117 protein-coding genes, 1 pseudogene and 2 other annotated features (2 of these 120 cut by a window edge) are annotated in these 115,343 nt (G+C 49.6%); of the genes and pseudogenes, 107 read left to right on the top strand and 11 right to left on the bottom strand.

All coding sequences use genetic code 11. From position 1 onward, the window contains the following. The 28 genes from LKD70_RS00845 to dnaK form a co-directional block, all read left to right on the top strand. A protein-coding gene (locus LKD70_RS00845) for an aminotransferase class I/II-fold pyridoxal phosphate-dependent enzyme (RefSeq protein ID WP_227706164.1) crosses the window boundary here: on the top strand, positions 1–290 show its end. Its footprint begins 883 nt before the window's first position; the window shows 290 of its 1,173 coding nt (coding positions 884–1,173); the start codon falls outside the window, past its left edge; it ends in the stop codon at positions 288–290. 1 nt (position 291) lies between these two features. Next, positions 292–786 (top strand): tRNA (cytidine(34)-2'-O)-methyltransferase, encoded by a 495-nt coding sequence (locus tag LKD70_RS00840; RefSeq protein ID WP_227706163.1) that lies wholly within the window; start codon positions 292–294, stop codon positions 784–786. 406 nt (positions 787–1,192) lie between these two features. Next, positions 1,193–1,501: a hypothetical protein gene (locus LKD70_RS00835; RefSeq protein WP_227706162.1), complete on the top strand. Its 309-nt coding sequence runs from the start codon at positions 1,193–1,195 to the stop codon at positions 1,499–1,501. A 67-nt stretch (positions 1,502–1,568) separates the two neighbouring features. Next, positions 1,569–3,590 (top strand): V-type ATP synthase subunit I, encoded by a 2,022-nt coding sequence (locus LKD70_RS00830; RefSeq protein ID WP_227706161.1) that lies wholly within the window; start codon positions 1,569–1,571, stop codon positions 3,588–3,590. Then, entirely contained in the window at positions 3,587–4,072 is a 486-nt protein-coding gene (locus LKD70_RS00825) for a V-type ATP synthase subunit K (protein WP_227706160.1), read from the top strand. The genes LKD70_RS00830 and LKD70_RS00825 overlap by 4 nt, the downstream gene beginning before the upstream one ends. Before the next feature lie 79 nt (positions 4,073–4,151). After that, positions 4,152–4,745, top strand: a complete 594-nt coding sequence (locus LKD70_RS00820; protein ID WP_227706159.1) for a V-type ATP synthase subunit E — start codon at positions 4,152–4,154, stop codon at positions 4,743–4,745. 25 nt (positions 4,746–4,770) lie between these two features. After that, positions 4,771–5,742 (top strand): V0D/AC39 family V-type ATPase subunit, encoded by a 972-nt coding sequence (locus tag LKD70_RS00815; RefSeq protein WP_227706158.1) that lies wholly within the window; start codon positions 4,771–4,773, stop codon positions 5,740–5,742. Continuing rightward, positions 5,735–6,061, top strand: a complete 327-nt coding sequence (locus tag LKD70_RS00810; RefSeq protein ID WP_227706157.1) for a V-type ATP synthase subunit F — start codon at positions 5,735–5,737, stop codon at positions 6,059–6,061. Before LKD70_RS00815 ends, LKD70_RS00810 begins: the two co-directional genes overlap by 8 nt. Continuing rightward, a complete protein-coding gene (locus LKD70_RS00805) occupies positions 6,058–7,824 on the top strand; it encodes a V-type ATP synthase subunit A (protein WP_227706156.1) in 1,767 nt (588 codons plus the stop codon). The genes LKD70_RS00810 and LKD70_RS00805 overlap by 4 nt, the downstream gene beginning before the upstream one ends. Further along, positions 7,824–9,194, top strand: a complete 1,371-nt coding sequence (locus tag LKD70_RS00800; RefSeq protein WP_227706155.1) for a V-type ATP synthase subunit B — start codon at positions 7,824–7,826, stop codon at positions 9,192–9,194. The genes LKD70_RS00805 and LKD70_RS00800 overlap by 1 nt, the downstream gene beginning before the upstream one ends. Positions 9,195–9,311: 117 nt before the next feature. Next, positions 9,312–9,968 carry a V-type ATP synthase subunit D gene (locus LKD70_RS00795; RefSeq protein ID WP_227706154.1) on the top strand — a complete coding sequence of 219 codons (657 nt, stop codon included), beginning with the start codon at positions 9,312–9,314 and terminating at the stop codon, positions 9,966–9,968. A gap of 399 nt (positions 9,969–10,367) precedes the next feature. Next, positions 10,368–11,576, top strand: coding sequence for an AI-2E family transporter (locus LKD70_RS00790; protein ID WP_227706153.1), 1,209 nt, complete (start codon positions 10,368–10,370; stop codon positions 11,574–11,576). 175 nt (positions 11,577–11,751) lie between these two features. Continuing rightward, positions 11,752–11,901 carry a 50S ribosomal protein L33 gene (gene rpmG / locus LKD70_RS00785; protein ID WP_009321242.1) on the top strand — a complete coding sequence of 50 codons (150 nt, stop codon included), beginning with the start codon at positions 11,752–11,754 and terminating at the stop codon, positions 11,899–11,901. A gap of 22 nt (positions 11,902–11,923) precedes the next feature. Next, positions 11,924–12,121 carry a preprotein translocase subunit SecE gene (gene secE, locus LKD70_RS00780; protein ID WP_227706152.1) on the top strand — a complete coding sequence of 66 codons (198 nt, stop codon included), beginning with the start codon at positions 11,924–11,926 and terminating at the stop codon, positions 12,119–12,121. A gap of 25 nt (positions 12,122–12,146) precedes the next feature. Further along, entirely contained in the window at positions 12,147–12,665 is a 519-nt protein-coding gene (gene nusG / locus LKD70_RS00775) for a transcription termination/antitermination protein NusG (RefSeq protein ID WP_227706151.1), read from the top strand. Positions 12,666–12,716: 51 nt separating this feature from the next. After that, positions 12,717–13,142: a 50S ribosomal protein L11 gene (rplK, locus tag LKD70_RS00770; protein WP_227706150.1), complete on the top strand. Its 426-nt coding sequence runs from the start codon at positions 12,717–12,719 to the stop codon at positions 13,140–13,142. A gap of 138 nt (positions 13,143–13,280) precedes the next feature. After that, entirely contained in the window at positions 13,281–13,973 is a 693-nt protein-coding gene (gene rplA / locus LKD70_RS00765) for a 50S ribosomal protein L1 (RefSeq protein WP_227706149.1), read from the top strand. Between the two features lie 165 nt (positions 13,974–14,138). Beyond that, positions 14,139–16,163, top strand: coding sequence for an InlB B-repeat-containing protein (locus LKD70_RS00760; protein ID WP_227706148.1), 2,025 nt, complete (start codon positions 14,139–14,141; stop codon positions 16,161–16,163). Between the two features lie 91 nt (positions 16,164–16,254). Next, positions 16,255–17,727, top strand: coding sequence for a Wadjet anti-phage system protein JetA family protein (locus LKD70_RS00755; protein ID WP_227706147.1), 1,473 nt, complete (start codon positions 16,255–16,257; stop codon positions 17,725–17,727). A gap of 113 nt (positions 17,728–17,840) precedes the next feature. Continuing rightward, positions 17,841–18,488, top strand: coding sequence for a DUF4194 domain-containing protein (locus tag LKD70_RS00750; protein WP_227706146.1), 648 nt, complete (start codon positions 17,841–17,843; stop codon positions 18,486–18,488). Next, positions 18,445–21,891, top strand: a complete 3,447-nt coding sequence (locus LKD70_RS00745) for an SbcC/MukB-like Walker B domain-containing protein (RefSeq protein WP_227706145.1) — start codon at positions 18,445–18,447, stop codon at positions 21,889–21,891. Before LKD70_RS00750 ends, LKD70_RS00745 begins: the two co-directional genes overlap by 44 nt. Beyond that, positions 21,827–23,026 (top strand): Wadjet anti-phage system protein JetD domain-containing protein, encoded by a 1,200-nt coding sequence (locus LKD70_RS00740; RefSeq protein WP_227706144.1) that lies wholly within the window; start codon positions 21,827–21,829, stop codon positions 23,024–23,026. Before LKD70_RS00745 ends, LKD70_RS00740 begins: the two co-directional genes overlap by 65 nt. Positions 23,027–23,158: 132 nt before the next feature. Continuing rightward, positions 23,159–24,256, top strand: a complete 1,098-nt coding sequence (locus LKD70_RS00735) for a hypothetical protein (protein ID WP_227706143.1) — start codon at positions 23,159–23,161, stop codon at positions 24,254–24,256. A 20-nt stretch (positions 24,257–24,276) separates the two neighbouring features. Next, positions 24,277–24,420: a sequence feature (ribosomal protein L10 leader region), on the top strand. A 148-nt stretch (positions 24,421–24,568) separates the two neighbouring features. Further along, positions 24,569–25,129 carry a 50S ribosomal protein L10 gene (rplJ, locus tag LKD70_RS00730; protein ID WP_227706142.1) on the top strand — a complete coding sequence of 187 codons (561 nt, stop codon included), beginning with the start codon at positions 24,569–24,571 and terminating at the stop codon, positions 25,127–25,129. A gap of 87 nt (positions 25,130–25,216) precedes the next feature. Then, complete coding sequence (rplL, locus tag LKD70_RS00725; RefSeq protein WP_407690875.1) at positions 25,217–25,585, top strand: 50S ribosomal protein L7/L12; 369 nt, start codon at positions 25,217–25,219, stop codon at positions 25,583–25,585. Positions 25,586–25,969: 384 nt separating this feature from the next. Then, positions 25,970–29,836 carry a DNA-directed RNA polymerase subunit beta gene (gene rpoB / locus LKD70_RS00720; RefSeq protein WP_227706140.1) on the top strand — a complete coding sequence of 1,289 codons (3,867 nt, stop codon included), beginning with the start codon at positions 25,970–25,972 and terminating at the stop codon, positions 29,834–29,836. Positions 29,837–29,853: 17 nt separating this feature from the next. After that, positions 29,854–33,603, top strand: coding sequence for a DNA-directed RNA polymerase subunit beta' (rpoC, locus tag LKD70_RS00715; RefSeq protein WP_227706139.1), 3,750 nt, complete (start codon positions 29,854–29,856; stop codon positions 33,601–33,603). A gap of 83 nt (positions 33,604–33,686) precedes the next feature. After that, entirely contained in the window at positions 33,687–35,444 is a 1,758-nt protein-coding gene (dnaK, locus tag LKD70_RS00710; protein ID WP_227706138.1) for a molecular chaperone DnaK, read from the top strand. Positions 35,445–35,561: 117 nt separating this feature from the next. Here dnaK and LKD70_RS00705 read toward each other — a convergent pair whose 3' ends face one another. From LKD70_RS00705 to murC, 7 genes are all read right to left on the bottom strand, one after another. After that, positions 35,562–35,705, bottom strand: coding sequence for a hypothetical protein (locus tag LKD70_RS00705; protein ID WP_227706137.1), 144 nt, complete (start codon positions 35,703–35,705; stop codon positions 35,562–35,564). A gap of 110 nt (positions 35,706–35,815) precedes the next feature. Further along, entirely contained in the window at positions 35,816–36,529 is a 714-nt protein-coding gene (locus tag LKD70_RS00700; RefSeq protein ID WP_227706136.1) for a response regulator, read from the bottom strand. Next, on the bottom strand, positions 36,522–37,559 hold the full coding sequence (locus tag LKD70_RS00695) for a sensor histidine kinase (RefSeq protein ID WP_407690874.1): 1,038 nt from the start codon (positions 37,557–37,559) through the stop codon (positions 36,522–36,524). Before LKD70_RS00695 ends, LKD70_RS00700 begins: the two co-directional genes overlap by 8 nt. A 75-nt stretch (positions 37,560–37,634) precedes the next feature. Then, positions 37,635–38,819 carry a ribose-phosphate pyrophosphokinase gene (locus LKD70_RS00690; protein ID WP_227706134.1) on the bottom strand — a complete coding sequence of 395 codons (1,185 nt, stop codon included), beginning with the start codon at positions 38,817–38,819 and terminating at the stop codon, positions 37,635–37,637. Beyond that, positions 38,819–39,817, bottom strand: a complete 999-nt coding sequence (locus LKD70_RS00685) for an ATP-binding protein (RefSeq protein WP_227706133.1) — start codon at positions 39,815–39,817, stop codon at positions 38,819–38,821. The genes LKD70_RS00690 and LKD70_RS00685 overlap by 1 nt, the downstream gene beginning before the upstream one ends. Before the next feature lie 13 nt (positions 39,818–39,830). Continuing rightward, positions 39,831–40,913 carry a DnaD domain protein gene (locus LKD70_RS00680; protein WP_227706132.1) on the bottom strand — a complete coding sequence of 361 codons (1,083 nt, stop codon included), beginning with the start codon at positions 40,911–40,913 and terminating at the stop codon, positions 39,831–39,833. A gap of 221 nt (positions 40,914–41,134) precedes the next feature. After that, positions 41,135–42,523, bottom strand: coding sequence for a UDP-N-acetylmuramate--L-alanine ligase (gene murC, locus LKD70_RS00675; RefSeq protein ID WP_227706131.1), 1,389 nt, complete (start codon positions 42,521–42,523; stop codon positions 41,135–41,137). Between the two features lie 220 nt (positions 42,524–42,743). Between murC and LKD70_RS00670 the strand changes: the two genes are divergently transcribed. The 12 genes from LKD70_RS00670 (at position 42,744) to LKD70_RS00615 (ending at position 56,041) form a co-directional block, all read left to right on the top strand. Next, positions 42,744–44,018 (top strand): glucose-1-phosphate adenylyltransferase, encoded by a 1,275-nt coding sequence (locus tag LKD70_RS00670; RefSeq protein ID WP_227706130.1) that lies wholly within the window; start codon positions 42,744–42,746, stop codon positions 44,016–44,018. Further along, the gene (gene glgD, locus LKD70_RS00665; protein WP_227706129.1) at positions 44,015–45,133 is read left to right on the top strand and encodes a glucose-1-phosphate adenylyltransferase subunit GlgD; all 1,119 of its coding nucleotides are present in this window, start codon (positions 44,015–44,017) and stop codon (positions 45,131–45,133) included. Before LKD70_RS00670 ends, glgD begins: the two co-directional genes overlap by 4 nt. 105 nt (positions 45,134–45,238) lie before the next feature. Next, positions 45,239–45,526 (top strand): septation regulator SpoVG, encoded by a 288-nt coding sequence (spoVG, locus tag LKD70_RS00660; RefSeq protein ID WP_227706128.1) that lies wholly within the window; start codon positions 45,239–45,241, stop codon positions 45,524–45,526. Between the two features lie 223 nt (positions 45,527–45,749). Continuing rightward, on the top strand, positions 45,750–45,977 hold the full coding sequence (locus LKD70_RS18660; protein WP_227706127.1) for an AAA family ATPase: 228 nt from the start codon (positions 45,750–45,752) through the stop codon (positions 45,975–45,977). After that, on the top strand, positions 45,872–46,162 hold the full coding sequence (locus LKD70_RS18575) for a hypothetical protein (protein WP_227706237.1): 291 nt from the start codon (positions 45,872–45,874) through the stop codon (positions 46,160–46,162). The genes LKD70_RS18660 and LKD70_RS18575 overlap by 106 nt, the downstream gene beginning before the upstream one ends. 13 nt (positions 46,163–46,175) lie before the next feature. Next, positions 46,176–47,180 carry a LacI family DNA-binding transcriptional regulator gene (locus LKD70_RS00645; protein ID WP_227706126.1) on the top strand — a complete coding sequence of 335 codons (1,005 nt, stop codon included), beginning with the start codon at positions 46,176–46,178 and terminating at the stop codon, positions 47,178–47,180. Between the two features lie 237 nt (positions 47,181–47,417). After that, positions 47,418–48,731, top strand: a complete 1,314-nt coding sequence (locus LKD70_RS00640; RefSeq protein ID WP_227706125.1) for an ABC transporter substrate-binding protein — start codon at positions 47,418–47,420, stop codon at positions 48,729–48,731. Positions 48,732–48,841: 110 nt separating this feature from the next. Further along, on the top strand, positions 48,842–49,744 hold the full coding sequence (locus LKD70_RS00635) for a carbohydrate ABC transporter permease (protein WP_227706124.1): 903 nt from the start codon (positions 48,842–48,844) through the stop codon (positions 49,742–49,744). Continuing rightward, a complete protein-coding gene (locus LKD70_RS00630; protein ID WP_227706123.1) occupies positions 49,737–50,621 on the top strand; it encodes a carbohydrate ABC transporter permease in 885 nt (294 codons plus the stop codon). Before LKD70_RS00635 ends, LKD70_RS00630 begins: the two co-directional genes overlap by 8 nt. 26 nt (positions 50,622–50,647) lie before the next feature. Then, complete coding sequence (locus LKD70_RS00625) at positions 50,648–53,125, top strand: GH116 family glycosyl-hydrolase (RefSeq protein ID WP_227706122.1); 2,478 nt, start codon at positions 50,648–50,650, stop codon at positions 53,123–53,125. Further along, the gene (locus LKD70_RS00620) at positions 53,122–54,591 is read left to right on the top strand and encodes a glycoside hydrolase family 32 protein (protein ID WP_227706121.1); all 1,470 of its coding nucleotides are present in this window, start codon (positions 53,122–53,124) and stop codon (positions 54,589–54,591) included. The genes LKD70_RS00625 and LKD70_RS00620 overlap by 4 nt, the downstream gene beginning before the upstream one ends. Positions 54,592–54,721: 130 nt before the next feature. After that, complete coding sequence (locus LKD70_RS00615; protein WP_227706120.1) at positions 54,722–56,041, top strand: MATE family efflux transporter; 1,320 nt, start codon at positions 54,722–54,724, stop codon at positions 56,039–56,041. 10 nt (positions 56,042–56,051) lie between these two features. Here the strand turns inward: LKD70_RS00615 and LKD70_RS00610 are convergent, their stop codons facing one another. After that, on the bottom strand, positions 56,052–56,672 hold the full coding sequence (locus tag LKD70_RS00610; protein ID WP_227706119.1) for a YesL family protein: 621 nt from the start codon (positions 56,670–56,672) through the stop codon (positions 56,052–56,054). 65 nt (positions 56,673–56,737) lie between these two features. Next, the gene (locus tag LKD70_RS00605; protein ID WP_227706118.1) at positions 56,738–57,478 is read right to left on the bottom strand and encodes an RluA family pseudouridine synthase; all 741 of its coding nucleotides are present in this window, start codon (positions 57,476–57,478) and stop codon (positions 56,738–56,740) included. Positions 57,479–57,627: 149 nt separating this feature from the next. Between LKD70_RS00605 and LKD70_RS00600 the strand changes: the two genes are divergently transcribed. From LKD70_RS00600 to hydF, 18 genes are all read left to right on the top strand, one after another. Further along, entirely contained in the window at positions 57,628–58,971 is a 1,344-nt protein-coding gene (locus LKD70_RS00600; RefSeq protein WP_227706117.1) for a 5-bromo-4-chloroindolyl phosphate hydrolysis family protein, read from the top strand. Between the two features lie 63 nt (positions 58,972–59,034). After that, the gene (locus tag LKD70_RS00595) at positions 59,035–60,174 is read left to right on the top strand and encodes a toxic anion resistance protein (RefSeq protein ID WP_227706116.1); all 1,140 of its coding nucleotides are present in this window, start codon (positions 59,035–59,037) and stop codon (positions 60,172–60,174) included. Positions 60,175–60,256: 82 nt separating this feature from the next. After that, positions 60,257–60,485: a binding site (T-box leader), on the top strand. Between the two features lie 89 nt (positions 60,486–60,574). Next, on the top strand, positions 60,575–62,017 hold the full coding sequence (proS, locus tag LKD70_RS00590) for a proline--tRNA ligase (RefSeq protein WP_227706115.1): 1,443 nt from the start codon (positions 60,575–60,577) through the stop codon (positions 62,015–62,017). A gap of 23 nt (positions 62,018–62,040) precedes the next feature. After that, entirely contained in the window at positions 62,041–62,820 is a 780-nt protein-coding gene (locus LKD70_RS00585; protein ID WP_227706114.1) for a hypothetical protein, read from the top strand. A 408-nt stretch (positions 62,821–63,228) separates the two neighbouring features. Next, a complete protein-coding gene (gene cysK / locus LKD70_RS00580; RefSeq protein ID WP_227706233.1) occupies positions 63,229–64,158 on the top strand; it encodes a cysteine synthase A in 930 nt (309 codons plus the stop codon). Between the two features lie 320 nt (positions 64,159–64,478). Further along, positions 64,479–64,901, top strand: coding sequence for a 30S ribosomal protein S12 (gene rpsL / locus LKD70_RS00575; protein ID WP_005608989.1), 423 nt, complete (start codon positions 64,479–64,481; stop codon positions 64,899–64,901). A 197-nt stretch (positions 64,902–65,098) separates the two neighbouring features. Further along, a complete protein-coding gene (gene rpsG, locus LKD70_RS00570) occupies positions 65,099–65,569 on the top strand; it encodes a 30S ribosomal protein S7 (RefSeq protein WP_009243127.1) in 471 nt (156 codons plus the stop codon). A 15-nt stretch (positions 65,570–65,584) separates the two neighbouring features. Further along, complete coding sequence (fusA, locus tag LKD70_RS00565) at positions 65,585–67,699, top strand: elongation factor G (RefSeq protein ID WP_227706113.1); 2,115 nt, start codon at positions 65,585–65,587, stop codon at positions 67,697–67,699. Between the two features lie 166 nt (positions 67,700–67,865). Beyond that, positions 67,866–69,059 (top strand): elongation factor Tu, encoded by a 1,194-nt coding sequence (gene tuf, locus LKD70_RS00560; RefSeq protein WP_227706112.1) that lies wholly within the window; start codon positions 67,866–67,868, stop codon positions 69,057–69,059. Positions 69,060–69,303: 244 nt separating this feature from the next. After that, on the top strand, positions 69,304–70,167 hold the full coding sequence (locus LKD70_RS00555; protein ID WP_227706111.1) for a YitT family protein: 864 nt from the start codon (positions 69,304–69,306) through the stop codon (positions 70,165–70,167). Positions 70,168–70,312: 145 nt separating this feature from the next. Then, positions 70,313–71,164: an energy-coupling factor transporter ATPase gene (locus LKD70_RS00550; protein ID WP_227706232.1), complete on the top strand. Its 852-nt coding sequence runs from the start codon at positions 70,313–70,315 to the stop codon at positions 71,162–71,164. Then, complete coding sequence (locus LKD70_RS00545; protein WP_227706110.1) at positions 71,149–72,015, top strand: energy-coupling factor transporter ATPase; 867 nt, start codon at positions 71,149–71,151, stop codon at positions 72,013–72,015. The genes LKD70_RS00550 and LKD70_RS00545 overlap by 16 nt, the downstream gene beginning before the upstream one ends. Beyond that, entirely contained in the window at positions 72,012–72,836 is an 825-nt protein-coding gene (locus LKD70_RS00540) for an energy-coupling factor transporter transmembrane component T family protein (protein WP_227706109.1), read from the top strand. Before LKD70_RS00545 ends, LKD70_RS00540 begins: the two co-directional genes overlap by 4 nt. Positions 72,837–72,938: 102 nt before the next feature. Next, positions 72,939–73,679, top strand: coding sequence for a tRNA pseudouridine(38-40) synthase TruA (truA, locus tag LKD70_RS00535; protein WP_227706108.1), 741 nt, complete (start codon positions 72,939–72,941; stop codon positions 73,677–73,679). A gap of 246 nt (positions 73,680–73,925) precedes the next feature. Beyond that, positions 73,926–74,672 carry a glucosamine-6-phosphate deaminase gene (gene nagB / locus LKD70_RS00530; RefSeq protein ID WP_227706107.1) on the top strand — a complete coding sequence of 249 codons (747 nt, stop codon included), beginning with the start codon at positions 73,926–73,928 and terminating at the stop codon, positions 74,670–74,672. A 52-nt stretch (positions 74,673–74,724) separates the two neighbouring features. Then, a complete protein-coding gene (gene nagA, locus LKD70_RS00525; RefSeq protein WP_227706106.1) occupies positions 74,725–75,840 on the top strand; it encodes an N-acetylglucosamine-6-phosphate deacetylase in 1,116 nt (371 codons plus the stop codon). Positions 75,841–76,362: 522 nt separating this feature from the next. Further along, positions 76,363–77,586 (top strand): tyrosine--tRNA ligase, encoded by a 1,224-nt coding sequence (gene tyrS / locus LKD70_RS00520; RefSeq protein ID WP_227706105.1) that lies wholly within the window; start codon positions 76,363–76,365, stop codon positions 77,584–77,586. Positions 77,587–77,811: 225 nt separating this feature from the next. After that, positions 77,812–79,041: a [FeFe] hydrogenase H-cluster maturation GTPase HydF gene (gene hydF / locus LKD70_RS00515; protein WP_227706104.1), complete on the top strand. Its 1,230-nt coding sequence runs from the start codon at positions 77,812–77,814 to the stop codon at positions 79,039–79,041. Positions 79,042–79,245: 204 nt separating this feature from the next. Here the strand turns inward: hydF and LKD70_RS00510 are convergent, their stop codons facing one another. Then, positions 79,246–79,653 carry an IclR family transcriptional regulator gene (locus LKD70_RS00510; RefSeq protein WP_227706103.1) on the bottom strand — a complete coding sequence of 136 codons (408 nt, stop codon included), beginning with the start codon at positions 79,651–79,653 and terminating at the stop codon, positions 79,246–79,248. Here LKD70_RS00510 and LKD70_RS00505 point away from each other — a divergent pair. From LKD70_RS00505 to LKD70_RS00295, 44 genes and pseudogenes are all read left to right on the top strand, one after another. Continuing rightward, on the top strand, positions 79,576–80,520 hold the full coding sequence (locus LKD70_RS00505) for a DMT family transporter (RefSeq protein ID WP_320442572.1): 945 nt from the start codon (positions 79,576–79,578) through the stop codon (positions 80,518–80,520). The genes LKD70_RS00510 and LKD70_RS00505 overlap by 78 nt on opposite strands. Before the next feature lie 41 nt (positions 80,521–80,561). Next, positions 80,562–81,383: a transketolase gene (locus tag LKD70_RS00500; RefSeq protein WP_227706102.1), complete on the top strand. Its 822-nt coding sequence runs from the start codon at positions 80,562–80,564 to the stop codon at positions 81,381–81,383. A 14-nt stretch (positions 81,384–81,397) separates the two neighbouring features. Beyond that, a complete protein-coding gene (locus LKD70_RS00495) occupies positions 81,398–82,327 on the top strand; it encodes a transketolase family protein (protein WP_227706101.1) in 930 nt (309 codons plus the stop codon). An 81-nt stretch (positions 82,328–82,408) separates the two neighbouring features. Further along, positions 82,409–83,458 (top strand): ABC transporter substrate-binding protein, encoded by a 1,050-nt coding sequence (locus LKD70_RS00490; protein WP_227706100.1) that lies wholly within the window; start codon positions 82,409–82,411, stop codon positions 83,456–83,458. A gap of 19 nt (positions 83,459–83,477) precedes the next feature. After that, a complete protein-coding gene (locus LKD70_RS00485; protein ID WP_227706099.1) occupies positions 83,478–84,260 on the top strand; it encodes an ABC transporter permease in 783 nt (260 codons plus the stop codon). A 2-nt stretch (positions 84,261–84,262) separates the two neighbouring features. After that, positions 84,263–85,039 carry an ABC transporter permease gene (locus LKD70_RS00480; protein WP_227706098.1) on the top strand — a complete coding sequence of 259 codons (777 nt, stop codon included), beginning with the start codon at positions 84,263–84,265 and terminating at the stop codon, positions 85,037–85,039. Then, a complete protein-coding gene (locus tag LKD70_RS00475; RefSeq protein WP_227706097.1) occupies positions 85,018–85,773 on the top strand; it encodes an ABC transporter ATP-binding protein in 756 nt (251 codons plus the stop codon). Before LKD70_RS00480 ends, LKD70_RS00475 begins: the two co-directional genes overlap by 22 nt. Positions 85,774–85,785: 12 nt before the next feature. After that, positions 85,786–86,529 (top strand): ABC transporter ATP-binding protein, encoded by a 744-nt coding sequence (locus tag LKD70_RS00470; protein WP_227706096.1) that lies wholly within the window; start codon positions 85,786–85,788, stop codon positions 86,527–86,529. 14 nt (positions 86,530–86,543) lie between these two features. Next, positions 86,544–87,245 (top strand): annotated as a pseudogene (locus LKD70_RS00465) (aldo/keto reductase). Between the two features lie 5 nt (positions 87,246–87,250). Further along, positions 87,251–87,388, top strand: a complete 138-nt coding sequence (locus LKD70_RS18570; RefSeq protein ID WP_407690869.1) for a hypothetical protein — start codon at positions 87,251–87,253, stop codon at positions 87,386–87,388. A 506-nt stretch (positions 87,389–87,894) separates the two neighbouring features. Next, positions 87,895–88,212: a 30S ribosomal protein S10 gene (gene rpsJ / locus LKD70_RS00460; RefSeq protein ID WP_227706095.1), complete on the top strand. Its 318-nt coding sequence runs from the start codon at positions 87,895–87,897 to the stop codon at positions 88,210–88,212. An 87-nt stretch (positions 88,213–88,299) separates the two neighbouring features. Beyond that, positions 88,300–88,986, top strand: a complete 687-nt coding sequence (rplC, locus tag LKD70_RS00455) for a 50S ribosomal protein L3 (protein WP_227706094.1) — start codon at positions 88,300–88,302, stop codon at positions 88,984–88,986. A gap of 29 nt (positions 88,987–89,015) precedes the next feature. After that, complete coding sequence (gene rplD / locus LKD70_RS00450) at positions 89,016–89,636, top strand: 50S ribosomal protein L4 (protein WP_227706093.1); 621 nt, start codon at positions 89,016–89,018, stop codon at positions 89,634–89,636. Further along, positions 89,636–89,935, top strand: a complete 300-nt coding sequence (rplW, locus tag LKD70_RS00445) for a 50S ribosomal protein L23 (protein ID WP_227706092.1) — start codon at positions 89,636–89,638, stop codon at positions 89,933–89,935. The genes rplD and rplW overlap by 1 nt, the downstream gene beginning before the upstream one ends. 303 nt (positions 89,936–90,238) lie before the next feature. After that, positions 90,239–91,081, top strand: a complete 843-nt coding sequence (gene rplB / locus LKD70_RS00440; RefSeq protein WP_227706091.1) for a 50S ribosomal protein L2 — start codon at positions 90,239–90,241, stop codon at positions 91,079–91,081. Between the two features lie 26 nt (positions 91,082–91,107). Next, positions 91,108–91,389, top strand: coding sequence for a 30S ribosomal protein S19 (rpsS, locus tag LKD70_RS00435; RefSeq protein ID WP_227706090.1), 282 nt, complete (start codon positions 91,108–91,110; stop codon positions 91,387–91,389). A 29-nt stretch (positions 91,390–91,418) separates the two neighbouring features. After that, the gene (gene rplV / locus LKD70_RS00430; RefSeq protein ID WP_227706089.1) at positions 91,419–91,805 is read left to right on the top strand and encodes a 50S ribosomal protein L22; all 387 of its coding nucleotides are present in this window, start codon (positions 91,419–91,421) and stop codon (positions 91,803–91,805) included. Positions 91,806–91,814: 9 nt separating this feature from the next. Continuing rightward, the gene (gene rpsC, locus LKD70_RS00425) at positions 91,815–92,471 is read left to right on the top strand and encodes a 30S ribosomal protein S3 (protein WP_227706088.1); all 657 of its coding nucleotides are present in this window, start codon (positions 91,815–91,817) and stop codon (positions 92,469–92,471) included. Continuing rightward, positions 92,471–92,908, top strand: a complete 438-nt coding sequence (gene rplP, locus LKD70_RS00420) for a 50S ribosomal protein L16 (RefSeq protein WP_205151368.1) — start codon at positions 92,471–92,473, stop codon at positions 92,906–92,908. Before rpsC ends, rplP begins: the two co-directional genes overlap by 1 nt. Further along, positions 92,898–93,098 (top strand): 50S ribosomal protein L29, encoded by a 201-nt coding sequence (gene rpmC / locus LKD70_RS00415; RefSeq protein ID WP_072524033.1) that lies wholly within the window; start codon positions 92,898–92,900, stop codon positions 93,096–93,098. Before rplP ends, rpmC begins: the two co-directional genes overlap by 11 nt. Before the next feature lie 41 nt (positions 93,099–93,139). Continuing rightward, on the top strand, positions 93,140–93,397 hold the full coding sequence (gene rpsQ, locus LKD70_RS00410) for a 30S ribosomal protein S17 (protein WP_009243086.1): 258 nt from the start codon (positions 93,140–93,142) through the stop codon (positions 93,395–93,397). A 20-nt stretch (positions 93,398–93,417) separates the two neighbouring features. Then, positions 93,418–93,786: a 50S ribosomal protein L14 gene (rplN, locus tag LKD70_RS00405; protein WP_205151366.1), complete on the top strand. Its 369-nt coding sequence runs from the start codon at positions 93,418–93,420 to the stop codon at positions 93,784–93,786. Positions 93,787–93,800: 14 nt separating this feature from the next. Further along, positions 93,801–94,112 carry a 50S ribosomal protein L24 gene (rplX, locus tag LKD70_RS00400; RefSeq protein ID WP_227706087.1) on the top strand — a complete coding sequence of 104 codons (312 nt, stop codon included), beginning with the start codon at positions 93,801–93,803 and terminating at the stop codon, positions 94,110–94,112. 23 nt (positions 94,113–94,135) lie between these two features. After that, entirely contained in the window at positions 94,136–94,675 is a 540-nt protein-coding gene (rplE, locus tag LKD70_RS00395; protein WP_227706086.1) for a 50S ribosomal protein L5, read from the top strand. A gap of 12 nt (positions 94,676–94,687) precedes the next feature. After that, entirely contained in the window at positions 94,688–94,873 is a 186-nt protein-coding gene (locus tag LKD70_RS00390; protein WP_059067910.1) for a type Z 30S ribosomal protein S14, read from the top strand. A 14-nt stretch (positions 94,874–94,887) separates the two neighbouring features. Then, positions 94,888–95,289, top strand: a complete 402-nt coding sequence (rpsH, locus tag LKD70_RS00385; protein WP_227706085.1) for a 30S ribosomal protein S8 — start codon at positions 94,888–94,890, stop codon at positions 95,287–95,289. 102 nt (positions 95,290–95,391) lie between these two features. Next, complete coding sequence (rplF, locus tag LKD70_RS00380; RefSeq protein WP_227706084.1) at positions 95,392–95,934, top strand: 50S ribosomal protein L6; 543 nt, start codon at positions 95,392–95,394, stop codon at positions 95,932–95,934. A 17-nt stretch (positions 95,935–95,951) separates the two neighbouring features. Continuing rightward, positions 95,952–96,320, top strand: coding sequence for a 50S ribosomal protein L18 (rplR, locus tag LKD70_RS00375; protein WP_227706083.1), 369 nt, complete (start codon positions 95,952–95,954; stop codon positions 96,318–96,320). A 15-nt stretch (positions 96,321–96,335) separates the two neighbouring features. Further along, positions 96,336–96,845: a 30S ribosomal protein S5 gene (gene rpsE, locus LKD70_RS00370; RefSeq protein WP_227706082.1), complete on the top strand. Its 510-nt coding sequence runs from the start codon at positions 96,336–96,338 to the stop codon at positions 96,843–96,845. Between the two features lie 52 nt (positions 96,846–96,897). Next, positions 96,898–97,080, top strand: a complete 183-nt coding sequence (rpmD, locus tag LKD70_RS00365; protein ID WP_227706081.1) for a 50S ribosomal protein L30 — start codon at positions 96,898–96,900, stop codon at positions 97,078–97,080. Between the two features lie 21 nt (positions 97,081–97,101). Continuing rightward, positions 97,102–97,542, top strand: coding sequence for a 50S ribosomal protein L15 (gene rplO / locus LKD70_RS00360; protein ID WP_227706080.1), 441 nt, complete (start codon positions 97,102–97,104; stop codon positions 97,540–97,542). Continuing rightward, positions 97,542–98,894, top strand: a complete 1,353-nt coding sequence (gene secY / locus LKD70_RS00355) for a preprotein translocase subunit SecY (RefSeq protein ID WP_227706079.1) — start codon at positions 97,542–97,544, stop codon at positions 98,892–98,894. The genes rplO and secY overlap by 1 nt, the downstream gene beginning before the upstream one ends. A gap of 132 nt (positions 98,895–99,026) precedes the next feature. Continuing rightward, on the top strand, positions 99,027–99,671 hold the full coding sequence (locus tag LKD70_RS00350; protein WP_227706078.1) for an adenylate kinase: 645 nt from the start codon (positions 99,027–99,029) through the stop codon (positions 99,669–99,671). A 7-nt stretch (positions 99,672–99,678) separates the two neighbouring features. Further along, complete coding sequence (locus LKD70_RS00345; protein ID WP_227706077.1) at positions 99,679–99,930, top strand: KOW domain-containing RNA-binding protein; 252 nt, start codon at positions 99,679–99,681, stop codon at positions 99,928–99,930. A 41-nt stretch (positions 99,931–99,971) separates the two neighbouring features. Further along, positions 99,972–100,190: a translation initiation factor IF-1 gene (gene infA, locus LKD70_RS00340; RefSeq protein ID WP_004847497.1), complete on the top strand. Its 219-nt coding sequence runs from the start codon at positions 99,972–99,974 to the stop codon at positions 100,188–100,190. 138 nt (positions 100,191–100,328) lie between these two features. Further along, positions 100,329–100,442, top strand: coding sequence for a 50S ribosomal protein L36 (gene rpmJ, locus LKD70_RS00335; RefSeq protein WP_003497809.1), 114 nt, complete (start codon positions 100,329–100,331; stop codon positions 100,440–100,442). A 463-nt stretch (positions 100,443–100,905) separates the two neighbouring features. Continuing rightward, positions 100,906–101,274: a 30S ribosomal protein S13 gene (gene rpsM, locus LKD70_RS00330; RefSeq protein WP_227706076.1), complete on the top strand. Its 369-nt coding sequence runs from the start codon at positions 100,906–100,908 to the stop codon at positions 101,272–101,274. A gap of 24 nt (positions 101,275–101,298) precedes the next feature. After that, positions 101,299–101,694, top strand: coding sequence for a 30S ribosomal protein S11 (gene rpsK, locus LKD70_RS00325; protein WP_005613028.1), 396 nt, complete (start codon positions 101,299–101,301; stop codon positions 101,692–101,694). Between the two features lie 88 nt (positions 101,695–101,782). After that, positions 101,783–102,376, top strand: a complete 594-nt coding sequence (gene rpsD / locus LKD70_RS00320) for a 30S ribosomal protein S4 (protein WP_227706075.1) — start codon at positions 101,783–101,785, stop codon at positions 102,374–102,376. A gap of 60 nt (positions 102,377–102,436) precedes the next feature. Then, complete coding sequence (locus tag LKD70_RS00315; protein ID WP_227706074.1) at positions 102,437–103,396, top strand: DNA-directed RNA polymerase subunit alpha; 960 nt, start codon at positions 102,437–102,439, stop codon at positions 103,394–103,396. 225 nt (positions 103,397–103,621) lie between these two features. Continuing rightward, on the top strand, positions 103,622–104,158 hold the full coding sequence (locus tag LKD70_RS00310) for a bL17 family ribosomal protein (RefSeq protein WP_227706073.1): 537 nt from the start codon (positions 103,622–103,624) through the stop codon (positions 104,156–104,158). 154 nt (positions 104,159–104,312) lie between these two features. Beyond that, complete coding sequence (locus tag LKD70_RS00305; protein WP_227706072.1) at positions 104,313–104,633, top strand: DMT family transporter; 321 nt, start codon at positions 104,313–104,315, stop codon at positions 104,631–104,633. 164 nt (positions 104,634–104,797) lie between these two features. Then, a complete protein-coding gene (gene adhE, locus LKD70_RS00300; RefSeq protein WP_227706071.1) occupies positions 104,798–107,416 on the top strand; it encodes a bifunctional acetaldehyde-CoA/alcohol dehydrogenase in 2,619 nt (872 codons plus the stop codon). Positions 107,417–107,920: 504 nt separating this feature from the next. Continuing rightward, positions 107,921–108,676: an aminoglycoside phosphotransferase family protein gene (locus tag LKD70_RS00295; protein ID WP_227706070.1), complete on the top strand. Its 756-nt coding sequence runs from the start codon at positions 107,921–107,923 to the stop codon at positions 108,674–108,676. A 131-nt stretch (positions 108,677–108,807) separates the two neighbouring features. Here LKD70_RS00295 and LKD70_RS00290 read toward each other — a convergent pair whose 3' ends face one another. Further along, positions 108,808–109,668, bottom strand: a complete 861-nt coding sequence (locus LKD70_RS00290; RefSeq protein WP_227706069.1) for a class I SAM-dependent methyltransferase — start codon at positions 109,666–109,668, stop codon at positions 108,808–108,810. A 228-nt stretch (positions 109,669–109,896) separates the two neighbouring features. On the opposite strand from LKD70_RS00290, the gene LKD70_RS00285 reads away from it, so the two are divergent. The 5 genes from LKD70_RS00285 to LKD70_RS00265 form a co-directional block, all read left to right on the top strand. Continuing rightward, positions 109,897–112,098: a translocation/assembly module TamB domain-containing protein gene (locus LKD70_RS00285; RefSeq protein WP_227706068.1), complete on the top strand. Its 2,202-nt coding sequence runs from the start codon at positions 109,897–109,899 to the stop codon at positions 112,096–112,098. Positions 112,099–112,370: 272 nt separating this feature from the next. After that, on the top strand, positions 112,371–113,045 hold the full coding sequence (gene yedF, locus LKD70_RS00280) for a sulfurtransferase-like selenium metabolism protein YedF (RefSeq protein ID WP_227706067.1): 675 nt from the start codon (positions 112,371–112,373) through the stop codon (positions 113,043–113,045). Between the two features lie 13 nt (positions 113,046–113,058). Then, positions 113,059–114,120, top strand: a complete 1,062-nt coding sequence (gene selD / locus LKD70_RS00275) for a selenide, water dikinase SelD (RefSeq protein WP_227706066.1) — start codon at positions 113,059–113,061, stop codon at positions 114,118–114,120. After that, the gene (locus LKD70_RS00270; protein WP_227706065.1) at positions 114,117–115,043 is read left to right on the top strand and encodes a selenium metabolism-associated LysR family transcriptional regulator; all 927 of its coding nucleotides are present in this window, start codon (positions 114,117–114,119) and stop codon (positions 115,041–115,043) included. Before selD ends, LKD70_RS00270 begins: the two co-directional genes overlap by 4 nt. Before the next feature lie 155 nt (positions 115,044–115,198). Further along, positions 115,199–115,343, top strand: the 5' end (the start) of a protein-coding gene (locus tag LKD70_RS00265; RefSeq protein ID WP_227706064.1) for an aminotransferase class V-fold PLP-dependent enzyme. The gene runs 992 nt beyond the window's last position; only the first 145 of its 1,137 coding nucleotides appear in the window; it begins with the start codon at positions 115,199–115,201; its stop codon lies beyond the right edge, outside the window.

Genomic DNA, 115,343 nt, shown 5'->3' with positions numbered 1-115,343 from the left:
AGAGACGGCGTTTCCTCATGAGTGAGTTTGAAAAGATGGGGCTGGAGTGCTTTGAGCCGTTCGGCGCATTTTATGTATTCCCGAGTATTCAGGAGTTTGGAATGACTTCCGAGGAGTTCGCGACCAGGTTTTTGAACGAGGAAAAAGTGGCCGTTGTTCCGGGAAACGCTTTCGGCGAGTGCGGAGAAGGATTTATCAGAATCTCCTATGCATATTCGCTGGAGGAGCTCAAAGAAGCGCTGGGGCGTCTTGAAAAATTTGTCCGACACTTAAGAGAGGAACAGAAATAGTATGCTCAACATTGTTCTTTTGGAGCCTGAGATTCCGTATAATACCGGGAACATCGGGAGAACGTGCATGGTGGCGGGGGCGAGGCTTCACCTGATCGAGCCGCTGGGGTTTAAACTGAGCGAGAAGGCTCTGAAGCGGGCCGGGATGGACTACTGGAAAGACGTGGATGTGACAACCTACATCGATTATGAGGATTTCCTTGAGAAAAACCCGGGCGCGAAGATCTACATGGCAACGACAAAAGCACGGAAAGTTTACACGGAAGTCTCCTACGAGCCGGACTGCTTTATCATGTTCGGAAAAGAGAGCGCGGGCATTCCGGAGGAGATCCTTGTGGAACATGAGGACGACTGTGTACGCATCCCGATGGTGGGGGAGAGCCGGTCTTTGAATCTGTCGAATTCCGTGGCGATTGTACTTTACGAGGCGCTGCGCCAGAACGGATTTCAGGGGATGGAACTCAAAGGCGAACTGCATGAGCTGCAGTGGGAATAGGCAGATGGAATTAACAGGAATTATCGCTGCGCTGTGGATCTGGAAACATCCAAAGACAAAGGAATAAAGACGAAGAGGGAATCGGCTGCGGTTCCCTTTTTTTGTACAGGCGACGCTCATAAGCCCGGGCCTGCCGGGATCCTGGCGGCCGGCTGCAAATGCCGCTTTTATGCAATTTGCCTTTTGTTATGGAGGGAGAGGATTCGGCGTTTTGACAAACATAGAAAGGGGAGATTTTCGCTAAAATGGTAAATCGTACAAAAATATTGATAAATACTTTGAAATGATTGTAGAAGTATTATATAATAAGCATAGACTCTCGTTAAGATTTTGTTAAAATCTTATCCTGCATGAAGCAGGGAACGTTGGCAAAACTAACAAAAAGCAGGAAGGTGGTGGGGACAACATGGTAGAAGAGACGATTCAGGCAATCCGCGAGACAGAGAAAAAAGCGGATGAAATCGTAAAGAATGCGCACGATGAAAGCGAGAGAATTATCCAGGAGGCAAGAGAGAAGGCATCCGAACTCTCGGAGAAGATCATCAGCAGCGCGCGCTCTGAGGCTCTTGCGGCGGCGGAGAAAGCAAAGGAAAATGGCAGCCTTGCAGATGCAGACGCCCTGGCAGAGTCGGAAGATGAGATACGCTCGCTCAAAGCTTCCGCCATGGAAAGAGAGAAAGAGGCAGTTGATCTTGTGATCTCACAGCTCGCATAGGCGGGCGGGGATGCAGGAAATAAAAAGGCGCTTATAAGGCGTCATACAGCAAAGGAGGGATAAGTCAATGGCGGTACTTAAGATGCAGAGAATCAGCATCTGTGCCTTAAAGAAAGACCGAAAGGCGATCCTGGAGAAACTGCAGAGCCTGGGTGTCCTGGAAGTAGATCATGTGATCGGGGAGGACGAAGATTTCCACAGGATGGACACGACCGGCCAGAGAGCGGGCTTTGAGAGAGCGGCGGCATCGCTTGATCAGGCGCTTGAGATCCTGGAGAAATATGTACCGGAGAGTAAATCCATGTTTGCTTCTCTTGAGGGAAAGAAACAGATCGATCCCGAGACGGAGCGGAAAGTACAGGAACAGCGGCAGGAGCTTTTGAAGACGGCAAGGTCGATCGCGGACCTTGACCGTGATTACGCAGAACAGCTGGCGGCAGTCAACCGGCTGACGAACAGCATTGCGGCGCTGGCACCGTGGCTTTCGCTGGATGTTCCGCTGAAAAGCATGAGGACAAAGCGGACCGTCATGTTCCCGGGAACGATGCCGGGAGGAACGACAGCGGAGTCGGTGTACACGCTGCTTGGAGAGAAGGCCCCGGAGGCTGAAGGGACGGAAGTCTACATTGTCTCAACGGAACCGAGCACGGTTTATCTGGCGGTGATCTGCTTTCAGGAGGATGCGGCGGCGGTAGAGGACGCGCTCCGCAGCGCAGGATTTGCAAGGCCGTCTCAGACGTGGGACGAGGCTCCGGCAGAAGAAAAGAGCAGGCTGGAGCAGCAGATCGCAGACTGCAGGGAGAATGCGGACAAGATCGCCGGAAAGATCGCGTCGTTTGCGGTGAAGAGGGATGAACTTAAGATCGCGGCGGACTACTACCGGGTCAGGGCAGACAAATACTCTGTGCTCGGCCAGCTTCCGCAGTCGGCGCGCACTTTCGTAATCAGCGGATATATTCCGCAGTGCGAAGCGTCAAAGGTGGCAGACTATCTGAGCGGAAAATACGACTGTATGGTGGACGTGGAGGAGCCCAAAGAGGATGAGGAGCCTCCGGTAATTTTGAAGAACAATCCGTTTTCCGCCAACATGGAAGGCGTTGTGGAATCCTACGGACTTCCGACCAGGGGAGAGATTGATCCGACAACGATTATGTCTTTCTTCTATGTGTTTTTCTTCGGAATGATGCTCTCGGACGCGGCATACGGAGCGATCGTGGCGATTGTGTGCGGTGTCCTGGTGGCGAAGTTCCCGCACATGTCACCGGGGATGAAAAAGTCGCTGAAGCTGTTTTTCTACTGCGGCCTGTCCACACTTGTGTGGGGAGTGCTGTTCGGAGGGTACTTCGGAAATATTGTGGATATCGTATCGCAGAAGTTTTTCGGTACGACGGTTACGGTTCCGGCGCTCTGGTTCATTCCGCTGAATGACCCGATGAAACTTCTCGTGTATTCGCTTCTGTTCGGTGTGATTCATCTGTTTGTAGGACTCGGCATAAAAGGATATCTGTGCTTAAAGGACGGAAAGATTATGGATTTCTTCTGTGATGTAGTGCTCTGGTTCATGCTCCTTATCGGGCTGATCCTGATGCTCCTTCCGAGTGAGATCTTCGCTTCAATCGCACAGACGGCAATCGAATTTCCGGCGGCAGTCAACACACTGGCAGCGGTTCTGGCTGCAGCAGGCGCCATCGGCATTGTGCTGATGTCCGGCAGAGGGAACAAAAATCCGGCTCTCAGGCTCGCGCTTGGAGCTTATGATCTTTACAATATAACCGGATGGTTGAGCGACGTGCTTTCCTACTCCCGTCTTCTGGCGCTGGGCCTTGCGACCGGAGTAATCGCATCGGTTATCAACCAGATGGGAAGCATGCTTCCGAACAATGTGATCGGGGTGATCTTCTTTATCGTGATTTTCATCTTCGGTCATGCTCTGAACCTGGCGATCAATCTGCTGGGGGCATACGTACACACAAACCGTTTGCAGTTTGTTGAATTTTTCGGAAAATTTTACGAGGGCGGCGGACGGCCGTTCAGTCCCTTTAAACAAAATACAAAATATGCAGAGATTAAGGAGGAAACTTTATCATGAATATTGCAGGAGAATTAGGAATTGTTTACGCATTGTTAGGAGCGGCGGTAGCGGTGCTGTTTGCAGGTGCGGGATCGGCTCTTGGAGTAGGAATTGCAGGACAGGCGGCAGCGGGAGTTGTCACAGAGGACCCGAGCAAGTTCGCTAAAGTTCTGATCATTCAGCTTCTTCCCGGTACACAGGGACTGTATGGACTTCTTGTCGGATTTATCACACTGTCCAAGATCGGTATTCTGGGCGGAGGAATCGCAGACGTGTCCGTATCAACAGGACTTCTGATTCTGGCAGCATGCCTCCCGATCGGTATTGTAGGTCTTATCTCCGGTATTGCACAGGGAAAAACAGCTGCATCCGCAATCGGAATTGTCGCAAAGAAACCGGAGCAGTTCGGTAAGGCCATGCTCTTCCCGGCAATGGTTGAGACATATGCGATTCTGGCTCTTTTGATCTCCTTCCTGGCAGTAAACGGAATCCAGGTATAAGAAAAGCCTGAGAACGGCGGATGATGTGCCGGACAGGAGGAAACAAAAGGAGATTTCAACCAAGAAGGAGAGCGTAAGAATGAGTGGACTTGATAAAATGAAAGCCCGGATTCTTGAGGAGGCGGAACAGTCCGCCGGCGAGATTATCGCCAAAGCGAACGCCGAAGCCGACTCCATTCTGGAGAGTGCCAGAGAAGAAGCTGAAAAAGAAGCTTCGAAGATTCTGGAGCGGTCTCAGAGAGACGCCGCCGAGTATGCGAAGAGGGTGGACTCCTCTGTGGACATGCGCAGGAAGCAGATGCTTCTTGCAGCCAGACAGGAAGTGATCGGCCGTGTACTCGACGAGGCGTACGATACGGTGATGAATCTGGATGACGGGAAATATTTTGCGATGCTTGAGAAGCTGCTTGAGAGATATGTTCTTCCCCAGGACGGGACGATCTGTTTCGCGAAGCAGGATCTTGAGCGTATGCCGGAGCAGTTTGCCGGCAGAATAAAGGAGATCGCCGCGGCAAAGGGCGGAAGTCTGGCGCTTTCGGATGAGGCGCGGAAAATAGACGGCGGATTTGTCCTGGTCTACGGCGGCATCGAGGAAAACTGCACGATAAAGGCGGTATTCGACTCAAAGAAGGAAGAACTGTCAGACCAGGTGAACAGGCTTCTGTTCGGATAATGCGCAGTCGTAAGGAGGGTTAAACTTGAGTAATACGAAATATACTTATGCGGTTGCGCGCATTCGTGCACTGGAAGTATCCCTGTTTAACGACGCGTTCATCGAGCAGCTCTTATCCTTAGGCACGGCAGAGCAGGTGCTCCAGGCGGTGATGGAAAAGGGCTGGGGAGATGTGTCGGCGGACAGCAGCATGGACGCGGTCTTAAAGCGCGAGGAGGAGAAGGCCTGGGAGGTGATCCGGGATGTGGCTCCGGATATGAGCGTTTTTGACGTGATGTCGTATCCGAAGCTCTATCACAATTTAAAGGCTGCGGTGAAGGAAGTCTACACCCGGTCGGGACGGGAAGGCATCTTCTATGACGACTGCTCCATTCCGGGCAGAGAGATGCTGCGGATTGTGGAGAACAGGGAGTTCTCAAAACTTCCGGGCGATATGGGCCGGACGGCTCAGGAGGCACTGGAGATCCTTCTTCACACCGGAGACGGGCAGCTCTGCGACATTACAGTGGACCGGGCAGCCCTGGAGGCAATGTATGCGGCAGGAAAAAGATCGGGGGAACCGATCATAGAGAGCTATGCAGACACGACAGTGGCGATCGCGGATATCAAGATTGCGGTCCGGGCTCAGAAGACCGGGAAAAGCGCAGACTTTATGAGAAGCGCCATGGCTGAGTGCGACAGCTTAAGCGTGGATCAGCTGATCCGTGCGGCGCTGTCCGGGGCAGATGAGATTGCCAGGTATCTGGAAGGAACATCCTACGCAGGAGGCGCGGATGCTCTGCGCGAATCCCCGTCAGCTTTCGAGCGCTGGTGCGATAACCGTATGACAGAAACCATGAAGACTCAGAAATATGAGACATTTTCTGTGGGACCCCTGCTGGGGTATCTGATTGCAAGAGAAAATGAGATCAAGACAGTTCGGATTATCATAACAGGAAAGCAGAACGGCTTTTCCGATGATGCGATCCGGGAAAGGATAAGGGAGATGTATGTATAAGATTGCAGTGATCGGCGACTACGACAGCATCTACGGGTTCGCCACATTGGGCCTCGACATCTGCCCTGTGAAGACCCGGGATGAGATCCGTGAAAAGCTGCGCCGTCTTGCTGAGAGCGGCTACGGGATTATCTATATTACTGAGGCAGCGGCGGCAGAGGCGGGAGACGAACTGGAGATGCTCCGCGGCAGGACGCTTCCGGCAGTGATTCAGATACCGGGAGTATCCGGCAACACGGGTGCCGGCGTGGAAGGCGTGAAGAAGACCGTGGAACAGGCGGTCGGATCAGATATTCTGTTTGGAGGAGTGAACGAATGAGCACAGGAGTGATTAAAAAGGTCGCAGGCCCTCTCGTCATCGCAGAGGGAATGCGCGATGCAAATATGTTTGACGTAGTCCGTGTGTCAAATCAACGTCTGATCGGCGAGATTATCGAGATGCACGGGGACGAGGCGTCGATTCAGGTATATGAGGAGACGTCGGGACTCGGGCCGGGCGAACCGGTGGAGTCCATGGAAGTTCCGATGTCCGTAGAGCTCGGACCGGGACTTATCACAAGTATCTACGACGGAATCCAGAGACCGTTGGACGATATTATGAAGATCTCGGGAAACAACTTAAAGCGCGGTGTTGAGGTTCCGTCCTTAAAGCGTGACCTGAAGTGGGAGTTTGTGCCCACCGCAAAAGCGGGCGACGAAGTGGAAGCGGGCGACGTGATCGGAACCGTACAGGAGACGGTTCTCGTACAGCAGAAGATCATGGTTCCCTATGGCATAAAAGGAACGATCAAAGAGATCCGCGGCGGAGAGTTTACCGTTGAAGAGACAGTCGCTGTTGTGGCGACAGAGGACGGAGATAAGGAACTGACGCTGATGCAGAAGTGGCCGGTGCGCCGCGGGCGTCCGTATCAGAAGAAACTTCCCCCGGAGATGCCTCTTGTGACAGGACAGCGTGTAATCGATACGTTCTTCCCGATCGCAAAGGGCGGTGTGGCCGCAGTGCCAGGACCGTTCGGAAGCGGAAAAACGGTAATCCAGCACCAGCTTGCAAAGTGGACCGAGGCGGATATCGTCGTTTATATCGGATGCGGCGAGCGCGGAAACGAGATGACGGACGTTTTGAACGAGTTCCCGGAACTGAAAGACCCGAAGACCGGCCAGCCTCTGATGCAGAGAACCGTGCTGATCGCAAACACTTCGGATATGCCTGTGGCAGCCCGTGAGGCGTCGATCTATACCGGAATTACGATTGCGGAATATTTCCGCGACATGGGTTACTCTGTGGCCCTGATGGCGGATTCCACATCCCGCTGGGCGGAGGCGCTCCGTGAGATGTCAGGACGTCTGGAAGAGATGCCCGGTGAGGAAGGATATCCGGCATACCTCGGAAGCCGTCTGGCACAGTTCTACGAGAGAGCAGGACATGTGATTTCGCTTGGAAAAGAAGGCAGAGAAGGCGCGCTTTCCGTAATCGGGGCCGTGTCTCCTCCGGGTGGAGATACATCCGAGCCGGTATCCCAGGCGACGCTGCGTATTGTAAAAGTGTTCTGGGGACTGGATTCGGCTCTTGCATACAAGAGACACTTCCCGGCGATCAACTGGCTGAACAGCTATTCTCTGTATCTGGATGACATGGAGAAATGGTTCAACGGAAATGTGGCGCCGGACTGGATGGAAGGCCGTCAGAAGATGATGACGCTGCTTCAGGAAGAGGCAGAACTTGAAGAGATTGTAAAGATGGTCGGAATGGACGCCCTGTCACCGGGTGACCGGCTGAAGATGGAGGCGGCAAGATCGATCCGTGAGGACTTCCTTCACCAGAACTCCTTCCATGAGATCGACACGTATACGTCGCTGAAAAAGCAGCATATGATGATGCAGCTTGTCAATGCGTTCTATGACAGAGCGGTTCAGGCACTCTCGGAGGGAGCATCTCTGCAGAAGCTGATCTCCATGCCGGTGCGTGAGCAGATCGGACGTTTCAAGTATGTAAAAGAAGCGGATCTGGATCAGGAGTTTAAGAAAGTAGATGAAAATTTGAGCGCACAGATCGCGGGCGCCTTTGAAAAGGAGGAACGGTAATGCCGAAAGAGTACAGAACCATACAGGAAGTCGCCGGCCCGCTGATGCTCGTGCGCGGTGTGGAAGGCGTGACATATGATGAGCTGGGCGAAATCGAGCTCGCCAGCGGGGAGACAAGGCGCTGCAAGGTGCTGGAAGTAGACGGAAGCGATGTGCTTGTACAGCTTTTCGAGAGCTCTACGGGTATCAACCTGTCCAACAGCAAGGTGCGGTTCCTCGGACGAAGCATGGAGCTGGGCGTGTCAGAGGACATGCTCGGCCGGGTATTTGACGGTCTGGGACGTCCCATTGATGACGGGCCGGAGATCCTTCCGGATAAGCGTATGGATATCAACGGTCTGCCGATGAATCCGGCAGCGAGAAGCTACCCGGAGGAGTTTATCCAGACCGGCGTGTCCGCAATCGACGGACTGAACACCCTTGTCCGCGGCCAGAAGCTGCCGATCTTCTCCGCGTCCGGTCTGCCCCATGCCCAGCTTGCGGCGCAGATCGCGAGACAGGCGAAGGTGCTTGGAAAGGATGAGAGCTTCGCGGTTGTGTTCGCGGCGATGGGTATTACATTCGAGGAGTCAAACTTCTTCGTGGAAAGCTTCCGTGAGACGGGAGCACTGGATCGTACTGTGCTGTTCATCAACCTGGCGAACGACCCGGCGATCGAGCGTATTGCAACCCCGAAGATGGCACTGACAGCGGCAGAGTACCTTGCATTTGAGAAAGATATGCATGTTCTTGTCATTCTTACAGATATCACAAACTACGCGGACGCCCTGCGTGAGGTCTCCGCAGCGAGAAAAGAGGTGCCGGGCCGCCGCGGTTATCCGGGATATATGTACACGGATCTTGCGACGATCTATGAGAGAGCCGGAAGGCAGAACGGGAAGAAGGGAAGTATCACGATGATCCCGATTCTGACCATGCCTGAGGATGATAAGACTCACCCGATCCCGGACCTGACCGGATATATCACAGAGGGGCAGATTATCTTAAGCCGTGAACTCTACAGAAAAGGTATCACACCGCCGATCGATGTACTGCCGTCCCTGTCCCGTCTGAAAGATAAGGGAATCGGTGAGGGCAAGACCCGCGCGGATCACTCCAATACACTGAACCAGCTTTTCGCCGCGTATGCACGAGGAAAAGACGCGAAAGAGCTGATGGTAATCCTGGGTGAGGCTGCTCTGACCGATATTGACCTGCTGTACGCGAAGTTTGCCGACGCTTTTGAGCAGGAATATGTATCCCAGGGATACAACACCGACCGCAGCATCGAAGAGACACTGAATATCGGCTGGAAACTCCTCCGCATGCTGCCCAGAACCGAGCTGAAACGAATCGACGATAAATATCTGGATATGTACTATGCCGAATAGCAGTTCCGCGGTGCGCAGATGATTCACACGTGTCTTGCAAGTTTACTTGCGGAAGACACGGGGGAGTCATCTGCATAGGGCGGATAATTCAGATTATTTATCAAAGGAGGTGGCGTTTTGGCGGCAACGCAGGTGAATCCGACCCGGATGGAGCTGACAAGGCTAAAAAAGAAAAGAATCACAGCCATCCGCGGTCACAAACTTTTAAAAGACAAGCGCGACGAACTGATGCGTCAGTATCTTGATCTTGTCCGTGAAAACATGGAAGTGCGTAAGAAAGTAGAAGCGGGCATCGGATCTGCCAACAGAAATTTCGTCATAGCCAAGGCGGGTATGTCCGAGGCTGCACTGAATACGGCTCTGATGGCGCCCAAACAGGAAGTGCAGCTTAAAGCAGGGGAGAAGAATGTCATGAGTGTTGACATTCCGACCTTTGAGTATACGACAAGAACTGCCGATGAGAACGATATCTATTCCTACGGCTTTGCGTTTACTTCCAGTGACCTGGACGGAGCGGTAAAGTCGCTGGCAGACGTTCTGCCGGATATGATCCGGCTGGCTGAGATCGAGAAAGCGTGCCAGCTTATGGCGGCTGAGATCGAAAAGACGAGAAGGCGTGTCAATGCGCTGGAACATGTGATTATTCCGGAAACGGAAGAAAGCATTAAATATATCACAATGAAACTGGATGAGAATGAGCGAAGCACACAGATCCGACTGATGAAGGTGAAGGATATGATGCTGGAGGATGCTCATCACTACAGTGAGAAGTAAATATTGATTTGCCGGGAGCAGCACTGGCTGAACAGATATCAGCACACAGGGCTTCACCGGGACAGCGGTGTATTTTTCCGGTGAATCAGGAGTAATAACAGAAGAGAAGACGGAATTTTTTGACGTATTATTGCAGTTGATATAACTGCGTTTGTCAATAAAGTCCGTCTTCTCTTTTCAAATGTCTTTGACAGTTCAGAGGGATATGTTAAGATAAAAAGAAATGATCCTTTTCCTGCAAACCAGACAGGAAAGGAGAACAGTGCTTTTTCCCACGATTCTCCGACAGGAATATCCGGAAAAACTTAAAGAAATTATAATCAGAATGGCAGAACGGGGAAATTATAAAAGCAGCGGAAGTAAATTGACATGTCATTAGGCGTGCGGACAGGAGGAACTATGAAACTTGACAAGGAAGGCATGCGGAAGATAAAGGAACTGATCGTTTTTACGATTATCATACTGATTGCACTCTGGAACTATGAGCTGCTTTTCTCGTGGATAAAATTCGCGTTTGGGATTATTTTTCCGTTTCTTCTGGGCGGCGGAATCGCTTTTGTGCTGAATGTGCCCATGAAGTTCTTTGAGGAAAAGCTGTTTAAGAACCGGCGGATGAGAGAAAAAAAGATTACAAAGCGTATCGCGAGACCGGTCAGCCTTGTGCTGACGATAGCGGCTGTCATCGGGGTTATTGTTCTTGTTATGTTTGTCGTTGTTCCTGAACTGACGCAGACGGTGATCTCGCTTGGGAGGACGATCCGCATGTTCGTTCCGGAAGCCCAGCGGTTCCTTGAGGATCTATTTACGGACAACGCAGAAGTGCAGGCATGGCTTGACGGACTGAATCTGAACGTGGACACTCTGATGGACAGCGCCGTGGCGCTGTTTCAAAGCGGAGCGGGAAATGTGTTCAACTCTACAATGTCTGCGATCGGCTCCATTGTAAGCGGAGTGACAACGTTTGTGATCGCTTTTGTGTTTGCGCTTTATGTTCTGCTGCAGAAGGAGAAGTTAAATGTTCAGATGCGTAAGGTTATGTATGCTTTTCTGCCTGAAGCGCGGGTGGAGTGGTGCCTGGAGATCTGTTCTCTGACAGGGAAATCTTTTTCCAGCTTTCTGACGGGACAGTGTGTGGAAGCACTGATTCTGGGGACAATGTTCTTTATTGTCATGAGTATTCTGAATATGCCGTATGCGCTGCTGGTGGGCGTGCTTATTGCGTTTACCGCACTGATTCCTATTTTTGGAGCTTTTATCGGATGCATTGTGGGAGCGTTTCTCATTCTGATGGTAAATCCGCTGCAGGCGCTGATTTTCGTGATTGTTTTCCTCGTTCTTCAGCAGATTGAAGGGAACCTGATCTATCCGAAAGTGGTTGGGAGCTCCGTGGGCCTGCCGTCTATCTGGGTGCTCGCAGCGGTGACAATCGGAGGAAATCTGATGGGGATTGTCGGAATGTTAATCTTTATCCCGATTGTATCGGTTGTGTATACGCTGTTCAGAGCCAGTGTGTATAAGCATTTGAAAATGAAACACCGGGATATAAGGACAGGAGAAAGGGAGAATGAAGCGGATGAGGACCCGGAAGAAAAAGAGCGGTGGCGCTGAACAGACTGATCAGAAGATTTAAAGATAATATACCTAAAGTACTTGACTTCCTTCCATACGTCGTGGTACAATACTACGGCGAATGGAAGTAGGTCTTTTTTTTATGCCTAAAATTTGATGGGTTCGCAGCCATCAGCAACACGAAGTTGAATATGTTAAAAGCGAGGTGGAAGTTGTGCGCACAAGAATTACACTGGAGTGTACGGAATGCAAAAACCGTAACTACAACATGACGAAGGACAAGAAAGCTCATCCGGACCGCATGGAGACCAAGAAGTACTGCAGATTCTGCAAATCACACACACTGCACAAGGAAACAAAGTAGTCGCCGGAGGGAAGTGGACACGATGAGTGAAAAGGAAAAGACTCAGAAAAAGAGCTGGTTCAAGGGACTTCAGGCAGAGTTTAAGAAGGTCATCTGGCCAGACAGGAAAACACTTACAAGACAGACTGCGGCGGTTATCGTTGTCTCGGTTATTCTTGGAGCGGTGATCGCGGTTGTTGACGCGATTCTCACATACGGGATTGAGCTGCTGGTAAGATAGCAGGCTGCAGCAGAAAGGTGATTTTATGTCAGAGGCAAAATGGTATGTAGTTCATACTTATTCAGGGTATGAAAACAAAGTGAAGGCGAACATTGACAAGACAATTGAAAACCGCCATCTGGAAGATCAGATTCTGGAAGTCCGCGTTCCCATGGAGGAAGTAACGGAGCTTAAGAATGGTGTCCAGAAAGCCGTACAGCGAAAGATGTTTCCGGGATATGTTATGATTCATATGATTATGAATGACGACACATGGTACGTGGTGAGAAACACCCGCGGTGTGACCGGATTCGTCGGACCGGGATCCAAGCCGGTTCCGCTGGAAGAAAGTGAGATGGAAAATCTCGGTATCAAACATGACAATGTGATTGTCAACTTTGGCGTGGGCGACACGGTTGTTGTGTTAAGCGGCGCGTGGGAAGGCACTGTCGGCGTTGTTCAGAGCATGAATGAGCAGAAGAAGAGCCTGTCTATCAATGTCGAGCTGTTTGGCCGAGAGACTCCGGTTGAACTTGGTTTTTCAGAAGTGAAGAAAATGGATTAAAGATGAGTGGGAGGGGAATATCCCCGCCAATACCACAAGGAGGTAATTGAAATGGCAAAAAAAGTAGAAGGTTATATCAAATTGCAGATTCCTGCCGGAAAGGCAACTCCGGCTCCGCCGGTTGGTCCTGCGCTTGGACAGCACGGTGTAAATATCGTTGAGTTTACGAAACAGTTCAATGCAAGAACAGCAGATCAGGGAGACCTGATTATCCCGGTTGTCATCACAGTTTACAATGACAGAAGCTTCAGCTTCATCACAAAGACACCGCCGGCTGCAGTTCTGATTAAGAAAGCCTGCAAGATCCAGTCCGGTTCAGGCGTGCCGAACAAGAACAAAGTTGCGACAATCACAAAGGCTCAGCTTCAGGAGATCGCTGAGACGAAGATGCCTGACCTGAATGCGGCGACTGTTGAGGCAGCCATGAGCATGGTAGCCGGAACATGCCGTTCCATGGGAGTAGTTGTAGAGGAATAGAGCACTGGACAATTCCCTTTCGGTTCTCTCTTATCCGGTGGCTTCGGGAAAGAGAACGCCGTCAGGGCAGCAGAGTAGATTCACGAAACAAGTGGGAGGGGCACGATCCCGCCATTACCACAAGGAGGTTATTGTAAAATGAAACGAGGAAAGAAATATATCGAAGCTGCAAAACTGATCGAGAGAGGAAACCTCTACGACAAAGAAGAAGCAGTGGCATTAGTTAAAAAGGCGGCAGTAGCAAAGTTTGACGAGACAATCGAGGCTCACATCAGAACAGGATGTGACGGACGTCACGCTGACCAGCAGATCCGTGGTGCGGTAGTTCTTCCGCACGGAACAGGTAAGAAAGTTCGTATCCTTGTATTTGCAAAGGATGCAAAAGCTGAGGAAGCAAAGGCAGCAGGTGCTGACTTCGTAGGCGGAGACGACCTGATCCCGAGAATCCAGAACGAGGGATGGCTTGACTTTGACGTTGTTGTTGCAACACCGGACATGATGGGCGTTGTAGGACGTCTCGGACGTGTGCTCGGACCGAAAGGACTTATGCCGAACCCGAAAGCCGGAACAGTTACAATGGACGTGACAAAAGCGATCAATGATATCAAAGCCGGTAAGATCGAGTACAGACTCGACAAGACAAACATTATCCATGTGCCGATCGGTAAGGCATCCTTTACCGAGGAGCAGTTAGCGGACAACTTCCAGACGCTTATCGATGCGATCAATAAGGCAAGACCGGCAGCAGTTAAAGGCCAGTACCTTAAGAGTGTAACTCTTACATCTACAATGGGACCTGGCGTTAAGGTTAACCCGCTGAAGCTTGCGTAATTGCATAAAAGACAGTAGAAAACAGTACAGTAAAAATCCCTTCAGGCCGTATGATTCCGGTCTGAGGGGATTTTTTTAAATATTGATTTATCACCATGCCGCGTAGTATAATACTTACTATGCAAGACATAAGTTACCAAAAATCAAAGGAAAACGGGACGGAAAATGAATAAATTTAAAGGAATAAAAAGAGCAGGTGCAGCGTTGTGCGCGGCGGTACTGACAATTTCTTCTTCGCTCACGGTGTCGGCCGCAACATGGGAAGGGGTTGATACCTGGGAGAAGCTGCTTGAAGTATTTGCGCAGGATCAGGATGAAGTCGTGACAATTGAGCTGACAGGGGATATTTCATTTGAGGGCACACTGACTGCAAATGAAGGACAGACCTATATTATCAATGGGGAAGGGTTTGCGCTGACGGATGCGGCGTTTACAGGCGGCGGTTCTGTAGAGATCAACAGCGGTGTAACAGGGACGGAGGGAAATTCCGCCCTGTATACAGATGGCAATGTCGATGTCACCGTCAACACGGATATTACGTCTGATGGTACGGGCGTGGAGGCGCGCGGAAACTCCAGTACAGAAGTGAACGGGAGTATAACAGCAGTGAATGACTATGGCGTCTGGACACTGAACGCTGCGGAGGTGTCCGTGAATGGTGACATAAACGCGGATTTCGGAATTGTTTCAACAGAAGAATCCAAAGTTACAGTGGACGGTAATGTTGCTGCAACAGGAGGTCAGGCGCCGGATGAGGAAGGGAATCTCGAATATGGCAACATGAACGATCCGGAGGGAGCCTCAGAGGGAGGCAACGGCATCAATGCGTCGCAAAGCTCGGCAGTAACCGTGACAGGGAATGTGACCGGTGGTGAAGGATACGGAACAGATGGAAGCGGCGGAGTCGGTGTCCTTGTTGCGGAGGATGCCGCAGTAAATGTGGGAGGCAGTGTCACTGGCGGCAATGTGACGGCAGACCCGTCGGTAGAAGCAGAAATAGGATGGGGAAGCCGCGCGGGAGATGGAATTGCGGTGGAATACAGTGCAAATGTGACAATTGGAGGAGATATTCAGGGAGGCAGCACAAACGGCAGCAATGGAACTGCGGGAAGCGGCGCTGTGATTTTGGTGCCTTTTAATTCCACAGATGTACCGGGGCAGGTTCAGGTGGGCGGAAGCTTGACCGGAGGAACTGCGGAATATGGCGAGGACGGTGCGGGAATTTTTTATCAGGGCACGATAGCCAGTGAGATTACAGCAGATATGCTCGGTGAAAGCGGAGTTGATCTGATGAGTTTTATTGACTGGGAGACCAGTGATAATATGGCATACTACTATTCGGCTGCGGGGCTGCCGCGGGAGGGATATCCTGAATGGGTTACGCCTCACAGGTATGATATTTTGGAAGTTCTCGCGGATGTGCTGCATATAAGCCAGGAAGAAATAATTAATATGTCCATAAATGAGATGATAAGCTGCTATGACGCGCTCCCGGCAGAGGAGAAGGAAACGGCAGTCGGCAGGTTTGTGGACTTGTTCAATGGTTTCCATCAGGAAATTCGTGACATGGCGGGGACAGATTTTGAGGTGAATACAAATGTCCCGGTGATTACCGTGGGCGCGGTGATCGGCGGCGGAGACGCACAGGCGTTTGGGGCGGATGCAAGAGCGAATGTGGCGCAGATGCTTGGAGCAGATGTAAATTATCATATCTCTGTGATTGACTCGGAGCACGGTTCCGTGTCTGTTGACCGTACAGCGGCGAAAATCGGCGAGACTGTAACCGTAACTCCGACACCTGAAGAGGGGTATGAGGTGAGTCATGTTTTTGCAAACGGTACGGAGATAACACCGGCAGACGGAGTATACACTTTTGTTCTTGGAGGCCGGACGGAAGTTGCGGCAGAATTTGCGGAGAAGACAGAAAAGCCGGAAGTACCGGAAGTACCGGAAGAGCCTGAAGGGCCGACGACAGATCCTTCGCAGCCGGACGGATCCCAGACAGAGGATCCGACTCTGCCGGATGGAAACGGAGAAGACAATGTGAAAAATACGTCTGATTCCGGCAAGAGTGCGCCCGGGACCGGGGATTCGTCCCCTGCAGTGCTTCCGGCAGTGTGGGCAATGCTGGCGGCCGGAGCAGCTGCGGTCGGCGGAACGGTACTGTATATCAGCAGAAAGAGACGCTGACACTGAGAAGGATTATAAAAATATTTTGCTAAAGGAGCGCGCAGCGCCGTTGTCCGGCACTGCGCGCGGCTGTTTTTCAGCAGAGGTGAATATGAGTCTGATGGAAAAAATCCCGCGGGATTTCTATAAACTGTTTGCAAGTAAATATACGGATTACTATATGCTTTTTCTGACGGCCATCTACGAGGAGATGAACCAGTCGTATTCTGTCCTCGGTCTGACGGAGAGAGAATGTACTGCGGTAATCAATGAAAGGGTTGCGTCGGCGACTATTCTCTGGGACAGTGAGAATTATGACGAAGAAGGCGTTTTCCTCACCCGTTCCAATATGGCGCAGGTGTGCCTGAAACACTTTGAGGAGTGGGGATGGCTCAAACAGGACTATGACGAGACGCTGAACGCGTATGTCGTCACATTCCCGGAATACAGCCGGATGTATGTGGAGCTTTTTGCCAGACTGATGGATGAGAACGACAGCCGGGAGAGGGAGAGCGTGCTTACGATCTACAGCCATCTGTACACTTACAGTGTGGATGAGGAAAAAAATAATGAGATACTCAAAAGTGCGCTGAATGCCTCGAAAAGGCTGGTCCAGATGCTGGTGAATATGCAGGACGGCATGAGAGAGTATTTTGACGAGATGTCTGATCAGACGAATTTCAGGGGGATTCAGGAAGTCCTTGTAAAAGAGATCAACAACAGTGACAGCCGCAAATATGCGATTCTCACAACAAAAGACAGTTTTTACCGCTACAAGGAGGCAGTGAAGGAACTGCTTGTGAAGAATCTTGATGAAAATGACGCGCGCAGGCGGCAGCAGGAGAGGGCGCTCGCTGAACTGGAACATGCCGAAAAGGCGCAGCCGCCTGAGGCGGAATACAGGCAGAAGGCCGCACGTGTCCGGGCGGAGCGCGCGTGCCGGATCTGCGATGAGGCGGCGGACATTATGTTTGGCCTCGAGCGGCAGTTTGATTTGATCGAGCGCAGATATAACAAGCTGATTGAGCAGAAGACGATATTTGCTTCCCGTGCGGCAGCCCGGATCCGCTATGTGATGCAGGAGGGCGCCGGGGAGGAGGACAGGACGGTTGTCCTTGTGAATCTGCTCGGGACAAGCCCGAATCGGGAACGGATACTGGAAGCACTCTCAGAACGGCTTCCGCTTAGTGCTCCGTACCGGATTATGAACGGGAACAGCCTGTTCCGCAGAAGGGACGGCAGAAAAGAGGAATTTTCGCCCCGGGCGGTGGAAAAAGAAAAGCAGCCGGGGGATGAGATGGATTCCTTTATCCTAAGGCCGCTGTACACGCAGAAAGAGATCCGGGAATTTCGGAGAAAGAATGAGAAAGACGGCGTCTTCAAAGTGACGGAGCGCACGGTGCAGTCTGCGGAAGATCTGGAAAAGCTGTTTTTTGTCTGGCAGGAAGCGACCGAGAGCGCGCAGAGCGGGGCGGATATCAGGCTGGGCAAAGAGATGGAGAACGGGACAGGGTTTACATTTACCGGGCTTGAAATCAGGGAAAGCGGACACTCTGCAGAAGGTGAAGCGGGACGGAGTGAATGACCGGGAAAGACGAAGCGGGACGGAGTGAATGACCCGCAGAAGATGAGGCAGGGCAGAGGAAATCGCCCGCGGGAAACGGGAAACAGGACAGAAGAGAGGGAAAGGAAGATACAATGTTTGCATACTTGGAAGAGCTCTCGGCTGCAGAGGCGGACCAGCTGAGAAAGACGATACAGGCGCTGTTCCGCCAGACGTGCATCCTTCAGGTGAAATATGATCCGGCAACGCTTTCGCCCAGGGACAATTCTCAGTACGAGATCTGTTCCAGACACCGGAACTTTATAGAGGATTACGTGTCCGTGCTTGGGTGCGAGCTTATCCATGACGCACAGGAGCACATCTTCCGGCTGGCCGGAGAGGGGATGCCCGTGGAGAAACTGAATCCGGTAAACACACTGATTCTGCTTGTTGTCAGAATGATTTACCGCGACCGGATCATGGGAAAGGGGCTGAACGCGCCGCTTACCAATTTAAAAGAGATCCGCGAGTACGGGAAAAACACGAATCTGATTGCGGACAGACTGACCTCCGGAGAGTGGAAGTCGGCGCTCTATCTGATGCGGACGCACCAGATTATCGATGTTCCGGGAGCGGTGAAGGATGTGGAGGATGAGACGCCGATCTATATTTACAGTACGATTAATCTCTATCTGACAGCAGGGGATATCAACGCCCTGATCGAAGAATATCAGGAGGAGCCGGGAGAGGAGGAAATGTATGAGACAGCCGAAGAAATTATTTACGAGGATTCTGATCAATAACTGGGGCGGGATCAGCCACCGGGTACTCACTCTCCACGAGCATGTGAATCTGTTCAGCGGGAAGAGCGGATCGGGAAAATCTACCGTGATGGATGCGATCCAGGTCGTGCTCTACGGAAGCGTTTCTCAGAGCTTTTTAAACAAAGCGGCAGACGATTCCAAGAATAAAAGAAGCGTGCTCAGCTACTTGAGGGGCGCGCAGAAGGACGGCACGGCAAACAGGAGCGGAATCGATTTCTGCTCCCAGATTGTGATGGAGATCGAGGATACGGGAAACCATATCGTCACATGCATTGGAGTTGCCTTTGAAGTCGGGAAAAACGACGCGGATCTGAAGCGGTATAACTTTTTCAGCCATTCCGGCAGGATTCCGGAGGACGAATACTTAAAGGACGGGATTCCGTATACGATCGCGCAGATTAAGAAACTTACCCAGGAGCGCAGCAAAAGTGTGGACAACAGAGGGCACGGGGAAGTGAACCGGGTCTATCCGTCCCGGGAGGCATACCTGAATATGGTGTATGACGTGATCTTCGGCTATGTGGAGCAGGGCCGCATGATTACGATGGAGAAGAGCGCCATCGCACTGAAGATGACCAGTGGAACCGGACAGTTTATCCGGGACTATATGTTCCCGAAGAGCAAAGAAAACACCGTTGCCGTGATCAGTGAGCAGCTCGGGGCGTACAGAGAGATCCGGGAGAGGGTGGATGACCTGGAGAAGAGGATGGAGCTTCTGGATGATATTCACGGGGCTGACCTTGCGCTTGCGAATATCCGGGCAGATAAGATCCACGGCGAGACTGTGCTGAAATATATCGAGATCGAAGGAAGCAGAGCGAAGCTTCAGTCACGCAGGGATGATCTGGAACACGCCGTAAAGGCGCTGGAGAGCGCGGAACAGAAGCAGAACGGGATTCAGCAGAAGCTGGAAAAACTGCGAAGCGATCTGGTGGATGTGAAAGCGGAGCTTAAAAACAGTGATTACGGACAGAAGCAGCAGGAGCTTAAGGAAATGGAACGCACGATCCGTCTTCTGGCCGACAATTCCGCCCGGTGGCGGCAGATTCTGCACGGACTGAAGCGCTGGGAGGAGGAAGAGACCGCCACAGATTATGTGAGTAACCGTGCCCTTCAGCTGATCGGAGATTTTGCCGGCGGAGAGGTGACAGAGGAAAAGTGCGAAGAGCTGAAAAGCCACTTGAAGGCAGCGCTTGAAAATGTGTCGGAGGAGCTTTCCGAGCTGGGGGCGTCCTTAAGAGAGATGGAGAAGGAACTCCGGGAGAAGGAAGAGGCGCTCGAAGATATGCAGAACGACCGGAAACCTTATCCGAAAGACTTAAAAGCTGCCCGGCAGCAGCTTCAGAGCGCGCTGAGCGACCGCTACGGAAGGACGATCCAGGTACATATTCTGGCGGATCTTTTCGACATTACGGATGAGAAGTGGAAGAACGCAGTGGAGGGACGGCTTGGAAGGATCAAGAGAAGCATGATCACAGAGCCGGCCTACGCCATTGATGCGGCGAAGATCTTCCGGAAAATGAAGCGGTTCGAGGAAGTTGACCTGATCAACAGCGCCGCGGTTCAGAGAGAGTCGCCGAAGGCGGAGCCGGATTCCCTCTATGAGGCAGTGCGCACGGACACGGGCTATGTGGACTGGTGTCTGAAGCGGTATCTCGGAAGAATCCGGAAATGTGAGACTGTGGAGGAGTTAGACAGTGTCAGAGACGGAGTTACACCGGACTGCTATTCCTACAGCAACTCGATTTTCCGGCATTTAAGAGAGCGGGACTATACGAAGGGAGCCTGCATCGGGACGAAGATTTCCAGGCGGCGGTTAAAGGAGCTGGAGGAAGAGATCGACCGGATGAAGGAGCAGCTGATCGGGGAACGGCAGACAGAAGCAGCGCTTAAAGAGGCGCAGAAATTTGAGAGCCTGAACGAGGAGACGGGGCAGATCATAAAGCTTGCCGGAGCGGCGGATGAGCTGGAACAGTATTACAGAAGGGAAGACCGGCTGAGAGAGGAGATCAGAGAGCTTGCCGATGGGACAAGGACCGCAGAACTCAAAACGAGACAGGAACATCTCGAAGCGGAGATCTCCCGGAGCGAGGAAGAGGCAAAACAGGTTCAGGCCGAACAGATCCGGCTCGGAAGCGTCCGTCAGGCGGCAGAGAGGGAGATCGGAGAACTGGAGGGAAAACTGGAGATCCTGCGGATGGGATTTGTCCCGGATGAGAAGCTGCTTCAGGAAGTTGACGCAGAGCTTCGGAAGAGAACAGAGGCGGCGTACCGCCAGGAAGTGAGGGCGAAGCTGGAGCGGCTCGGCGCGGAGGAGGAACAGGCGTTTGAGAGCAGGGCAATGGCGAGAAACCGGTTTAACCATGCATACCCTTCCTATGGGTTTACCGGTGTGGAACACGAAAATGACGCCTACGACAGGGTGCTGGAACAGTGCAGAAAAGACTTTGAGCCGAAATACAAAGAAGAGTTCCGGAAGCAGTATGAGCTTGTGTATCACTCGCTGAGAGACAACGTCATCGCCACGATACACGGGGAGATCCGGGCGGCGTACCGGCACAGAAAAGAGATCAACCGGATGCTTTCAAAGATCCGGTTTTCGGACAGCATTTACCAGATTGATATCCTTCCGGCAAAAAACGAGAACGGACAGTTTTATGACATGCTGATGGCGGAGGAGCTGGACAGCAAAGTGGTGGACAACAGCGGTTTTGACGGACAGATGAGTCTGATGGAGGATGAATTTTTCCGGAAATATGAGCAGAAGATACAGCTTCTGACGGAGAAGTTCATGCCTCTTCGGGAGGAGGACAGCCAGAACCGGGAACGCCATAAGCTCGAGATGGAGCGGTTCGCCGACTATCGGAACTACCTGACATTCAGCATGTATGAGCAGTCAGTTGACGAGAACGGAAACGAGAGGAAAAACTATGTGGACGACATGGCGGGAGTGGATTCCGGAGGAGAAGGACAGAATCCGAAGTACGTCGCGCTTCTCGCCGGATTCGCCATGCTTTATATGCAGCAGAGCAACCGGGATTCCAAGATACGGCTCGTTCTTCTGGACGAGGCGTTTTCCAAAATGGACAAGGAGAGGAGCGAGGTCTGCCTGCGCTATGCGAGGGAACTTCAGCTTCAGCTTATTGTGTGTGTTCCGGACGAGCGCCTTCAGTCGCTGATCCGCAATGTGGACAGTGTGTACGGGTTCCGCAGGTTCAAAAACCAGATCAGCATGATGCATATTGACAAGGGAGATTACCTCAGCATGATTGAGGGAGAGGAAAATGAGAGAACAGATCGCGAAGGCGGGGATGTGAATGCAGAAAATGCAGAAGATGAAAGAGGAGCCGTCTCTGATCCGGTGGCTGATCCGCTCTATTGACGGTGATGCTTACCGGGCCGGGCGGCTTTCCGGGATGAAGCACCCGAAAGTAGATCAGCGGATGATCGATGCCACAGGCGGCATGAGGCTTCTTATTGCGCAGGTGGAAGAACTGGAAGAGGCAGGACTTTTGAAGGCGGAAAAAAGGAATCTCGGCGCGGATCTTGTGAAGCTGGAATACCCGGTCAGCATTATGCCTGAGCTGTGCCGGCGGGCAGGGATCGAAGATCCGAGAAAGCGCCAGATCCGTTATATCGCAAAAACGCAGGTGTGGCTGAAAGAGACAGAGGGAACTTACCTGGAGCCGTATTACAGAAGCGTTCTGAAAAGGCTTGAGGAGGGACAGGATGTCAGAAATCCGGATATGGAGGATGACGCGTTTTTCCGCTGCCTCAATGCGATCCCCACATTGGAAAAACCAATGTGGCGCCATGTGTTCAGCGCATCGGTGCTGGGAGACTCCAAGCTGTTCGAGCGGCAGTATGAGACGAGAGTGCTCACAGTGCTCACAGACCGGTCCCCGCTGTATGTAGAAGGAATGACGAATACGGAGGTTTTAAGCGCCCACGGGATACTTACCTATTCCCAGACGCTGGAGTGGAAAGGGCCTCTTTGTTACTGTCTGGACGGAGAAACGGTGATTGACTCCTCGGACTGCAGGTACGGGACGGTCATTAACGCGCAGACACTGGAACACGCGCGGCCGTATGCGCTTCCGTCGGTAAAGAAGGTCGTTGTGATTGAAAACAAGGCCAATTACGAGGACATGCAGTACCGGGATGACACTCTTTTCGTATACTGCCACGGCTTCTTCTCCCCGAAAGAGACGGAATTTCTGCGGAAGATCACAGACGTGGCAGTGCCGGGGATACAGTATCTCCACTGGGGAGATATGGATCTGGGCGGGATACGGATTTTCCTGTATAATAGGAAACAGATTTTCCCCGAGCTTCGGCCATACAGGATGAACAGGGAGGAGTTTGAACGGGCACTCAGTGAAGGGGCGGGTATTTCCCTGAAGAAGGATAAGAGGGAAAACCTTGAAAAAATGGATGCGGGAGAGCTTGAAGACCTGAAGATGTGTATTTTGGAAACCGGGAAGGAGATTGAGCAGGAGGTCCTGATTGGGGTTTGATATCGTGTGGGGTTAACAAGAAAACACCCTTTTTCATTATAATATCCGTGCGAATGGTACTGCTCGGACATACATGTCTACGACGAAGCGGGAAACAGGGCGTCGCGCCAGGAGTTTGACTCGAATTTTGACATGACGTTTCCGTATTATTTCTATGTGGCAGATGACAACGGAACGGCGTCCGTCGTCTACAAGCAGGTGAATATTTACGCGGAGACTGTGGATGAACAGGGAAATGTCAGCAGCGGACGTGTCGGAACATATGAAAATGTAGAGAGAAGGACAACCTTAAAGGAGCTGGGCTTTGTATTCCCGGAGACAGCGCAGAGTTATGACGGGAAAGTCTTTACAGGATGGGAGATAGACAATATATACGAGCCGGCGGTTGATGAAAACTGGCAGATTGTAAGTGACCCGAATCACGGGACAGAAAATTATGATCTTAGAATCAGCCCTGTTTATGAAGAAGGAGGAGAACCGGAAGTTCCCGTAGAGCCGGATAAGGATCCGATTGCCGAGATGATTGAAGCGGCAGATGAAGGGGATACTGTCGTGATCACAGATACGGAAACAGCGGTTATCTCCAAAGAGGCTCTGGAGGCTGCAAGAGGAAGAGATATTGATGTCGTCCTTGATATGGGCGAATACAGCTGGGTGATTAACGGAACGCAGATTTCCGATGATGCGCTGTCTGATATTGACCTTTGTGTAATACGCAGAGCCCAGGTAATTCCGGAAGATGTTGTGGAAGCCCTTGCAGGCGAAAACGAGGCGGAGCAGATCAGACTGGTACATAACGGAGATTTTGGATTCACGGCTGAACTGGTTCTCAGTGTGGGAAGCGGTCATGCAGGCGAGACAGGTGTTCTCTATTATTATAATAATGGAGAGACAACTGCTATTGACAGTGAAACTGTACAGGAAAACGGCGATCTGCGGCTGACGTTCACTCATGCGTCCGATTATATCCTTGTGTTGGAAGATAAAGAAGAGCCGACAGATCCGGAAGAGCCGGTGAACCCGGAGAAGCCGGCAGACCCGGAGAAGCCGACAGCGCCTGAGAAACCGGCAAACCAGGAACAGTCTTCGGCGCCGGATAACAATCATGCGAATACCGGGGAAAAGGCGGTTCAGACGGGGGATGACCCCATTCTGCCGGTGATGATTCTGCTTGCGGTATCAGGAGCGGCAGCAGCGGGAATAATTTATTACAGAAGAAAAAGTGCTTGACATATCAAAAAAAATGTGCTAACTTATACTAGCAACTGCCGAAGACAGTAGGTGCTGTAAAGCGTAAGGATCAAAACGCCTACCGAGGAGAGTCAGATTTATTACGAGAGTATGAATTTACGAACCTCTGTGTCTTTGCGGCACAGAGGTCTTTTTTTCCCGGACCGCTGATGCGGAACGGGTTGCTGAACTTTGGCAGTACACGCAATTGTGACAGTTCAGGCCGCGCCATTCGTAAAACCGCACTTCGTGCTTACTGCGGCTGACGCCGTGAACTGTTGCAGCAAAATTTATAAGGAGGTGTACCAGAAAGTGGCAAAAGTTGAATTAAAACAGCCGATCGTACAGGCAATCGCAGAAGAGATCAAAGATGCGCAGTCAGTCGTTCTTGTTGATTACCGCGGACTTACAGTCGCTCAGGATACAGAGCTGCGTAAACAGCTCAGAGAAGCAGGCGTAGTCTACAAGGTATATAAGAACACGATGATGAAGAGAGCTTTCGAGGGAACAGAGTGTGAAGGCCTTGAGAGCTGTCTGGAAGGACCGAGTGCAATCGCGATCTCCAAAGACGATGCGACAGCTCCGGCAAGAATCCTTTGCAACTTTGCAAAAGACGCTCCGGCGCTTGAGCTTAAAGGCGGTGTCGTAGAGGGAAATGTATACGACGTCGCAGGGCTGACAGAGCTTTCCAAGATTCCGTCAAGAGAAGTGCTTCTTTCCAGACTTCTTGGAAGTATGCAGTCACCGATTGCAAACTTTGCGCGTGTTATTAAGCAGATTGCTGAGAAAGACGGCGAGGCTGCTCCGGCTGAAGAAGCCGCACCGGCAGAGACAGCAGAAGCTCCGGCAGAAACTCCGGAAGCAGACGCATAATTTATTCTTAATAAAAAGTTATGTCCTGCAGACAGGACAGATGTAAAATGATTAAAAACAAAATGGAGGATATGAAAAATGGCTAAATTGACAACAGCTGAAATGATCGAAGCGATCAAAGAGTTATCAGTATTAGAGTTAAACGAGCTTGTAAAAGCTTGCGAAGAAGAGTTCGGCGTATCTGCAGCAGCAGGCGTTGTAGTTGCGGCAGCAGGCGGAGACGGAGCTGCAGCAGCTGAGGAGAAGGATGAGTTTGATGTAGAGCTTGTATCTGCAGGCGCTTCCAAGGTTAAGGTTATCAAAGTTGTTCGCGAGATCACAGGTCTTGGACTGAAAGAGGCAAAAGAGCTTGTTGACAACGCTCCGAAGGTAGTTAAAGAGGGTGCTTCCAAGGCTGAGGCTGAGGAGATCAAGGCAAAACTGGAAGAGCAGGGCGCTGAGGTTAACCTGAAATAATTGCCATTAAGCGGTGATTGAGATCCTGCCGGGAGAAATTCCGGACAGTTAAAGAAAGGAGGACCGTGGAAGAGATCGAGCTTCTGCGGTCCTTTGTGTTGTCGAATAAGACCGCATGATATCATAAAATGAGAAAAATGTCAAGAAAAATCAGAAAAAAAGAGGAAATAATTGTTGACAATAAAAAGAGCTTTGTGATATAGTAAAAAATGCACTATTATGGAAAGGTATGCCATATCAGGTGTATATATACTGTCGCATGGCTCTTTTCATATATTTTTCATATATTTATTTCAGCGGGATGATGGCTCCCGTCTGATATATGCTCCGCCGCGATGCGCGGATGCGAGTCTTGAATAGAAAAACAAGAGGAGTGAAACGTCAATGGAGAAAAACAGGATCCGTCCCATTAAAACCGGAAAAAGCTTCCGCATGAGCTATTCCAGGCAGAAGGAAGTATTGGAGATGCCCAATCTCATTGAAGTTCAGAAAGATTCCTATCAGTGGTTTCTTGATGAAGGACTCAAAGAGGTGTTCGACGATATTTCCCCGATCGCTGATTACAGCGGGCACTTAAGCCTGGAATTTGTGGATTTTACACTCTGCGAAGACGATGTGAAATATTCGATCGACGAGTGTAAGGAACGCGATGCGACATATGCGGCGCCCTTAAAAGTAAGGGTCAGACTCCACAATAAAGAGACCGATGAGATCAACGAACATGAAATCTTCATGGGAGATCTTCCTCTGATGACAAAGACCGGAACGTTTGTCATCAATGGGGCAGAACGTGTCATCGTAAGTCAGCTTGTGCGTTCTCCGGGTATCTACTATGGCATTGCCCATGACAAGCTCGGAAAGAAACTCTATTCGGCGACAGTCATCCCGAACAGAGGCGCATGGCTTGAGTATGAGACCGATTCCAATGACGTTTTTTATGTACGTGTAGACAGAACGCGTAAGGTGCCGATTACAGTGCTGATCCGTGCGCTCGGCGTCGGAACAAACGCGGAGATCGTTGAGCTTTTCGGAGAAGAGCCGAAGATCCTCGCAAGTTTCGGAAAAGACACTGCTGAGAATTATCAGGAGGGTCTGTTAGAGCTGTACAAAAAGATCCGTCCGGGAGAGCCGCTCGCGGTTGACAGCGCGGAGAGCCTGATCAACAGCATGTTCTTCGATCCGAGGAGATATGATCTTGCCAAAGTCGGACGCTATAAATTCAACAAAAAGCTGATGCTGAAAAACCGTGTCACCGGACGCATTCTCGCAGAGGACGTAGTAAGCCCGCTGACAGGTGAAGTTGTGGCTGAAAAAGGGACAAAGATTACAAGAGAGATCGCGGATGCAATCCAGAACTCTGCTGCAGATTACCTCTGGGTAGAGGGCGAGGATGCTTCCAGAAATATCAAGATTCTTTCCAATAAGATGGTAGACCTGCAGGCAGTTGTGGACGTGGACCCGAAGGAAGTAGGCGTGACAGAGCAGGTATACTACCCCGTGCTTGCGGGAATTATCGAGGAGTCGGCAGGTGATATAGAGGAACTTAAGAGCCTCATCAAACGCGACATTCACGACCTGATTCCGAAGCATATTACAAAGGATGATATTTTCGCGTCCATTAACTATAACATTCATCTTGAGTACGGCATTGGAAATGACGATGATATCGATCATCTGGGCAACCGCCGTATCCGCGCGGTGGGCGAGCTGCTCCAGAACCAGTACAGAATCGGTCTTTCCAGACTGGAAAGAGTTGTACGCGAGCGTATGACTACACAGGACCAGGAGGGAATCTCTCCGCAGTCCCTGATTAACATCAAGCCGGTGACAGCCGCTGTAAAAGAGTTCTTCGGATCTTCCCAGCTGTCCCAGTTCATGGATCAGAACAACCCGCTGGGCGAGCTGACGCACAAGAGACGTCTCTCCGCTCTGGGACCGGGCGGTCTGTCAAGAGACCGTGCGGGATTTGAGGTCCGCGACGTACACTACTCCCACTACGGAAGAATGTGTCCGATCGAGACTCCCGAGGGTCCGAACATCGGTCTGATCAACTCTCTCGCATGCTACGCGAGAATCAATCAGTACGGTTTTGTTGAAGCACCGTACAGAAAGGTCGACAAGAGCGACCCGGCAAATCCGCGTGTTACAGACGAAGTTGTATATATGACAGCGGATGAAGAGGACAATTACCATGTGGCTCAGGCGAATACGCCTCTGGATGAGGAAGGACACTTTGTGAATAAGAACGTGTCCGGACGTTACCGCGAAGAGACGCAGGAGTATGAAAGAAATAAATTCGACTATATGGACGTATCCCCGAAGATGGTGTTCTCCGTGGCTACGGCGCTGATTCCGTTCCTTCAGAACGACGACGCGAACCGTGCTCTTATGGGATCCAACATGCAGCGCCAGGCCGTACCGCTTCTGACGACGGAGGCTCCGGTAGTCGGAACAGGTATGGAAGTGAAGGCAGCCGTAGACTCCGGTGTGTGTGTAATCGCAGAGGAGGCGGGAACAGTAGAGAGCTCCACGTCCACTGAGATTGTGATCCGCCATGAGGACGGAACAAGGAAGTCCTACAAGCTGACGAAGTTCCAGCGAAGCAACCAGAGCAACTGCTACAACCAGAGGCCGATCGTCAACAAGGGCGACATCGTGAAGAAAGGTGATGTCATTGCTGACGGACCGTCCACATCAGGCGGAGAGATGGCGCTCGGAAAGAACCCGCTCATCGGCTTCATGACCTGGGAAGGTTACAACTACGAGGACGCGGTTCTCTTAAGTGAGAGACTGGTACAGGATGACGTTTACACTTCTGTTCATATTGAAGAGTATGAGGCAGAGGCAAGAGATACAAAGCTCGGACCGGAGGAAATCACAAGAGATATTCCGGGCGTGGGCGACGATGCGCTCAAGGATCTGGATGAGCGCGGAATTATCCGCATCGGAGCGGAGGTAAGGGCAGGGGATATCCTTGTCGGAAAGGTGACTCCGAAGGGAGAGACAGAGCTGACGGCAGAGGAGAGACTGCTCCGCGCTATCTTCGGTGAAAAGGCACGTGAGGTAAGAGATACTTCCCTGAAGGTGCCGCACGGCGAGTATGGTATTGTCGTGGACGCGAAAGTGTTCACAAGAGAAAACGGTGACGAGCTGTCTCCGGGAGTGAATCAGGCAGTCCGCATCTACATCGCGCAGAAGAGAAAAATCTCTGTCGGCGACAAGATGGCTGGCCGTCACGGAAACAAGGGTGTCGTTTCCCGTGTACTTCCGGTGGAAGATATGCCGTTCCTGCCGAACGGACGCCCGCTTGACATCGTGCTTAACCCGCTGGGCGTGCCGTCCCGTATGAATATCGGACAGGTGCTTGAGATCCACCTGAGTCTTGCTGCGAAAGCACTTGGATTCAACATCTCCACACCGGTGTTCGACGGCGCCAACGAGGTGGATATTATGGACACTCTCGACCTGGCGAATGATTATGTAAATCTTGAGTGGGAAGAATTTGAGAAAAAGCACGGAGAGGAGCTGCTCCCGGAAGTGCTTCAGTATCTGTCGGACAACAGAGAACACAGAAAACTCTGGAAAGGCGTGCCGATCTCAAGAGACGGAAAAGTGCGCTTAAGAGACGGACGTACCGGAGAGTTCTTCGACAGCCCGGTTACAATCGGACACATGCATTACCTGAAGCTCCATCACCTGGTAGACGATAAGATCCACGCGCGTTCCACCGGACCGTACTCCCTTGTCACACAGCAGCCGCTGGGAGGTAAGGCGCAGTTCGGAGGACAGCGTTTCGGAGAGATGGAGGTATGGGCTCTTGAGGCGTACGGAGCATCCTACACGCTGCAGGAGATCCTGACTGTGAAGTCCGACGATGTTGTCGGCCGTGTGAAGACTTACGAGGCAATCATCAAAGGTGAGAATATACCGGAGCCTGGAATCCCGGAATCCTTCAAGGTGCTCTTAAAGGAGCTTCAATCTCTTGCACTGGATGTCCGCGTGCTGCGCGACGACAACACAGAGGTGGAGATTATGGAGAACGTGGATTACGGCGATACGGATCTGCGCCACATCATCGAGGGCGACAGAAAGTACCGCGATGAGAATGAGTCCTTCGGAGATCATGGCTTCACCGAGCAGGAATTTGTAGGCGAGGAGCTCGAGGATGTTGAACCTGAGGAAGAAGAACCGGATGACAGCGATCTTGATGCCATCGAGTTTAATGAGTTTTCCGATTATGACGAAGAATAACAGGAGGAGCCATATCTATGCCAAATAACAATGAACAACAATATGAACCGTTAACATTTGATGCGATCAGAATCGGTCTGGCTTCACCGGAAAAAATACTGGAGTGGTCAAGAGGCGAGGTTACAAAGCCTGAGACGATCAACTACAGAACGTTAAAGCCTGAGAAGGACGGACTGTTCTGTGAGAGGATTTTCGGACCCAGCAAGGACTGGGAGTGTCACTGCGGTAAATATAAGAAAATCCGCTATAAGGGCGTAGTGTGCGACCGGTGCGGCGTTGAGGTCACAAAGGCAAGCGTGCGCCGTGAGCGTATGGGACATATCGCACTTGCGGCTCCTGTATCACACATCTGGTATTTCAAGGGAATCCCGAGCCGGATGGGACTGATTCTGGATATCTCTCCGAGAACGCTGGAGAGAGTGCTTTACTTCGCATCTTACATTGTTCTTGACAAGGGAGAGACGGATCTGCAGAACAGACAGATCCTCTCTGAGACGGAGTATCAGGAGCAGAGAGAAAAATGGGGCAGCGGCGCTTTCCGTGTAGGCATGGGTGCCGAGGCGATCAAAGAGCTTCTCGAGGCTATTGATCTGGAGAAGGAGTGCAATGACCTTCAGAAAGAGCTTGAGAATGCGACAGGCCAGAAACGTGCCAGAATCGTAAAGAGACTGGAAGTTGTGGAGGCGTTCCTTGAGTCGGGCAACCGTCCGGAGTGGATGATCCTTACAGCGATTCCGGTCATTCCGCCTGATCTGCGCCCGATGGTGCAGTTGGACGGAGGACGTTTCGCGACATCCGACTTAAACGATCTTTACAGAAGAATTATCAACAGAAACAACCGTCTGAAGAGACTGCTTGAGCTGGGCGCTCCGGACATCATCGTGCGCAACGAGAAGCGTATGCTTCAGGAGGCGGTTGACGCGCTGATCGACAACGGACGCCGCGGCCGTCCGGTTACAGGCCCCGGAAACAGAGCTCTGAAATCTCTTTCCGACATGCTGAAAGGTAAATCCGGACGTTTCCGTCAGAACCTGCTTGGAAAACGTGTCGACTATTCCGGACGTTCCGTTATCGTCGTCGGACCGGAGCTTAAGATTTATCAGTGCGGTCTTCCGAAAGAGATGGCGATTGAGCTGTTCAAACCGTTCGTTATGAAGGAACTTGTGGCAAACGGTACAGCTCACAATATAAAGAATGCAAAGAAAATGGTAGAGAGACTCCAGCCGGAGGTATGGGATGTGCTCGAGGAAGTAATCAAAGAGCACCCGGTTATGTTAAACCGTGCCCCCACGCTGCACAGACTTGGTATTCAGGCGTTTGAGCCGATCCTTGTAGAAGGTAAGGCAATCAAGCTGCATCCGCTCGTTTGTACGGCGTACAACGCAGACTTTGACGGTGACCAGATGGCTGTCCATGTGCCGCTTTCCGTAGAGGCACAGGCAGAGTGCCGTTTCCTGCTTCTCTCTCCGAACAACCTGCTGAAACCGTCCGACGGAGGTCCGGTAGCCGTTCCTTCACAGGATATGGTTCTCGGTATCTACTACCTGACACAGGTGAGACCGGGCGCAAAGGGCGAGGGTATGTTCTTCAAGAGTGTGAGCGAGGCCATTCTCGCTTACGAGAACGGATATATCACCCTGCATTCACAGATCAAGGTTCGCGTTTCCAAGACGATGCCTGACGGAACAGTGAAGACAGGAACGATCGACGCAACTCTGGGGCGTCTGCTGTTCAACGAAATCATTCCGCAGGATCTCGGTTTCGTGGACAGAGAAGTGCCCGGAAACGAACTGCTCATGGAGATTGACTTCCATGTAGGCAAGAAGCAGTTAAAGCAGATCCTCGAGAAAGTCATCAACACACATGGCGCGACTCAGACTGCGGAAGTGCTGGATGATGTAAAATCCATCGGATACAAATTCTCCACACGCGCGGCCATGACGGTATCGATCTCGGATATGACCGTGCCGCCGCAGAAACCGCAGATGATCGAGGAAGCTCAGAACACTGTGGACAGGATCACGAAGAACTACAAGCGCGGTCTTATCACAGAGGAAGAGCGTTACAAAGAAGTCGTAGAGACATGGAAGGCAACCGACGACAAGCTTACGGACGCGCTGCTTTCCGGTCTGGATAAATACAACAACATCTTCATGATGGCGGACTCCGGAGCCCGTGGTTCTGACAAGCAGATCAAACAGCTCGCAGGTATGCGTGGACTGATGGCTGATACGACAGGACGTACTATTGAGCTGCCGATCAAGTCCAACTTCCGTGAAGGTCTTGACGTACTGGAGTATTTCATGTCCGCGCATGGCGCCCGTAAAGGTCTGTCCGATACGGCGCTTCGTACGGCCGACTCCGGATACCTGACAAGACGTCTTGTCGATGTATCACAGCAGCTTATCATTCATGATTCTGACTGCGTACAGCCTGGCGACGAGATCCCGGGAATGTATGTACATGCGTTCCTTGACGGTAACGAGGAGATCGAGAGCCTTCAGGACCGTATTACCGGAAGATTTGCATGCGAGGATATCAAAGACAAAGACGGCAACATGATTGTCAAGGCGAACCACATGATTACACCTCGCCGTGCAGAGCGCGTGATCAAACAGGGTGTAAACGAGAAGGGTGATCCGATCGAGAAAGTGAAGATCCGTACGATCCTTACCTGCCGCTGCAAAGACGGTGTGTGTGCGAAGTGCTACGGCGCGAACATGGCGACCGGAGAAGTCGTACAGGTGGGAGAGGCTGTCGGAATCGTGGCTGCCCAGTCCATCGGTGAGCCTGGTACACAGCTTACAATGCGTACGTTCCATACCGGAGGAGTTGCCGGTGACGATATCACACAGGGTCTTCCCCGTGTAGAGGAGCTTTTCGAGGCGAGAAAGCCGAAGGGTCTTGCGATTATCACAGAGTTTGCCGGAAAGGCGACAATCAGTGATACAAAGAAGAAACGCGAAGTCATCGTTACAAACGAGCAGACCGGCGAGTCCAAGGCATACCTGATTCCGTACGGATCCCGCATCAAGATTCAGGATGGCGCTATGCTTGAGGCCGGAGATGAACTCACAGAAGGTAGTGTGAATCCGCACGATATCCTGAAGATCAAGGGACTGCGCGCGGCGCAGGACTACATGCTCCGTGAAGTGCAGCGTGTATACCGTCTGCAGGGTGTTGATATCAACGACAAGCATATCGAAGTGATCGTGCGTCAGATGCTTAAGAAAGTGCGCATCGAGGAGAAGGGAGATTCCGAATTCCTTCCGGGAACAATGGTAGATGTTCTTGAGTTTGAGGATGTGAATAAGCAGCTTGAGGAAGAAGGTAAGACGCCGGCAGTGGGTGAGCAGATCATGCTCGGTATCACAAAGGCTTCCCTGGCAACAGACTCCTTCCTGTCAGCCGCATCCTTCCAGGAGACGACAAAGGTCCTGACAGAAGCGGCGATCAAGGGTAAGGTGGACCACCTGATTGGTCTGAAAGAGAATGTCATTATCGGTAAGCATATCCCGGCGGGTACTGGTATGAAGAAGTACCGAGACGTGGCGCTTAACACAGATATTCATATTGATGAAGAACTCAGCCTTGACGATGAACTGGAACTTGATCTCGGCGAAGAGACGGAGGCGATGGATACGGACATGGCTGAAGGGGAAGAAATGAGAGCAGATATGGCGGATGCTGACGCGGATGTTTCAGATGCGGAACTGTCTGATGATGCAGATGCCGGAGATGAAGAAAACCTTGATACAGAGGAATAAATCAGAATAACGAGGGGGCACCCGGCGGAATAGAAATATTCCGCTGAGTGCCCTGTTATTTTTTGCAGGGAGATGACAAAAATATGGGAAAAGTAATAGGAATTGATCTTGGAACGACTAACAGCTGCGTGTCAGTGGTAGAGAATGAGAAGCCTGTGATTATACCGGCGGACTCCGGAAGCAGGACAACTCCGAGTATTGTGGCGTTTACCAAAAAAGGGGAGCGGCTTGTGGGGGAGAGCGCCCGCAGACAGGCCGTGACAAACCCTGAGAGGACAATCAGTTCCATTAAAAGACATATGGGTACGGACTGGAGCTGCAGGATCGACGGAAAGGAATATAAGCCGCAGACGATCAGCGCTATGATTTTGATGCAGCTGAAAAAGAGCGCAGAGGATTTTACCGGGGAGACAGTGACAGACGCGGTGATCACAGTTCCTGCGTATTTTAACGATGTACAGAGACAGGCGACAAAGGACGCCGGAAGGATCGCCGGGCTGAATGTGCTGCGCATCATTAATGAGCCGACGAGCGCGGCTCTTGCGTATGGGCTGAATCACGGAGAAACTCAGAAAGTCATGGTATATGACCTGGGCGGCGGAACGTTCGATGTCTCGATTATTGAGATTGGCGAGGGCGTAATCGAGGTGCTTGCCACGGCGGGAGACAACCACCTCGGGGGAGATGATTTTGACGCGCGCGTAACGGACTGGATTGCCGGGAAGATCCGTTCGGAATATAATGCGGATGTGAGGAAAGACTTCGCGGCGATGCAGAGAATCAGAGACGCGGCTGAACAGGCCAAAAAGGAGCTGTCCGCTTCTGCAAGTACGCAGATTGTGCTTCCTTATCTTACAACAGTAAAAGGGGAACCGATTCATCCGGATCTTACCCTTACCCGGGCGGAATTTGAGAATATGGTGCGTGATCTGATCGAGAGAACTGCGGACCCGGTGCGCAATGCTCTGAACGATGCGCATGTAGAACCGTCCGCACTCGGAAAGGTGCTCCTCGTGGGAGGATCAACAAGAATACCGGCTGTACAGGAGAAGGTCAGACAGCTGACCGGAAAGGAGCCGTCCAGAAATATTAATCCCGATGAATGTGTGGCTCAGGGAGCTGCAATTCTCGGCAGTACACTCCAGGGGAAAGGGCTTGTCGCTGCGGGAACAGGACAGGAGCTACTGCTTCTCGATGTGACGCCGTTAAGTCTCTCAATTGAGACGGTAGGAGGTGTGGCAACCCGCCTGGTAGAGCGAAATACGACGCTTCCGACAAGATATTCCCGCATCTTTTCCACTGCGGCTCCCTATCAGCGAAACGTGGAGATTCATGTGCTTCAGGGAGAACGGCCTATGGCAAGGGATAACAAGACAATCGGGCGTTTTAAGCTGAAAGGGATCAAGGCGGCTCCGGCCGGAGTGCCTCAGATTGAAGTGACCTTTGACATCGATGCGAACGGAATCCTGAAAGTTTCGGCAAAAGATCTTGATACCGGAAAACAGCAGTCCATAACAATTACGGCGGATGACAGAATGTCGGAGAATGAGATCGAGCAGGCAATCCGTGACGCTCAGAACTATGCCGGACAGGATCAGGTGAGAAGAGAGGGTGTGGAACTGTTGGGCGAAGCGCAGACACTTCTCAACAAGACGGAGCAGACGGTAAAAGCGATGGGAAAGCAGCTTGACAGAGCCAGAAAGAAACAGATCAGGAATGACAGCCATACCCTTCAGAAACTCGTCTCAAAATGCAGGCTGGACAAGGTAACAGAGGAAGAACTGTCGGCGATCAGAGAGGCGAAGAGACAGCTGGAGGAGAGTACGGCAGGTCTTGTATAACTTATATAAATAGAAATATATATCAACAGATATAATGAAAAATCCGCCGGAACCGGGGACGAAAGCAGCAACGCACCCCGGCTTCGGCGGATTTTTCGTTTTACAGAAAACCGGCACCTAATCAAAAAGAGAAATGCCGTATTTTGCTTTTCTGTAGACTTTCTTTATGATCATATACGGAAGACTGATAAGTATGTACAATGTTGAAAAAAGTCCTGCCGCGCCTCCGACAATCATAAGTATAAGAAATCCGATATTCATAATTGCTGCACACTCCTTCTGTCAAAAACTAACTGCCCTCTATTTTAGAAGAAATGAGCGGCAAATGGAACGGATTTGTTATGTCCTTAACAACATTTTAGCACGCCGCTTCAGGTCGTTTCCTCTTCGTCCTCCGCCATCCGGTATCCGACCCCTACCTCTGTGAAAATATATTTGGGCTGGGCAGGATCATCCTCGATTTTACGCCGGATATTGGCCATATTTACGCGGAGGATCTTGTTGTCCCCGTCCGCATAAGGCCCCCATACGTTTGACAGAATAGAAGCGTAGGTGATAACCTTACCGGAATTCTGAGCAAGGTATGCGACGATCTTGTATTCGATCGGCGTAAGATGAATCTCAGATGATCCGATTGTCAGAATCCGTTTCGAGAAATCGAGTAACATATCGCCATGCCTGTACGGGCGGATATAGAGCGTACTGTTCGTGCGGAGGCGGTTGCTGTGGCGCAGGGATGCGCGTATGCGGGCCAGAAGCTCTGAGGTGCCGAAGGGCTTTGTGATATAGTCGTCGGCGCCCAGATCCAGTGCCATTACCTTTTCTTTTTCTGAGGTCCGGGCGGAAATTACAATAATCGGCGTGCTCGTCCATGTACGCACGTTTTCTATAATTTCGCTGCCGTTCATGTCCGGGAGTCCCAGATCAAGCAGGATGATATCAGGGCACTGGGAACGTATAAGCTCCAGGCCCTCCGTGCCGGTATCCGCATATAATATACGATAATCATGCCGTTTAAGGACTTTTCCCATAAATGTCTGGATATTCTTTTCATCTTCTATGATCAGTACTGAAAGCTTAGTCATTTTCTGTATCCTCCTTTTCTTTCGGAAGAGTAAAAGTAAACTCTGCTCCCTGATTGTGGTTTAAAGCGGTGATTTGCCCGCCGTGAGCCTGTATGATCGTTTTGCAGATCGACAGACCGATTCCCATTCCCTTGTGTCCGTCCACGCTGTCTGAGGAGAGCTGCTGGCCCTCGAAAATATGAGGAAGCCGGTTTTCCTCTACTCCACTTCCATAATCTCTCACAGTAAATGTAATGATATCTTCTCCCTCGCGGATAATGAGGTCAATCGGTTCGGTGCTTCCGGAGTGAATAAAGGCATTTTCAAGCAGATTAATCAGAACCTGTTCGATCAGTGTAGGATCCATGGACAGCATGAGAAAATTATTGGGCATCGACACTCTGATCCGGATATCAGGCAGCCTTTTGCGCAGCCGCTGTATCGCCTCAGAAACCACTTCTTCGACAATTTCCGGCGATTTCTTCACTTTATCCGCTGCGCTGTCATTGATTCGCGTGACCGTCAGAAGGTTTTCCACCATATTCAGCAGCCATTGGGAATCTTCTTTAATATTGGTCACCAGCTCCATCTGTTCCTCTTCCTCCAGTTCGTGGTAATTTTCGAGAAACGATGTGGAGGAGCCTATAATACTGGTCAGAGGTGTCCGCAGATCATGGGAAACCGCGCGAAGAAGATTCGCCCGCAGCTTTTCTTTATCTGCCTCTACAAGCGCCTTTTCCCGCTCGGCAATCGCCCGCTGCTGCTTCTTGAGTGTGGTTGTAGTGGTGCTTGAAAAAATGGAAATTGCAAGCATCCCGATAAAAGTAACGGGATATCCGTCCAGTGTAAAATTAAACTTAAAAAACGGATACGAGAAAAAGTAGTTTACCGCGATGACACAGAACAGTGCGGAAATAATTCCGTACACATATCCTGATGTATACAATGCGGTAAGAATCAGGGCAAGCGTATAAATGACAGTGATATTTGCCACGTTTTGATTGCCGAGATAGAAAAAGGCAAAAGAAATGCCTGTTGCCGACAGCAGCATAAATACGGTAAAAAATATGTCGGATAGTGTTTTTCTGTTTATCTTCATATGCACATAATATATAAGGAGAGCTGGTTATACCGGCTCTCCGTTTCTGTATTTGCGGATGACGTTCTGGATCCTTTCGTTCGGACTTAAGATAGAGCTGATCGAGCCGTCATGATTGAGTGTGTCAATGATAAGAGCAATATATTTACTCATATCACAGTTGATGTAATAAGGCTTGGACAGGAGTTCCGGTGTCTGATAAATCAGATTCGTTGTGAGGATACCGGTGATGATTCCGTTCTCATAGGCCTTATCAAACTTGTCAAGGCCGTTTGTAAAGAGACCAAACGTTGCTGCGGCAAAGATACGTTTTGCCTTTCTGCGCTTGAGCTCCGTCGCCACGTCAATAATGCTGTCGCCGGAGGAAATCATATCGTCGATAATGATGACGTCTTTTCCCTCGACAGAGCTTCCGAGGAATTCATGGGCAATGATCGGATTGCGTCCGTTCACGATCTGCGTGTAATCCCGCCGTTTATAGAACATTCCCATATCAAGTCCGAGCACGTTTGCAAGATATACAGCGCGGTTTGTACCGCCCTCGTCCGGACTGATTGCCATCATATGATCGCTGTCGATCTGCAGATCTTTGACGGTTCTCAGCAGTCCTTTGATGAACTGGTAAGTGGGTGAGACTGTCTCAAAACCGCTGAGAGGAATTGCATTCTGAACTCTCGGGTCATGCGCGTCGAAAGTAATAATATTTTCAGCGCCCATTCTCACAAGTTCCTGAAGGGCCAGGGCGCAGTCAAGAGATTCTCTGGAATTTCTTTTGTGCTGGCGGCTCTCGTACAGAAAAGGCATGATAACGTTGATGCGACGGCCTTTTCCGCCGATTGCAGCGATGATTCTCTTCAGATTCTGGAAGTGATCATCCGGAGACATATGGTTGATCTGGCCGGTAAGTGAGTAAGTAACACTGTAATTGCATACATCAACCAGAAGATACAGGTCTTTTCCCCGGACGGATTCACCGAGGATTCCTTTTGCCTCCCCGGAGCCGAATCTTGGGACACGTGCATCGACCAGATAAGTGTCTTTTTCATATCCGGAAAACGCGATGTCATCTTTGTATTCATGGCCGCTTTCATGGCGCCACTGTACCAGATAGTCGTCCACTTTTTTTCCGAGGTCTTCACATCCCGGCAGTGCAATCATCCCAAGACTTCCTACCGGAATGTTTTCTAAGATACGTTCTGTTCGGCGTAACATCAATGATCCTCCCTGTGCTTTAGCTTTTTCTTGATTCGTATATCATCACCGATCATCTTCAGCATGGCATAACTGCTCGTGATTCTGGAAAAGGAGCGCTCCGTATAGAGATCGGCAAGCGATTCCAGCGACAGATTTGTTGAGATGATCGTTGATTTCCGGTGAATGAGTCTTTCATTAATACAGGAAAAAAACTGAGCGGCGGTAAAGGCGTTTGTGTATTCGCTTCCGAGATCATCAATGATCAGAAGATCACAGCTGAAAATGTAGTCGCTCATATTTTTCGCATCTGTATTGTTCCGGTCAAATTTGGTCTGGGCAAGTGCGCTGAAAAGCTGCGGGGCTGAAAAGTACAGCACAGAGTGCTCACGGTTCATAACCTCGCGGGCAATGCATGTGGAGAGAAAGGTTTTCCCGACTCCCACGCTGCCGTAAAAGAAGAGATTCTGGAACTCGTCATCGAATGTATCGATGAAACGGCGGCAGATCTTCAGCGTATCTTCCATCATTTCCCGGGCAGACCTCCCGGTTGTTTTATCATACTGTGTAGAAGAGTAAAAATCAAGACTGAAGTTGTCAAATGACGCTTCAGAAGGAAATTCTTTCATGTTTGACTGCTCATACAGAAGCTGTATGATGGCATGTTTAAAACAGTGGCATTTTTCATTTCCGATATACCCGGTGTCCTTGCAGTCAGGACAGTCGTATACCGGTTCCAGATAGTCTTCCGGGAAACCGCCGGAGAGAAGAAGATTTTTTTTGCTGCTGCGCAGAATCTCCAGCTCTTCCTTCAGGGATGAAAGCGCCTTCTCATCCCCGTTTAAGAGCTTCTTTCCGTACTGCACGGAAAGGATGGATATGGACTCGTCGAGAGTCTTAAATTCCGGAAGCTTTTTATAAACTTCTTCATAGCGGGCATTCTGGATATCATGGTTTTTCATCCGTGTTTTCTCATATTCCCGCATGATCGCATAATACTGTGAATTTTTAAGTGCCATGTATGTACTCCTTCTAATTGCTGTTCAGTAACTGTTCCTCAAGGGAATCCATATCATAGCTGCGCCGCTCGAAATTATTTAGATTTTTCGGGGCAGTTCTTGGTTTCGCGGATACTTTTCCGGAAGAGCGCTCTTTCTGGTAGGCTTCATCCAGCGGAATAATATCCTTGAGATGGCGGACGTTTCTGCCGTGCCACTTTGTCAGGATAGAGTCCGCGTACTCAAAGCTTGGCTGGTGTGTGGCTGCGATAGTGCGCCGGCACGCTTCCTCGATGATGTCGGATGAAAATCCGTATTCTTCCGCCCATTTCTTAATGTAAACAAGTTCCGATGAGGCCGGTCCTCTGTTCTTTATGCCAAATGCGTTAAGTACCGTATAACAGTTCCGGCTGTATAAAGAAGACTGTTCCTTTGCCTGGGAGACTGTCTGAATCCCTTCTTCGACCCAGGAAAAAGCAACCTTCCGTATATAATGCATACTTTTGTGACCATTTTCCACGCAGGATTCAATCAGGTATTCGATCAGATCCGCAGACATGTGAAGAGTATCATAAAAATAGGTGATTGTTTCCATTTCTGTATGCGTCAGCGTTTTACCGAGATACTGTTCTGCGATAAAGAGAAGCGAACGGATCTCTTTCTGGGCCCGGAATTCATCAATGGGAACCGCTTTCGCCGGAGATGCCTTCGGGGAGGGCGCGGACAGAATCTTTTCAGTTTCTTCCGCTTCTTCCGCTGCAGGCGCGCCCTTTTCAGCAGAGGGAACGGTGTGAGCGGCAGCGGAAGTCCTGTGCGCTCCTGTAGTCTTTAAAAGCTCCAGACCGGTGATCTTTCCCTCAGGATCCTGTTCAATGTGAAGAAGCCCTGCCTTTTCCCAGTATCTGAAAGCACGCAGAATATCGGCCTCCGTATTATTCAGGCAGTCTGCAATCACCGAGATCGTAAGCGAGGAGCAGGGGTCGTCCAAATGGCGCAGAAGAAAAAGATATACTTTGACAAATTCCCCGTTCGCATCAATCATATAGTTGTCAATAAAATCGTTCGGCAGCAGTGTCGCGTTCGTCTGAAATTTGTTTTTTAAAGTTAATGTCTTCATAAATATTCTGTCCCACTTTCGTTAATTTCGCCGTTACAAGATAGAAAGCGGATTCGGCGATCCGCTTTCCTTACGTCATTAATATAACATTTCCCTGCCGGGTTGATAAAGTGTTTTTTCGTGGGTAACTCAGCCTTTTTTGTAGATAACTGTGTGCAGAAAGTGTGGATAACTCCTGCAGCCCCTGTGAACAGGGGATTCTCTTCCGGCAGAAGAGCAGCTTACTCAGAATATTTTTTAAGAAGTTCTTCACCTACTGTGACAATATCTCCAGCGCCCATTGTGATAAGAAGATCACCGGGGCGGCAGTTGTCGTGCAAAAATGTCTCGATCTCCTCGAATGAGGGGTAGTAGTGCGCATCGGTTCCGAGCGTTTCCGCTTCTTTCGCAAGATCAGCGGAGGAGATTCCAAGAGTATCGGTCTCTCTGGCCGCATAGATATCTGCGAGAACGAGGTGATCCGCATGTGAGAGCGCTTCCGCAAACTCGTGGAAAAATGCCTTTGTCCTTGTGTAGGTATGCGGCTGGAACACGCACCATACGCTGTTGTGCGGGTAATGTTTTGCGGCTTTTAAAGTGGCTTCAATCTCAGTGGGATGGTGCGCATAGTCGTCTACTACAGTCACTCCTCCGAATTTTCCTTTGTATTCAAATCTCCGGTCTGTGCCGGTGAAGGAAAGCAGTCCCCGTTTAATCACATCCACAGGAATGTCTAAGAGATCCGCAACAGCGATGGCGGAGAGTGCATTGGAGACATTGTGGTCACCGGTTACAGAGAGGGCGATATGGTCAACGCATTCCCCGTGTTTGATCAGATCAAAGGAAACACAGCCCCGCTCATCGTAGGCGACATTGTCAGCGCTGTAGTCAAAATCAGAGGAAGAACCGTATGTCACCACATTGCAGGTGAGCCCGCGGTAAATCTCAGGATAGTCCGTGATATCTCCGTTGATGACAAGTGTTCCGTCATCCGGCAGCAGCGCGGCAAACTGATGGAACGAATGGCGGATATCCTCCAGATCTTTAAAGAAGTCCAGATGATCTTCTTCAATATTGAGAATCACGCCGATCTTCGGGAAGAAGTGGAGAAAACTGTTCGTATACTCACACGCTTCGGTGATAAATGTTCCGGAGTGTCCGACGCGGATATTGCCGCCGATCGCCTTTAAAATACCGCCCACAGAGATTGTGGGATCAAGTTCGCCTTCCAGAAGGATATGAGAGATCATGGAAGTGGTCGTTGTCTTTCCGTGAGTTCCGGATACCGCAATCGGAGTGTCGTAATTTTTCATGAGCTGTCCGAGAAGTTCCGCACGGGTAAGCATGGGAATTTTCTGCGCAACAGCCTCGATCAGCTCCGGATTATCCCGGTGGATTGCAGCAGTATAAACCACGCAGCCAATCCCGGGAGTAATATTTTCCGCTTTCTGCCCGTAGGCAATATGAGCGCCTTCAGATTCCAGTTTTTTCGTGAGCGGAGACTCCTTTGAATCTGAGCCGGATACCGTAAAACCCTCCTCGAGAAGAATTTCCGCGAGACCGCTCATGCTGATGCCTCCGATGCCGATAAAATGGATATGGATCGGGTGGTTAAAATCGATTTTATACATGGGATGCTCCTTCTTTCTATATCTCAAAAAATTTAATTTACCTGTCATAAAATTTCTCGGCTTTTTATATTATACTATATATAGAAAAAATTAAAAGAAGTTCTTTTTGTGCGAAAATAACAAAAAGACAAAAAAAAAACATAAAAAATTGTAAATAATTATTCTCTAACTACAAATATATGGTATAATATGGACATATAACCAGAAATGAGGTGACGCAATGTTTAAAAAGGAAATGATTGCCATGCTGTTGGCGGGCGGACAGGGCAGTCGACTGGGAGTCCTTACGGCTAAGGTCGCGAAACCTGCAGTGGCCTTTGGCGGAAAGTACAGGATTATTGATTTCCCGCTGAGCAACTGTATTAATTCGGGAATCGATACCGTAGGCGTGCTGACACAGTATCAGCCGCTGCGTTTGAATACGCATATCGGTATCGGTATTCCGTGGGATCTGGACCGCAATGTCGGCGGAGTGTCTATTCTTCCACCGTATGAGAAAAGCTCAAACAGTGAGTGGTATACGGGAACGGCAAACGCGATCTATCAGAATCTAAATTATATGGAGACTTATAATCCGGATTATGTACTGATACTTTCCGGGGATCATATTTATAAAATGGATTATGAAGTCATGCTGGATTTCCATAAGGCGAACAAGGCGGATGTGACGATTGCCGCAATGCCTGTTCCGATGGAGGAAGCCAGCAGATTCGGCATTGTCGTGACAGACGGCGACGGACGAATCAGCGAGTTTGAGGAAAAACCGGAGAAACCAAGCAGCAATCTGGCGTCTATGGGTATCTATATCTTCAGTTGGCCGGTGCTGCGGGATGCGCTGATTAAGCTGAAAGACCAGCCAAACTGCGATTTCGGAAAACACATCATTCCTTACTGTCACGGAAAAGGGGACAGGCTGTTTGCCTATGAGTATAACGGTTACTGGAAAGATGTGGGTACATTAAGTTCCTACTGGGAAGCAAATATGGAGCTGATCGATATCATACCGGAATTCAATCTGTATGAGGAATTCTGGAAGATCTACACAAACAGCGCGAATATTCCACCTCAGTATATCGCGGAGCAGGGTGTGGTAGACCGGTGTATTATCAGCAACGGCTCGGAGATATACGGAGAAGTTCACAGCTCTGTGCTCGGAGGCAGCGTGACGGTGGGAAAAGGCAGCGTTGTGCGTGATTCCATTATTATGCAGGGAGTCACGATCGGCGAAAACTGTGTGATTGAAAAGGCGATTATCGCGGAGGATACCGTAATCGGTGACAATGTCGCGATCGGAATCGGAAGTGAAGTGCCCAACAAGTTCAAGCCGAATATTTACAGCGGCGGTCTGGCGACGATCGGGGAGAATTCTGTGATTCCATCCGGCGTACAGATTGGAAAGAACACTGCCATCAGCGGAGTTACGACGGCTGAGGACTACAGCGGCGGCGTGCTGGAAAGCGGTGAAACATTGATAAAGGCAGGTGACAGAATATGAGAGCAGTAGGAATTATCCTGGCAGGCGGAAACAGCAGAAAGATGCATGAGCTGACGGCAAAGCGCGCGGTTGCGGCAATGCCGGTAGCAGGCAGTTACCGCGCCATAGACTTTGCGCTGAGCAATATGACTAATTCTCATATTCAGAAAGTTGCGGTGCTGACACAGTACAATGCCAGGTCACTCAACGAACATCTGAATTCCTCAAAATGGTGGGATTTCGGGAGGAAACAGGGAGGACTGTATGTATTTACCCCGACAATCACAGCCGACAACGGCTACTGGTACCGGGGAACGGCAGATGCCATTTACCAGAACCTTGATTTTCTGAGAAAATGCCATGAGCCGTATGTGATTATTACATCAGGCGATGCGGTGTACAAGCTCGACTACAATAAAGTGCTTGAATACCATATCGCGAAAAAGGCGGATATCACCGTGGTCTGCAAGGAACTTGGACCCGGCGAGGACGCAACAAGATTCGGCACGATCCGGATGAACGAGTCAAGCCGCATCGAAGAATTTGAAGAAAAGCCCATGGTAGCGCATTCACAGACCGTATCAACAGGGATCTATGTCATCCGGCGGCGCCAGCTCATTGATCTCGTGGAGCACTGTGCGGAGGAGGAGAGACATGATTTCGTCTCCGATATCCTTATACGCTACAAGAATCTGAAAAAGATATACGGGTATAAAATAAACAGCTACTGGAGCAATATCTCAACAGTAGACGCGTATTACAAGACAAATATGGATTTCCTGAAACCGGAAGTCAGAAATTACTTTTTCAAGGAGCTTCCAAACGTATTTTCAAAAGTGAGCGATCAGCCTCCGGCAAAATACAACCCGGGTGCGGTTGTTAAGAACAGCCTTGTCGGAAGCGGAAGCATCATTAACGGAACCGTCGAGAACTCTGTTATTTTTAAAAAAGTCTTTGTGGGAAATAACTGTGTGATTAAAAATTCTATCATATTGAATGATGTATATCTCGGTGACAACACGTATATAGAAAACTGCATTGTGGAGAGCCGTGATACAATAAGAGCAAACACAAGACATGTCGGTGAAAATGGAGTAAAGGTTGTAGTTGAAAAGAACGAACGTTATGCGTTATGACCCTGAGAAGGCAGACGAAAGAGGCAGGGGCACAGAGATACTTCATCTATGTTCGGCTTACAGGCCCCGCATGATAATGCAGTAGAGAAAGGAGACCTGGAGATTATGCAGATCACAGATGTACGTGTACGCAAAGTTGCGAAAGAGGGGAAATTAAAAGCCGTTGTATCTATTACGATTGATGACGAGTTTGTTGTTCATGATATTAAGGTGATAGAGGGCGAGAAAGGATTATTTATAGCGATGCCGAGCAAGAAAGCTCTTGACGGAGAATACCGTGATATCGCTCATCCGATTAATTCAGGTACAAGAGAGAGGATTCAGACAACAATTCTGGAGAGATACGAAGATTCTCTGGAAGAGGAAGAGACAGCTGTGGTTGATGAGATCTAATTGCATAATGGACCGAATAAAAATGCTGCCGTGCGGTGAAAAACTGTGCGGCAGTTTTTTATTATTCGATTATTGTTGATAGGATAAGTAATGATGCCATATACGTGAAAATCAGTTGAAAATCATAAGGGTATGGCTCCTTGTAAAGGGAAGACAGCTTTGGTATAATTATGATTAATTCAAAGAACTTGCAGGTGCATGTGTTTTTGCGGGAGGACAATAAGTGGGGCGCTATTTAAATCTTGGCAATTCGGGTTTCCAGGCAATCAGAAAAGGACTGTATGTCGATAAGACAGATCTGATTGAATATGTCAACAGTACTTTGGGGACAAAAGACAAGCTGACATGTGTCAGCCGTCCGCGTCGATTCGGAAAATCATATGCGACACAGATGCTTATCTTGATATTACATGGTTTATATCGACTGTGGAAGACGTTAGAGATACTGTAAAATATATGCAGCAGGAAGTAATAAACGAACTGGTGGAAGCTTTTCCGGCTATGACATCAGAGGGGCGCTCTCTGCCGGTTGCTCTGAGCGATATAAGTGATGCATCGGGCAGCAGGTTTATTATTATAATTGACGAGTGGGATGCACTTTTATATGAAAGCTCAAAACAGAAGATGATGGGATAAGGAGAGAGGGAAAATGGCAGGAATCCGGGATGTCGCGAAACTGGCCGGCGTCGGCGTGGCCACGGTTTCACGTGTGCTCAACGGGAGCGGGTATGTATCAGAAGAGACGAGAAAGAAGATCGTTCAGGCAATGGAAGAGCTGAATTATACACCGAATGAACTGGCAAGACAGCTCTACCACAAGAGATCGGGAATTATTGCGGTTCTGATGCCGGATGTGTCGCATCCTTTTTTCTCCGAACTTGTGAAAAATATTGAGACGATCCTCTATGAGAGAGGATATAAGACGATGCTCTGCGACACGTTCAAGGAAAAGAACAGTGAAAAAGAGTACCTGAATATGCTGGAGCGGAATATTGTGGACGGTATTATTACAGGTGTCCATTCTCTTGATGTGGAGTCTTATCAGAAGATAAGCAAACCGATTGTGGCGTTTGACCGTGTGCTGGGGGACAGGATACCGGTTGTCCGCGTGGATCATAAAGTCGGAGGCCGCCTGGCTGCTCAGATGCTCTATGAGAGTGGCTGCAGAAATGTATTGCAGTTTCACGGGGCAAAAGTTGTGACGTCCCCGTCTCATGAGCGCCATATGGAATTTGAGCGGTATATGAGGGAACACGGTGCAGGAGTTACATCAGTGGAGCTTCTGTGGAACCGGTTCGACACTCAATATTTCAAAGATGTGACGAGGCAGGTGCTGGCGGGAAATCCGGATATAGACGGAGTGTTCGGCGCGGACCTTTTGATGGCATACTGCATAAAGGCAGCATACAGCCAGGGCAGGAAGGTACCGGATGATCTGAAGCTTGTGGCATATGACGGAACGTATGTTACGGAGACGGTTACGCCGGAGATTACGGCGATCGAGCAGCCTGTTCCGCAGATTGCCAGAGAACTGGTAGGGATTATTTGCGATATGATAGAGGGAAAAGAGTTGAAAGATCATAAGGTGATTCTGGACGTAAAAGTAAAGAAAGGAGCAACGACTTTAAACGAATTTGCTGAAATGGCAAAGTGATATATGTGAAAATGCACAAAAAGAGAATGGAAGGAACCCGTTCCATGAGTGTAAAAATAATAATAAAATTGCATTTTTCTATTGACATAAGATATTTACAGGCTTATAATGAAGCTACAAAAGAGGTACGTACAGTTAAAAAAGGATTCTTTGAGGGGATTCTTTTTTAAAAACTCAAATATGGAACGGGTTCCATAAACTGGAAACAAAGTAAAAAAATTACAATGGAGGGAAATTATGAAAAGCAGAATGAAGAAATTATTTGCACTGGCACTGGCAGGAACAATGGTATTCTCTATGGCTGCCTGCAGCTCGGGCGGAAGCTCGGACAGTTCCTCGTCGGACAGTTCATCTTCATCCGACAGCTCTTCATCAGGCGGAGAAGGCACAACACTCAGAGTTCTCAACTGGGGAAGTACGGTAGAAGAATCCATCGCTAATGATGCGATTGCACGGTTTAATGAAGAGTATCCTGATGTAACGGTAGAGCAGACATGTGTACCCGTTACAGAATGGTCTGATTTTATTCAGAAATGGATTACAATGACGACTTCCGGAGAGGCGCCGGATGTTATTAACCTTGGCCTTGAAGCGGCACAGATGGCGGTGGAGAACGATCTGATCCAGCCGCTGGATGATATTGTGAGCGGGGATGAATACCTGACCCAGTTAAAGGGTGAGTTCGCGGAATCTCTTCTGACCGGTTTTTCGGTGGACGGCAAGCTTTACGGGCTTCCGAGCGGTACGCAGACAATGGTAATGTACTTTAACAAGCATATGTTTGACGACGCGGGAATCGCATATCCCGAGGACGGCTGGACATGGGATGAGTTTTATGACATCGCGAAGCAGCTGACAAAGGACGACGGTTCCGTATACGGATACGGGCTGGCGAGCGCGTTCTTCCAGCTGACGCCATGGTGGACTTCAAACGGGGCGTATCTGACGGACGACGACGGAAATCCGACGGTCAACAGCGAAGGCATGGTGGAATCCGTCGAATTTCTGAAAAAGCTGGTAGACGAGAAGATTACGCCGGACCCGATCAGTTCTGATGTATATACTATGTTCTCCTCCAGCCAGCTGGCCATGGTAGGAGCAGGAAGATGGCAGCTTGACGCATGGCAGGACGCCGGACTTACAAACGACGACTTTGACTGTGTACAGTGGCCGGTAAATAAGGAGGAAAGCTCCGTATACGGCGGCTCTGCATGGTGCCTCGGAAAGAACCCGACCAACCAGGACCTGGCAGTCGATCTTCTGAAGGAAATGGTATCCGAGGAGACAATGAAGGCGACTGCGGCAGGCGGACAGCAGATCCCGCCGACCGAAAGCCTCGCGACCGATCCGGAAATCATGGGAACTACGCCGGATAATATCAGCGGACTGTGGACAGCAATCACAATCTCGAAACCGGTATGCGCACCGACTTATTTCGGTGATCTCCAGACAACCTTTACAAGAGCGATGGAAGAAGTATTCTCCGGAGCACAGGATCCGCAGGCCGCGCTGGATGCCGCACAGTCCCAGGTGGAGAGCGCGATAGGCTGACAGGACGGAACGGACAGAACACAGCAGGAAATGATGAATTGAATCCCGCGCATAGGAAATCCCGGACAGGAGATCCTGTGCGCGGATGAAAAACAGGAAGGAAACAGAAAATGTCGGGTAAGAAAAAGAAAAGAAAGAACGGAAAAGAGACGCGGGCCGCGTATCTGTTTGCACTTCCGTCCTTTATCGGTTTTTTGGGATTTGTGCTCATACCGGTAATCTGGGTGCTGGTCACTTCGTTTCAGGATTACAATCTGTTTACGGGGGAATCCACTTTTACCGGCCTCTCAAACTATAAGGAAATTTTAAGCGACGGAAGGTCTCTGACCGCGCTGAAAAACACCATCTGGTACACGATCCTGTGTTCCATCGGAAATACAGGAGTGGGACTGATTCTGGCGGTTCTGGTAGATGATATTCTTCCGAAGAAGGTAAACGTGTTTTTCCGGTCGATCTACTTCTTCCCGTCTCTTTGCGCATTGACCTTTGTGTCCATCATCTGGCAGGCGTTTTTCCAGACAGACTCTGGTCTGATCAACTATTATCTCGGCCTGTTCGGCATATCGGAAGTGGGATGGCTCAGCTCCCAGTCCATGTCCAAGATCGCAGTGCTGATTCTGGATGTGTGGAAGAACGCGGGCATGTCCATGCTCCTGATCCTCGCCGGCCTCCAGAACGTGGACAAAGGCCTTCTGGAAGCGGCGCAGATCGACGGGGCCGGACCGTTCCAGAGATTCCGGAAGATTATCGTACCGCTGGCGTCCCCGCAGATCTTCTTTGTGCTGATTATGAATGTGACGGGAGCGCTCAGAATTTACGAATCGATTTACGTGCTGACAGGAGGAGGGCCGGGAGATTCCTCGCGGAGCCTGGTCATGCTGATCGCGGAGAAGGGCTTCACCTCGTTCGATTACGGAGTCGCGTCGGCGCTGTCGATGCTGCTGCTGGTCCTGATTGCCATTGTCACGTTTATTCAGTTTGTAGGAAGCAGGTGGTGGGTACATTATGAGTAAGAAGATACATATTTTCGGCCATACGATTAAAGTCAGCCATGTGATTCTGGCCGTCATCATGACAATGATCGCCTTTGTCATGATCGCGCCGTTCCTCTGGGTATTCTCGGCTTCGCTGCGGCCCTATAATGAGGCGATCGCGCTGCCGCCGAAGTGGCTGCCGCCTTCTCCTTCCGAGTGGAACCTGAAGTATTTCCAGCAGCTTTTCTCCGATTCCATTCCGTTTTTCACCTTCATGAAAAACAGTCTGTTCATGAGTACGGTGATCACGGCCGGGATGGTGGTGCACGGCGCGCTGGCGGGATATGCATATGCGAAATTTCAGTTTAAAGGGAAAAATTTCATGTTTTTCCTCATGATGGTCGCGATGATGGTTCCGGTGCAGGTGACGATCGTGTCCCTGTACAGAATCATGACGTTCCTCGGCGTAATCAATACTTCATGGGCAGTGACGCTGCCGTCCATATTCGGGGCCACATGCCCGGGACTTGCGGGCGCGTTCGGCATCTTTATGATGCGGCAGTTTTTCTTAAGTGTCCCGAAGGATCTGAACGAGGCGGCCGCCCTCGACGGCGCGGGGCCGATCCGGACATTTTTCTCGGTGATGCTCCCGATGGCAAAGTCCACGCTCGCCTCTCTTGCAATTATTGTTTTTACGTTTTCATGGAATGATTACTTTACAACATTTATTATGATCAACGATACTGAGAAGCTGTCTCTCCCCGTGGGAATCCTTTCGCTGCGCCAGCCGTTCGCGACAGGGGACAACGTGGAGTTCGCGGCGGTCGTACTGGCGGTAATTCCGGTTCTGATCGTATTTATCATCGGCCAGAAGTGGATTGTAAAGAGTATGACGCATGTAGGAGTAAAAGGATAAAAAAGAAATATCAGGAGGATTTTATCATGGATACAAAAAAACTGCACTCGAAAGCAGATCTGTTTGCGACAGGGGGAGAAATCTCCTATCAGAGAGATGCGTCTGTCGCCAAATTTCTTCTCGGAGGCCTCGGAACCGGCAATATTTCCGTGGGAGCGAGAGGCGAGTTAAGAGACTGGGAAATTTTCAACTGGCCGGGGAAAGGACAGTTTGTTCCGTTTTCATTTTTTGCAATCTGGACAAAAGAGGAAGGCAAAGAGCCGGTCAGCAGGATCCTTGAATCAAAGCTTTGCCCGCCGTTTTATAAATCCCACGGCTTTCTGAATGGGGAACTTGCAGGCATTCCGCGTTTTGAAGAGTCAAAGATGGTAGGAAAACAGCCGTTTGTCTATGTGGATTTAAAGGACAGCAAAGTGCCGGTTACGGTAAAGATGGAAGCATTTACCCCGTTTATTCCCTTGAATGCAGATGATTCCGGGATTCCGGTTGCAGTGATCCGCTATAAGGTGAAAAACCCGACGGATCGCCCAATTGATGTGTCAGTTGTCGGAACGATGGCAAATGTAGTAGGTTTTGACGGATATGATGTGTTCAATAATGTAAAGCTGGTCGATGAGGTTCAGAACGAATACAGAGAGGAAGACGGAATCAGAGGCTGGTACTACACGGCAAAACATCTCAAAGAGACGGATATGAAATTCGGAAGCATGTCCATTTCCACGACAAACAGCACAAATATTTCCAAAAAGAAATGGCTGCACGGACAGTGGACAGACAATGCGCAGGATTTCTGGGATGATTTTACAGAGGATGGAATGCTCACGGAAGAGGATGAGATTGAGGCAAAAGGATGTGACCTCCTTTCACACTACGACTTCAGCTTCCTGAACCTGAAAGAGAGAATCAGCTCCATCAGCAGCTACGAGACGATTCAGCCCAATGAAGAAAAGACATTTGAGTTCCTGATCTCCTGGTATTTCCCGAACAGGCCGAAGGGATGGATCGAGTACGACGCTGATCTTAAGAGATACCGTGAAGGCGGATATGACACGATTAAGAATTACTATGCGACAAAATGGACAGATGCATGGAATGTGGCAGAATATGTAGTCAGTAAGATGGATTATCTGGAAGGAAATTCAAGGGCGTTCGAGAATGCGCTTTTCAACACAACGCTTCCCGCTTATGTGGTCGATGCCGTTGCATCCAACATTATGTCCATGAAGAGCCACTGCTGCTTCCGGATTGAAGACGGTAATTTCCTCGGATGGGAAGGAATACGTGACTATGTGGGATGCGGACAGGGAAATGTAAACCACGTGTGGAACTATGCGACCGCGGTTGCGTGTCTGTTCCCGGATCTGGAGATTACCATGCGCAATGTGGAGTTCAACATTGAGCTGGATGACGACGGATGCATGCCGTTCCGCGCAAGAAAGGTACTGGGCGAGAGCAGATGGGATATGATACCTGCATGCGACGGAGAGTTCGGATCTATCCTCCGTATTTACAGAGAGTGGCGCTATACAGGCGACGATGAATTTCTGAAGGGAATCTGGGACAATATGATGAAGGCTCTGGAGTTCTCGATCAAAGAGTGGGATACGGATGGCGACGGCGTTCTGGACGGAAAGCAGCATGTGACATATGACATTGAATTTTACGGTCCGAACACGATGACAAATACGATCTATCTCGGCGCGCTTAAAGGCGTGGCGGAGATGGCAGAGCATCTTGGAAAGACGGATGTGGCGGAGAAATACAGAGCGCTCTACGAGAAGGCAGCGCCGCTTGTTGATCAGAAGCTGTTTAACGGCGAGTACTACATTCAGGAGCTGGAGGATGTGGACGCATACCGCTATCAGTACGGAAAAGGCTGCCTGACAGATCAGCTCCTCGGACAGTTTATGTGCCAGGCGGCAGGTCTTGGATATGTTCTTCCGAAAGAGCATGTGAAAAAGACGCTGGAATCAATCTACAAATATAATTTCAGAGACTGTATGGACGATGTGCCGAATGTACAGAGAACATACGCGCTCAACGATGAGGCAGGACTGGTACTCTGCTCATGGCCGCACGGCGGAAGACCGAGATTCCCGTTCGCATACTGTGATGAAGTGTGGACCGGAGTGGAATATACGGTTGCGGCTGCGATGATCAAAGAAGGGATGATCGAGGAGGCATTTACGATTGTCCGCGCCATCAGAGACCGGTACGACGGATATAAGAGATGCCCGTGGAGTGAGACAGAGGCAGGACACCACTATATCAGGCCGATGTCAAGTTTCACACTGATTCCAGCGCTTGCAGGATATGAGTGCGATATGGTGAAGAAGACCATGTCTTTTGACCCGGTTATTAATAAAAAGGATTACACAACCTTCTGGATTAACGGAAAGGCGTGGGGGACTTACTATCAGACAATAGATGATGAAGGAAATGTGCACCGGGATATCCAGGTATTATACGGAGATCTCGGGGACATCAGGATAGAGAATATATGATTGAAGAGTATATTGTAAAAAAACGGGAGACAAGCGCGAACAGCGAGAAATGGAGGCCGCAGTATCATTTTACGGCTCCTGTCTCCTGGATGAATGATCCGAACGGACTGATCTACTATAAAGGGTGGTATCACCTCTTCTATCAGTATAATCCAAAGAACTGCGACTGGGCCTCCATGCACTGGGGGCACGCGGTCAGCAGGGATATGATACGGTGGCAGGATATGCCGATCGCTCTGAAACCGGATCAGCCATATGACAATCATCCGGAAGGCGGCTGCTTTTCCGGAAGCGCCGTGGAGAAAGACGGAGTACTGTATATCTTTTATACGGCAACGGTGAAAAAAGACGGAAAAACGAGACAGACACAGTGCATCGCCTACTCTGACGACGGCGTCCATTTTCAAAAATATGCGGGCAACCCGGTAGTGGAGAAGCCGTCTCCCGAAGTGTCAGATGATTTTCGTGATCCGAAAGTGTTTGAACATGACGGAAAATGGTATATGGTTGTCGGCGGATCGATCGGAGGAGCGGAAAACGGCGGTGACGGAAGAATATTTCTCTATGAATCGGACAATATTTTTGACTGGGCTTACAAAGGAGAAATTCTCGTTTCGGGAGGAAGAATGGGGACGATGTTTGAGTGTCCTGATTTCTTCGAGATCAACGGGAAATGGGTGCTGACCTGTTCTCCGATGAATCATCCGACGCTGAACAAGGCACTCTACTGTGTCGGCCAGATGGACTTCGCGACAGGCAATTACGAGATCGAGAAGATCGGGACTCTGGATGCGGGGTTTGATTATTACGCTCCGCAGACATTTCTCGACAAACATGGAAACCGTGTCATGGTGGCCTGGCAGAACGGCTGGCTCTGGATGCCCTGGTGTGAGGACTGGGGTCCGACAAGCGTAGAAAACTGGCGGGGAACCTTCAGCATCCCGCGGGTTGTAACGATGAATGAGGAGGATGAGATCTGCCTCTATCCGGTTCAGGAGCTGGAGACGCTTGTGAAGAGCCGGGAGTATCTGAAAAATGTGGAAGTGACAAGAGAAAAATATATGATCCGCCCGGATACGCCGAGAAGTTTCCGGCTGCAGATCCGGCTGGATGTAAAGAAGATCCGTTCACGCTATCTGGAAATCGGCGTGCTCGGGAAGGGCGACCACGCGACGGTGATCTCGGTTGATCTGCTGGAAAATATTTTAAGTCTTGATAAAAACAACGGAGATCTGTACGGCAGAGGGAGAATGAACCGGATCATCCGTCGGGAGAGCGATATGCTGGAGATAATGATTCTTGTGGACTGCAGCAGTGTGGAAGTCTATGCGGAGCATGGCAGATACTGTATTACCAGTAATGTTTATCCGGAGAAGGATCAGACGGAATGCTGGATCAGAACACCGTATAAGGATGCCGTGATCGATGAAATTACAGTGAGTTCACTGGATGGAATATGGGGTTGACAGAATGAGGCAATTCCTCTATAGTATCCTGTGAAAACCATGAGTGGATTTTTCCGGATTATGTCTTCTTTTCGCCACACAGTTATCTTTTTGATGGCTGTGTGGCGTTTTTCTGTGTAGAGGAGGAATTATGAACGAAAGCTTTATGAAAGAAAAACCGGTACTGCCGCTGATTTTGTCCATGTCACTTCCCATGGTATTATCCATGCTTGTAAACTCTCTGTACAATATTGTGGACAGCTTTTTCGTGGCGCAGATCAGTGAGGACGCAATGACTGCGCTGTCGCTTGTCTATCCGGTGCAGAATCTGATCAATGCGGTGGGGATTGGATTTGGAATCGGTATCAATGCGGTGATTGCCTTTTATTCAGGGGCAGGGAACCGGAAGAGAGCGGACGTCGCGGCGACCCAGGGATTTGTGCTGGCGGGGGTTCACAGCGTGGTACTGACCATCGGATGTATTGCCGTTATGCCGGCTTTCCTTAAGATGTTTACCTCGTCAGAGCGGGTCGTTGACCTGGGACTCCGGTATTCTTACATCGCGTTTGCGTTTACGGTTATGGTCGTTCTGGGAATTACATTTGAAAAAGTCTTTCAGGCGGTGGGACGCATGAAGGTTACAATGATGAGTATGATGTGCGGATGTGTCGCCAATATTATTCTTGATCCGGTACTGATCTTCGGACTGGGACCCTTCCCTGAGATGGGAATCGAGGGAGCGGCACTTGCAACCGGGATCGGCCAGACGCTGACGTTTGTGATTTATCTCGTCATCTACTTTGCCCGTTCCATCAGTGTACATATCAGAAAAGAGCAGCTTCGCCCTGACCGGGAGATGGTTTTAAAACTGTACTCCATCGGTATACCGGCGACACTGAATCTTGCACTGCCGTCTGTTCTGATCTCGTCGCTGAATGCGATCCTTGCGGCGTACTCAGAGGTCTATATTCTCGTGCTTGGAATTTACTATAAACTGCAGACGTTCCTCTATCTCCCCGCCAATGGCTTTGTCCAGGGAATGCGCCCGCTGGTCGGTTATAATTACGGGGCAGGAGAGCATGAGAGGGTCAGCCAGATTTACAGAATTGTCCTCTGTATGAGCGGCGTGATTATGGCAGTCGGAACAGTCATTTGTCTGGCAGTTCCGGAGCCGATTATGAGCCTGTTTACCCATACTCCGGAGACGATACATGCCGGGGAAACAGCGCTGCGTGTAATCAGCGCGGGCTTCATTGTATCGGCAGTATCTGTGACGTCTTCAGGGGCACTTGAAGGACTGGGAAAAGGAGCCCCTTCGCTGATTATTTCGCTTTGCCGGTATATTGTTGTTATCATTCCGGCCGCATTTGTGCTGAGCAGGATACTCGGTGCGCCGGGAGTCTGGGCCGCTTTCCCTGTGGCAGAGGCAGTGACGGCAGTGATCGCGTATATTGTCTATAAAAAGTCCTGATTTGTCCTGTCTATGAATGCAGGGCATCCGGATCCGCGGCGGAGAGAAAGATGCGGGAATTGGCGTAGGCAACAGATGAAAATCCGAGAAAGCCGATGAGCGGGAGAATACGGAGAAAAAAGGTCGGATAGATCAGGAGCAGCGCCGGGATAAGTGCATTCATAAAAACCATGATGAACGATCGAAATACATGGCTGAAGGCGAGAAAGAATGCTGTTTTTACAATATCGGCTATACTTTTTCCATAATAATCCACAAGCGGAATGAGATAGGCTGCAATGAGTGAAAAGAATACGGCCAGTATGATAAGCACAGCAAGAAGCAGGGGCTGTATGCCGGATGGCAGAAAGCGGGACAGATAAAAATCACCTGCAAGAACGGCGTACACCGCGGCAGCGGCCAGATACAGGATCGTTGCTTTTACAAAATTCCGGCGGAATGCGGAAAAGAAATCTTTTGTCAGATAAGACTCTTCCTTCCGTACCATTTTTACTGTGCAGTGATAGAGCGCCGATGTGGCTGCTCCTGCCGTGACGACGGGGATACAGCAGAGGATATAGAGGATATTCAGAAAGAAAAGATCCCCGATTTTCATGAGAAATGCAAGAATTTTACTGCTTTTTTGTTCCATACCGCAAGGCCTCCTGTATACTGTGAATTTCTTTATTTTTATCATACAGGAAGGCCAGCGTATTTTCAATCAAAATATGGAAAGGGTTCCATAAATTCCATCTTCCGGTGATCTTCCGGGTGCGCAAACTCCAGCCGATACGCGAACAGGCAGAGCGGCTGCTGAGAGCCGGTGCCTCCGGGCATTTCCGATGACTGATCTGTACTGTTCTGCCTGCCGTATTTTCTGTCGCCGATGAGCGGACAGCCGATATGCGCCATCTGTACGCGGATCTGGTGGTGACGTCCGGTGTCCAGACGGATGCGCACAAGCGATGTCCCGCCCCGGACTTCTTCCACCTGGTAGTGAAGCACTGCCTTTTTGGCGCCGGAAACATTTTTTTCACAGACGCGGGACGTGTTTGTCCGTCCGTCCCGGATCAGATAATCTTCCAGTGTGCCTTCTTTTTTCGATGGTACACCGCTGACAAGCGCCATGTAATATTTCCCAAATCCGGAAGCAGTGAGCTGCCGGTTCAGGTCTTTGGCGGCAGCAGGTGTCTTCGCAAATACGAGGAACCCGGCCACAGGCTGGTCAAGGCGGTGGATGACCGCGAGATAGGGATCGCCGGAGCCGCTGGTACGCACAGGCGCGGTGCTCCCGGAGGAGTTGAAGCGGGCGCGGGATGATGCCAGGTGGTTTTTCAGCAGGCTTACCATGTCCGGGGTACCGATACGGCTGCTCTGAACCGCGATTCCCGCAGGCTTTCTGCAGACGATGATGTGTTTATCTTCATACAGGATCATTTCATTTATATCAGGTTTCATACATACTCCTTTGTTTTCCGTTTTAACCGTTTTGCAGCAGTGTATTCCGCCTTTGCAGATCGACGCTATTCTTGACTTTTCCACCGCTTACAGCTAAACTGATTATCATACAAAAGAATTTTCAGGTCAAGCTTTTAAGGAGGCAAACCATGATAAATAATGACTGGGAAAGGTTTGGAGATGAGATCCGCAGAACGATTCAGGATGCGGTGGATTCCCGGGACTTCAGCAGGCTGAATCAGACGGTGTCTGACACGATCAGCCAGGCGATGGACAATGTATCGCGGGGATTGAAAAACGGAGGATGGTACAGACCGAATCCGCTGAATCAGGAACAGCAGAATGCGGATGCACAATATACACGAAACGGGCAGTATACAGGGAACGGACAGTATACGGAAAACGGATCGTATACGGGAAATGCGCAGCATACGGAAAACGGACAGTATACATGGAGCACGCAGAATACATGGGGAACCGGGACAGGACAGGGAACAGCGCCGCGGGGACAGGCTGCACAGACGCAGGCAAAAAGCAGAAAGCTGCTCTATTTAAAGGGAACATCTGTGAAAATAGGCGGAATCTTTCTTGCGATTACAGGTTATGTGTTCGGAATCGGTTCGCTTATCTTTCTTTTGCTTCTCTGCATCGGAGCTGCAGCGACGGGATGGGAGCCGGCTCTTCAGTTTGCGGCGGCAGCATTCGGTTTGTTTACCCTGATCTTTGCCGTTATGGCGGGGACGGGAACCGGGATGACCTTAAGTGTAGGAAGGTTCAGAAAGTACGTGAGTGTTCTGAAGGACAGAGAATACTGCGACGTCAAGGAACTGGCCCAGAAGACAGGCCGGTCAGTGAAGGCGGTTACAAAGGATATCCGGAAGATGATCAAAAAAGGCTGGTTCTGCCAGGGACATCTGGACGAGAAGGAGTCCTGCCTTATGGTCAGCGATGAAGCGTACCGCCAGTACACGGGGCTGATGGATCGTATGCGCAGGGAAAAGGCGGAGAAGGAAGCTGCGGCAGAGAAGCAGAAACAGGAGTACGAGAAGCTGTCGCCGGAAGTGCAGAAAGTGATTAAAGCCGGCGATGACTATGTGAGAAAAATCCGTGAGGCGAACGATGCGATCCCCGGGGAGGAGATCTCTGCGAAGATCTCAAGGATGGAGATGCTTGTAGACAGGATTTTTGACCGCGTAGAGCAGAATCCGGAGTCTGTAAACGATATAAGAAAGCTGATGGAATACTATCTTCCCACGACAATCAAGCTTCTGGATGCATATGAGGAGTTGGATTCCCAGCCTGTACAGGGGGAGAATATCATTTCTTCCAAGCGGGAGATCGAGAAGACAATCGATACGCTGAATACAGCGTTTGAAAAGCTGCTCGACGATCTGTTCCAGGACACTGCCTGGGATGTGTCATCAGATATTTCCGTGCTTGAGACAATGCTTGCACAGGAGGGACTTACGGAAGACGGACTGAAGAAAAAATAGAACAGGAAGAATAGGGAAACCCTGTTTATGGAACATCAGTAAAAACAGTTGGAGGAGAAGAAGATGGCGAATGATTTTCAGGATATGAGCACAACACCCACATTGACACTGGATCCGTTTCAGGCGCAGGAGGAGAAGAAGCCTCCGGTTGAGAAGCCGGAAGAGCCTGTGATGGACGAAAGCATTCTTACAGAAGAAGAGCGGAGGATGGTAGACTCGTTTGCGCAGCAGATCGATCTGACCAATTCGGCTCTGGTGCTTCAGTACGGAGCGGGCACGCAGAAGAAGATGGCGGATTTTTCCGAGTCCGCGCTGGAAAATGTGAGATCCAAAGATCTGGGAGAAGTGGGAGACCTGCTCACCGGAGTGGTAAAAGAGCTGAAAACTTTTGATGAGGAAGAGGAAAAAGGAGGTTTCCTCGGACTGTTTAAGAAAGCTTCCAACAAAATAGAGACGATGAAGGCGAAATATGCAAAGGCTGAAGCCAATGTAAATGAGATTATAAAAGTACTGGAAAAGCATCAGGTGCAGCTTATGAAGGACACTGCGCTTCTGGACAAGATGTACGAGCTGAATCTGACGTATTTTAAGGAGCTGTCCATGTATATTCTTGCGGGAAAGAAGAAGCTTGCGGAAGTGAGAGGAACCGAGCTCGCACAGCTTATGCAGAAGGCACAGGCTTCGGGTCTTCCGGAGGATGCTCAGGCGGCGAAAGACCTTGATTCTATGTGCAACCGGTTTGAGAAAAAGGTACATGATCTGGAGCTGACGCGGATGATCTCGATCCAGACCGCGCCTCAGATCCGTCTTGTTCAGGACAACGATACACAGATGGTGGAGAAGATCCAGTCCACGATCGTGAATACGATTCCGCTCTGGAAAAGCCAGATGGTGCTTGCGCTCGGCGTCGAACATTCCACGCAGGCTGCGGCGGCACAGCGGCAGGTGACGGATATGACAAATGAGCTGCTCCGGAAGAATGCAGAGAAGCTTAAGATGGCCACAGTGGAAACTGCGAAGGAGTCTGAGAGGGGAATTGTCGATATGGAGACATTAAAGGCGACGAATGAATCGCTGATTTCCACTCTCGATGAAGTTATGAATATCCAGAGAGAAGGCAGACAGAAGAGGCAGGAGGCAGAGGCTGAACTGAAAAACATGGAGCAGGAGTTAAAGACAAAACTTCTTGAGATTCGGGGATAGATTCAGACGGAGGATTCTGCGTGGGTACAGAAATTTCGTTCATTATTGACATGCGGGCTGTTTTCGGGTAAAATCACTGTTACGACCAGCGTTGAACGGGATTAGTATATAGAGAGAATGCCTCAGAGAGAAAGCGGATGGTGAAAGCTTTTGCAGGACTTTATAGAACCGGCCCGGGAGCTTCCGCAGGAAAGTGCGGCGTATATCTGCGTTAAAGAGAAAAAGAGAGAACGACGTGTGAATTTTTCAGTCCGCACTGCGGACGCGCGCCGTTAATTAGGGTGGTACCGCCGGAATATCCGGTCCCTTGTCACAGGGACTGGATGTCCCGGCGTTTTGTTTTTCGAGTCCGAGCATACGGCGGACTGCGGATGAAATTTATGAAAAAGGAGAGAGAAAGATGGCGAAAGAAAAGAAACTGGTACAGTCAATCACTTCGCGTGATGAAGATTTCGCACAGTGGTACACGGATGTTGTCCGTGAGGCAAAACTCTGCGATTATTCCGGAGTAAAGGGATGTCTGAACTATCTCCCCAACGGATATGCACTCTGGGAGAATATCCAGGCGGATCTGGACAGGCGTTTTAAAGAGACAGGTGTGGAGAATGTATATCTTCCCGTACTGATTCCCGAGAGTCTGCTTCAGAAGGAGAAAGATCATATTGAGGGATTCGCTCCGGAAGTGGCATGGGTGACACACGGAGGAATGGAGAAGCTTCAGGAGAGATTCTGTATCCGTCCGACATCCGAGACGCTTTTCTGTGATGTGTGGAGCAAGACCGTGCAGTCTTACCGTGATCTTCCGAAAGTATGGAATCAGTGGTGCTCTGTGCTCCGTTGGGAGAAGACGACAAGACCGTTCCTTCGTTCCAGAGAGTTCCTCTGGCAGGAAGGACATACGATTCACGCCACATACGAGGAAGCGGAAGAGCGTACAAAGCTGATGTGGGAAGTCTATAAGAGCTTTGTGGAAGAAGATCTGGCGATTCCGGTTGTGGCGGGACGCAAGACAGAGAGCGAGAAGTTTGCAGGCGCGCAGGATACCTATACAATCGAAGCGCTGATGCACGACGGGCAGGCATTGCAGTCTGCGACGAGCCATTTCTTTGGAAATGCATTCCCGGATGCGTTCAACATCAAATATGCGGACAAGAATAATGAGCTTCACAGTGTATATGAGACATCATGGGGACTGTCCACAAGAATTATCGGTGCAATCATCATGGTACACGGTGATGACAGCGGACTTGTGCTTCCGCCGAGAATTGCGCCTGTTCAGACGAGAGTTATTCCGATTGCCCAGCACAAGGAAGGCGTACTTGATAAGGCAAATGAGCTGCTGGCAGCGCTGAAAGCAGCCGGATACCGTGCGAAAATCGACGATTCCGAGAAGAGCCCGGGATGGAAATTCAGCGAGCAGGAGATGCTTGGAATCCCGACACGTATTGAGATCGGACCGAAAGATATCGAGAACGGACAGGTTGTAGTAGTACGCCGTGATACGAGAGAAAAGATTGTCGTTTCAATTGATGAGATCGGAACAAAGCTTGGCGAGATCCTTGAGACAATCCAGAAAGATCTGTATGCGAAAGCAAAAGCGTTCCTCGATGATCATATCAGTTCTGCGACGACAATGGATGAGATGAAAGAAGCGGTACAGAACAAAAAGGGATTTGTCAAGGCAATGTGGTGCGGCGAAGAGGCGTGCGAGGATGAGATCAAAGCTCAGACCGGCGGCGTGACATCCAGATGCATTCCGATGGAAGAAGAGCATCTTTCAGACGTGTGCGTGTGCTGCGGAAAACCGGCGAAGCATATGGTGTACTGGGGAAGAGCGTATTAGAATCCGGAAGATGATGGAAGAAAATGTTAGCAAAACACAAGATTTCGCTGATTTCAGCATTACATTACTTTAAGCTGTTCTACCGTTCAGTGCTTTTTATTCTGGCGCTGGTGATGTATGTTGTCAGCAGAATACAAAATTCGGGGGAACTGTTCCAGGGGTATGAAAGAGAATACTGGCTCCTTGGTATTATATGGCTTGTATATGCCTTTGAAATGGTCTCCCGTTTCTTTCCGGCCAGGCTTGAAAGCATGGGCAGCGAGAAGCAGTTCAGACGCAATTTCAGGCCGACAGGAAAAACAGAGCCGATGCTTCAGTCGTGGAAACAGACATTTGCGATTGCGGCAGCCTGGCTTATACTTAACAGTTTTATCGGGATACTGTATTATACGGGAGTGATCGATGAGGGAATCCTTGTGCTGATCAGTCTGGCATACGGTGTGTGTGATATGATCTGCATCCTGTTTTTCTGTCCATTTCAGACGTGGTTCATGAAGAACAGATGCTGTACGGTATGCAGGATTTACAACTGGGATTTCGCAATGATGTTTACGCCGTTTATATTTATTCCAAACGGGTATACATGGAGCCTGCTTGCGATGTCGCTTCTGCTCCTTGCCCGCTGGGAAATTACAGTACACAGATATCCGGAACGTTTTTCCGACCGGACAAATGCCAATCTGACATGCGCAAACTGCAAGGAAAAACTGTGCCATCACAAAAAACAGCTGCAGGGGTTCTGGAAAAAGAACCGTATCTTTAAGAATCTGCAGCCGGAGAAGAAAAACCGGGACAGAATATGAAGGCAGGTTTGCCGATCTGCCAGGAAAAATGCCGGGATTTTAGCTGGTGCAAAAAATCACTGCAAGGCTAAAACCCCGGCCTTCTTTTATTTTTTTCTGCAAGCCACTCTTTTACGGCTTCGATGTCTCTGTCTAATGCCTGCGCAATCTGTTCTTCGGACATTCCCATCTTTTTCAGACTACACGCTGTACGGTGTTTTCCCTCATTGTTTTCAGTTGCTTATACCTGTTTTTTGTCTGCGAAAATCTGCCTGGAATTCAAATCGTAAGTTTTTGCAAAAATCAGTTGAGCTATTCCATGCAAAGTAATATAATAAGAAGTTGTGACATATTTTATGCACTTCGTGTACGAGATACCATATTATACATATTATAGACAAATGATTGACAGAAAGGCATGGAACGAACGTGATTTACAATAATATTCTTGAGGCAATGGGAAACACGCCCCTGATCCGCTTAAGCCGCATGGTGGAGAAGGGCAGCGCGCAGATTCTGGTGAAATTTGAGGGACTCAACGTGGGCGGCTCCATCAAGACGAGAACCGCATACAATATGATTCGTGACGCAGAGGAGAAAGGCCTGATCAAAGAGGATACGATCATCGTCGAACCGACCAGCGGCAATCAGGGCATCGGCCTTGCGCTTGTCGGGGCGGTGAGAGGATATCAGACGCGGATTATCATGCCGGATTCCGTCAGCGAGGAGAGAAGAAAGCTGATGAAACATTACGGCGCGGAAGTCGTTCTGATTCATGATGCGGGCAACATCGGGGCATGTATCGAAGAGTGTCTGAATACGGCGCTTAAAATGGCGGAGGAAGACCCGAGAGTGTTCGTGCCCCAGCAGTTTGAAAATCCGGCCAACCCGGCGGTTCACAGATCGAAAACGGCCATCGAGATCCTTGAGCAGACAGACTGCAGGATCGACGGATTCTGTTCCGGCATCGGAACAGGCGGGACGATCACCGGGATCGGCGAGGTGCTTAAAGAGAAGAACCCGGATATGGAGATCTGGGCAGTGGAGCCGGAACATGCGGCGATCCTTTCCGGCGGTTCCATCGGGACGCATCTTCAGATGGGAATCGGTGACGGGCTGATTCCGGAGATTTTGAATACAGAGATCTACAATGACATCTGTATCGTGACAGATGAAGAAGCGATTCAGACGTCCCGGGATCTGGCGTCAAAAGAGGGTATCATGTGCGGCATTTCCTCCGGAACCAATGTGGCGGCAGCGCTGAAGCTGGCGAAAAAACTGGGGGAGGGAAAGACTGTTGTTACGGTTCTGCCTGACACGGCGGAGCGCTACTTCTCCACGCCGCTGTTTGAAGAATAGATCCGGCGGAAGAACAGAATAGAATTATAGGAGGAGCTTTCGGCAGAGCAGGCCGAAGGCTTCTCTGATTTTGCACGATAAGGTCGGCTGGAGGCTGCCGGACCTGCGCGATCTGAGGTTTTTCTGTTAAATATCAAAAAAACACCTGTTAAATATCGAAAAATCCCTTGACTTTCCAAAATAAACGTAATAAACTGATTTAGCGTGCATAAAAGGGCATTGTTCTTTTTGTGCGCTCAAAAGGATAATGACATAATTATCCGCAGCCCCTTGCGGCATAAGCCGTGAGGTAACGAATAATTCATAGGAGGTGAAAAGGAATGCCAACATTTAACCAGTTAGTTAGAAAAGGACGTCAGACTTCCGAGAAAAAGTCTACAGCACCGGCACTTCAGAAAGGATACAACTCTCTGAAAAAGCGTGCGACAAACGTATCCGCACCGCAGAAGAGAGGTGTGTGTACAGCTGTTAAGACTGCTACACCGAAGAAGCCTAACTCCGCTCTGAGAAAGATCGCCAGAGTTCGTCTTTCTAACGGAATCGAAGTAACAAGCTATATCCCGGGCGAGGGACACAACCTTCAGGAGCATAGCGTTGTTATGATCCGTGGAGGAAGAGTTAAGGACCTGCCTGGTACAAGATACCACATCATCCGTGGTACACTCGATACAGCAGGTGTTGCGAAGAGACGTCAGGCTCGCTCCAAATACGGCGCGAAGAGACCGAAAGACGCTAAGAAGTAATTTCCTTGGCAATTGATGCAGTAACTAAGTAGTTAAATCGTATCACAAACAGAACTATGATTATCGTAAGGTTGCGGATTCAGATATAGTCCCGCGGCCACGAGCACATGCAATGCGATTCCATAGAAAGACACATGTGAGTACCGATGAATTAATCCCGGAAAATTCCGGAAAATATGATTAAGGAGGGAAGGACCGTGCCACGTAAAGGACATACTCAGAAAAGAGATGTATTAGCGGATCCGATATACAACAATAAAGTTGTTACCAAACTTATCAACAACATCATGCTTGATGGTAAGAAAGGCGTAGCACAGAAGATTGTATACGGCGCATTTGAAAGAGTAGAGGCAAAGGCTGAGAAGCCGGCGATCGAGGTGTTCGAGGAAGCAATGAACAACATGATGCCGGTTCTCGAGGTAAAGGCAAGACGTATCGGCGGTGCAACATACCAGGTACCGATCGAGGTCAGAGCTGACAGAAGACAGGCACTCGCTCTTCGCTGGCTGACAATGTACTCCCGTCAGAGAGGCGAGAAGACAATGGAAGAGAGGCTGGCAAACGAGATTCTTGACGCAGCGAACAACACAGGCGGAGCTGTGAAGAGAAAAGAAGATATGCATAAGATGGCAGAGGCAAACAAGGCGTTTGCACACTATCGATTCTAATAGGAGGAAAAAACCTTGGCTGGAAGAGAATATCCATTAGAGAGAACCAGAAATATCGGTATCATGGCGCATATCGATGCGGGTAAGACAACGCTGACAGAGCGTATTCTCTACTATACCGGTGTTAACTACAAGATAGGTGATACTCATGAGGGCACTGCAACCATGGACTGGATGGAGCAGGAGCAGGAAAGAGGTATCACAATTACTTCAGCCGCTACGACATGCCACTGGACTCTGGAAGAGAAAACGAAACCGAAGCCGGGGGCACTGGAGCACCGTATCAACATTATCGATACTCCGGGACACGTTGACTTTACCGTAGAGGTTGAGCGTTCACTCCGTGTGCTGGACGGCGCGGTTGGAGTTTTCTGTGCAAAGGGCGGTGTTGAGCCTCAGTCAGAGAACGTATGGCGTCAGGCAGACACATACAATGTACCGAGAATGGCGTTCATCAACAAGATGGACATTCTTGGAGCTGATTTCTACAATGCAGTAGAGCAGATCAAGACAAGACTCGGCAAAAACGCGATCTGCCTTCAGCTTCCGATCGGAAAGGAAGATGAGTTCAAGGGAATCATCGACCTGTTCGAGATGCAGGCATACATCTATAATGATGAAAAGGGCGATGACATCTCCGTGACAGAGATTCCGGAGGAGATGAAGGATGAGGCAGAGCTTTACCACACAGAGCTCATCGAAAAGATCTGCGAACTTGACGACGATCTGATGATGGAGTATCTGGAAGGTGAGGAGCCGTCTGTAGATGCTCTGAAGGCAGTGCTGAGAAAGGCTACATGTGAGTGTACAGCCGTTCCGGTATGCTGCGGTTCTGCATACAGAAACAAAGGTGTTCAGAAGCTTCTGGATGCAATCCTTGAGTTTATGCCGGCTCCGACAGACATCCCGGCTATCAAGGGTGTCGACGAAGACGGCAACGAAGTGGAGAGACATTCTTCTGACGAAGAGCCGTTCTCTGCTCTTGTGTTCAAGATCATGACAGACCCGTTCGTAGGTAAGCTCGCTTACTTCAGAGTTTACTCCGGTACAATGAACTCCGGTTCCTATGTACTGAATGCGACAAAGGGCAAAAAAGAGCGTGTTGGCCGTATCCTTCAGATGCATGCCAACAAGCGTGAAGAGCTGAGTAAAGTTTACTCAGGAGATATCGCTGCGGCGATCGGATTTAAGTTCTCCACAACAGGAGATACGATCTGTGACGAGCAGCATCCTGTAATTCTTGAATCCATGGAATTCCCGGAGCCGGTTATCGAGCTTGCAATCGAGCCGAAGACAAAGGCTTCTCAGGGCAAACTGGGTGAATCTCTTGCGAAACTTGCAGAGGAAGACCCGACATTCCGTGCTCATACAAATCAGGAGACAGGACAGACGATCATCGCCGGAATGGGCGAGCTTCATCTTGAGATTATCGTAGACAGACTTCTGCGTGAGTTCAAGGTAGAGGCAAATGTCGGCGCTCCGCAGGTTGCTTACAAAGAAGCGATCACAAAAGCGGTAGATGTGGACAGCAAATATGCAAAACAGTCTGGTGGACGTGGACAGTACGGACACTGTAAAGTTAAATTTGAGCCAATGGATGCGAACGGCGAGGAGACATACAAGTTCGAGTCTACCGTTGTCGGCGGTGCGATTCCGAAGGAGTATATCCCGGCTGTAGGCGAAGGTATCGAGGAAGCGATGAAATCCGGTATCCTCGGTGGATTCCCGGTTGTGGGCGTTCACGCGAACGTATACGACGGATCTTACCATGAGGTGGACTCCTCAGAGATGGCATTCCATATTGCGGGATCTCTTGCGTTCAAGGATGCCATGAAACAGGGAGCTCCGGTTCTGCTTGAGCCTATTATGAAGGTTGAAGTTACAATGCCTGAGGAATACATGGGCGATATCATCGGTGACCTGAACTCACGCCGCGGACGCATTGAGGGAATGGATGACCTTGGCGGCGGCAAGATCGTACGCGCATTTGTTCCGCTGTCTGAGATGTTCGGATACTCCACAGACCTTCGTTCCAGAACACAGGGGCGCGGTAACTACTCCATGTTCTTTGAAAAATATGAGCAGGTACCGAAGTCTGTACAGGAGAAGGTACTGTCTAACAAGCAGTAAAATAAATATATGACAGTTCTATTGCTGAACTGGAGAGAAAAATGCGTAAATCGCATAAAAAGGCTTGAAAAACGGCTAGGTTTGAAATATAATCAAACTTAGCCGGGTAAAACGAATTTCATTAGAATGCCTGAAAACAGGCGGATTTTTAAGGAGGATATTCAAAATGGCAAAAGCTAAATTTGAAAGAACAAAACCGCATTGTAATATCGGTACAATCGGCCACGTTGACCATGGTAAAACAACTCTGACAGCTGCGATCACAAAGGTACTTTCTCACAGAGTAACTGGTAACGCAGAGGTTGCTTTCGATAACATCGATAAAGCTCCGGAAGAGAGAGAGCGTGGAATCACGATTTCTACAGCACACGTTGAGTATGAGACAGAGAACCGTCACTATGCACACGTTGACTGCCCGGGACATGCTGACTATGTAAAGAACATGATCACAGGTGCAGCTCAGATGGACGGCGCTATCCTTGTTGTAGCTGCTACAGACGGTGTTATGGCTCAGACAAAAGAGCACATCCTTCTGTCCCGCCAGGTTAACGTTCCGTATATCGTAGTATTCATGAACAAATGCGATATGGTAGACGACGAGGAGCTGCTTGAGCTCGTAGAGATGGAGATCCGTGAAGTACTCAACGAGTATGAGTTCCCGGGAGATGACACTCCGATTATCCAGGGTTCTGCTCTGAAGGCTCTCGAGGATCCGGACGGACCGTGGGGAGACAAGATCATGGAGCTTATGGACGCTGTTGACGAGTGGATTCCGACTCCGGAGCGTGATACAGATAAGCCGTTCCTTATGCCTGTAGAGGACGTATTCTCCATCACAGGACGTGGAACAGTTGCTACTGGTAGAGTAGAGCGTGGTACACTTCACCTTTCTGATGAAGTTGAGATCATCGGTATTCACGAGGATGTTAAGAAGACAGTTGTAACAGGTATCGAGATGTTCCGTAAGCTGCTCGACGAGGCTCGTGCAGGTGATAACATTGGTGCGCTGCTTCGTGGTATCCAGAGAACAGAGATCGAAAGAGGTCAGGTTCTCATCAAACCTGGTACAGTAACATGCCATACAAAATTTACATGCCAGGTTTACGTTCTGACAAAGGATGAGGGTGGCCGTCATACACCGTTCTTCAACAACTATCGTCCGCAGTTCTACTTCAGAACAACAGACGTTACAGGTGTTTGCGAGCTTCCGGAAGGTACAGAGATGTGCATGCCTGGAGATCATGTTACAATGACAGTTGAACTGATCCACCCGGTAGCTATGGAGGAAGGTCTGAGATTCGCTATCCGTGAGGGTGGACGTACAGTAGGATCAGGTACAGTTGCTACCATCATCGAGTAATATTTGCGAAAGCTGCAAGCCGTATGGCGATAAATAAAAAATGTCTGTGGAGAGTTTATTCTCCGCAGACTTTTTTTATTTATCGGCACAGGGGCCGGTTCGCTTCAATTGCAGAGTGCAGATTGCGCAATCCAAATTCGCACGGCGTAAGCCTGCAGCCCGGGCGTGTATAGATTTACCGGATATGTGCATACTGTGAAAAGCGCACTATGATCCATAGAGATCAGGGACCGGGAGGAGAAAAATGGAATTATCGCACATGAGCAGGGCAAAAGATATCGCAGCAGACATTCTGTATGATATCGCAGGCAGTATTCTCTACGCGGCGGGAATTTATACGTTTGCCGGAAACGCGGAATTTGCACCGGGCGGTGTTTCGGGTCTGGCTCTGATCCTGAACCATGTCTGGGGACTTCCGGTCGGAACGGTAACGCTGCTCTTTAATATTCCTCTTGTGATTATCAGCTACCGCTTGGTAGGGCGGAATCTTCTTTTGAAAAGTGCCAGGACAATGCTGATTTCATCTCTCTTTCTCGACGTTGTATTCCCTTCTGTCCCGATGTATACAGGAAACAGGCTGATGGCTTCTGTCTACTCGGGAATATTTATGGGAGCCGGAATGGCGCTGTTCTATATGCGCGGATCATCCTCGGGCGGAATTGATTTTCTTGCTCTTGCAATTAAGAAAAAGAAACCATATATGTCCATTGGCGTGATTACAATGCTGATCGATCTTGTGGTAATTCTTCTGGGATGGCCGGTGTTTGGAGATGTGGATTCTGTTTTGTACGGAGTTGCTTCCACAGGAGTGTCCACCATAGTGATTGACAAGATCCTTTACGGAATCGGAGCCGGCACTCTGGCAATTATTGTCACATCCAGGGGAAAGGAAACTGCCGCTGAAATCCGTAAGCGGGCCAGGCGTGGTGTGACTTCGATGAAAGCGGTGGGAGAATACACGGGAACACAGAGGGATGTGCTTTTATGCGCATGCTCCAAGGCGGAATCGTATCTCGTAAAGAGTGCAGTTCAGGAGACGGACGCAGAAGCCTTTGTTATGTTTGCGGAGACAAGTGAGGTATTCGGGGAGGGGTTTAAAAATGACTGAAGAGGGACGAAGACCGGTTTTCGTTGACACGGGTATTGCAAAATAGCCTCTGTTGCCGTACAATAAAAAACATATGAGCAGAACCGGAAAAAGGGAAGAAAACGTGGATGCAGGCACTGAGACAGGATGGAGGGCAGAGACGCCGATGGGAATGATACATGCCGAGGAACTGGTATATGAATATGACAAACGCGATGATGAAGGAAATATCATCGGGACTGAACGTGCAATAGACGGCGTAAATATTGATGTGCCCCAGGGGTCTTTTGTGGCCATACTGGGACATAACGGATCAGGAAAATCCACTCTTGCCAAGCACATGAACGCCATACTCATACCGAGCGGAGGAACGATGTGGGTGGACGGACGTGATACAAAAGACCCGGAAGAACTCTGGAATGTGCGTCAGACTGCGGGAATGGTGTTTCAGAATCCTGATAATCAGATTATCGGGACTGTAGTGGAGGAAGACGTGGGATTCGGCCCGGAGAACCTGGGCGTTCCAACAGATGAAATATGGAAGCGCGTGGAGGACAGTCTGCGGGCAGTTGGGATGCTTGAGAGAAGGAAGGATTCGCCGAACAAGCTCTCGGGTGGACAGAAACAGAGGGTTGCGATCGCAGGTGTGCTTGCCATGGAGCCGAAATGTCTTGTGCTGGATGAACCGACAGCCATGCTTGATCCGAACGGGCGCAAAGAGGTGATTCAGGCAGTCCAGCAGCTGCGGAAGGCGAAGAACGTGACGGTGATCCTGATCACGCATTATATGGAGGAAGTCATTGACGCGGATCAGGTGTTTGTTATGGATGGAGGACATATTGTTATGCATGGCACTCCGCGGGAGATATTCAGCAGGGTGGATGAGCTGAAGTCCTACAGGATGGATGTGCCGCAGGTGACGATGCTGGCTGAGGAACTGAGACGGCGGGGGCTTGACCTGCCGGGAGGGATTTTGAGAAGAGAAGAGTTGGTGGAGGCGTTATGTCGATTGCGTTAGAACATGTCAGTTATGTGTACAGCCCGGGGACTGCCTATGAAAAGCAGGCACTCAAAGATGTGAGTTTTGAGATCGAACAGGGGCAGTTCGTCGGGATTATCGGGCACACCGGATCAGGAAAATCAACACTGATCCAGCATCTGAACGGACTTGTGAAGGCGACTTCGGGGAAGATCCTGTACGAAGGGCAGAATATTTATGATGCCGGATATGATATGAGAAAACTCCGCGGGCAGGTGGGACTTGTGTTTCAGTATCCGGAATATCAGCTTTTTGAGGTGGATGTTCTGACAGATGTGTGCTTTGGACCGAAAAACCAGGGGCTTCCTCAGGAAGAATGTGAGAAAAATGCGCGGGAGGCACTGGAACTCGTCGGATTTCCGGAGAAGTATTACAGACATTCTCCTTTTGAACTTTCCGGCGGCCAGAAGAGAAGGGCGGCGATCGCGGGAGTGCTTGCGATGAAGCCAAAGGTGCTGATCCTTGATGAGCCCACGGCGGGGCTGGACCCGAAAGGAAGGGATGAGATACTGGATCAGGTGCAGAAACTCCACAGAGAGACGGGGATGACAGTGATTCTCGTATCCCACAGCATGGAAGATGTGGCTAGATATGTGGAGCGCATTATTGTGATGAATCACGGAGAAAAAATGTATGACGGGACTCCGCGGGAGGTGTTTCGCCACTACCGGGAACTGGAGAAAGTCGGTCTTGCGGCACCACAGGTCACTTATGTGATGCATGACCTGCGGGAGAAAGGATTTCCGGTGAGTCCGGACGCGACGACGATCGGGGAAGCTGCGGATGAGATTATGAAATGCTTTGAGTACAGAACAGGGGAGAGCCAATGATAAGAGATATTACAATCGGGCAGTATTACCCGGCTGAGAGCCGGATACATAGACTGGATCCCAGGGTGAAAATCGTATGTACCCTGCTTTTTCTCATATCCCTTTTTATTCAGAACAGTTTCCTCGGCTATGTGATCGCGACCGTTTTTCTCGGCGCGGTCATCCGTCTGTCAAACGTACCGCTGAAATACATTGTAAAAGGCATGAAGCCTGTTGTGATCCTTCTGCTGTTTACAGTGGTCATGAATCTGTTCCTGACGCAGGGGGGAGAAACTCTGGCTCATTTCTGGATTTTCACGATTTCTGAAAATGGACTCCGCACGTCAGTGTTTATGGCAGTACGTCTGATTTATCTGGTGACGGGATCGTCGATCATGACGTTTACAACATCTCCGAACGGGCTGACAGACGGCCTGGAGAAGCTGCTGCATCCGCTAAACAGGATCAATGTGCCTGTTCACGAGGTGGCTATGATGATGTCTATTGCACTGCGCTTTATTCCGATTATTCTGGAAGAGACGGATAAGATTATGAAAGCGCAGATGGCAAGAGGGGCGGACTTTGAGAGCGGGAATATTATTCAGCGCGCCAAGGCCATGATTCCGATACTCGTGCCGCTGTTTGTGTCAGCGTTCCGCCGGGCAAATGATCTGGCGATGGCGATGGAAGCGCGGTGTTATCACGGCGGCGACGGAAGAACAAAGATGAAGCCGCTGCGGTACAGAGGCCGGGACAGGATTGCTTACGCTGTGACGTTGATTTATCTTGTTGTTATTTTCATTGTAGGAAGGTATATTCCGTTTAAACTGTGGGTTTTTTAAAGTGAGACGGATTGATGGATATTCGTTTTGGGACACACTGAAATTGAATTGGGGACGTAGTGAAATTCAATTTTGCTACGTCCCCAATTAAGGAGTTTTGATATGAAAAGGATCAGACTGACTGTCGCATACGACGGTTCCGACTACTGCGGCTGGCAGATTCAGCCCAACGGCATAACTGTGGAATCAGTGCTCAATGATGCCCTTTCTCGGATTACCGGGGAAGAGATCCGGGTGACCGGTGCCAGCCGAACGGATGCGGGAGTACACGCTCGGGGTAATATTGCAGTCTTTGACAGCAACACGACGATTCCGCCGGAGCGCATCTCCTATGCGGTTAATACTGTGCTGCCGGATGATGTTGTTGTGATAAAATCGGAGCAGGTTCCGGCAGACTGGCATCCGAGATACTGTGACTCTGTGAAAACATATGAATACTGTATTCTGAACCGGGAGATGCCGGATCCGCTCAGGAGGCGGGGAACATGGCATGTCTCCTTTGCCCTTGACGTGGAGAAGATGCGCGATGCTGCGGCATATCTTACCGGAGAACATGATTTCCGAAGCTTTTGCAGCATCCACACCGGGGCAAAGAGCACGGTACGGACAGTTTATTCGATCGAGATTGAACAGTCAGCGGATATTATCACGATCCGCATACAGGGAAACGGATTTCTCTACAATATGGTCCGCATCATTGCGGGTACGCTTGTGAGTGTAGGGCGGGGACTCCGCACGCCGCAGGATGTGGGGGACATGCTGGAGGCGAGAGACCGGGAGAAAGCGGAGGCGACCGCTCCGCCTCAGGGACTGATATTGGACAGTATTCGTTATACGGGTTGACAAACGCGAACCCCGTTGATAGTATTAGTTTAATATAAGACTGGATTGTTACTTTCCGGAAGGCAAAACCAGATTTTCAGGTGCGCATAGAGAATCAAAATGCCTGAAAATCTGGTTTTTGTACAGGCGGCGCCCATAAGCCCGGGCTTGCCCGAGACCTTGGCGGCCGCTTACAATCCCGGAATGTGCTGCCAGGCACTTCCGGTGATTTCAGCGGAAAAAGGACTTTGTGAGAGGAGGAAAGACATGAAAATTTACAAGACAAAAACCTACAAAGATATGAGCAGAAAGGCGGCAAACATTCTCTCTGCCCAGGTGATCCTGAAGCCGGACTGTGTGCTTGGACTGGCAACGGGCTCCACACCCATCGGCACATATGATCAGCTTGTGGAGTGGTATGAGAAGGGAGATCTGGATTTCTCGGAAGTAAAGACTGTTAATCTGGACGAATACAGAGGGCTGACGCGCACAGATGATCAGAGCTATTATTATTTTATGCACAGCCACCTGTTTGACCGGGTGAATATAAGACCTGAGAATACAAATGTGCCGGACGGCATGGCGGAGAATCCGGATGCCGAGTGCGCGAGGTATGAAGCGCTGATTCAGTCCATGGGAGGCGTTGATATCCAGCTCCTCGGGATCGGGCACAACGGCCATATCGGATTTAACGAGCCGGGAGAATCCTTTGCAAAGGAGACACATTGTGTCAATCTGACCGAGAGAACGATCGAGGCCAACAAGCGGTTTTTTGCCACAGCAGATGATGTGCCGAAACAGGCGATTTCCATGGGAATTAAGACGATCATGAGAGCGAGGAAGATCCTTCTGATTGCCAGCGGAGAGGACAAGGCGGATATCATGGCGCAGGCGCTTCTGGGGCCGGTGGTTCCGGAAGTTCCTGCATCGATCCTTCAGATGCACGATGATGTTGTTGTCGTTGCAGATGAGGCGGCACTGTCTAAGATTCCGATGCAGGACAGCATAGGATAGAGAAAGAGGAGATTCAGAGCAGAGAACACAGACGGGAAGGTGAGAGGAAGAGATGATCATCAGAAATGTTAAGATTTTTTCGGAGGATAAGACATTTGTTCCCGGAGAGATCGCTGTTTGCGGCGGGAAATTTGCACCGGTCAGATCCGGAGACAATGAGGTTGTAGACGGCGGGGGATGCTTTATGATTCCCGGACTTGTGGATATTCATTTCCACGGATGCATGGGCGATGATTTCTGCGATGCGGACGAAGAGGCGATCCGGCGTATGGCGGAGTATGAGGCATCTGTCGGAGTGACGTCGATCTGTCCGGCCACGATGACGCTCCCGGAAGAGGAGCTGCATGACATTATGCGCACCGCCGGGAGATACCGGGGAGAATCGGGTGCAAAACTGGTGGGAATCAATATGGAGGGCCCGTTCATCAGTGAAAAAAAGAAAGGGGCTCAGGCGGCGGATCACATCAGGAAATGTGATGCGGCGCTGTTTGGAAAACTTCAGGAAGAATCCGGCGGGCTTATCCGGCTGGTGGACATTGCTCCGGAGAACGACGGGGCGCTGGAGTTTATCCGGGAAATGAAGGATGGGGTGGTTGTTTCCATTGCTCATACTGTAGCGGACTATGATACCGCGGCAAGGGCCCTGGAGGCAGGGGCAAGCCATGTGACACATCTGTATAACGCCATGCCTCCGCTGAATCACAGGGAACCCGGTGTGATCGGCGCGGCGAGGGATGATGAGAACTGTCATGTGGAGCTGATCTGCGACGGAATCCATATCCATCCGTCTGTTGTCCGCGCGACATTTGCCATGTTCGGGGCAGAACGTATTATTCTGATCAGTGACAGCATGAGAGCGACAGGCCTGACAGATGGAAAATACACGCTGGGCGGACAGGATGTGTATGTAAAGGGTGCTCTTGCGACGCTTGCAGACGGGACAATCGCAGGTTCTGCAACGAATCTGATGGACTGCCTGCGGACTGCAGTGCAGAAAATGGGGATTCCTCTGGAGGATGCTGTCGCGTGCGCATCTGCGAATCCGGCGAAAGAGATCGGGATTTACGACCGGTGCGGAAGCATTTCGGAGGGAAAGGACGCAGATTTTGTGCTGTTGGACCGGGATCTCAGCGTAAAGGCGGTGTATATCGGCGGAAGAAAGCAGTGAAAAAGAACGGAGGACCCGTCGGAGCGGCAGGCCGGAAGATTTTCATGAGACAGTGCTTGACAAACCTCTGAGGATACGCTAATATCAACCATATGAATTGATCATGTTTGAAAAGGCATGGAAGGGAACAAGTAGCAGTGACCTGGGAAAACAGAAAGCAGCCGGCTGATGAGAGGCGCGTGATCCGATCCCTGTGAATACATCCCGGAGCCCCGTACCGAACGCATGGGAGCGCGGTTTCAAAAAGAGAAAACGCGTGCGGTGTGCTGTGTAGGCTGCGGCGGAATGGTGCACGTTACCGCACTTCAAAGAGACCGAAAAAGTTTTGGTGAATTAAGGTGGTACCACGGTAATATTGTAAAATTATCGTCCTTATTGCGTGAGCAGTAGGGACGATTTTTTGTACTGGCGGCGCTCATAAGTCCGGGCATGCCTGAGACCTCGGCGGCTGCTTACAATCCCGGAATGTGCCATTTGGAACTTCCGGCGCTTATTCTACATTGAAGAAAAAGGAGAAGAATGATGGAAATTTATGAGGAGCTTCAGGCTCGCGGGCTGATTGCCCAGGTGACAGATGAGGAAGGAATCCGAGATCTTGTAAACAGCGGAAAAGCAGTGTTTTATATTGGATTTGATCCGACGGCGGACAGCCTTCATGTCGGACATTTCATGGCACTCTGCCTGATGAAGCGCCTGCAGGAGGCGGGAAATAAGCCGATCGCCCTGATCGGAGGCGGTACAGGCTACATCGGAGATCCTTCGGGAAGAAGCGACATGCGCAGCATGATGACGCCGGAACAGATCCAGCACAACTGCGACTGCTTCAAAAAGCAGATGAGCAAATTTATCGATTTTTCTGACGGAAAAGCGCTTATGGTCAATAATGCAGACTGGCTGCTTGACCTGAACTATATTGAACTTCTGCGCGAAGTGGGGCCGCATTTTTCGGTAAACCGTATGCTTACGGCGGAGTGCTATAAGCAGAGAATGGAAAGGGGATTAAGTTTCCTGGAGTTTAATTACATGATTATGCAGGCGTATGATTTCTACGCACTGTTCCAGAAATACGGCTGCAACCTGCAGTTCGGCGGCGATGACCAGTGGAGCAACATGCTTGCCGGAACAGAGCTGATCCGCCGCAAACTTGGAAAAGACGCGGGAGCGATGACGATCACTCTGCTTCTGAACTCCGAGGGAAAGAAGATGGGAAAGACCCAGTCCGGTGCCGTATGGCTTGATCCGGAGAAAACGTCTCCGTTTGACTTCTATCAGTACTGGAGAAATGTGGCGGACGCGGATGTCCTGAAGTGCATCCGTATGCTGACCTTCCTGCCGCTTGAAGAGATCGACAAGATGGATTCCTGGGAGGGTGCGCAGCTTAACACGGCGAAAGAGATCCTTGCATATGAGCTGACGAAACTCGTTCACGGGGAAGAAGAGGCAAAGAAGGCGCAGGAGAGTGCGAGAGCGCTTTTCAGCAAAGGAAATGCAGCTGAGATGCCGACGGCGGAACTGGAGGACGCTGATTTCACAGACGGACAGATTGACATTCTCACAATGCTCGTAAAGAGCGGCCTTGTGCCGTCCAAGTCTGAGGCGAGACGCGCCGTGCAGCAGGGCGGAGTGGCCGTTGACGGAGAAAAAGTCGGCGATATCACGTTTTCCTATGCGAAAGACGCGTTTGCGGGAGAGGGCATTATCCTCAAAAAAGGAAAGAAAAATTTCCGCAGAATTGTGGTAAAATAAAACCGAATGGGAAAGATGCAGCGACGGGGCGCATCCGCTTTTGCAGGCGGCGTCCCGTTTTTGTACAGGCGACGAGCCAAAGTCCGGGCTTGCCCGGGACCTTGGCGACCGCTTACAATCCCGGAATGTGCCTTCGGGCACTTTCGGTGATTGTACAGGCGGCATTCAGAAGTCCCATGATTAACTGGAGGAACACGAAAACGGAGAAAAGAAGGAGGAACCAGTATGAGTATGAATCAGACTCCGATGTCGGAACGGGTGCATATCGGCTTTTTCGGAAGGAGAAACGCGGGAAAATCAAGCGTTATGAATGCGGTTACAGGTCAGGATCTGGCGGTTGTGTCCGATGTGAAAGGAACCACCACGGACCCGGTATACAAGTCCATGGAGCTGCTCCCGCTGGGACCTGTTGTTATGATGGATACGCCGGGGATAGACGATGAGGGTGATCTGGGAGCGCTCCGTGTCAGGAAGAGCTATCAGGTTTTGAACAAGACGGACGCAGCAGTGCTTGTGATCGACGGAACTGCGGGAGCGAGTCCGGAAGATCTTCTGCTGATCGAGCGCATCCGGAAGAAAGAGATTCCCTATCTTATCGTTATCAACAAAAGTGATCTGATGCCCCAGGAGAAAGAAGCGGAAATCCGTGCGTCTCTCGGAACGGAGGCTGACAGGATTCTTGCGGTGAGCGCGGAAACGGGGGAAGGGATCGTTGACCTGAAGGAAAAGATCGCAGCAGCAGTCAATACGGAGGAACCTGAAAAATATCTCGTCCGGGATCTTCTCTCTCCCGGGAATGTAGCAGTGCTTGTCGTACCGATTGACTCTGCGGCGCCGAAGGGGAGACTGATCCTGCCGCAGCAGCAGACGATAAGAGATATTCTGGAAGCGGGAGCAGTTTCGGTTGTCACAAGGGAAACCGAGCTGAAAGATGCTCTGAACCGTCTGAAAGAGAGACCGAAAATTGTGATCACGGACAGTCAGGCGTTCGGCCAGGTCTCAAAAGATACGCCGGAGAACGTTCTTCTCACTTCGTTTTCGATTCTTTTCGCGCGGTACAAGGGAAACCTTGCGCAGGCTGTCGCCGGAGTGACGGCTCTTGACACTCTGCAGGACGGGGATACCGTGCTGATCAGCGAAGGGTGTACGCACCACAGACAGTGCGACGATATCGGGACAGTGAAGATCCCGCGCTGGATCCGGGAATATACGGGGAAAGACATAAAGATTGAGACGACGTCCGGAACGGAGTTTCCGGATGATCTGACGCTGTACAGACTGATTATCCACTGCGGCGGATGCATGCTGAATGAAAGGGAAATGAAATACCGCCTAAGCTGTGCGGCGGATCAGAATGTGCCGATGACAAATTACGGGATCCTGATCGCGTATGTGAAAGGGATACTGAAGCGAAGCGTGCAGGTGTTCCCGGAGATATACGAACTTCTGAAATAAATACTGCGGACATAATACTGCGGCCAAAATGCCGCGAAAAAAAGTACTGTAGACAGCACGAAAACCAGGGATCCGGGAGGACTTGCGTCTTCCATAAGATCCCTGGTTTTTTGCACAGACAGCCCTTCTGCAGGCTTGTACAGGCAGCCCTTGTACAGGCGACATTTGTACATGCAGCGCCCGTAAATCCGGGCTTATCTCTTCTCAGATGCAGTCCTGCATCCCGAATTCTTCCAGTATCTTTAAATATTCCTCGTAGGCCCGCTCCATTTTCCTCGAAGTGAAACGCGTCGACGGTCCGCTGACCGCAATAGCGCCGAGCAGGTTTCCGTTTTTCTTGAAGGGAATCGCCATGCTGTTCATCCCCACTTCCTCCTGGCCAAAGTCAACCTCGTATCTGACGGTGTTTACCGAGACACGGGAATAATTGGCGAATACTTTTGAGATCGCCGAAGGATCTTCGATGCGGTAGAAGCATCCGATCTTCGGATCCGCCTTTATGTTGCGGTCGCTGGCGATCGCGTCCAGAAAGAAATACTGGTCGGCGATGCGTACGGCAAAGTAACTTGTCTCCTCGACGGCATCGACGAGTTTCGTGAGAATCTGGTTCATGCGGTCTCTTGCGAAGAAATCGCGTCGGTATGTGATACCGAGACGCATACAGTTACAACCGGAGTATTTACTTTTGTCATTACAATCGCGCTGCTGACAATTACACTGCTGACACAGGGAAAATTCAAAGATCTGTTTACAGTAAAAGAGCTGCTGCCAAAACTGCTGCTCATCGGTATTATAGGATTCTCGGTCAACTTTACAAACTTTTTCGGATTCAAGTTCGGAAATGAGCAGACCGGAGCTTTCCTTCTCAAAACAGACGTGCTGATGGTTAACTTCGCATCATGGCTGATTTACAAAGAGAGACTGACGAAAAAAGACTGGGTATTCTCACTTACAATGTTCATCGGCGTGCTCATGGTAATCGGAACTGACTTCACAAAGATGACATTTAACGCAGGAGACATCTTCTTCATCATAAGTGCGGTTCTCCTGACATGGAATACATTCAACATCTCCGGAATACTGAAACAGAAAAAAGTGCCGATCAGTCAGATGACGGTCGCATACTACAACAGTCTGATCACGATGACACTGTTCATCACCACATTTATCGCAACAGGCGCTATGGACGATATTCCGATCGCATTCGGAAGCACGGGAATCCTGATTTCGCTTGTAGTATCCGGACTTATGCAGTACTGCCTCTTCCTTTCGTACTACAAGGCGCTGGCAGAGCTGCCGGCCTGGGTGGTAAAGGTAATTCTTCTTCTGATTCCGATCATCACAATGGTGCTGACGATCTTCATCTACGGTACAGTACCGACAACAACAGCTCTTATCGGATGTGTGATCATCCTCGTGAGTGCGTATGGAATCATTAAGGAGCAGAACGCGAAGGCGCAGGTTCAGGCAGGAAAGTAAAATAAGGACAGCGAAATACGAAAAAATGCAGGAGGTTATATATGAAACGAGAAGAAGTTTTGGAATTGCAGGAATTCTGTAAGGAAACCCGGCGGCTCACAGTGAAGCAGATCGCTTCACTCGGCCTGGGACATATCGGCGGAGCACTCTCCATGGTAGAGCTGCTGGCAGTTCTCTATAATAAATGTATGAATGTAGATCCGAAAAACCCGTACATGGAAGGACGCGACAGACTGGTCCTGTCAAAGGGACACTGCGGTCCGGGGTTATATACCGTACTGGCGCAGAAAGGCTTCTACCCGATCGAAGAGCTCTACACGCTGAACAAGCCGGGAACGATTCTTCCGAGCCATGTGGATATGCTGAAAACTCCCGGTATCGACATGTCGACAGGATCACTCGGACAGGGACTTTCCTGTGCGGCAGGCATGGCAAAGGCGTCAAAGATCGTGGGAGACAACGCATACATTTACGCGATTGTCGGAGACGGAGAGTGTCAGGAAGGTCAGATCTGGGAGGCGGCCATGACGGCGAGCCAGTTCTGCCTTGACAACCTGATCACCTTTGTGGATGTGAACAAAGCACAGTGTGACGGCTGGGTTGATGAAATCGTAAGCATGAATCATATGAAAGACAGATGGGAATCCTTCGGATTTTTCGCCCAGGAGATTGACGGCCACGATGTGGAGCAGATCTATGAGGCGATTGAGAGAGCGAAAGAGACAAAAGGCGTGCCGAGCGTAATTCTGCTCAATACGGTAAAAGGAAAAGGAATCCCGATGTTTGAATCAATGGCACCGAAGAACCACCATATTCCGATTACAAAGGAAATGGAAGCACAGGCGCTGGCAGAGCTGGGTTGAGGAGGAGAACGATTATGGAAATGCGGAAAATCTTTTCACAGGAAGTAGAAAAACTGATGCAGACCAATGATAAAATCTGTGTGATCAGCGCGGATATGGCCGGTGCGCACGACAATTTCTGGATTCAGGACAAATATCCGGACAGAGCGTTCAACATCGGCGTGTGTGAAGGCAACATGGCGTCCGTGGCGGGCGGGATGTCAGCTTACGGAATGGTACCGTTTATCTATACCTTTTCTTCCTTCTCAGGAAGAAGGATGCTGGACCAGATCGCCATCTCCATCTGCCACCCGAAGCTGAATGTCAAGATCGTGGGATCTGACCCCGGAATCTCGGCGACGATCCTCGGAGCAACGCACTCCGCACTGGATGATATCGGAGCGCTGCGAAGCATTGCAAACCTTGTGATCTTTGAGGCTGTGGATGAGCGTCAGTTAAGACAGGCGATCCCGCAGATCGCAGCGTATGACGGAGCGGTATATGTCCGCGTAATCCGTAAAGAAGCAGAGGACATTTTTGATGATGATTACAAATTCGATCTCTTTAAGGCAGATGTGATCCGGGAGGGCACAGATGTTACCCTCATGGCAACAGGCATCATGGTTGCAGAAGCGCTGAGAGCTGTCGAGATTCTGAAAGAAGAGGGCATCAGTGCAGAGCTGGTCAACGTACATACGATCAAACCGATTGATGAGGAGACGGTTCTTGCTTCCCTGAAGAAGACGGGATGCGGCGTAACCTGTGAGAACCACAATATTCTCGGAGGACTCCACTCAGCTGTTTCCGATGTGGTGACGGAGAAGTATCCGGTTCCGTTAAAGGCGATCGGTGTTCACGACAGATTCAGCGAAGTTGGACCGCTTGATTATCTGAAGAAACTGTTTAAGCTTACGGCAGAAGATATTGCCGAGGCGGCAAGAGAAGCCGTAAAGAGCAAATCGTAAAGAGCGAATAATCCGGAGCGGATCAGCCCGTCAGGCGGGAGCCGGGGCTGATGAGTATAATTCACGTACAGGAGGGAAGAGATGAAAAAACGACTGATATGTGCGCTGACCTGTCTTTCAATGTTGATTCTGACTGCGTGCGGCGGGTCGGGAAGCGCGGAAAATTCTCTTGTTATCGGAAATCAGCCGTATACACAGGGCATTCCGATCTATATCGCGGAGGAAGAAGGTCTGTATGAAGGCTTTTCTACAGAGTCGCTGATGTTTGTTTCCGGCAATACACAGAATGAGGCGCTGGGAGCGGATGAATGGGAAGTCGGAGTCACCGGACTGCCGCCGGCCATATTCGGCGGAGTGTCCTACGGACTTAAGATTATCGGATTCTCCGTGGATGATACAGTATCTCCCCGGTTTTATGTGAGACCGGACAGTGATATCCTGACCGTGCAGGGCGCAGTGGAAGGATGCCCGGATATTTACGGGGATGCCGATACGTGGAGGGGGAAACAGATTCTCTGTCCGACCGCGACAAGCTCTCATCTGATGCTGGCGGTTGTGCTGGAGAAACTCGGGCTTTCCGAGAGTGATGTGGAAATCGTTCATATGGATCCGTCCCAGGCGCTGACCGCGTTCAAGGCCGGAGAAGGTGATGTTCTCGCCTGCTGGCCGCCGATTGCGTACGGCGTAGATGAGGACTGGGTGCTGGCTGCCAGCGGAGTGGCTACAGGGGAGCAGATCCCGATCGTTGTTGTGGCCAGCGAGAAAGCGCTGAGCGAGAAGAGAGACACGGTGAAAGCCTGGCTTAAGCAGTATTATCAGCACTGTGAAGAGATGAAGGATGATACGGACAAACTCTCGGAAACGCTTGAAACAATGGAGATCGACAACGGGCTTACCGTCAGCGCCGAGGAGACAAGGATGATCGTGGAAGAACGTCCGCTGCCCACATTTGCGGAGCAGGCGGAACTGTTCACGGGAGAACCCGGACAGACGAAGGCGGACGAGATCGTGATGAAATACGTCGATATTTTCGTCCAGGAAGGCCGGATATCGGAAAGTGATAAAGAGAAGCTGATATCAGAAGGATTTATCGACAATTCACTGATTACAGAGCTGATGGAAGAGCAGTAAAGACTTGGGTGAAGAATAAATGAAGAGTGGAAAAAAGAAGCTTATAAGAAAAATTCTGCTCGGATGTGTGGGAGTTGGCATATTTCTGGGAGTATGGCAGCTCCTCATGTCTATGGGGGTGATTTCTGAACGGACGATGAGCACGCCCGGGCAGGTGCTTGAGACGTTCATTTACAAACTGCGCTCGGCCGATCCGGACGGAGCGACGCTGCAGGAGCATTTCCTGAGCAGTTTTAAGCTGGCGATGATCGGTTTTATCACGGCAATGGTGATTGGGATCCCCATGGGGCTTGTGATGGGATACTTCAAGGCGGCGCGGCTGCTGCTCAATCCGATGTTTGAAGTGATCCGGCCGATTCCGCCGATTGCGTGGATTCCTATTGTAATCCTGTTCCTCGGAATTGGGATGCCGGCGAAAGTGTTTATCGTGTTCGTGGCGGCTTTTGTCCCCTGCGTGATCAACTCCTATACGGGGGTGAAGCTGACGAATCCGGTTTACATCAATGTAGCGAAGACGATGGGCGCGGGACATTTCCGGATCTTTACAAAAATCTGTATCCCGTCTGCCATTCCGATGGTATTTACGGGAATCCGCCTGTCGCTGGGAGCATCCTGGTCCACTCTCGTTGCGGCGGAGATGCTCGCTTCGACAAACGGACTCGGATATATGATACAGATGGGAAGAACGATTATACGTCCGGATATCATTGTGGTCGGTATGCTCGTGATCGGATGCACGGGAGCGCTTCTGTCCTTTGTGCTCGGCCGGATTGAAAGACATATAGCGCCGTGGAGGAAATAGATATGGCAGAAAAAGGAAAGAAAATGATCTATTATATACTGCCGGTTCTGTCGATCGGGATTCTGGTCGTGCTGTGGGGAGTGCTCTGTGTGCAGAAGCCGGATATCATGCCGACGCCGGCGGCGGTGATAAAGAAGATAGCGGATATCACTGTGAATCCGATTTCCAACGCGACGCTTCCGGTCCACATACTGGTGAGCCTTGGAAGGGTTCTCTCCGCGTTTGCCGCGGCGTGCGTGTTCGGTATTGTTCTCGGTATTCTGATGGGATGGTATCCGACGTTCCACGATATTGCGTGGCCGGTGTTTGAGATTATCCGGCCGATACCGCCGATTGCGTGGATCCCGCTTATCATTCTCTGGTGCGGGATCGGAGAGACGTCGAAAGTAATCATTGTGTTTATCGGAGCGGTTGTTCCGATTGTGCTGAACACGTATTCCGGAATCCGTCAGGTTGACCCGATGCTGTTTAAAGCGGCAAAGTCGGTCGGCGCCGGTGACAGGGCGACGATGTTCGAGGTGGTGCTTCCTGCCAGCCTGCCGTCCATCGTAGCTGGAATGAAGACGTCTCTGTCAACGGGATGGATGTGTGTGCTTGCGGCGGAGATGGTTGTCGCGAGACAGGGCGTCGGCTTTTTGATCGTCCGAGGAATGGACAGCGGTGATTCCGCCCTGATCCTTTCGGGCATGGTAGTGATCGGAGTCGTCAGCGCTCTTATCACAGCATTATTGAACAGAGCGGAGGTGAAACTGTGTCCATGGAGAACAGAACAAAGATAAGCATCAGTCACGTGTCGAAATCATTTGAGGACAAAAAGCAGGTCCGGCATCAGGTACTGGATGACATTAATATAGAAGTAAAAGAAAATGAGTTCCTTGTTCTTCTCGGTGCGGGTAAGTCCGGAAAGTCTGTTCTCCTCGACATTATCACGGGGCTTGACACGGACTATGAGGGGAAAGTAGAGTTCTCGGACGGCAGCAGGAGCACGAAGGATATCGGGATTGTGTTTCAGAAGTACGCCCTTTTCCCCTGGAAGACGGTGATGGAGAATGTGGAGATGAATCAGAAGTTCCGGGGAATGGGAAAGCAGGAGCGGAAGGAAAAGGCGGAAAAGTATCTGAAGCTCGTCGGACTGTCCGGTTTTGAGAATCACTACCCGAATCAGATTTCGGGCGGAATGAAACAGCGTGTGGCGATCGCCAGGGCTTTCGCCGGGGAGTCCGATATCATGGTGATGGATGAACCTTTCGGCGCCCTGGACGCGCAGACGAGATACCAGATGGAGGAAGAGCTTCTCAAAATATGGGAAGAGGCGAAGCGGACGGTAATCTTTGTCACTAATAATATAGAAGAAGCGGTTTACCTGGGAGACCGTATCCTCCTGCTCGGCGGCTCTCCTTCCACGATCGCGAAGGAGTACGTTCCGGACATGGAGCGGCCGAGAAAATATACGCATCCGGATTTTCTGGAACTCAGAAACCGGATTGCTGGAGATTTTGAGCTTGTGCTGTAGGAGGGAGAGCGTATGGATACGAAGGCGAAAGTGCGTGTGAGAAACCTGACGAAAAAGTTCGGCGACCTGCTTGTCCTCGACGATATCTCGTTTGACATAAAGAAGGGGGAGTTCGTCTGCATTGTAGGACCGACAGGGTGCGGCAAGACGACTTTTCTGAATCTGCTTGTCAAGCTTCTGGAACCGACTTCCGGAAATATTTTCATAGACGGGGAGGAGGCGGACCCGAAGAAGCATAACCTGTCTTTTGTGTTTCAGGAGCAGTCCGCGTTCCCGTGGCTTACTGTGGAGCAGAATATCCGGTTCGGGCAGGAGACGAAGAAGCGGCCGAAACATGAGACGGACAATGTGACAGAATATATACTGGACATGCTCGGGCTGAAAGAGTACCGGGACCGGTATCCCCATGAACTGTCCGCCAGCATGGAGCAGAGGATTGTGATCGGAAGAAGCTTCGCGATGAAGCCGGATCTTCTTCTGATGGATGAGCCCTACGGGCAGATGGATCTGAAGCTGAGATATTATCTGGAAGATGAGGTGATCAAGCTTCAGACTGCGACAAAGAGTACGGTCATCTTTATCACACATAATATAGAAGAAGCAGTTTATCTGGCAGACCGCTGTCTGATTCTCTCGCAGAAGCCGACGACGGTCAAGGAAGAAGTGAAGATCGACCTTCCCCATCCGAGAGATGTGGCGTCGAAGAAATTTATAGAACTGAGGGAATATATTACAGAACAGATTAAGTGGTGGTAAGGAGTAAAAGAAAAATGATTCAGAAATTAGACGAAAGAGTAAAACTTAATAACGGAACAGAAATACCGGGACTCGGCTTCGGAGTGTTCAAGGTATCGGCAGAGGAGACAAAAGAGGCGGTGAAACAGGCTATCATCAACGGATACCGTCTGATTGATACCGCTCAGATATACGGGAACGAGGAAGACACCGGAAGCGGAATCAAAGAAGGAATGGAGGCAGCAGGACTTAAAAGAGAAGACATCTTTGTCACGTCAAAGGTGTGGAATGACTATCTGAACTATGACGAGACGATTAAGGCATACGAAGACAGCCTCAAGAAGCTGGGACTGGACTATCTGGATCTTTACCTGATTCACTGACCGGGGAAGGATGCCTTTGAGGAGTCGTGGAAGGCCCTGACAGACTTGTATAAAGACGGAAAGATACACACTGTCAGTGTGAGCAATTTTCAGCAGTATCACCTTGAAAAGCTGCTCGCGGTTTCTGATGTGGTTCCGGTGATCAACCAGATCGAGATTCATCCGAAACTGACGCAGGAGCCTCTGAGAAAGTTCTGCGCCGGTCATGGAATAGCGGTTCAGGCGTGGTCACCGCTGATGCAGGGGCAGATATTGAAACACCCCCTTATAGAGGAGATCGCCGCCAGGCATCAGAAGTCTGCAGCCAGGTTGTTCTTCGATGGGATATCCAGCAGGAGATTCTCCTTGTCGTAAAATCGGTGAAGCCGGAGCAGATGCGAAGCAATGCTGATGTGTTTGTCTTCAGCCTGACAGACGAGGAGATGGAGCAGATCAGCTCTTTAAATGAAAATCTGCGCGTGGGCCCGGATCCGGATACATTTAATTTTAGGAGATAGAACTGACTGAAAAAATAGTCTGCATGCTAATATAATTAAAAACAGTCGATGCAACGAAGTTTAGCGGCATGCTTTGGTTCGTTGTACCGGCTGTTTTAATGTGTGTGCAGAAACGCCATTATCTGCCGATAATCCGTTTTTAATGAAATAACCGGATTGTACGAAAAAAAATACAATATTTCTCAAAAACCTCTTGAAATAAATTCCCTGATCCGATATACTGAAAAAGCTGTGACATGATAGCGATGAAGCGTGAGGTTGCTGCCGAAAGCAAAAACATAAGCATCAGGCAGGTTTTCCGTGGAGCGAATGTCAAGTTAGGAAACTGGCGACAAGTCACTGTACGAATCACAACAGTATCTCGCTTTGTGAAAGGGCGAAAAGTCCGGACACGAGGTTGCAAAAAGCGAGAGCGCCGTGTATGTTTCTCACGACACACACGGGGGAGTGTACAGTCACCGCTTGTCGTACTGGGTTACAAGTACGAAAAGGAGGCGACTTTTTTTATGGCAAGTCAAGTAATGAGAATCACACTGAAGGCGTATGATCATCAGCTCGTTGATGCATCCGCTAAGAAAATCATCGAAACTGTTAAGAAGAATGGGTCACAGGTGAGCGGACCGGTGCCGCTGCCGACAAAGAAAGAGGTTGTGACAATTTTAAGAGCGGTACACAAGGACAAAGACTCCAGAGAGCAGTTCGAGCAGAGAACTCATAAAAGACTGATCGATATCATCACACCGACACAGAAGACGGTAGATGCTCTTTCCAGACTGGAAATGCCGGCAGGTGTGTACATTGATATCAAAATGAAGTCCAAATAAGACGGACAGCTACATTAAAACAGTAACGTCCTAACATTTAGGATGAGCGCGAAAGCGTTCCGCTGTAAATCACAGGAGGTATTTATAATGAAGAAAGCTATTTTGGCTACAAAAGTTGGAATGACTCAGATCTTCAACAACGAAGACGGAGTACTGATTCCGGTAACTGTTCTGCAGGCTGGTCCCTGTGTTGTAACACAGGTTAAGACAGTTGAGAACGACGGCTACAGTGCTGTACAGGTTGGTTTTGTTGACAAGAAAGAGAAGATTGTCACAAAAGACGGCAGCGGAAAGAAAGCAGTTGCACACAGAAACGGTGTGACAAAGGCTGAGAAAGGCCACTTCGACAAAGCAGGCGTATCCGGAAAGAGATATGTAAAAGAGTTCAGATTCGACAATGCTGAGGAATATACACTGGCTCAGGAGATCAAGGCTGACATCTTCGCTGAGGGCGACCACATCGATGCGACAGCAATCTCCAAAGGTAAAGGTTTCCAGGGCGCAATCAAGCGTCACGGACAGAGCAGAGGACCTATGACACATGGTTCCAAGTTCCATCGTCATGCCGGTTCCAACGGTGCTGCATCTGATCCGAGCAAGGTATTCAAGGGCAAGAAAATGCCTGGACAGATGGGAAACAAGAAGATCACAGTTCAGAATCTTGAAGTAGTAAGAGTTGACGCTGAGAACAACCTTCTCCTTGTAAAAGGTTCTGTACCGGGACCGAAGAAGTGCCTTGTAACGATCAAAGAATCCGTTAAGAAGAGCAACTAGGCTGACAGTAAGAAAGGAGGAACACACAGATGGCAAAAGTATCTGTTTACAATATCGAAGGTAAAGAAGTTGATACCATCGAACTGAATGATGCTGTATTCGGTGTTGAGGTAAACGAGCACCTTGTACACATGGCAGTCGTAAATCAGCTTGCAAACAATCGTCAGGGAACACAGAAAGCCAAGACACGTTCTGAAGTTTCCGGCGGCGGAAGAAAACCGTGGAGACAGAAAGGAACAGGTCACGCAAGACAGGGTTCAACAAGAGCTCCGCAGTGGACAGGCGGCGGCGTTGTATTCGCTCCGGTTCCGAGAGACTACTCTTTCAAGATGAACAGAAAAGAGAAGAGAGCAGCTCTCAAGTCCGCGCTTACTTCCAGAGTGGAAGAGAACAAATTCATCGTAATCGATGAGCTGAAATTTGACGAGATCAAGACAAAGAACTTCGTGAACGTTCTGAACAACCTGAACGTGAACAAAGCGCTCGTGGTTCTGGAAGACGGAAACACAAACGTAGAGATCTCCGCAAGAAACATCCCGGATGTCAAGACAGCACGTACAAACACAATCAACGTGTATGACATCCTGAAATACAACACAGTGATCACAACAAAAGCTGCTGTTGCTGCAATCGAGGAGGTGTACGCATAATGGCAAACGTTCAGTATTATGATGTAATCCTTAAACCGGTTATCACAGAGAAGAGCATGGATCTGATGGCTGACAAGAAATATACATTCCTTGTACACACAGAGGCTACAAAGAATCAGATCAAAGAGGCTGTTGAGAAGATGTTCGAGGGAACAAAGGTGAAGAGTGTGAACACAATGAACCTTGACGGAAAGAACAGAAGACGCGGTATGACATACGGCAAGACAGCTAAGACAAAGAAAGCGATCGTACAGCTTACAGAGGACAGCAAGGATATCGAGATCTTTGAGGGCCTGTAGACTTAACGAGAGCCAGTCGAAGACGCAGGTCGAGTTTTAGTCGGGGCCCGTTCGCGGAGCTTGGCGAGGTCTTTTCGAGCCTAGCGCAGCGAACTGTAAATCCTTTGATAAACAGCAACCGATAAACAGAGCACCCTCGAGGCAAAAGCCTCTCGGTCGCGTTACACGCTCAGATAATTTCATATAATCCTGCTCATGCAAGCATGGCAGTCTTATCTGAAATCATCCTCACTCTGTTTATCCCGGATATACGGTGCAAATCCGTGAAACGAATAATTAGAGCTAACGAAAGGAGAGAAAGTAATGGGAATCAAAACTTATAACCCATATACACCTTCCAGAAGACAGATGACAGGTTCTGATTTCTCTGAGATCACAAAGACAACTCCTGAGAAATCCCTCCTGGATTCCAAGAAAAGAAAAGCAGGCCGCAACGCACAGGGTAAAATCACTGTAAGACATCGCGGCGGCGGTGCTAAGAAAAAATATAGAATCGTAGACTTCAAGAGAAAGAAAGACGGAATTCCGGCAACTGTAATCGGAATCGAATACGATCCGAACAGAAGCGCAAACATCGCCCTGATCTGCTATGCAGATGGCGAGAAAGCTTATATTCTTGCTCCTGAAGGACTGACAGACGGTATGACCGTTATGAACGGACCGGAAGCAGAGGTAAGAGTAGGAAACTGCCTGCCGCTTTCCGAGATTCCGGTTGGTACTCAGGTACACAACATTGAGCTTTATCCTGGAAAAGGCGGACAGCTTGTTCGTTCCGCTGGAAACAGCGCACAGCTCATGGCTAAAGAAGGCAAATATGCAACTTTAAGACTTCCGTCAGGTGAGATGAGAATGGTTCCGATCATCTGCCGCGCATCTGTTGGTGTGGTAGGAAACGGGGAGCACAACCTGATCAACATCGGTAAGGCTGGACGTAAGCGTCATATGGGTATCCGCCCGACAGTACGCGGTTCTGTTATGAACCCGAACGACCATCCGCACGGTGGTGGTGAAGGTAAGACAGGTATCGGCCGCCCGGGTCCGTGTACACCGTGGGGTAAACCGGCACTTGGTCTTAAGACCCGCAAGAAGAAAAAAGCTTCCAACAAGCTGATCGTAAGAAGAAGAGATGGTAAAGCGATTAAATAATTAGATTCACAAGGAGGTTAGAACCTATGGCTCGCTCACTTAAAAAAGGACCATTTGCAGACGAACACTTACTGAAAAAAGTAGACGCTATGAATGCATCTGGTGAGAAATCAGTTATAAAGACATGGTCACGCCGTTCTACAATCTTCCCGTCATTCGTAGGGCACACATTTGCCGTACATGACGGAAGAAGACATGTGCCGGTATACGTTACAGAGGACATGGTAGGACACAAACTCGGTGAGTTCGTTGCGACAAGAACTTACAGAGGACACGGCAAAGACGAGAAGAAGTCGAAAGTCAGATAAGATTGTATATTTGAAAGGAGGGTTCATCCATGGCAAAAGGACATAGATCCCAGATCAAGAGAGAGAGAAACGAGCAGAGAGATACAAGACCTTCAGCAAAGATCTCCTACGCAAGGGTATCTGTTCAGAAGGCCTGCTACGTTCTGGATGCCATCAGAGGTAAGGATGTAACAACAGCACTCGGTATTTTAGCTTACAACCCGAGATATGCTTCTACAGTAATAGAGAAACTGCTGAAATCAGCAATCGCAAACGCTGAGAACAACAACGGTATGAGCGCAGAAAACCTTTACATTGAGGAATGCTACGCAAACAAAGGACCGACAATGAAGAGAATCAGACCGAGAGCACAGGGCAGGGCTTACAGGATCGAGAAGAGAATGAGCCACATCACAATTGTGCTGAATGAAAGATAGGAGGGCATTATGGGACAGAAAGTAAATCCTCATGGCTTGAGAGTCGGTGTAATCAAAGACTGGGATTCCAAATGGTACGCAGAGAAAGATTTTGCCGACAACCTTGTTGAAGATCACAAGATCAGAACATTTTTGAAGAAGAGATTATACAGCGCCGGAATCTCCAGAATCGAGATTGAGAGAGCTTCCGACCGCGTTAAGATCACTGTATATACAGCTAAGCCGGGTGTCGTTATCGGCAAGGGCGGCTCAGAGATCGAGAAAGTGAAAAAAGAGCTCGAGCAGTTCAGCAGCAAGAAGCTGATTGTCGATGTCAAGGAGATCAAGAGACCGGACAGAGATGCACAGCTTGTGGCTGAGAACATCGCTCAGCAGCTTGAGAACCGTATCTCCTTCAGACGTGCCATGAAATCCTGCATGTCGAGAACGATGAAGGCTGGAGCGCTCGGAGTTAAGACTTCCGTATCCGGACGTCTCGGCGGCGCTGATATGGCTCGTACAGAGTTCTACAGCGAGGGTACGATTCCGCTGCAGACACTCAGAGCAGACATTGATTATGGATTCGCAGAAGCTGACACAACTTACGGAAAAGTCGGTGTAAAGGTTTGGATTTACAAAGGCGAGATTCTTCCGACGAAAGCAGATAAGGAAGGGAGCGATAAATAATGTTAATGCCAAAAAGAGTGAAACGTCGTAAACAGTTCCGTGGTACCATGAAGGGAAAAGCTCTCAGAGGTAACACGATCTCATATGGTGAGTACGGTATCGTTGCAACGGAGCCGTGCTGGATCCGTTCCAATCAGATCGAGGCAGCCCGTGTTGCCATGACACGTTACATCAAACGTGGCGGTAAAGTCTGGATCAAGATTTTCCCGGATAAGCCGATCACAGCTAAGCCTGCCGAGACTCGTATGGGTAGCGGAAAAGGTACAGTAGAGTACTGGGCAGCAGTAGTGAAACCGGGCCGTGTAATGTTTGAAATTGCAGGAGTACCAGAGGAAACAGCTAGAGAGGCACTTCGACTTGCAATGCATAAGTTACCTTGCAAATGCAAAATTGTTTCTCGCGCAGACTTAGAAGGCGGTGATAACAGTGAAAACTAATACATTTGTAAAAGAATTAAGAGGAAAATCCGTAGAGGAATTAAATCAGGAATTAGTAGCTGCTAAGAAGGAACTCTTCAACTTGAGATTCCAGAATGCCACAAATCAGTTGGACAACACAAGCAGAATCAAGGAAGTCAGAAAGAATATCGCACGCATTCAGACTCTGATTACAGAGGCAGGCCGATAAGCCTTAACTTCCCTGTGAAAATGATTGAAAGGAGAAAGAAAGTGGAAGAGAGAAATCTTAGAAAAACCCGTACGGGCAAGGTTGTCAGCGACAAGATGGACAAAACAATCGTTGTTGCAGTTGAAGACCATGTAAAACACCCGCTTTATAAGAAGATTGTAAAAAGAACTTACAAACTGAAAGCTCACGATGAGAACAATGAGTGTAAGATCGGAGATACAGTAAAAGTAATGGAAACAAGGCCGCTGTCCAAGGACAAGAGATGGAGACTTGTGGAAATCATGGAGAAAGCGAAATAATTTGAAGGAGGTTTACCTGCATGATACAGCAAGAAAGCAGACTGAAGGTAGCAGACAACACAGGTGCGAAAGAGCTGCTGTGCATCCGTGTACTTGGCGGTTCTACAAGAAGATATGCGAGCATCGGTGACGTGATCGTTGCGACTGTTAAAGATGCAACACCAGGCGGCGTTGTGAAAAAAGGAGATGTCGTTAAGGCTGTAGTTGTTCGTTCTGTGAAAGGCGCACGTCGTAAAGACGGTTCCTACATCAGATTCGATGAAAATGCTGCCGTTATTATAAGAGATGATTTAAACCCGCGTGGAACACGTATTTTTGGGCCAGTAGCCCGCGAGCTTCGTGAGAAACACTTCATGAAGATCGTTTCTCTGGCTCCGGAAGTACTGTAGGGAGGTGCGTAAAGATGTCAACTATGAAGATTAAAAAGGGCGACACTGTCAAGGTCATCGCCGGAAAAGATAAAGACAAAGAAGGCAAAGTTATCGCTGTAAACAAAAAAGACGGTAAAGTCCTGGTTGAAGGCGTCAATATGCTGACAAAGCACACAAAGCCGAGCGCAGCGAACCAGAACGGCGGCATCGTGCATCAGGAAGGCTACATCGATGTGTCAAACGTAATGTATGTACACAAGGGCGAGACAACGAGAGTAGGCTTCAAGATGGATGGCGACAAAAAAGTACGTTTCGCGAAGAAAACTGGCGAAGTGATTGATTAATTCGAGGAAGGAGGTCCAGGACTTTGAGTAGACTGAAAGAACAGTACCAGAATGAGATCGTTGACGCAATGATCAAGAAATTCGGATATAAGAATATTATGGAAGTGCCGAAGCTCGACAAAGTTGTAATCAACATGGGTGTGGGCGAGGCAAAAGACAACGCAAAAGTTTTAGAGTCTGCAATCTCTGACATGGAGAAAATCGCAGGACAGAAAGCGGTTGTCACAAGAGCAAAGAACTCCGTGGCTAACTTCAAAATCAGAGAGGGTATGCCGATCGGATGCAAAGTTACGTTAAGAGGCGAGAGAATGTACGAGTTCGTTGATCGTCTGATCAACCTTGCACTTCCCCGCGTGCGTGACTTCAGAGGTGTAAACCCGAACGCATTTGACGGAAGAGGAAACTATGCACTTGGAATCAAGGAGCAGCTGATTTTCCCTGAGATCGAGTACGACAAGATCGACAAAGTCAGAGGTATGGATGTAATCTTCGTTACAACAGCCAAGACTGACGAGGAAGCACGTGAATTATTGACACAGTTCAATATGCCGTTTGCAAAGTAAGGAGGGAAATTCATGGCAAAGACATCAATGAAAATCAAACAGCAGCGCAAAGCAAAATTCTCCACAAGAGAGTACAGCCGCTGCAGAATCTGCGGACGTCCGCACGCTTATTTGAGAAAATATGGAATCTGCCGTATCTGCTTCCGCGAACTGGCATACAAAGGACAGATCCCCGGTGTTAAGAAAGCAAGTTGGTAAGGAGGAAACTATCAATGACTATGAGCGATCCGATTGCAGATATGCTTACAAGAATCCGTAACGCAAACACTGCAAAACATGATACAGTTGATGTACCGGCATCCAAGATGAAAGTTGCTATCGCAAACATTCTTCTTGATGAAGGATATATCGCAAAATATGACCTTGTAGAAGACGGACACTTCCAGACAATTCATATCACGCTGAAATACGGCGCTGACAAGAACGAGAAGGTTATCTCCGGACTGAAGAGAATCTCCAAACCGGGACTTCGCGTATATGCAAGCACAGAGAATCTTCCGAAGGTTCTCGGAGGACTTGGAACAGCCATCATTTCTACAAACAAAGGCGTTGTAACAGACAAAGAGGCAAGAAAACTCGGCGTAGGCGGAGAAGTACTCTGCTACGTATGGTAAGCCGAAAGCAACTAAAAGACCTCGCGCCGACAGGCGCATGCAACTGAAAACAGAGCAGCCTAAAGCCGCTGTTCCGAAAATCTAAGTTAAGGAGGAAATGGTATGTCACGTATAGGAAGACTGCCGGTAGCAATTCCTGCAGGAGTAACTGTAGAAGTTGCAGAGAAAAATGTAGTGACTGTAAAAGGTCCGAAGGGAACTCTTACAAGAGAGCTTCCGACAGAAATGGAAATTAAAGTTGAAGGCGAAGAAGTAACTGTAACAAGACCGAACGACCTTAAGAAGATGAAATCTCTTCACGGCCTGACAAGAACACTGATCAACAACATGGTTGTAGGTGTTACTCAGGGATATGAGAAGGTTCTTGAGGTTAACGGAGTTGGTTACAGAGCAGCCAAATCGGGAAATAAACTGACACTGAACCTTGGATATTCTCATCCAGTTGAGATGATCGATCCGGAAGGCGTTGAGACAGTTCTGGAAGGCCAGAACAAGATCACTGTAAAAGGTATCGACAAAGAGAAAGTCGGACAGTACGCAGCGGAGATCAGAGACAAGAGAAGACCGGAGCCGTATAAGGGCAAAGGTATCAAGTATGCTGATGAGGTCATCAGACGTAAAGTCGGTAAGACTGGTAAGAAATAAATAAGGAGAGTGTGAAAATGGTTAGTAAGAAATCAAGAAGCGAAATTCGTAGAAAAAAACACATGAAGCTGCGCAACCGTTTCAGCGGCACTGCTGAGAGACCGCGTCTTGCTGTGTTCAGAAGCAATAATCATATGTATGCTCAGATCATTGACGACGTGAAGGGAAATACTCTGGTAGCGGCTTCCACTCTTCAGAAAGATGTGAAGGCAGAACTTGAGAAGACCAACAACGTTGATGCGGCTGCATACCTCGGAAAAGTAATCGCTGAGAAAGCGAAGGAAAAGGGCATCACTGACGTCGTTTTCGACAGAGGCGGTTTCATTTACCAGGGTAAAATCAAAGCACTGGCAGACGCAGCAAGAGAAGCTGGGCTGAATTTCTAGGAAGGGAGAACACAGATGAGACAGGAACGTATTGATGCTAGTCAGATGGAATTATTAGAAAAAGTGGTATCAATCAAACGTGTTACCAAAGTTGTTAAAGGTGGTCGTAACTTCAAGTTCACAGCTTTAGTGGTTGTCGGAGACGGCAACGGTCATGTTGGTGCAGGTTTGGGAAAAGCCACAGAAATCCCGGAAGCGATCCGCAAGGGAAGAGAGGACGCGATGAAGAACATGATCACAGTTTCACTTGACAACAATTCAAGTGTAATCCATGATGTGATCGGTAAATTCGGCAGCGCTTCCGTACTTCTTAAGAACGCTCCGGACGGTACCGGTGTGATCGCCGGAGGTCCGGCCCGTGCTGTGATCGAGATGGCGGGAATCAAGAACATCCGTACAAAATCTCTCGGATCCAACAACAAGCAGAACGTAGTTCTCGCTACACTTGCCGGTCTGAAAGATACAAAGTCACCGGAGGAAGTTGCAAGACTTCGTGGAAAATCCATTGAGGAGATCGTGGGCTAAGCGGACAGAAGCTGTTAAATTCAGATCTGTCACATAAGGAGGTAAGATTGAAATGGCAAACTTAAAGATTACGTTAGTAAAGTCTACAATCGGCGCCGTACCCAAGCATAAGAAAACAGTTGAGGCTCTCGGTCTCAAGAAGACAGGCAGAACAGTCGTACTGCCGGACAATGCAGCCACCAGAGGTATGGTACAGCAGGTAAGACATTTGGTAAAGGTTGAAGAAGAGGCATAAGAAAGATAAGGAGGTAACGTCATGGACTTATCAAACTTAAGACCGGCAGACGGTTCAAAGCAGAGTGATAATTTCAGAAGAGGCCGCGGACATGGTTCAGGAAACGGCAAGACAGCCGGCAAAGGCCATAAGGGACAGAAAGCCCGTTCAGGTGCAACAAGACCTGGATTTGAAGGTGGCCAGATGCCTTTATACAGAAGAATCCCGAAGAGAGGATTCACATGCAGAAACTCCAGGAGAATCGTGGGAATTAACTTGGGAGCTCTTGAGAGATTCGAAGACGGAGCTGTTGTTTCAGTTGAGACACTGATTGAGACAGGTATCGTAAAAAACCCGAGAGACGGGGTTAAAATTCTTGGAAATGGAGAGTTAACTAAGAAGCTTACAGTTCAGGCCAACGCGTTCAGCGCAGCGGCTGCTGAGAAGATCGAAGCACTTGGTGGAAAAGCAGAGGTGATCTAATGCTGCAGTCAGTACGGAGAGCATTTCAGATTGAAGATATCAGAAGAAGGATTCTTTACACATTTGCAATGCTTATCGTTGTCAGGCTTGGGTCACAGCTGCCGACTCCCGGCGTTGATCCAACCTTTATTCAGGAATTTTTTGAATCACAGACCGGTGACGCTTTCAATTTTTTTGAAGCGTTCACCGGCGGTTCCTTTACAAACTTCTCAGTATTTGCTCTGAGTATCACGCCGTATATTACATCATCCATTATCATGCAGCTTCTCTCGATTGCAATTCCGAAACTTGAGGAAATGCGTAAAGAGGGAGAAGAGGGAAGAAAGAAGATTGCAGCGATTACCAGATACGTGACGGTCGGTCTCGCGCTGATTGAGTCTACTGCTCTTGCGGTAGGACTTGGACGCCAGGGGCTCCTGGAAGACTATAACTTTGTCAACTGTGCGATCGTTGTATGCACTCTCACAGCGGGAAGCGCATTCCTGATGTGGATCGGAGAGCGGATCACAGAAAACGGTGTCGGAAACGGTATATCGATTGTACTTCTGATCAATATTCTTTCCAGAGTCCCGAGTGATTTCACGACGCTGTACGAACAGTTCATCGCAGGAAAGAAGATCGCTCAGGCAGGACTTGCGGCAGCGGTTATCCTGATCGTCCTGCTTGTTGTCACTGTCTTTGTTGTAATCCTGCAGAGCGGTGAGAGACGAATTGCGGTTCAGTACTCCAAAAAAGTGCAGGGAAGAAAGATGTACGGCGGCCAGTCGACACATATTCCGCTGCGTGTCAACACAGCCGGCGTTATTCCGGTCATCTTCTCATCATCACTGATGCAGACGCCGATCGTGATAGCCAGCTTCGTAGGTGCAGGAGACGGAACAGGCATTGGAAGTCAGATCCTCGCGGGTATGAATTCCAACAACTGGTGCGATCCCGACAGGCCAATTTATTCGATCGGACTTGTAGTTTATATTCTGCTCACGATATTCTTCGCGTACTTCTACACATCGATCACATTTAATCCGATGGAGATCGCGAACAATATGAAGAAGAGCGGAGGCTTTATCCCCGGCATCCGTCCGGGCAAGCCAACAGTTGAGTATCTGCAGAAAATACTGAACTATATTATTTTCATAGGTGCGTGCGGTCTGATTATCGTTCAGGTTATCCCGTATTTCTTCAACGGTGTATTCGGGGCGAATGTTTCCTTCGGAGGAACATCCCTCATCATCATCGTGGGTGTTGTGCTTGATACGATCAAGAAGATCGAATCACAGATGCTTGTGAGAAATTATACAGGATTCTTAAATAATAAAGGAAGCAACATGACAAACAGTTTCCTTGGATATTAAGCCACATTCAAGCTCGCCCTGTTTTGCCTCAATCTGCGGCAAAACGATGCGGGCTCATGGCTTATATAAGGTCCACAGATTCAGTTATATGGAAAATGTACGTTTATTACACACAAAATCGGAGGCAGATTTATGAAGATTATCATGCTTGGAGCGCCGGGTGCCGGAAAAGGAACACAGGCCAAAAAAATTGCGGATAAATATTCCATACCGCACATCTCCACGGGAGATATCTTCCGTGCGAATATCAAAAACGGGACAGAGCTTGGAAAGAAAGCAAAAGCCTATATGGATCAGGGACTTCTTGTTCCGGACGAACTTGTCGTTGATCTCGTCGTTGACCGTGTAAAACAGGACGACTGCGCGGACGGATATGTCCTGGACGGGTTCCCGCGCACAATTCCGCAGGCGGAAGCGCTGGATCAGGCACTCGCCGGTATGAATGAGAAAGTGGATTATGCGATCAATGTTGAGGTTCCCGATGAAAACATCGTGAACCGTATGTCCGGAAGAAGAGCCTGTGTGGACTGCGGAGCGACTTACCATATCGTATATGCTCCGACAAAGCAGGAAGGAATCTGCGACAAATGCGGCGGAAGTCTTATTCTCAGAGATGATGACAAGCCGGAAACCGTACAGAAAAGACTCGGCGTATATCACGAGCAGACACAGCCGCTGATCGACTATTATACACAGTCGGGAATCCTCAGAGAAGTAGACGGCACGGCAGAGATCGATGACGTATTTGCCGCAATCGTCGAGATCCTGGGAGAGTAGGCGGCAGATGAAGCTGGAAGAAGGAATGGCTGTAAGGTCAAAAGCAGGGCGGGATAAGAACCGCGTCTATGTGATAATCCGGACCGAAGGCGAATATGTATATGTGGCGGACGGAGACGCAAGAAGCGTCCGCCGCATGAAACGAAAAAACAGCAGGCACCTTCAGCCCATACTGAAGGAGCGGTTTACCGGATCCGCGGATGACGGACGGATCCGGGAATTTATCAGGAGAATTGCCCCGGACAGTGAGACAGTTTAAATTCCGGGCAGGAAGCGCACGTAACAGCAGGAGGATTAAGAATGTCAAAAGCTGACGTAATTGAAATCGAGGGAGTTGTAGTTGAGAAGCTCCCGAACGCAATGTTTAAAGTAGAACTGGAAAACGGGCACATTGTTCTTGCCCATATCAGCGGAAAGCTGAGAATGAATTTTATCAAGATCCTTCCGGGAGATAAGGTGACACTGGAGATGTCCCCCTATGATCTGAGCAAGGGCAGAATTATATGGAGAGACAAGTAAACGAAAGAAAAAATAATAAATTAGTTGTTGACTTGTGAAAGCATTTGATGCTATACTATGAAATGGTCACTTTTGGGGTGGTGTGCCCAAAAGTACCGTGTAGTAAAGGCAAAGCACAGAAGGGAAGGAGGATTTGACATGAAGGTTAGATCATCAGTAAAACCGATTTGTGAAAAATGCAAGATTATTAAGAGAAAAGGAAGCATCAGAGTAATCTGTGAGAATCCGAAGCACAAACAGCGTCAGGGTTAATTGTGCATCGGATTAATGCACGTTATCGGTAAATATATGGAAGACGTGCGACATGATTTAGGCGGCTGACAGCTGACACACAAGGCAGTGTGTAGAGCTGTTTGATATACAGTAAGGATACACCGCATCTGCACACAGGTACCGGCAGAGCGCGTGTTCTGGCATCTTTTTTCTCCCGGGACGGTCCGGGAGCCCGAAGTGTTGTCGCGGAGGGGGAAGATGCGATTGTATATTGCTTCTAATACCCGGCGTTTGCATTGGCGGATTTGTCCGGAAAGAGTGAAAAGACAGAGTCCGTGCCGGGAAAGGGCGAAGGCGTCACTACTGCCGTCGCCTGGGCTGGGATATCGGGAGAAGATACCCCGGTAGGATGCAAGACACCATCGGCAGAGCAAAAGATACTGCCCCGCATCCGCAGCCTCAGTTAAAGTAATGATTTGAAAAGAAAATGGAGGAAAAACACATGGCTCGTATTGCAGGTGTAGACTTACCAAGAGACAAACGCGTAGAAATCGGTCTGACTTATATCTATGGAATCGGAAGAACAAGCTCAAACCGTATTCTCGCAGAGGCAGGAGTAAATCCTGACACACGTGTAAGAGATCTTACAAGTGAAGAAGTAAAGAAAATCAGCGCAGTGATCGATGAGACTCAGGTTGTAGAGGGTGATCTCAGAAGAGAGATTCAGCTGAACATCAAGAGACTCAGAGAGATCGGATGCTACCGTGGAATCCGTCACAGAAAAGGACTTCCGGTACGCGGTCAGAAGACAAAGACAAACGCAAGGACATGCAAAGGTCCGAAGAGAACTGTTGCAAATAAGAAAAAGTAAATTCCAGAAAGTAGGTTAGTTTAAATGGCAAAGAAAGTTGCGAAAAAAGTAACAAAAAAACGTGTCAAGAAAAACGTTGAACGAGGACAGGCGCATATCCAGTCATCTTTTAATAACACAATCGTTACATTAACAGATACACAGGGAAATGCTCTTTCATGGGCAAGTGCAGGCGGCCTGGGATTCAGAGGTTCAAGGAAATCTACTCCATATGCGGCTCAGATGGCTGCTGAGACAGCGGCAAAGGCTGCTCTCGTACATGGTCTTAAGTCAGTAGATGTCTTTGTAAAAGGCCCGGGATCAGGAAGAGAGGCAGCAATTCGTGCACTTCAGGCATGCGGAATTGATGTAGTGAGCATCAAGGACGTTACTCCGGTACCGCACAACGGATGCCGCCCGCCGAAGCGCAGAAGAGTCTAATCGTAAGTTTGATCGTTAATATACCGGATAGCAATTCAGGCAGCGGTGAAGACAGACCGCTGCGGCGTATAAATTTAGGAGGATAGACATGGCAGTAAACAGAGTTCCTGTTCTTAAAAGATGCCGTTCTTTAGGCATGGATCCTATTTATCTTGGGATCAATAAGAAATCTAACAGACAGTTAAAGAGAACAAACAGAAAGATGAGTGAGTATGCTCTTCAGCTTCGCGAGAAACAGAAAGCAAAATTCATCTACGGAGTTCTTGAGAAACCGTTCAGAAATTACTATGCAAAGGCAAAACAGATGGAAGGCATGACAGGTGACAACCTGATGAGACTTCTTGAGTCCAGACTGGACAATGTGATGTTCCGCATGGGATTTGCAAGAACAAGAAAAGAAGCAAGACAGATCGTTGATCACAAGCATGTACTTGTAAACGGCAAGCAGGTAAACATTCCGTCTTACCTTGTAAAAGCCGGAGATACGATTGAGATCAAAGAGAACAAAAAAGGCTCACAGAGATACAAAGAGATTCTCGAAGTCACAGGCGGAAACCTGATTCCGGACTGGCTTGATGTTGATTCAGAGAATCTTAAGGGAACAGTGAAAGAGCTTCCGGCAAGAGAAGCAATCGATGTTCCTGTAGATGAAATGCTGATCGTCGAGTTATATTCCAAGTAATGTCGGCTGCAACAGCGTATCCCCTTCAACATTTTAAAACCCACAAGGAGGGTCTGTGTAGTGTTTGATTTTAATAAACCTAATATTGAAATTACGGATGTATCAGATGATAAGAAGTATGGGCGTTTCGTTGTAGAGCCGCTTGAGAGAGGCTATGGTACTACGCTCGGCAATTCCCTGAGAAGGATTATGCTGTCTTCTCTTCCGGGAGCTGCCATAAGTTCCGTAAAGATCGACGGTGTTCTTCACGAATTCAGCTCAATTCCGGGGGTCAAAGAGGACGTGACGGAGATCATCATGAATCTGAAGTCACTTGCAATCAAGAACACATCTGAGTCAGACGAAGTGAAAACTGCGTACATCGAGTTTGAAGGAGAGGGCGTTGTAACAGGCGCCGATATCCAGGCTGATTCCGATATCGAGATTGTCAATCCTGAACAGGTCATCGCTACATTAAGCGGCGGAAAAGACTGCAAACTGTATATGGAACTGACCATTACAAAAGGCAGAGGATATGTTAGTGCAGATAAGAATAAGACAGAGGACATGCCGATCGGCGTTATCCCGATTGATTCTATCTACACACCGGTTGAGCGGGTGAACCTTACTGTAGAGAATACCCGTGTGGGACAGATCACGGATTATGACAAACTGACGCTTGATGTATGGACAAAGGGAACGATGCTTCCGGATGAGGCTGTCAGCCTTGCTGCGAAAGTACTCAGCGAACATCTGAAACTTTTTGTCGATCTGTCAGAGGTGGCACAGGCTGCTGAAGTTATGATCGAGAAAGAGGATGACGAGAAAGAGAAAGTGCTTGAGATGAGCATTGACGAGCTGGAGCTTTCCGTACGTTCATACAATTGTCTGAAGAGAGCCGGAATCAATACGGTTGAAGAGCTGACAAACAAGACTCCTGAGGATATGATGAAAGTCCGCAACCTCGGACGCAAATCTCTTGAGGAAGTTCTTGCCAAGCTCAAAGAGCTCAACCTCGAGCTCAACCAGGGAGATGAATAATTCCCTGCGTTAAATACAAATATCCTGTCGGTAAGCCCGAAGAGCGCGGCGGGGCATTTGATTAGTAAGCCCGAAGATGCATAACCAAATGTGTGGTCATAGTTCAGCCATGTATTGAGCGTCTGTTCATGAGCAAAGAGCGGCGGAAGCCGCGGTAAGCACGCAAGTGCTGTTTTGTGACCGGCGCGTATGAACTGTGACGGAAATATAGGAGGAATAAATAAAATGGCAAAGTATAGAAAACTCGGAAGAACTTCCGGACAGAGAAAAGCTCTGATCAGAAATCAGGTAACAGCTCTGCTCAACAACGGAAAGATCGTTACAACAGAGGCTAAGGCAAAAGAGATCCGCAAAGTAGCGGAGGGCCTGATCGCTATGGCTGTAAGAGAGAAAGACAACTATGATGAAGTAACTGTGACAGCTAAAGTTGCCCGCAAGGACAAAGACGGCAAGAGAGTGAAAGAAGTTGTCGATGGAAAGAAAGTTACAGTTTATGATGAGACAGAGAAGAAGATCCGCAAGGATCAGCCGAGCAGACTTCACGCAAGACGTGAGATGCTCAAGGTGCTCTGCCCGGTAACTGAAGTTCCGGCAAAGGCTTCCGGAAAGAAAGCCAACACAAAGAAAGTTGATATGGCAGAAAAGCTGTTCAATGAGATCGCACCGAAGTACGCCGACAGAAACGGCGGTTACACAAGAATCGTCAAGATCGGCCAGCGCAAGGGCGACGCTGCCATGGAAGTTCTGATTGAGCTTGTATAGTCAGCTGAATAGAGATTGATTTACCGCCGGGTAAATATGCTTTAAATGAAAAGCGTTGATTCTGTATCGTCAGGCCATTGGAAGATACAGTTTCAGCGCTTTTCGCTGCTTCCGGTGACTGAATCGCTGCAAAAGAAGAGAGGAGAGAGAAAGAATGGAGTGGATTTATCTTGTAATCGCAGGGGCAATGGAAGTTGTCTGGTCTACATGTATGAAATATTCGGAAGGTTTTACGGAGATTAAATTTACAGTACTTACAATTATTGGGATGATTATCAGCTTCCTGTTTCTTTCACAGGCGACAAAAACACTTCCGCTTGGAACAGCCTATGCAGTATGGACAGGCATAGGCGCTCTGGGAGCGGTGATTGTCGGAATCATATTATTTAAAGAGCCGGTGACTGCGGCGAGGATGTTTTTCGTCTCCCTGCTCCTGATAGGAATTATCGGTTTGAAGGCTACCTCCGGACACTGAAATGTGTCTGAGAGGCAGCTTTTTGTATAATATGCACAAATGATGTTAAAATTATAACGTTAAAATATTAACAATTGCACGGTTGACAATTGTTTAACAATCGGATTATACTAAGAACAGTGGTAGTAAACCAGATTGAAAGAAGTACAGGAGGATTTATCAAAATGGCAAAGAAAGAAAAAGCAGCAGTGCCAGAGTTCATCGACAGTGTAGAATCACTTGAAGCAAAGATGAAAGCAATGCGCGAAGCTCAGAAGATTTTTGCTACTTACACTCAGGAGCAGGTTGACAAGATCTTCTATGAGGCAGCTATGGCAGCCAACAAGGCCCGTATCCCGCTGGCTAAAATGGCAGTTGAAGAGACACAGAGAGGTGTCATGGAAGATAAGGTCATCAAGAACCACTACGCTGCAGAGTACATTTACAACGCGTACAAAAACACAAAGACATGCGGTGTAATCGAAGAAGACAAGGCTTACGGAATCAAAAAAGTTGCAGAGCCGATCGGTCTGATCGCTGCAGTTATCCCGACGACAAACCCGACATCTACAGCTATCTTCAAGACACTGATCTGTCTGAAGACAAGAAACGCGATCATCATCAGCCCCCATCCGGCTGCAAAGAAATGTACGATTGAGGCTGCAAAGGTAGTTCTCGAGGCAGCTGTAAAGGCCGGAGCTCCGGAAGGAATTATCGGCTGGATTGACGCACCGTCACTGGAACTGACAACTACAGTTATGAAAGATTCCGACCTGATCCTTGCTACAGGCGGTCCGGGAATGGTTAAATCCGCATATTCTTCAGGAAAGCCGGCACTCGGTGTAGGCGCTGGAAATACTCCTGTTATCATTGACGATACAGCGGACATCAGAATGGCCGTAAACTCCATCATCCATTCCAAAACATTTGACAATGGTATGATCTGTGCTTCTGAGCAGTCTGTAACTGTTCTGGACGGTGTATATGACGCAGTTAAGAAAGAGTTTGAATACAGAGGATGCTACTTCCTGAAACCGGGCAAGGAACTCGACGCAGTCCGTAAGACAATCATTATCAACGGCGCGCTGAACAGCAAGATCCCCGGAAAATCTGCGGTTGAGATCGCAGAGATGGCTGGAGTTAAAGTTCCGGCAAACACAAAGATCCTGATCGGTGAGGTTGAGTCTGTTGATATCTCCGAGGAGTTCGCACACGAGAAACTGTCTCCTGTACTTGCAATGTATCGTGCAAAGACATTCGACGAGGCGCTTGAAAAGGCAGCTCAGCTTGTCGCTGACGGAGGATACGGACACACATCTTCCCTGTATGTTCATCCGGCAGAGACAGAGAAGATCCAGAAACACTACGAGGCGATGAAGACATGCCGTGTTCTGATCAACACACCTTCTTCACAGGGCGGTATCGGCGATCTTTACAACTTCAAACTGGCTCCATCACTCACACTTGGATGTGGTTCATGGGGCGGAAACTCTGTATCAGAGAACGTTGGAGTAAAACATCTTCTTAACGTGAAGACAGTTGCCGAGAGGAGAGAGAATATGCTGTGGTTCAGAACACCTGAGAAGGTATACTTTAAGAAAGGCTGTATGCCGGTCGCTCTTGACGAGCTCGGAACAGTAATGCACAAGAAGAAAGCATTCATTGTTACAGATACATTCCTTTACAAGAACGGAAACGCGAAGCCGATCGAGGAGAAGCTCGACGAGCTCGGAATCCAGCATACATGCTTCTACAATGTTGCTCCGGACCCGACACTGCAGTGCGCTCAGGAAGGTGTTGCTCAGATGAGAGCATTCGAGCCTGACACAATTATCGCTCTCGGCGGTGGTTCCGCGATGGATGCTGCAAAGATCATGTGGCTGATGTATGAGCATCCGGAAGCAAACTTTGAAGACATGGCTATGGACTTCATGGATATCCGTAAGAGAGTATATACATTCCCGAAGATGGGAGAGAAAGCTTACTTTGTAGCAATCCCGACTTCTTCAGGAACAGGTTCCGAGGTAACTCCGTTCGCAATCATCACAGACGCTACAACAGGCGTTAAGTGGCCGATCGCTGACTACGAGCTGCTTCCGAACATGGCAATCGTAGACGTTGACAATGCGATGACAGCTCCGAAGGGACTGACAAGCGCATCCGGTATCGACGTTATGACTCACGCAATTGAGGCATATGTATCCATCATGGCTACAGACTACACAGACGGTCTTGCTATGAAGGCTGTGAAGATGGTATTCGACAATCTTCCGTCTGCATATGAGAACGGTGCAAATGACCCGCACGCACGTGAGGAGATGCACAACGCTTCCTGTATGGCAGGTATGGCGTTCGCAAACGCATTCCTCGGAGTAAACCACTCCATGGCTCACAAGCTGGGAGCATTCCATCACCTGCCGCACGGTGTTGCAAACGCTGTCATCCTGACAGAGGTTATGAGATACAACGCTGCAGAGGTTCCGACAAAGATGGGAACATTCTCACAGTATCAGTATCCGCACGCTCTTCAGAGATACGCAGAACTCGGACGCTTCGCAGGCTGTACAGGAAACACAGATGAGGAAGTATTCGAGAACTTCATCGCGAAACTGGAAGACTTAAAAGAGAAGATCGGTATCAAGAAGACAATCAAGGATTACGGAATTGACGAGAAGTACTTCCTGGATACTCTGGACGATATGTGCGAGCAGGCATTCAATGACCAGTGTACAGGAGCAAACCCGAGATACCCGCTCATCAAAGAAATCAAAGAAATCTACCTGAAATGCTACTACGGCAAATAGTCGCGTAAGCAATCAGCAGTGCGAAAAAGGACAGGAGTCCGGAATCATGCTTGCATGAAATTCCGGACTCCTGTCCTTTTTCATAGGGCGGATGCCCGCGCGCGAGATGGAGTGGAACGGAATCGAGCGAGCGCACTGCGGAAGGGATAGGAAGGCGGACGCCCGCGCGCGATGCCTGAACACTTGGCGAGGTCCTTTCGAGCTTAGTGAGAAGGTACACAGAGTGGATGAAGCGAAGCGAAATCGAGCGAGCGCACTGCGGAAGGGATAGGAAGGCGGATGCCCGCGCGCGATGCCTGAACACTTGGCGAGGTCCTTTCGAGCCTGGTGAGAAGGTACACAGCGTGGAAAGCAGGCATAATTGTTAAAGAAATGACAATAAAAATAAGTAAAAAAAGTTAGTTAAAAAATGCACAAATTTCTTCCGGAGGGGTTTTTTTCTCAATTTTCGTGGTGTATAATAGTCCCATCAGATCGAAAATCGATTCAAGGAGGGTATATTTTATGAAGCTTGAAGAAAAAAACATTATCGTGAAACGTGCGTACAAAACAGTTTACAAATGTGATGACAGTGTTGTTAAGGTTTTCGCGGAGACACATCCGAAGTCGGATGTATTTAACGAAGCGCTGATTACTTCCCAGATTGAGGAGACCGGACTTGATATTCCGAAAGTAAAAAGTGTTACGCAGATTGAAGGCAAATGGGCGCTTGAGATCGAGTATAAAGACGGAAAGACTTTGGAAGAAATGATGCAGTCCGACAAGAGCAATATGGCGAAATACATGGAAGATTTCGTTGACCTTCAGCTTCAGGTACACAGCAAGAAATTCCCTCTGCTCAAAGGTATGAAAGACAAGCTGACCCGCCAGATTAACAGTCTGAAAGAGCTTGATGCGACGACAAGATATGAGCTGCTCACCCGTCTTGAGAGTATGCCGAAGCATAACAAAGTATGCCACGGTGACTTCAACCCGAGCAATGTCATCGTCGGAAAGAACGGAAAGATGACCGTTGTCGACTGGGCGCACGCAACACAGGGAAATGCGAGTGCGGACGCAGCCATGACATATCTTCTGTTCGCGCTGAAAGATCAGGAGACAGCAGATCTGTATATGAATCTGTTCTGCAAGAAGAGCGATACGGCAAGACAGTATGTACAGCAGTGGCTTCCGATCGTTGCGGCAGCACAGCTCACAAAGGACAATGAGCTGGAGAAAGAATTCCTTATGAAATGGATCGACGTGATTGACTATCAGTAGAATTTATTGCTTGTCAGCGGAATGACAGCCAGCAGAATAGATAGAAAAATAAAGCTCTGTGCAGACGAAAAAAACGTTTGCACAGAGTTTTTCTGATTCTGATCGTATAACATTGATCATGAGGACTCTGATCAGTTCCGCTCCCAGCGCCCGGAGGCACCGCACGGAAGTACCAGACCGGATTCGGTCACCGGAAGCCCGATTTCCTGTGAATCGACAGTTCCGTCCCAGGGTTTGAGTTCTGTAGCGATCATGTAAGTCAGCACAGCGGGAGCAAGTCCTGTCGTGTAAGAGTTTACGAGGAAGAAGAGCGGATCATCGGAGAGGATCTTTGTACACAGTTTAATGAGCGGGTGTATCATATCCTCGATTTTCCAGATTTCTCCTTTTGGGCCTCTTCCGTATGACGGCGGGTCCATGATGATGGCGTCATACTTGTTTCCTCTCCGGATCTCACGTTCTACAAATTTCACACAGTCGTCAACCAGCCAGCGTATCGGAGCGTCTTTAAGTCCGGAAGACACGGCGTTCTCTTTCGCCCAGGTCACCATGCCTTTTGAGGCGTCCACGTGGGTTACGTGTGCTCCCGCAGCTGCGGCCGCGAGCGTTGCGCCGCCTGTGTAGGCAAAGAGATTGAGCACTTTCACCGGACGTCCGGCAGTCCGGATCTTTTCGGAAAACCAGTCCCAGTTGACCGCCTGTTCCGGGAAAAGTCCGGTGTGTTTGAAGCTGAACGGCTTTAAGTTAAATGTCAGGTTTGCATAATGGATCTGCCACTGCTTCGGCAGACTGAAAAATTCCCATTCCCCGCCGCCTTTTTTGCTCCGGTGGTAGTGGCCGTTTCTCTTTTTCCACCCGGTATGAGTTTTCGGCGTATCCCAGATGACCTGGGGATCGGGACGGATGAGAAGATAATCGCCCCAGCGTTCCAGCTTTTCCCCCTTTGAACAGTCTATGACTTCATAGTCTTTCCAGTTATCAGCAATCCACATAAGATATGATTCCTTTCTGTTTCCCTCGTTAAGAAATATACCAGCAGCTGCATACTGCGTATATCGTATATTGACCGTGTTATTATAACACAGGCAGACTGCGCGGGAAAGATGTGAAATTCCCTGAAGATGCTTGAAAAACAGGAAATTTTCTGATAAGATAATTCAGAAATGACATCTTGTGAATGTCAAAATGGAGTTAAGATATGTTGTGAGGAGGGAATTTTTGTGAAAAGGAAAGGTATTCTCGGCGCGGCTCTCGCTCTTGTGATGCTTTTGAGTGTGATCCCGGTGAAGGTGACCGAAGCGTCTCCCTATACCGTGTCGACATGGGAAGACTGGCTGATAAAGAGTGAGGAAGCCAAAGACTGGGCAAATTATGGATTCGATATTGACGCGACGCACGGGTTTGAGTGGCCGGAAGAGGAAGTGACAATGGTCATTGACAAGGAACTCTATTTCAGCGGCGACTGGGTGATCCCGTCAAACGTGACAGTTATCGTCAAAGCACCGGTTCATCCGGATATTGTCCCGGTATCGATTGAGGAGTCCCATACGTCAAGCCTTACGATTTACGGAACATGGCACCATTCGGGCAACCAGGCAAAGATTCAGGAGATGTTTTCTCCGGACTGGTATGACCATGCTCAGATTACAGTCGAGAACGGCGGCCGCTTTATTATCGATGAAGATACGGACCACCAGCAGTTCCCGAATCTGACGGTAAAGAACGGAGGAGTTCTGGAGACGAATGCATATGGCACATATATCGGTCTTGACAGTGTGCTGGAACTTGAGGCAGGAGCTTCTGTGACAGGCAATGGAAGTCTCAGACTGGACGGTACTGTTCACGGTGAAGGGGCTGCGCTGGACTGCGATATCCGCGTCTGGGGCGGATATATGGGAGAGGATGCTCAGGCAGTGCTTTCGGGTACGCTGACAGTATCCGGAATCATCGAACTGTATGACAGCAGTCTTACGATTCCGGCCGGAAGTGATGTGACATGTAATGATAGCCTGTATACAGGAGTGATTGACGGCAGGTCGTCTGCGATCAATATCGCAGGCAATCTGAATATCAACAATATTCAGGCGAGAGGCGGCGGCCAGTGTACCGTGAATCTGGCAGATACAGGTTCTCTTACTCTGTCGCAGGACGCATATATCGATACGCTTTCGCCGAAGATGATCATTAACGGGAACGGAACCCTTAAGCTGTACGGTGAATTATCAGAAGACGGCAGCTATGTATGGTCCGCACCATCGCTTGTTGTCGATTCCGAGTGGGGCTATATAGAGGAGAATCTGCCGGCGGCACTCGAGAAAGGATATATTGCGGACACGGTTCATATCTGGAAGAGCTGGCAGTGCGACCATCAGTGGGTGAAAGGCGCTGTGACAGAGCCCACCTGCTCAAGCGAAGGATACACGACATATACCTGTTCGCTGTGCGGATCGGAAAAGAAGGACGATTACACAGACAAACTTCCGCATACGCCGGACGGAAATACAGACTGCACGAAGGATTCATTCTGTACAGTGTGCGGCGAACTGATCCGCGCAGCCGGAGAGCATACATATGACGCGGGTACAGTGAAGACAGAGCCGACCTGTACAAAACCGGGCGTTATGGAGTATACATGTGAAGTGTGCGGCAGTGTGAAGACGGAAGAGATTCCGGCAGCCGGACATGAGTGGAAAGAAGTCACAGGGGACGATGATGAACTCCTTGCATACAGATGTGAAGCATGCGGAAAAGAGCAGACAATCCTGCTTGAAGCAGAGCAGAATATTGATGTGAGCCTGAGCGTGTCCGCAGTGGAAACTCTGGCAGCGCAGGCAGAAGCGGAAGGATATGAGGAATTGCGGATCGTGGCAGAGCCGGCGGATGAGGAGATGCTTACAGAGGAGCAGAGCGCATCCCTTGAGGCGCTGACAGATGACGCTCTTTTACTCCGGGTAACGCTTGAGGCCGTGAACGTAGACGCAGAGGGGAACGAAGAAGTGACTGCTCTGCATGAACTCGGCGGAGAGGCTCAGATCAGTGCGGCGTACGAAGCGGAAGATCTGGAGAACCGGGTCGTGAAGACGGTATATCTGGCAGAGGACGGAAAGACGGAGGATATGAAGACGGTCTATGAGGATGGTGTCGTGACGTTTACGACAACCCACTTCTCAGACTATGCAGTATACACAGAAGAGATGAAAGAAGATCCGGAGCCGGAAGACCCGACAAAGCCGCAGGACCCGTCAGACCAGAATAAGCCGGGTGGCGGCAGCGGAGATAAGACAGACGGAAATAAGGCGGATAAGAAAGACTCTGCATCACCGAATACGGGAGATGACGCAAACGTTCTGCTCTGGGCAGTATGCATGGCGGCAGCAGCGGCATGCGCAGCGGGTGCTGTCCGGAGAGGAAAAAGAGGTTAACAGAAAGAAAAGCTGATCAGAAGATCAGAAGAATACAGTTTGCAGCAAAGGCTGCCGCTTTTAGGGGAATATTTCCCTAAGCGGCAGCTTTTTTCTGTGCCAGTAGTCTTGTCTGTTACCGAATAAAATTGGACGGGGATGTCCCTGTGTGCTATACTGAAATTTACAGGGAAGTCCGCGGCCTGCAGAGTGCGGGATACGGGCTTAATCATTGAGACGGCTCTTAAGTACAGAGGAGACGCAGAAGTGACGGAGAAAGGAAGGATGACGATATGCTGACCGTAAATGCCATGGGAGATATCTGCCCGATACCGGTTGTAAAGACGAAGAAGGCTCTGGGAGAACTGAACGGGCCCGGAGAGATTGAAGTGCTTGTGGATAATGAGACTGCGATGAAAAATGTAACGAAGATGGCAAAGAGTTCCGGAGCGGACGTTGCCGCGGAGCAGCTCGGGGAAAAGGAATACCGCGTGCTCATCACCGTGTCGGAAGAGGCGGCACAGGCGGCGAAAACTGCGAAAGACAGCAGGGGAACGGCGGCCGGCGCGCAGAATGGAGAAAATACACAGGGAACAGGCGCGCAGAGCGGAAATGCAGCCTGCCCCACATGCCTCGGCACTGTGGTGGCGGTGTCTTCTGACCGGATGGGCGACGGAAGCGATGAACTGGGGCATATCCTGATGAAGAGCTTTTTGTTTGCGGTGACCCAGCTTGACGATCTGCCGGATAAAATCATCTTCTACAACGGCGGGGCGAAACTTACCGTGGAAGGTTCCGAGAGTCTGGACGATTTAAGAAAACTGGAAGAGATGGGCGTGGAGATCATGACCTGCGGAACATGCCTTGACTTCTACGGAATCAAGGAGAAGCTGGCGATCGGAAGCGTCACGAATATGTACAGTATTGTAGAGACATTAAAAAATGCGGTCAGTGTGATCCGTCCGTAGGAGGTGTATGTAAATGGAGAAAATCCGTTTGACACAGTTTGCAAAACACGGGGGATGCGCGGCAAAGATCGGGCCGGACACTCTCTCAAAAGTGCTGGGAAGACTGCCGAAGTTCAGCGATCAGGATCTGATCGTGGGATTTGAGACTTCGGACGACGCGGCGGTCTACCGGATTACGGATGAGATCGCGGCGATCCAGACACTTGACTTTTTCACCCCGGTTGTGGATGATCCGTATACATTCGGGCAGGTTGCGGCGACCAATGCATTAAGCGATGTGTACGCGATGGGAGGAGAGCCGAAGATCGCACTCAACATCGTGTGCTTTCCGGAGAACGTGGATCCGGATGTGCTGGGGGAGATCCTTAGAGGAGGGGCAGACAAAGTCCGGGAGGCGGGCGCTGTCCTTGTGGGAGGCCACTCCATCCAGGACGACGTTCCGAAGTACGGACTTTCCGTCATGGGACTTGTCCATCCGGACCGGGTATATAAAAATTACGGATGCCGTGCGGGGGACGTGCTGATTCTGACCAAACAGCTCGGAAGCGGTATCGTCAATACTGCGGTGAAGGCTCAGATGGCATCAGAAGCGGCTGAGAGAGAGGCAATCCGTGTCATGACCTCGCTTAACAGAAAGGCGAAGGAGACAGCGCAGAAGTTTACGGTTCATGCCTGTACGGACGTGACCGGATTCGGCCTGCTGGGGCACTGTTCCGAGATAGCGTCCGCCAGCGGGGCGGTGATTGAGATCGGCGCCGGTGACATCGCGTTTATGGAAGGCGCGAAAGAATACGCGGAGATGGGACTTATTCCCGGAGGCGCTTACCGCAACCAGCGTCATGTACAGAATCTGCTTGATCCGGGAACACTTGAGGAAGTGTATGTGGATCTTCTGAGTGATCCCCAGACGTCGGGCGGGCTTCTGTTCGCGGTGCCGGCAGATGAGGCGGAGCGGATGCTCGAGGCTCTTGAGCGGGCGGATCTGGGGACAAAGGTCTCTGTGGTCGGAAAAGTGAAAGAGAGCGGGACAGATCACCCGAGGATCTGCCTGCGCGAAAAGGTGAGTATCAGATGAACTTAAAACAGCTTGAAGCGTTTGTGCGGGTGGCGGAGACAAAGAGCTTCTCCGCGGCTGCCAGACAGCTCTATCTCACGCAGCCGACAGTGAGCGCGCATATCGCTTCGCTGGAAAAGGAGCTGAATACATGTCTCCTTGTGAGAAATACAAAAGGAGTGGCGCTTTCCGAGTCCGGGAAGGAACTGTATGCCTACGCCGGGCAGATGCTGGAACTGGAGCAGAAGATATATGAGCGGTTCGGAATTGACAAAAGACCGGCGGGGAGTGTGCTGAGGATCGCGGCGTCCACCGTTCCCTCCCAGTACCTCCTCCCGGAGATCATGTCTGCGTTCCGGGAGAGCTGGCCCGGGGAGCGGCTGAAGCTTTTCGAGACGGACAGCGGGGGCGTGGTTGATATGATTCTGTCCCACAGGGCAGATGTGGGATTTACAGGAACCGTCCTCGAAAAGGGCGGGTGTACATATATCCCCTTTTATCAGGATGAACTGGTCGTCATCGCGCCGGCTCTTGCGCGGTTCAAAGAGCGGCAGGGCAGCAGGATCGGAAGCTGGATCAGGGAAGAGCCGCTGATCCTCAGGGAGGAAGGCTCAGGGACGAGAAAGGAGACCAGCCGGATTTTAAGACAGCTGGGGATCGACATGGCGGATCTGGAAGTTGCCGCCATTATCGAAAACCAGGAGACGATCAAGCGGTCGGTAGGAAGCGGCATGGGGATATCCATTCTTTCCCGTCTGGCAGCGGAGGAAGAGATAAAGAGCGGGAAACTGCTCGCGTTCCCTCTCGGGGAGAGCGGCGGAAAGAGAAATATCAATCTTGTATTTGACGCGGATTATCCGAGTCTTCCCGCGGCGGATAAACTGATCAGGACAGTAAAAAAGATGTATCCGGAGATACAGAAGGAAAGGGGCTCTCACTTATAGAAAAGATCTATAAGCGGGAGCCTTTTATCGCAGTTTTCAATTAGACGCAAAAAAGCCGGGGAATTATACTGAGATTAACGGATAATACCCGGACGGGTCTGAAACGGACAGAGAAGAAAAGAGAACGGCAGATACGCAGAAAGGAAGCGAATATTATGATCTACATGGACAATGCCGCTACCACACTTCACAAACCGGATGCGGTGAAAGAGGCGGTGATGGCCGCGTTTGACACGATGGGAAATGCCGGGAGAGGTGCGTCGCGTCCGGCGCTCGATGCGTCACGGGTTATCTATGATA

It is taken from the genome of Ruminococcus turbiniformis (assembly GCF_020687545.1).
Classification (GTDB): Bacteria; Bacillota; Clostridia; order Lachnospirales; family Lachnospiraceae; genus Mediterraneibacter; species Mediterraneibacter turbiniformis.
This window is presented reverse-complemented; position numbering and strand designations above follow the sequence as displayed.

What these genes read in the sequence shown, in the direction of transcription:
- LKD70_RS00840 (WP_227706163.1), top strand. Translation starts at nt 292, where the DNA reads ATGCTCAACATTGTTCTTTTGGAGCCTGAGATTCCGTATAATACCGGG.
- LKD70_RS00835 (WP_227706162.1), top strand. Translation starts at nt 1,193, where the DNA reads ATGGTAGAAGAGACGATTCAGGCAATCCGCGAGACAGAGAAAAAAGCG.
- LKD70_RS00830 (WP_227706161.1), top strand. Translation starts at nt 1,569, where the DNA reads ATGGCGGTACTTAAGATGCAGAGAATCAGCATCTGTGCCTTAAAGAAA.
- LKD70_RS00825 (WP_227706160.1), top strand. Translation starts at nt 3,587, where the DNA reads ATGAATATTGCAGGAGAATTAGGAATTGTTTACGCATTGTTAGGAGCG.
- LKD70_RS00820 (WP_227706159.1), top strand. Translation starts at nt 4,152, where the DNA reads ATGAGTGGACTTGATAAAATGAAAGCCCGGATTCTTGAGGAGGCGGAA.
- LKD70_RS00810 (WP_227706157.1), top strand. Translation starts at nt 5,735, where the DNA reads ATGTATAAGATTGCAGTGATCGGCGACTACGACAGCATCTACGGGTTC.
- LKD70_RS00805 (WP_227706156.1), top strand. Translation starts at nt 6,058, where the DNA reads ATGAGCACAGGAGTGATTAAAAAGGTCGCAGGCCCTCTCGTCATCGCA.
- LKD70_RS00800 (WP_227706155.1), top strand. Translation starts at nt 7,824, where the DNA reads ATGCCGAAAGAGTACAGAACCATACAGGAAGTCGCCGGCCCGCTGATG.
- LKD70_RS00790 (WP_227706153.1), top strand. Translation starts at nt 10,368, where the DNA reads ATGAAACTTGACAAGGAAGGCATGCGGAAGATAAAGGAACTGATCGTT.
- secE (WP_227706152.1), top strand. Translation starts at nt 11,924, where the DNA reads ATGAGTGAAAAGGAAAAGACTCAGAAAAAGAGCTGGTTCAAGGGACTT.
- nusG (WP_227706151.1), top strand. Translation starts at nt 12,147, where the DNA reads ATGTCAGAGGCAAAATGGTATGTAGTTCATACTTATTCAGGGTATGAA.
- rplK (WP_227706150.1), top strand. Translation starts at nt 12,717, where the DNA reads ATGGCAAAAAAAGTAGAAGGTTATATCAAATTGCAGATTCCTGCCGGA.
- rplA (WP_227706149.1), top strand. Translation starts at nt 13,281, where the DNA reads ATGAAACGAGGAAAGAAATATATCGAAGCTGCAAAACTGATCGAGAGA.
- LKD70_RS00760 (WP_227706148.1), top strand. Translation starts at nt 14,139, where the DNA reads ATGAATAAATTTAAAGGAATAAAAAGAGCAGGTGCAGCGTTGTGCGCG.
- LKD70_RS00755 (WP_227706147.1), top strand. Translation starts at nt 16,255, where the DNA reads ATGAGTCTGATGGAAAAAATCCCGCGGGATTTCTATAAACTGTTTGCA.
- LKD70_RS00750 (WP_227706146.1), top strand. Translation starts at nt 17,841, where the DNA reads ATGTTTGCATACTTGGAAGAGCTCTCGGCTGCAGAGGCGGACCAGCTG.
- LKD70_RS00745 (WP_227706145.1), top strand. Translation starts at nt 18,445, where the DNA reads ATGAGACAGCCGAAGAAATTATTTACGAGGATTCTGATCAATAACTGG.
- LKD70_RS00740 (WP_227706144.1), top strand. Translation starts at nt 21,827, where the DNA reads ATGCAGAAAATGCAGAAGATGAAAGAGGAGCCGTCTCTGATCCGGTGG.
- LKD70_RS00735 (WP_227706143.1), top strand. Translation starts at nt 23,159, where the DNA reads ATGACGTTTCCGTATTATTTCTATGTGGCAGATGACAACGGAACGGCG.
- rpoB (WP_227706140.1), top strand. Translation starts at nt 25,970, where the DNA reads ATGGAGAAAAACAGGATCCGTCCCATTAAAACCGGAAAAAGCTTCCGC.
- rpoC (WP_227706139.1), top strand. Translation starts at nt 29,854, where the DNA reads ATGCCAAATAACAATGAACAACAATATGAACCGTTAACATTTGATGCG.
- dnaK (WP_227706138.1), top strand. Translation starts at nt 33,687, where the DNA reads ATGGGAAAAGTAATAGGAATTGATCTTGGAACGACTAACAGCTGCGTG.
- LKD70_RS00705 (WP_227706137.1), bottom strand. Translation starts at nt 35,705, where the DNA reads ATGAATATCGGATTTCTTATACTTATGATTGTCGGAGGCGCGGCAGGA.
- LKD70_RS00700 (WP_227706136.1), bottom strand. Translation starts at nt 36,529, where the DNA reads ATGACTAAGCTTTCAGTACTGATCATAGAAGATGAAAAGAATATCCAG.
- LKD70_RS00695 (WP_407690874.1), bottom strand. Translation starts at nt 37,559, where the DNA reads ATGCTGCTGTCGGCAACAGGCATTTCTTTTGCCTTTTTCTATCTCGGC.
- LKD70_RS00690 (WP_227706134.1), bottom strand. Translation starts at nt 38,819, where the DNA reads ATGTTACGCCGAACAGAACGTATCTTAGAAAACATTCCGGTAGGAAGT.
- LKD70_RS00685 (WP_227706133.1), bottom strand. Translation starts at nt 39,817, where the DNA reads ATGGCACTTAAAAATTCACAGTATTATGCGATCATGCGGGAATATGAG.
- LKD70_RS00680 (WP_227706132.1), bottom strand. Translation starts at nt 40,913, where the DNA reads ATGAAGACATTAACTTTAAAAAACAAATTTCAGACGAACGCGACACTG.
- murC (WP_227706131.1), bottom strand. Translation starts at nt 42,523, where the DNA reads ATGTATAAAATCGATTTTAACCACCCGATCCATATCCATTTTATCGGC.
- LKD70_RS00670 (WP_227706130.1), top strand. Translation starts at nt 42,744, where the DNA reads ATGTTTAAAAAGGAAATGATTGCCATGCTGTTGGCGGGCGGACAGGGC.
- glgD (WP_227706129.1), top strand. Translation starts at nt 44,015, where the DNA reads ATGAGAGCAGTAGGAATTATCCTGGCAGGCGGAAACAGCAGAAAGATG.
- spoVG (WP_227706128.1), top strand. Translation starts at nt 45,239, where the DNA reads ATGCAGATCACAGATGTACGTGTACGCAAAGTTGCGAAAGAGGGGAAA.
- LKD70_RS18575 (WP_227706237.1), top strand. Translation starts at nt 45,872, where the DNA reads ATGTGTCAGCCGTCCGCGTCGATTCGGAAAATCATATGCGACACAGAT.
- LKD70_RS00645 (WP_227706126.1), top strand. Translation starts at nt 46,176, where the DNA reads ATGGCAGGAATCCGGGATGTCGCGAAACTGGCCGGCGTCGGCGTGGCC.
- LKD70_RS00640 (WP_227706125.1), top strand. Translation starts at nt 47,418, where the DNA reads ATGAAAAGCAGAATGAAGAAATTATTTGCACTGGCACTGGCAGGAACA.
- LKD70_RS00635 (WP_227706124.1), top strand. Translation starts at nt 48,842, where the DNA reads ATGTCGGGTAAGAAAAAGAAAAGAAAGAACGGAAAAGAGACGCGGGCC.
- LKD70_RS00630 (WP_227706123.1), top strand. Translation starts at nt 49,737, where the DNA reads ATGAGTAAGAAGATACATATTTTCGGCCATACGATTAAAGTCAGCCAT.
- LKD70_RS00625 (WP_227706122.1), top strand. Translation starts at nt 50,648, where the DNA reads ATGGATACAAAAAAACTGCACTCGAAAGCAGATCTGTTTGCGACAGGG.
- LKD70_RS00620 (WP_227706121.1), top strand. Translation starts at nt 53,122, where the DNA reads ATGATTGAAGAGTATATTGTAAAAAAACGGGAGACAAGCGCGAACAGC.
- LKD70_RS00615 (WP_227706120.1), top strand. Translation starts at nt 54,722, where the DNA reads ATGAACGAAAGCTTTATGAAAGAAAAACCGGTACTGCCGCTGATTTTG.
- LKD70_RS00610 (WP_227706119.1), bottom strand. Translation starts at nt 56,672, where the DNA reads ATGGAACAAAAAAGCAGTAAAATTCTTGCATTTCTCATGAAAATCGGG.
- LKD70_RS00605 (WP_227706118.1), bottom strand. Translation starts at nt 57,478, where the DNA reads ATGAAACCTGATATAAATGAAATGATCCTGTATGAAGATAAACACATC.
- LKD70_RS00600 (WP_227706117.1), top strand. Translation starts at nt 57,628, where the DNA reads ATGATAAATAATGACTGGGAAAGGTTTGGAGATGAGATCCGCAGAACG.
- LKD70_RS00595 (WP_227706116.1), top strand. Translation starts at nt 59,035, where the DNA reads ATGGCGAATGATTTTCAGGATATGAGCACAACACCCACATTGACACTG.
- proS (WP_227706115.1), top strand. Translation starts at nt 60,575, where the DNA reads ATGGCGAAAGAAAAGAAACTGGTACAGTCAATCACTTCGCGTGATGAA.
- LKD70_RS00585 (WP_227706114.1), top strand. Translation starts at nt 62,041, where the DNA reads ATGTTAGCAAAACACAAGATTTCGCTGATTTCAGCATTACATTACTTT.
- rpsL (WP_005608989.1), top strand. Translation starts at nt 64,479, where the DNA reads ATGCCAACATTTAACCAGTTAGTTAGAAAAGGACGTCAGACTTCCGAG.
- tuf (WP_227706112.1), top strand. Translation starts at nt 67,866, where the DNA reads ATGGCAAAAGCTAAATTTGAAAGAACAAAACCGCATTGTAATATCGGT.
- LKD70_RS00555 (WP_227706111.1), top strand. Translation starts at nt 69,304, where the DNA reads ATGGAATTATCGCACATGAGCAGGGCAAAAGATATCGCAGCAGACATT.
- LKD70_RS00550 (WP_227706232.1), top strand. Translation starts at nt 70,313, where the DNA reads ATGGGAATGATACATGCCGAGGAACTGGTATATGAATATGACAAACGC.
- LKD70_RS00545 (WP_227706110.1), top strand. Translation starts at nt 71,149, where the DNA reads ATGTCGATTGCGTTAGAACATGTCAGTTATGTGTACAGCCCGGGGACT.
- LKD70_RS00540 (WP_227706109.1), top strand. Translation starts at nt 72,012, where the DNA reads ATGATAAGAGATATTACAATCGGGCAGTATTACCCGGCTGAGAGCCGG.
- truA (WP_227706108.1), top strand. Translation starts at nt 72,939, where the DNA reads ATGAAAAGGATCAGACTGACTGTCGCATACGACGGTTCCGACTACTGC.
- nagB (WP_227706107.1), top strand. Translation starts at nt 73,926, where the DNA reads ATGAAAATTTACAAGACAAAAACCTACAAAGATATGAGCAGAAAGGCG.
- nagA (WP_227706106.1), top strand. Translation starts at nt 74,725, where the DNA reads ATGATCATCAGAAATGTTAAGATTTTTTCGGAGGATAAGACATTTGTT.
- tyrS (WP_227706105.1), top strand. Translation starts at nt 76,363, where the DNA reads ATGGAAATTTATGAGGAGCTTCAGGCTCGCGGGCTGATTGCCCAGGTG.
- hydF (WP_227706104.1), top strand. Translation starts at nt 77,812, where the DNA reads ATGAGTATGAATCAGACTCCGATGTCGGAACGGGTGCATATCGGCTTT.
- LKD70_RS00510 (WP_227706103.1), bottom strand. Translation starts at nt 79,653, where the DNA reads ATGAACCAGATTCTCACGAAACTCGTCGATGCCGTCGAGGAGACAAGT.
- LKD70_RS00500 (WP_227706102.1), top strand. Translation starts at nt 80,562, where the DNA reads ATGAAACGAGAAGAAGTTTTGGAATTGCAGGAATTCTGTAAGGAAACC.
- LKD70_RS00495 (WP_227706101.1), top strand. Translation starts at nt 81,398, where the DNA reads ATGGAAATGCGGAAAATCTTTTCACAGGAAGTAGAAAAACTGATGCAG.
- LKD70_RS00490 (WP_227706100.1), top strand. Translation starts at nt 82,409, where the DNA reads ATGAAAAAACGACTGATATGTGCGCTGACCTGTCTTTCAATGTTGATT.
- LKD70_RS00485 (WP_227706099.1), top strand. Translation starts at nt 83,478, where the DNA reads ATGAAGAGTGGAAAAAAGAAGCTTATAAGAAAAATTCTGCTCGGATGT.
- LKD70_RS00480 (WP_227706098.1), top strand. Translation starts at nt 84,263, where the DNA reads ATGGCAGAAAAAGGAAAGAAAATGATCTATTATATACTGCCGGTTCTG.
- LKD70_RS00475 (WP_227706097.1), top strand. Translation starts at nt 85,018, where the DNA reads ATGGAGAACAGAACAAAGATAAGCATCAGTCACGTGTCGAAATCATTT.
- LKD70_RS00470 (WP_227706096.1), top strand. Translation starts at nt 85,786, where the DNA reads ATGGATACGAAGGCGAAAGTGCGTGTGAGAAACCTGACGAAAAAGTTC.
- rpsJ (WP_227706095.1), top strand. Translation starts at nt 87,895, where the DNA reads ATGGCAAGTCAAGTAATGAGAATCACACTGAAGGCGTATGATCATCAG.
- rplC (WP_227706094.1), top strand. Translation starts at nt 88,300, where the DNA reads ATGAAGAAAGCTATTTTGGCTACAAAAGTTGGAATGACTCAGATCTTC.
- rplD (WP_227706093.1), top strand. Translation starts at nt 89,016, where the DNA reads ATGGCAAAAGTATCTGTTTACAATATCGAAGGTAAAGAAGTTGATACC.
- rplW (WP_227706092.1), top strand. Translation starts at nt 89,636, where the DNA reads ATGGCAAACGTTCAGTATTATGATGTAATCCTTAAACCGGTTATCACA.
- rplB (WP_227706091.1), top strand. Translation starts at nt 90,239, where the DNA reads ATGGGAATCAAAACTTATAACCCATATACACCTTCCAGAAGACAGATG.
- rpsS (WP_227706090.1), top strand. Translation starts at nt 91,108, where the DNA reads ATGGCTCGCTCACTTAAAAAAGGACCATTTGCAGACGAACACTTACTG.
- rplV (WP_227706089.1), top strand. Translation starts at nt 91,419, where the DNA reads ATGGCAAAAGGACATAGATCCCAGATCAAGAGAGAGAGAAACGAGCAG.
- rpsC (WP_227706088.1), top strand. Translation starts at nt 91,815, where the DNA reads ATGGGACAGAAAGTAAATCCTCATGGCTTGAGAGTCGGTGTAATCAAA.
- rplP (WP_205151368.1), top strand. Translation starts at nt 92,471, where the DNA reads ATGTTAATGCCAAAAAGAGTGAAACGTCGTAAACAGTTCCGTGGTACC.
- rplN (WP_205151366.1), top strand. Translation starts at nt 93,418, where the DNA reads ATGATACAGCAAGAAAGCAGACTGAAGGTAGCAGACAACACAGGTGCG.
- rplX (WP_227706087.1), top strand. Translation starts at nt 93,801, where the DNA reads ATGTCAACTATGAAGATTAAAAAGGGCGACACTGTCAAGGTCATCGCC.
- LKD70_RS00390 (WP_059067910.1), top strand. Translation starts at nt 94,688, where the DNA reads ATGGCAAAGACATCAATGAAAATCAAACAGCAGCGCAAAGCAAAATTC.
- rpsH (WP_227706085.1), top strand. Translation starts at nt 94,888, where the DNA reads ATGACTATGAGCGATCCGATTGCAGATATGCTTACAAGAATCCGTAAC.
- rplF (WP_227706084.1), top strand. Translation starts at nt 95,392, where the DNA reads ATGTCACGTATAGGAAGACTGCCGGTAGCAATTCCTGCAGGAGTAACT.
- rplR (WP_227706083.1), top strand. Translation starts at nt 95,952, where the DNA reads ATGGTTAGTAAGAAATCAAGAAGCGAAATTCGTAGAAAAAAACACATG.
- rpsE (WP_227706082.1), top strand. Translation starts at nt 96,336, where the DNA reads ATGAGACAGGAACGTATTGATGCTAGTCAGATGGAATTATTAGAAAAA.
- rpmD (WP_227706081.1), top strand. Translation starts at nt 96,898, where the DNA reads ATGGCAAACTTAAAGATTACGTTAGTAAAGTCTACAATCGGCGCCGTA.
- rplO (WP_227706080.1), top strand. Translation starts at nt 97,102, where the DNA reads ATGGACTTATCAAACTTAAGACCGGCAGACGGTTCAAAGCAGAGTGAT.
- secY (WP_227706079.1), top strand. Translation starts at nt 97,542, where the DNA reads ATGCTGCAGTCAGTACGGAGAGCATTTCAGATTGAAGATATCAGAAGA.
- LKD70_RS00350 (WP_227706078.1), top strand. Translation starts at nt 99,027, where the DNA reads ATGAAGATTATCATGCTTGGAGCGCCGGGTGCCGGAAAAGGAACACAG.
- LKD70_RS00345 (WP_227706077.1), top strand. Translation starts at nt 99,679, where the DNA reads ATGAAGCTGGAAGAAGGAATGGCTGTAAGGTCAAAAGCAGGGCGGGAT.
- infA (WP_004847497.1), top strand. Translation starts at nt 99,972, where the DNA reads ATGTCAAAAGCTGACGTAATTGAAATCGAGGGAGTTGTAGTTGAGAAG.
- rpmJ (WP_003497809.1), top strand. Translation starts at nt 100,329, where the DNA reads ATGAAGGTTAGATCATCAGTAAAACCGATTTGTGAAAAATGCAAGATT.
- rpsM (WP_227706076.1), top strand. Translation starts at nt 100,906, where the DNA reads ATGGCTCGTATTGCAGGTGTAGACTTACCAAGAGACAAACGCGTAGAA.
- rpsK (WP_005613028.1), top strand. Translation starts at nt 101,299, where the DNA reads ATGGCAAAGAAAGTTGCGAAAAAAGTAACAAAAAAACGTGTCAAGAAA.
- rpsD (WP_227706075.1), top strand. Translation starts at nt 101,783, where the DNA reads ATGGCAGTAAACAGAGTTCCTGTTCTTAAAAGATGCCGTTCTTTAGGC.
- LKD70_RS00310 (WP_227706073.1), top strand. Translation starts at nt 103,622, where the DNA reads ATGGCAAAGTATAGAAAACTCGGAAGAACTTCCGGACAGAGAAAAGCT.
- LKD70_RS00305 (WP_227706072.1), top strand. Translation starts at nt 104,313, where the DNA reads ATGGAGTGGATTTATCTTGTAATCGCAGGGGCAATGGAAGTTGTCTGG.
- adhE (WP_227706071.1), top strand. Translation starts at nt 104,798, where the DNA reads ATGGCAAAGAAAGAAAAAGCAGCAGTGCCAGAGTTCATCGACAGTGTA.
- LKD70_RS00295 (WP_227706070.1), top strand. Translation starts at nt 107,921, where the DNA reads ATGAAGCTTGAAGAAAAAAACATTATCGTGAAACGTGCGTACAAAACA.
- LKD70_RS00290 (WP_227706069.1), bottom strand. Translation starts at nt 109,668, where the DNA reads ATGTGGATTGCTGATAACTGGAAAGACTATGAAGTCATAGACTGTTCA.
- yedF (WP_227706067.1), top strand. Translation starts at nt 112,371, where the DNA reads ATGCTGACCGTAAATGCCATGGGAGATATCTGCCCGATACCGGTTGTA.
- selD (WP_227706066.1), top strand. Translation starts at nt 113,059, where the DNA reads ATGGAGAAAATCCGTTTGACACAGTTTGCAAAACACGGGGGATGCGCG.
- LKD70_RS00270 (WP_227706065.1), top strand. Translation starts at nt 114,117, where the DNA reads ATGAACTTAAAACAGCTTGAAGCGTTTGTGCGGGTGGCGGAGACAAAG.